The sequence below is a fragment of the uncultured Agrobacterium sp. genome (genome assembly GCA_913777615.1).
Taxonomy (GTDB): Bacteria; Pseudomonadota; Alphaproteobacteria; order Rhizobiales; family Rhizobiaceae; genus Agrobacterium.
The window spans coordinates 229,807-345,149 of the sequence record CAJYTK010000011.1 but is presented as its reverse complement, the minus strand read 5'-3'; the positions used below and the strand labels follow the sequence as shown (position 1 = coordinate 345,149).

General features: G+C 55.7%; 100 protein-coding genes and 1 riboswitch (2 of these 101 only partly in view). Of the genes, 54 read left to right on the top strand and 46 right to left on the bottom strand.

Translation table 11 applies throughout. The features are described 5' to 3' along the window. The 10 genes from QZ862_RS10675 to QZ862_RS10630 all read left to right on the top strand — a co-directional run. Nucleotides 1-70 carry the 3' portion of a hypothetical protein gene (locus QZ862_RS10675; RefSeq protein WP_296099713.1) on the top strand. Its footprint begins 380 nt before the window's first position, so the window shows 70 of its 450 coding nt (coding positions 381-450); its start codon lies off the left edge, out of view; its stop codon occupies nt 68-70. Then, a complete protein-coding gene (locus QZ862_RS10670; RefSeq protein WP_296099711.1) occupies nt 67-702 on the top strand; it encodes an OmpA family protein in 636 nt (211 codons plus the stop codon). The genes QZ862_RS10675 and QZ862_RS10670 overlap by 4 nt, the downstream gene beginning before the upstream one ends. 1 nt (nt 703) lies before the next feature. Then, a complete protein-coding gene (locus QZ862_RS10665; RefSeq protein WP_296099708.1) occupies nt 704-937 on the top strand; it encodes a hypothetical protein in 234 nt (77 codons plus the stop codon). 272 nt (nt 938-1,209) lie between these two features. Next, a complete protein-coding gene (locus tag QZ862_RS10660; RefSeq protein ID WP_296035656.1) occupies nt 1,210-2,232 on the top strand; it encodes an ABC transporter substrate-binding protein in 1,023 nt (340 codons plus the stop codon). 35 nt (nt 2,233-2,267) lie between these two features. Beyond that, complete coding sequence (locus tag QZ862_RS10655) at nt 2,268-3,287, top strand: iron chelate uptake ABC transporter family permease subunit (protein WP_296020989.1); 1,020 nt, start codon at nt 2,268-2,270, stop codon at nt 3,285-3,287. Beyond that, complete coding sequence (locus QZ862_RS10650) at nt 3,284-4,045, top strand: ABC transporter ATP-binding protein (protein WP_296099703.1); 762 nt, start codon at nt 3,284-3,286, stop codon at nt 4,043-4,045. Before QZ862_RS10655 ends, QZ862_RS10650 begins: the two co-directional genes overlap by 4 nt. A 72-nt stretch (nt 4,046-4,117) precedes the next feature. Next, on the top strand, nt 4,118-5,002 hold the full coding sequence (locus tag QZ862_RS10645) for a DMT family transporter (RefSeq protein WP_296099701.1): 885 nt from the start codon (nt 4,118-4,120) through the stop codon (nt 5,000-5,002). 211 nt (nt 5,003-5,213) lie between these two features. Continuing rightward, nucleotides 5,214-5,702 carry a sigma-70 family RNA polymerase sigma factor gene (locus tag QZ862_RS10640; protein WP_296035659.1) on the top strand — a complete coding sequence of 163 codons (489 nt, stop codon included), beginning with the start codon at nt 5,214-5,216 and terminating at the stop codon, nt 5,700-5,702. A 333-nt stretch (nt 5,703-6,035) separates the two neighbouring features. Next, the gene (locus tag QZ862_RS10635) at nt 6,036-6,764 is read left to right on the top strand and encodes a Crp/Fnr family transcriptional regulator (protein WP_296099699.1); all 729 of its coding nucleotides are present in this window, start codon (nt 6,036-6,038) and stop codon (nt 6,762-6,764) included. Nucleotides 6,765-6,970: 206 nt separating this feature from the next. After that, a complete protein-coding gene (locus QZ862_RS10630) occupies nt 6,971-7,552 on the top strand; it encodes a hypothetical protein (RefSeq protein WP_296099697.1) in 582 nt (193 codons plus the stop codon). A gap of 42 nt (nt 7,553-7,594) precedes the next feature. Here the strand turns inward: QZ862_RS10630 and QZ862_RS10625 are convergent, their stop codons facing one another. Together QZ862_RS10625 and QZ862_RS10620 are read right to left on the bottom strand one after the other, a co-directional pair. Further along, nucleotides 7,595-8,359, bottom strand: coding sequence for a Crp/Fnr family transcriptional regulator (locus QZ862_RS10625; protein ID WP_296099694.1), 765 nt, complete (start codon nt 8,357-8,359; stop codon nt 7,595-7,597). 247 nt (nt 8,360-8,606) lie between these two features. Next, the gene (locus QZ862_RS10620) at nt 8,607-8,825 is read right to left on the bottom strand and encodes a hypothetical protein (protein ID WP_296099693.1); all 219 of its coding nucleotides are present in this window, start codon (nt 8,823-8,825) and stop codon (nt 8,607-8,609) included. A 301-nt stretch (nt 8,826-9,126) separates the two neighbouring features. Here QZ862_RS10620 and iolG point away from each other — a divergent pair, with 301 nt between their 5' ends. From iolG to QZ862_RS10600, 4 genes are all read left to right on the top strand, one after another. Then, nucleotides 9,127-10,119: an inositol 2-dehydrogenase gene (iolG, locus tag QZ862_RS10615; protein ID WP_296099690.1), complete on the top strand. Its 993-nt coding sequence runs from the start codon at nt 9,127-9,129 to the stop codon at nt 10,117-10,119. Nucleotides 10,120-10,615: 496 nt separating this feature from the next. Next, a complete protein-coding gene (locus QZ862_RS10610) occupies nt 10,616-11,563 on the top strand; it encodes a sugar ABC transporter substrate-binding protein (RefSeq protein ID WP_296099689.1) in 948 nt (315 codons plus the stop codon). 88 nt (nt 11,564-11,651) lie between these two features. After that, a complete protein-coding gene (locus QZ862_RS10605; RefSeq protein ID WP_296099688.1) occupies nt 11,652-12,797 on the top strand; it encodes an ABC transporter permease in 1,146 nt (381 codons plus the stop codon). Nucleotides 12,798-12,800: 3 nt separating this feature from the next. Further along, nucleotides 12,801-13,592 carry an ATP-binding cassette domain-containing protein gene (locus QZ862_RS10600; protein ID WP_296099687.1) on the top strand — a complete coding sequence of 264 codons (792 nt, stop codon included), beginning with the start codon at nt 12,801-12,803 and terminating at the stop codon, nt 13,590-13,592. A gap of 232 nt (nt 13,593-13,824) precedes the next feature. Here QZ862_RS10600 and QZ862_RS10595 read toward each other — a convergent pair whose 3' ends face one another. The 10 genes from QZ862_RS10595 to QZ862_RS10550 all read right to left on the bottom strand — a co-directional run bounded on the left by QZ862_RS10595 (nt 13,825) and on the right by QZ862_RS10550 (nt 27,031). Then, on the bottom strand, nt 13,825-14,952 hold the full coding sequence (locus tag QZ862_RS10595; protein ID WP_296080230.1) for a Gfo/Idh/MocA family oxidoreductase: 1,128 nt from the start codon (nt 14,950-14,952) through the stop codon (nt 13,825-13,827). A 40-nt stretch (nt 14,953-14,992) separates the two neighbouring features. Then, nucleotides 14,993-15,802: a 5-deoxy-glucuronate isomerase gene (gene iolB, locus QZ862_RS10590; protein WP_296099686.1), complete on the bottom strand. Its 810-nt coding sequence runs from the start codon at nt 15,800-15,802 to the stop codon at nt 14,993-14,995. 16 nt (nt 15,803-15,818) lie between these two features. Then, nucleotides 15,819-16,718 (bottom strand): myo-inosose-2 dehydratase, encoded by a 900-nt coding sequence (iolE, locus tag QZ862_RS10585; RefSeq protein ID WP_296099685.1) that lies wholly within the window; start codon nt 16,716-16,718, stop codon nt 15,819-15,821. 2 nt (nt 16,719-16,720) lie between these two features. Next, nucleotides 16,721-18,544 (bottom strand): 3D-(3,5/4)-trihydroxycyclohexane-1,2-dione acylhydrolase (decyclizing), encoded by a 1,824-nt coding sequence (iolD, locus tag QZ862_RS10580; protein WP_296099684.1) that lies wholly within the window; start codon nt 18,542-18,544, stop codon nt 16,721-16,723. Beyond that, nucleotides 18,541-20,466, bottom strand: coding sequence for a 5-dehydro-2-deoxygluconokinase (iolC, locus tag QZ862_RS10575; protein WP_296099891.1), 1,926 nt, complete (start codon nt 20,464-20,466; stop codon nt 18,541-18,543). Before iolC ends, iolD begins: the two co-directional genes overlap by 4 nt. 115 nt (nt 20,467-20,581) lie before the next feature. Further along, nucleotides 20,582-21,397, bottom strand: coding sequence for a MurR/RpiR family transcriptional regulator (locus tag QZ862_RS10570; RefSeq protein WP_296099683.1), 816 nt, complete (start codon nt 21,395-21,397; stop codon nt 20,582-20,584). A gap of 101 nt (nt 21,398-21,498) precedes the next feature. Beyond that, nucleotides 21,499-23,502 (bottom strand): acetyl/propionyl/methylcrotonyl-CoA carboxylase subunit alpha, encoded by a 2,004-nt coding sequence (locus QZ862_RS10565; protein ID WP_296099682.1) that lies wholly within the window; start codon nt 23,500-23,502, stop codon nt 21,499-21,501. Between the two features lie 11 nt (nt 23,503-23,513). Beyond that, nucleotides 23,514-25,046 (bottom strand): acyl-CoA carboxylase subunit beta, encoded by a 1,533-nt coding sequence (locus tag QZ862_RS10560; protein ID WP_296099681.1) that lies wholly within the window; start codon nt 25,044-25,046, stop codon nt 23,514-23,516. A gap of 91 nt (nt 25,047-25,137) precedes the next feature. Further along, nucleotides 25,138-25,575 carry an EamA family transporter gene (locus tag QZ862_RS10555; protein ID WP_296099680.1) on the bottom strand — a complete coding sequence of 146 codons (438 nt, stop codon included), beginning with the start codon at nt 25,573-25,575 and terminating at the stop codon, nt 25,138-25,140. 121 nt (nt 25,576-25,696) lie between these two features. After that, the gene (locus tag QZ862_RS10550; RefSeq protein ID WP_296099679.1) at nt 25,697-27,031 is read right to left on the bottom strand and encodes a dicarboxylate/amino acid:cation symporter; all 1,335 of its coding nucleotides are present in this window, start codon (nt 27,029-27,031) and stop codon (nt 25,697-25,699) included. A 257-nt stretch (nt 27,032-27,288) separates the two neighbouring features. Between QZ862_RS10550 and QZ862_RS10545 the strand changes: the two genes are divergently transcribed. After that, nucleotides 27,289-29,109 carry a sensor histidine kinase gene (locus QZ862_RS10545; protein ID WP_296099678.1) on the top strand — a complete coding sequence of 607 codons (1,821 nt, stop codon included), beginning with the start codon at nt 27,289-27,291 and terminating at the stop codon, nt 29,107-29,109. 1 nt (nt 29,110) lies between these two features. Then, a complete protein-coding gene (locus QZ862_RS10540) occupies nt 29,111-30,466 on the top strand; it encodes a sigma-54 dependent transcriptional regulator (protein WP_296099677.1) in 1,356 nt (451 codons plus the stop codon). A gap of 45 nt (nt 30,467-30,511) precedes the next feature. On the opposite strand, the gene QZ862_RS10535 is transcribed toward QZ862_RS10540, so the two are convergent. The 6 genes from QZ862_RS10535 to QZ862_RS10510 form a co-directional block, all read right to left on the bottom strand. Then, nucleotides 30,512-30,994, bottom strand: coding sequence for a BA14K family protein (locus tag QZ862_RS10535; RefSeq protein WP_296017041.1), 483 nt, complete (start codon nt 30,992-30,994; stop codon nt 30,512-30,514). A 210-nt stretch (nt 30,995-31,204) separates the two neighbouring features. Then, nucleotides 31,205-31,951, bottom strand: coding sequence for an aspartate/glutamate racemase family protein (locus tag QZ862_RS10530; protein ID WP_296099676.1), 747 nt, complete (start codon nt 31,949-31,951; stop codon nt 31,205-31,207). Nucleotides 31,952-31,961: 10 nt separating this feature from the next. Then, nucleotides 31,962-32,780 (bottom strand): ABC transporter permease, encoded by an 819-nt coding sequence (locus QZ862_RS10525; RefSeq protein WP_296099675.1) that lies wholly within the window; start codon nt 32,778-32,780, stop codon nt 31,962-31,964. A gap of 3 nt (nt 32,781-32,783) precedes the next feature. Continuing rightward, the gene (locus QZ862_RS10520) at nt 32,784-33,695 is read right to left on the bottom strand and encodes an ABC transporter permease (protein WP_296099673.1); all 912 of its coding nucleotides are present in this window, start codon (nt 33,693-33,695) and stop codon (nt 32,784-32,786) included. A 61-nt stretch (nt 33,696-33,756) separates the two neighbouring features. Further along, nucleotides 33,757-35,046, bottom strand: a complete 1,290-nt coding sequence (locus tag QZ862_RS10515; RefSeq protein ID WP_296099667.1) for a PotD/PotF family extracellular solute-binding protein — start codon at nt 35,044-35,046, stop codon at nt 33,757-33,759. Between the two features lie 31 nt (nt 35,047-35,077). Next, on the bottom strand, nt 35,078-36,157 hold the full coding sequence (locus tag QZ862_RS10510) for an ABC transporter ATP-binding protein (protein WP_296099665.1): 1,080 nt from the start codon (nt 36,155-36,157) through the stop codon (nt 35,078-35,080). 263 nt (nt 36,158-36,420) lie between these two features. Between QZ862_RS10510 and QZ862_RS10505 the strand changes: the two genes are divergently transcribed. Further along, nucleotides 36,421-37,131: a GntR family transcriptional regulator gene (locus QZ862_RS10505; RefSeq protein ID WP_296099663.1), complete on the top strand. Its 711-nt coding sequence runs from the start codon at nt 36,421-36,423 to the stop codon at nt 37,129-37,131. Nucleotides 37,132-37,182: 51 nt separating this feature from the next. On the opposite strand, the gene QZ862_RS10500 is transcribed toward QZ862_RS10505, so the two are convergent. Further along, a complete protein-coding gene (locus QZ862_RS10500) occupies nt 37,183-38,439 on the bottom strand; it encodes a D-amino acid dehydrogenase (protein ID WP_296099661.1) in 1,257 nt (418 codons plus the stop codon). A gap of 7 nt (nt 38,440-38,446) precedes the next feature. Further along, complete coding sequence (gene alr / locus QZ862_RS10495) at nt 38,447-39,613, bottom strand: alanine racemase (RefSeq protein WP_296099659.1); 1,167 nt, start codon at nt 39,611-39,613, stop codon at nt 38,447-38,449. A gap of 126 nt (nt 39,614-39,739) precedes the next feature. Here alr and QZ862_RS10490 point away from each other — a divergent pair, with 126 nt between their 5' ends. Further along, complete coding sequence (locus QZ862_RS10490) at nt 39,740-40,216, top strand: Lrp/AsnC family transcriptional regulator (protein ID WP_296017081.1); 477 nt, start codon at nt 39,740-39,742, stop codon at nt 40,214-40,216. A gap of 13 nt (nt 40,217-40,229) precedes the next feature. Here QZ862_RS10490 and thiD read toward each other — a convergent pair whose 3' ends face one another. The 3 genes from thiD to QZ862_RS10475 are packed head-to-tail and all read right to left on the bottom strand — an operon-like array spanning nt 40,230 to nt 42,413. After that, a complete protein-coding gene (gene thiD / locus QZ862_RS10485; RefSeq protein ID WP_296099657.1) occupies nt 40,230-41,030 on the bottom strand; it encodes a bifunctional hydroxymethylpyrimidine kinase/phosphomethylpyrimidine kinase in 801 nt (266 codons plus the stop codon). Beyond that, entirely contained in the window at nt 41,027-41,686 is a 660-nt protein-coding gene (gene thiE, locus QZ862_RS10480; protein WP_296099654.1) for a thiamine phosphate synthase, read from the bottom strand. The genes thiD and thiE overlap by 4 nt, the downstream gene beginning before the upstream one ends. Continuing rightward, nucleotides 41,673-42,413 carry a hydroxyethylthiazole kinase gene (locus QZ862_RS10475; RefSeq protein WP_296099652.1) on the bottom strand — a complete coding sequence of 247 codons (741 nt, stop codon included), beginning with the start codon at nt 42,411-42,413 and terminating at the stop codon, nt 41,673-41,675. Before QZ862_RS10475 ends, thiE begins: the two co-directional genes overlap by 14 nt. 67 nt (nt 42,414-42,480) lie before the next feature. Next, nucleotides 42,481-42,583, bottom strand: a riboswitch (TPP riboswitch). A gap of 200 nt (nt 42,584-42,783) precedes the next feature. Between QZ862_RS10475 and QZ862_RS10470 the strand changes: the two genes are divergently transcribed. Further along, nucleotides 42,784-43,449: a CHASE3 domain-containing protein gene (locus QZ862_RS10470; protein WP_296099650.1), complete on the top strand. Its 666-nt coding sequence runs from the start codon at nt 42,784-42,786 to the stop codon at nt 43,447-43,449. A gap of 33 nt (nt 43,450-43,482) precedes the next feature. Here the strand turns inward: QZ862_RS10470 and QZ862_RS10465 are convergent, their stop codons facing one another. From QZ862_RS10465 to QZ862_RS10445, 5 genes are all read right to left on the bottom strand, one after another. After that, on the bottom strand, nt 43,483-44,820 hold the full coding sequence (locus tag QZ862_RS10465) for a telomere resolvase (protein ID WP_296099647.1): 1,338 nt from the start codon (nt 44,818-44,820) through the stop codon (nt 43,483-43,485). A gap of 87 nt (nt 44,821-44,907) precedes the next feature. Next, the gene (locus QZ862_RS10460; RefSeq protein WP_296099646.1) at nt 44,908-46,050 is read right to left on the bottom strand and encodes a Xaa-Pro peptidase family protein; all 1,143 of its coding nucleotides are present in this window, start codon (nt 46,048-46,050) and stop codon (nt 44,908-44,910) included. Nucleotides 46,051-46,302: 252 nt separating this feature from the next. Continuing rightward, on the bottom strand, nt 46,303-47,667 hold the full coding sequence (locus tag QZ862_RS10455; RefSeq protein ID WP_296099645.1) for an AcvB/VirJ family lysyl-phosphatidylglycerol hydrolase: 1,365 nt from the start codon (nt 47,665-47,667) through the stop codon (nt 46,303-46,305). After that, nucleotides 47,664-50,264 carry a bifunctional lysylphosphatidylglycerol flippase/synthetase MprF gene (gene mprF / locus QZ862_RS10450; RefSeq protein ID WP_296099644.1) on the bottom strand — a complete coding sequence of 867 codons (2,601 nt, stop codon included), beginning with the start codon at nt 50,262-50,264 and terminating at the stop codon, nt 47,664-47,666. The genes QZ862_RS10455 and mprF overlap by 4 nt, the downstream gene beginning before the upstream one ends. Nucleotides 50,265-50,411: 147 nt before the next feature. Further along, a complete protein-coding gene (locus tag QZ862_RS10445; RefSeq protein WP_296099890.1) occupies nt 50,412-51,449 on the bottom strand; it encodes a dipeptidase in 1,038 nt (345 codons plus the stop codon). 109 nt (nt 51,450-51,558) lie between these two features. On the opposite strand from QZ862_RS10445, the gene QZ862_RS10440 reads away from it, so the two are divergent. Then, nucleotides 51,559-53,130, top strand: a complete 1,572-nt coding sequence (locus tag QZ862_RS10440) for a serine hydrolase domain-containing protein (protein WP_296099642.1) — start codon at nt 51,559-51,561, stop codon at nt 53,128-53,130. Here QZ862_RS10440 and QZ862_RS10435 read toward each other — a convergent pair. Beyond that, nucleotides 53,051-53,704: an MFS transporter gene (locus QZ862_RS10435; RefSeq protein WP_296099639.1), complete on the bottom strand. Its 654-nt coding sequence runs from the start codon at nt 53,702-53,704 to the stop codon at nt 53,051-53,053. The genes QZ862_RS10440 and QZ862_RS10435 overlap by 80 nt on opposite strands. A gap of 62 nt (nt 53,705-53,766) precedes the next feature. On the opposite strand from QZ862_RS10435, the gene QZ862_RS10430 reads away from it, so the two are divergent. Beyond that, nucleotides 53,767-53,937, top strand: a complete 171-nt coding sequence (locus QZ862_RS10430; RefSeq protein ID WP_296099636.1) for a hypothetical protein — start codon at nt 53,767-53,769, stop codon at nt 53,935-53,937. A 16-nt stretch (nt 53,938-53,953) separates the two neighbouring features. On the opposite strand, the gene QZ862_RS10425 is transcribed toward QZ862_RS10430, so the two are convergent. Further along, nucleotides 53,954-54,820 carry a D-amino-acid transaminase gene (locus QZ862_RS10425; RefSeq protein WP_296099633.1) on the bottom strand — a complete coding sequence of 289 codons (867 nt, stop codon included), beginning with the start codon at nt 54,818-54,820 and terminating at the stop codon, nt 53,954-53,956. Nucleotides 54,821-55,365: 545 nt separating this feature from the next. On the opposite strand from QZ862_RS10425, the gene QZ862_RS10420 reads away from it, so the two are divergent. The 5 genes from QZ862_RS10420 to QZ862_RS10400 all read left to right on the top strand — a co-directional run bounded on the left by QZ862_RS10420 (nt 55,366) and on the right by QZ862_RS10400 (nt 59,836). Next, a complete protein-coding gene (locus QZ862_RS10420; protein ID WP_296085205.1) occupies nt 55,366-56,670 on the top strand; it encodes a UDP-glucose/GDP-mannose dehydrogenase family protein in 1,305 nt (434 codons plus the stop codon). A 108-nt stretch (nt 56,671-56,778) separates the two neighbouring features. Beyond that, the gene (locus tag QZ862_RS10415) at nt 56,779-57,435 is read left to right on the top strand and encodes an SGNH/GDSL hydrolase family protein (RefSeq protein ID WP_296099630.1); all 657 of its coding nucleotides are present in this window, start codon (nt 56,779-56,781) and stop codon (nt 57,433-57,435) included. 157 nt (nt 57,436-57,592) lie between these two features. Beyond that, a complete protein-coding gene (gene msrB, locus QZ862_RS10410) occupies nt 57,593-58,081 on the top strand; it encodes a peptide-methionine (R)-S-oxide reductase MsrB (RefSeq protein ID WP_296099629.1) in 489 nt (162 codons plus the stop codon). A 92-nt stretch (nt 58,082-58,173) separates the two neighbouring features. Then, a complete protein-coding gene (locus QZ862_RS10405; RefSeq protein WP_296099628.1) occupies nt 58,174-58,491 on the top strand; it encodes a hypothetical protein in 318 nt (105 codons plus the stop codon). A 139-nt stretch (nt 58,492-58,630) separates the two neighbouring features. Further along, nucleotides 58,631-59,836 (top strand): right-handed parallel beta-helix repeat-containing protein, encoded by a 1,206-nt coding sequence (locus QZ862_RS10400; RefSeq protein WP_296099626.1) that lies wholly within the window; start codon nt 58,631-58,633, stop codon nt 59,834-59,836. Nucleotides 59,837-59,957: 121 nt separating this feature from the next. Here QZ862_RS10400 and QZ862_RS10395 read toward each other — a convergent pair whose 3' ends face one another. After that, nucleotides 59,958-60,329, bottom strand: coding sequence for a hypothetical protein (locus tag QZ862_RS10395; protein ID WP_296099624.1), 372 nt, complete (start codon nt 60,327-60,329; stop codon nt 59,958-59,960). A 442-nt stretch (nt 60,330-60,771) separates the two neighbouring features. On the opposite strand from QZ862_RS10395, the gene QZ862_RS10390 reads away from it, so the two are divergent. The 4 genes from QZ862_RS10390 to QZ862_RS10375 all read left to right on the top strand — a co-directional run bounded on the left by QZ862_RS10390 (nt 60,772) and on the right by QZ862_RS10375 (nt 67,219). After that, nucleotides 60,772-61,932 (top strand): polysaccharide biosynthesis/export family protein, encoded by a 1,161-nt coding sequence (locus QZ862_RS10390; protein WP_296085196.1) that lies wholly within the window; start codon nt 60,772-60,774, stop codon nt 61,930-61,932. Nucleotides 61,933-62,080: 148 nt separating this feature from the next. Further along, entirely contained in the window at nt 62,081-64,288 is a 2,208-nt protein-coding gene (locus tag QZ862_RS10385; RefSeq protein WP_296099622.1) for a polysaccharide biosynthesis tyrosine autokinase, read from the top strand. 1,079 nt (nt 64,289-65,367) lie between these two features. Further along, nucleotides 65,368-66,006, top strand: a complete 639-nt coding sequence (locus QZ862_RS10380) for a sugar transferase (RefSeq protein ID WP_296085235.1) — start codon at nt 65,368-65,370, stop codon at nt 66,004-66,006. Between the two features lie 433 nt (nt 66,007-66,439). Continuing rightward, a complete protein-coding gene (locus tag QZ862_RS10375; RefSeq protein ID WP_296099620.1) occupies nt 66,440-67,219 on the top strand; it encodes a metallophosphoesterase family protein in 780 nt (259 codons plus the stop codon). A gap of 596 nt (nt 67,220-67,815) precedes the next feature. Here QZ862_RS10375 and QZ862_RS10370 read toward each other — a convergent pair. From QZ862_RS10370 to QZ862_RS10330, 9 genes are all read right to left on the bottom strand, one after another. Further along, nucleotides 67,816-69,681: an acyltransferase family protein gene (locus QZ862_RS10370; RefSeq protein WP_296099617.1), complete on the bottom strand. Its 1,866-nt coding sequence runs from the start codon at nt 69,679-69,681 to the stop codon at nt 67,816-67,818. A 228-nt stretch (nt 69,682-69,909) separates the two neighbouring features. Further along, a complete protein-coding gene (locus QZ862_RS10365; RefSeq protein ID WP_296099615.1) occupies nt 69,910-71,889 on the bottom strand; it encodes an acyltransferase family protein in 1,980 nt (659 codons plus the stop codon). A 77-nt stretch (nt 71,890-71,966) separates the two neighbouring features. Next, nucleotides 71,967-73,193, bottom strand: coding sequence for an O-antigen ligase family protein (locus QZ862_RS10360; RefSeq protein WP_296099611.1), 1,227 nt, complete (start codon nt 73,191-73,193; stop codon nt 71,967-71,969). A 126-nt stretch (nt 73,194-73,319) separates the two neighbouring features. Further along, nucleotides 73,320-74,330 carry a glycosyltransferase gene (locus QZ862_RS10355; RefSeq protein WP_296099608.1) on the bottom strand — a complete coding sequence of 337 codons (1,011 nt, stop codon included), beginning with the start codon at nt 74,328-74,330 and terminating at the stop codon, nt 73,320-73,322. Beyond that, nucleotides 74,327-75,193 (bottom strand): glycosyltransferase, encoded by an 867-nt coding sequence (locus QZ862_RS10350; RefSeq protein WP_296099605.1) that lies wholly within the window; start codon nt 75,191-75,193, stop codon nt 74,327-74,329. Before QZ862_RS10350 ends, QZ862_RS10355 begins: the two co-directional genes overlap by 4 nt. A gap of 2 nt (nt 75,194-75,195) precedes the next feature. Beyond that, on the bottom strand, nt 75,196-76,095 hold the full coding sequence (locus QZ862_RS10345; RefSeq protein ID WP_296099602.1) for a polysaccharide pyruvyl transferase family protein: 900 nt from the start codon (nt 76,093-76,095) through the stop codon (nt 75,196-75,198). A gap of 57 nt (nt 76,096-76,152) precedes the next feature. Further along, nucleotides 76,153-77,646: an oligosaccharide flippase family protein gene (locus QZ862_RS10340; protein WP_296099600.1), complete on the bottom strand. Its 1,494-nt coding sequence runs from the start codon at nt 77,644-77,646 to the stop codon at nt 76,153-76,155. Between the two features lie 64 nt (nt 77,647-77,710). Continuing rightward, nucleotides 77,711-78,184, bottom strand: coding sequence for an acyltransferase (locus QZ862_RS10335; RefSeq protein ID WP_296099598.1), 474 nt, complete (start codon nt 78,182-78,184; stop codon nt 77,711-77,713). Next, nucleotides 78,181-79,338, bottom strand: a complete 1,158-nt coding sequence (locus QZ862_RS10330) for a glycosyltransferase (protein WP_296099596.1) — start codon at nt 79,336-79,338, stop codon at nt 78,181-78,183. Before QZ862_RS10330 ends, QZ862_RS10335 begins: the two co-directional genes overlap by 4 nt. A 566-nt stretch (nt 79,339-79,904) precedes the next feature. On the opposite strand from QZ862_RS10330, the gene QZ862_RS10325 reads away from it, so the two are divergent. The 4 genes from QZ862_RS10325 (at nt 79,905) to QZ862_RS10310 (ending at nt 85,139) form a co-directional block, all read left to right on the top strand. Next, nucleotides 79,905-81,623: a type I secretion system permease/ATPase gene (locus QZ862_RS10325; protein ID WP_296099889.1), complete on the top strand. Its 1,719-nt coding sequence runs from the start codon at nt 79,905-79,907 to the stop codon at nt 81,621-81,623. 6 nt (nt 81,624-81,629) lie between these two features. Beyond that, entirely contained in the window at nt 81,630-82,949 is a 1,320-nt protein-coding gene (locus QZ862_RS10320) for an HlyD family type I secretion periplasmic adaptor subunit (RefSeq protein WP_296099594.1), read from the top strand. Between the two features lie 448 nt (nt 82,950-83,397). Beyond that, a complete protein-coding gene (locus tag QZ862_RS10315; RefSeq protein ID WP_296099592.1) occupies nt 83,398-83,607 on the top strand; it encodes a KTSC domain-containing protein in 210 nt (69 codons plus the stop codon). A 791-nt stretch (nt 83,608-84,398) separates the two neighbouring features. Further along, complete coding sequence (locus QZ862_RS10310) at nt 84,399-85,139, top strand: Ig-like domain-containing protein (RefSeq protein ID WP_296099589.1); 741 nt, start codon at nt 84,399-84,401, stop codon at nt 85,137-85,139. Nucleotides 85,140-85,384: 245 nt separating this feature from the next. Here QZ862_RS10310 and QZ862_RS10305 read toward each other — a convergent pair whose 3' ends face one another. Further along, nucleotides 85,385-86,926 (bottom strand): right-handed parallel beta-helix repeat-containing protein, encoded by a 1,542-nt coding sequence (locus QZ862_RS10305; RefSeq protein WP_296099586.1) that lies wholly within the window; start codon nt 86,924-86,926, stop codon nt 85,385-85,387. A 793-nt stretch (nt 86,927-87,719) separates the two neighbouring features. Here QZ862_RS10305 and QZ862_RS10300 point away from each other — a divergent pair. Both QZ862_RS10300 and QZ862_RS10295 read left to right on the top strand, forming a co-directional pair. After that, nucleotides 87,720-88,115 (top strand): glucuronosyltransferase, encoded by a 396-nt coding sequence (locus QZ862_RS10300; protein WP_296099583.1) that lies wholly within the window; start codon nt 87,720-87,722, stop codon nt 88,113-88,115. After that, a complete protein-coding gene (locus QZ862_RS10295; RefSeq protein ID WP_296081364.1) occupies nt 88,112-88,600 on the top strand; it encodes a glycosyltransferase in 489 nt (162 codons plus the stop codon). The genes QZ862_RS10300 and QZ862_RS10295 overlap by 4 nt, the downstream gene beginning before the upstream one ends. A 917-nt stretch (nt 88,601-89,517) precedes the next feature. Here QZ862_RS10295 and QZ862_RS10290 read toward each other — a convergent pair. After that, nucleotides 89,518-89,874, bottom strand: coding sequence for a hypothetical protein (locus QZ862_RS10290; RefSeq protein ID WP_296016063.1), 357 nt, complete (start codon nt 89,872-89,874; stop codon nt 89,518-89,520). A 308-nt stretch (nt 89,875-90,182) separates the two neighbouring features. Between QZ862_RS10290 and QZ862_RS10285 the strand changes: the two genes are divergently transcribed. From QZ862_RS10285 to QZ862_RS10260, 6 genes are all read left to right on the top strand, one after another. Next, nucleotides 90,183-90,512 (top strand): DUF2322 family protein, encoded by a 330-nt coding sequence (locus tag QZ862_RS10285; RefSeq protein WP_296099580.1) that lies wholly within the window; start codon nt 90,183-90,185, stop codon nt 90,510-90,512. A 543-nt stretch (nt 90,513-91,055) separates the two neighbouring features. Next, a complete protein-coding gene (locus tag QZ862_RS10280; protein WP_296016040.1) occupies nt 91,056-92,372 on the top strand; it encodes an MFS transporter in 1,317 nt (438 codons plus the stop codon). Nucleotides 92,373-92,850: 478 nt separating this feature from the next. Continuing rightward, nucleotides 92,851-93,987: a PspA/IM30 family protein gene (locus QZ862_RS10275; protein ID WP_296099578.1), complete on the top strand. Its 1,137-nt coding sequence runs from the start codon at nt 92,851-92,853 to the stop codon at nt 93,985-93,987. 4 nt (nt 93,988-93,991) lie between these two features. Continuing rightward, entirely contained in the window at nt 93,992-94,612 is a 621-nt protein-coding gene (locus tag QZ862_RS10270) for an OB-fold-containig protein (protein WP_296099575.1), read from the top strand. 16 nt (nt 94,613-94,628) lie between these two features. Continuing rightward, the gene (locus tag QZ862_RS10265) at nt 94,629-96,293 is read left to right on the top strand and encodes a flotillin domain-containing protein (protein ID WP_296016044.1); all 1,665 of its coding nucleotides are present in this window, start codon (nt 94,629-94,631) and stop codon (nt 96,291-96,293) included. Nucleotides 96,294-96,594: 301 nt separating this feature from the next. Then, entirely contained in the window at nt 96,595-97,596 is a 1,002-nt protein-coding gene (locus tag QZ862_RS10260) for a glycosyltransferase (protein ID WP_363315917.1), read from the top strand. Between the two features lie 103 nt (nt 97,597-97,699). Here the strand turns inward: QZ862_RS10260 and QZ862_RS10255 are convergent, their stop codons facing one another. Further along, entirely contained in the window at nt 97,700-98,998 is a 1,299-nt protein-coding gene (locus QZ862_RS10255; RefSeq protein ID WP_296099572.1) for an O-antigen polymerase, read from the bottom strand. Nucleotides 98,999-99,147: 149 nt separating this feature from the next. Next, entirely contained in the window at nt 99,148-100,410 is a 1,263-nt protein-coding gene (locus tag QZ862_RS10250; RefSeq protein WP_296099570.1) for a glycosyltransferase, read from the bottom strand. A gap of 180 nt (nt 100,411-100,590) precedes the next feature. On the opposite strand from QZ862_RS10250, the gene QZ862_RS10245 reads away from it, so the two are divergent. From QZ862_RS10245 to QZ862_RS10230, 4 genes are all read left to right on the top strand, one after another. Continuing rightward, nucleotides 100,591-101,790, top strand: coding sequence for a glycosyltransferase (locus QZ862_RS10245; RefSeq protein ID WP_296099567.1), 1,200 nt, complete (start codon nt 100,591-100,593; stop codon nt 101,788-101,790). After that, nucleotides 101,787-102,857 (top strand): glycosyltransferase family 1 protein, encoded by a 1,071-nt coding sequence (locus QZ862_RS10240; protein ID WP_296099565.1) that lies wholly within the window; start codon nt 101,787-101,789, stop codon nt 102,855-102,857. The genes QZ862_RS10245 and QZ862_RS10240 overlap by 4 nt, the downstream gene beginning before the upstream one ends. Nucleotides 102,858-102,928: 71 nt before the next feature. Continuing rightward, nucleotides 102,929-104,209 (top strand): glycosyltransferase, encoded by a 1,281-nt coding sequence (locus QZ862_RS10235; protein ID WP_296099562.1) that lies wholly within the window; start codon nt 102,929-102,931, stop codon nt 104,207-104,209. Between the two features lie 72 nt (nt 104,210-104,281). After that, the gene (locus QZ862_RS10230; RefSeq protein ID WP_296099558.1) at nt 104,282-106,099 is read left to right on the top strand and encodes an alpha/beta fold hydrolase; all 1,818 of its coding nucleotides are present in this window, start codon (nt 104,282-104,284) and stop codon (nt 106,097-106,099) included. Nucleotides 106,100-106,228: 129 nt separating this feature from the next. Here the strand turns inward: QZ862_RS10230 and secA are convergent, their stop codons facing one another. Next, nucleotides 106,229-108,946: a preprotein translocase subunit SecA gene (gene secA, locus QZ862_RS10225; RefSeq protein WP_296099555.1), complete on the bottom strand. Its 2,718-nt coding sequence runs from the start codon at nt 108,944-108,946 to the stop codon at nt 106,229-106,231. A 242-nt stretch (nt 108,947-109,188) separates the two neighbouring features. Here secA and QZ862_RS10220 point away from each other — a divergent pair, with 242 nt between their 5' ends. The 6 genes from QZ862_RS10220 (at nt 109,189) to QZ862_RS10195 (ending at nt 113,427) form a co-directional block, all read left to right on the top strand. Continuing rightward, nucleotides 109,189-110,052, top strand: coding sequence for a peptidylprolyl isomerase (locus QZ862_RS10220; RefSeq protein ID WP_296081344.1), 864 nt, complete (start codon nt 109,189-109,191; stop codon nt 110,050-110,052). A 73-nt stretch (nt 110,053-110,125) separates the two neighbouring features. Then, nucleotides 110,126-111,367, top strand: a complete 1,242-nt coding sequence (gene argJ / locus QZ862_RS10215) for a bifunctional glutamate N-acetyltransferase/amino-acid acetyltransferase ArgJ (protein ID WP_296020619.1) — start codon at nt 110,126-110,128, stop codon at nt 111,365-111,367. Nucleotides 111,368-111,385: 18 nt separating this feature from the next. Continuing rightward, nucleotides 111,386-112,156, top strand: coding sequence for a GNAT family N-acetyltransferase (locus QZ862_RS10210; protein WP_296020621.1), 771 nt, complete (start codon nt 111,386-111,388; stop codon nt 112,154-112,156). Further along, nucleotides 112,156-112,569, top strand: a complete 414-nt coding sequence (gene mutT / locus QZ862_RS10205; protein ID WP_296099552.1) for an 8-oxo-dGTP diphosphatase MutT — start codon at nt 112,156-112,158, stop codon at nt 112,567-112,569. The genes QZ862_RS10210 and mutT overlap by 1 nt, the downstream gene beginning before the upstream one ends. A gap of 142 nt (nt 112,570-112,711) precedes the next feature. After that, a complete protein-coding gene (locus QZ862_RS10200; RefSeq protein WP_296020626.1) occupies nt 112,712-113,029 on the top strand; it encodes a hypothetical protein in 318 nt (105 codons plus the stop codon). Between the two features lie 167 nt (nt 113,030-113,196). Continuing rightward, complete coding sequence (locus QZ862_RS10195; protein WP_296099549.1) at nt 113,197-113,427, top strand: Flp family type IVb pilin; 231 nt, start codon at nt 113,197-113,199, stop codon at nt 113,425-113,427. Nucleotides 113,428-113,534: 107 nt separating this feature from the next. Here QZ862_RS10195 and QZ862_RS10190 read toward each other — a convergent pair whose 3' ends face one another. Further along, the gene (locus tag QZ862_RS10190) at nt 113,535-114,416 is read right to left on the bottom strand and encodes a methyltransferase domain-containing protein (RefSeq protein WP_296077447.1); all 882 of its coding nucleotides are present in this window, start codon (nt 114,414-114,416) and stop codon (nt 113,535-113,537) included. 80 nt (nt 114,417-114,496) lie between these two features. On the opposite strand from QZ862_RS10190, the gene QZ862_RS10185 reads away from it, so the two are divergent. Together QZ862_RS10185 and grxC are read left to right on the top strand one after the other, a co-directional pair. Beyond that, nucleotides 114,497-115,252 (top strand): ComF family protein, encoded by a 756-nt coding sequence (locus QZ862_RS10185; protein ID WP_296020630.1) that lies wholly within the window; start codon nt 114,497-114,499, stop codon nt 115,250-115,252. A 44-nt stretch (nt 115,253-115,296) separates the two neighbouring features. Beyond that, nucleotides 115,297-115,343, top strand: partial view of a glutaredoxin 3 gene (grxC, locus tag QZ862_RS10180; RefSeq protein WP_296020633.1) — the start only. 208 nt of this gene lie beyond the right edge of the window; the window shows 47 of its 255 coding nt (coding positions 1-47); the start codon lies at nt 115,297-115,299; the stop codon falls past the right edge of the window.

Below are 115,343 nucleotides of genomic sequence, written 5' to 3'. Positions count from 1 at the left end.
CAATCCCGGCAATAGCGGCGATGATCGCAGCGGCCCAGGTGTCACCATCCCATTGGACCTCAAGCAATGAGAGCGCTTGCGCTGGTCGGGCTTTTTCTCGCCTCACCCGTGAACGCCGCAGATTATCAGGTGACCACGAATGCCGCGCCCTTTGGCGAGCAACCGTCGAGCTTTCGTGAAATCGACTTTCCGGCCTCGCATTTCATCGAGAAAGGCCAGGAGAGTACGGGTTCGTTTTCCAGCGAGGCCTCGTCCTTCGATTTGAAGCCGATGGATGAAGAGACGCGTCTCAAAACCGAGAACAGCCTTACGGCACTTGGCGCGCGACAAGAAGGCAAGCATATCATCGTCAACCTGCCGGCGGACGTCCTTTTCGATTTTGACAAGGCGGATATCAGGCCAGATGCGAGACGCGTGCTCTCACAATTCTCCGAGACGCTGGTCGCGATGGAGCCGAAGAAAGTCCTGATCGTCGGCCATACAGATTCCAAAGGCAGCGATGAATATAATGACAAACTGTCAAAACGCCGGGCTGCTTCGGTCAAGAGCTGGCTGTCGAAAAATGGCGTCACATCGTCCATGGTGACGGAAGGGAAGGGGGAGCGCTTTCCCGTCGCGCCAAACCAGACTGCGCAAGGCGCGGATAATCCTGAAGGCCGGCAGAAGAACCGCCGCGTCGAGTTCGTGATCGGAGAAGATTGATATGGCACTCACCGTCTGCCCGGATTGCGAGGGCAAAGTATCCGACAAGGCCTTTGCCTGTCCTGCCTGTGGCTATCCGATGGCGCAGGAGAAAGGCACGAGCCCATGGCCGCGTGTACTTGGCGGCGTTGCAGGCACGTACATCTCCGCCCAGGCGTTGGTCACGATCATCGTCGGCAGCGTCATGTTCCTCGCCTTTGCTGCCATCATGATCGCTGCGATCCTCGGCAGCTAGCGACGCGCCATCTTCAGACAAATCAGGCATTCGGCTTTAGAGGGTATGACACGCGCCTTATCGATCTCCCCTGATTGGCGAGCTGTAGATAGAGCGAAATTGAGACTGTCCCGTCTGCCGACCGTCGTGCAGACTGCACGCGCTTGCGCATTTTAGGTCTGGAAGTACGGCTTCGCAAAAATATGAAGTAAAAGGTCTTGTTTTGTGCGGGCAGAGGTGATTATAGGCGCATACATTCGCGGCATTTGCCGCCCTCAAAAGGATTTTTGATGATGATGAAGCGTCTTTTTGCGACCGTTGGATTTTGCGCATTGGCCAGTCTTGCAGCCACCTCCTCGATAGCTGCTCCCACGACCTATCCCCTGACGATCGAAAATTGCGGCGCGACCGTCACCTTCAACAAGGCGCCTGAACGCGCTGTTGCGCTCGGACAGAACAGCGCGGAAATCATGCTGCTTCTGGGTCTCCAGGACAAGATGGTCGGCACGGCTTTCTGGCCGAACAAGGTCCTGCCGCAGGTTGCCGAAGCAAATGCCAAGGTAAAAGTTCTGACCGTTGAATTTCCGACTTTCGAATCCATTCTGGCGCAGAACCCGGACTTCGTTACCGCCGCTTTGCCGACGCTCGTCGGTCCCACCAGCAAAGTGGCAAAGCGCGAGGATTTCGATAAGCTCGGTATCTCGACCTATCTTTCCCCCAGCATGTGCGCACTGGATGATGTTTCCAAGGACAAGTCCGGTTACGGCAATCGCGCGAAGCTGTGGAACATGGACACTCTTTACAAGGAAATCGACGACCTCTCGCAGATTTTCGACGTGGCAGACAAAGGCCAGGCCGTTATTGCAGATCTGAAGAAGCGCGAAGCGGCGCTGCGCGCCGATGCGCCGAAAGACGGCAAGAAGCTGTCTTACGTCTTCTGGTTCTCCAGCCCGTCGCCCTCGGCCGACGCTTATCTCGGAGGTAAGAACAGCCCTTCAGGATACATTGCCGATTTGCTCGGCGGCACGAACGCCATCACGACCGAAACCGAATCTCCTGCTATTGGCTGGGAAACGATCATCGCGGCCAATCCTGATGTCATCGTGGTGACGCAGGTTGATCGCAATCGCTGGGAACTCGACAAGGCAGAGGCCAAGATCAAGTTCCTAAACACCGATCCGGCTACCAGCCAGATGAATGCCGTCAAGAACAAGGCGCTCGTCATCATGCCGGCGCAGGCCATGAACCCGAGCGTCCAGACGATCTACGGTGCCGAGCAGATCGCTCAGCAATTGAAGACTCTCGGCCTCAAGTGAGTTCGTTGGCGGCACACGATCAGCGGGGAAAAGCGATGCGGCGTTTCATAGCCTCCGCAGCCCTCTATCTCGCCTGTTTCGTGACGATTGCCTTCGTGGTCGGTATCAGTGTCGGGATTGGCGATCTACCGATCCCGCTTTCAACCACCTATGCCGCCATCACCAACAAGCTCGGTTGGACCTCAGTGGAAATTAGCCGCATTCAAGAGGCGGTAATCTGGGAATACAGGCTGAGCCGCGCGCTGGTCGCGGTCTTTTGTGGCGCGGGTCTCGCCATATGCGGAGCGATCATGCAAGCGATGCTGCGCAACCCACTGGCTGAACCCTATGTGCTTGGCATTTCCGCCGGTGCCTCGACTGGGGCGGTGGCAGTGGTCATCCTGGGGCTCGGTGCGGGAGCGGTTTCACTTTCCGCTGGCGCTTTCGCCGGCGCTTTCGCCGCTTTCTTTCTTGTGGCTCTTTTGTCGAATGGCGCACGCGGCGGTGCTGATAGAACGATTCTGGCCGGTGTTGCTGCCGCGCAACTCTTCAATGCCGCGACATCCTATGTGGTGACCACATCCGGCAACGCGCAGCAGGCGCGCGATGTCATGTTCTGGCTTCTCGGCAGCTTTGGCGGCGTGCGGTGGCCGGATGTCGGCCTCGTTTCCATCGTTGTCGGTCTCGGCCTCGTCTGCTGTCTGTTTTATGCCCGCGTGCTGGATGCCTTTGCCTTCGGTGATGAGGCGGCAGCTTCGCTCGGTGTCAGCGTTGGACGCACGCGTCTCATCCTGTTCGCGCTGACCGCTGTGATCACCGCCACCATCGTCAGCATGGTTGGAACCATCGGCTTCGTCGGCCTTGTCGTTCCGCATGCCGCACGTTTCGTTGTGGGTCCTCTGCATGCGCGGTTGCTACCAGCCTGTGCCATTACCGGCGCAATTTTTATGGTTCTGGCCGATATTGCTTCACGCACACTGGTGCCACAGCAGGTTCTGCCCATCGGCGTCGTGACAGCGCTTGTGGGTGTGCCGTTCTTTTCCGTCATTCTCTACAGGCTGCAACGCGCGTCATGAGTATCACTGCGGATAATCTGGTCTGGAAGGTTGGAACGAAGACGATCGTCAACGGCGTTTCCCTGACAGTGGAGCCGGGCAAGGTCCTCGGTCTTCTCGGGCCGAACGGTTCTGGCAAAACGTCCCTCCTGCGCTTGCTCAGCGGTTTGAAGCAACCGTACTCCGGTCGTGTGCTGCTGGATGGCAAGGACATCAAGACCCTTCGGCGCAAAAGTCTGGCGCAGCGTATTGCCTTCATCGAACAGCACGCCAATACGAATGTGAATCTGAAAGTCATCGACGTCGTGAAGCTCGGGCGCTTTCCGCACAGATCGATGTTTTCGGGCTGGACGCGTGAGGACGACGCTGCGGTCGATCATGCGCTCGAACGCACAGAAATGGCCGCCAAGCGTAACGATGCCTGGCAAAACCTTTCCGGCGGTGAGAAGCAGCGCGCCCATCTCGCCCGCGCCTTGGCGCAGGCGCCGAGAGAACTCATTCTAGACGAGCCGACCAACCATCTGGATGTCCACCACCAGATCAGTCTTCTCCGACTTGTGTCAGAACTGTCGGTCACCAGCATTATTGCGCTGCATGATCTCAACCACGCCGCCATGTATTGCGACCAGTTGCTCGTACTACAATCCGGTAAGGTGGTTGCATCCGGAGAACCCGAACAGGTACTGACGCAAGAGTTGTTGAAAGAGGTCTTTTCAGTCGAGGCGTTTGTCGAGATCTCACGTCACTGCGAAAGGCCTCACATTCATTTCGTCCGCTAGGACTCCATTCTGCAACATGTGCCAGCGGGCAGATTTCTGAGGCTCTTGGCACAGAGGATTGTTTTGAAAACAATGAGCGAAAATCAGACGCTTGGCATTGGACTTCGGGTTCTCTCGGGTTTCCTCTTCGCAGCCATGTCGATCTGCATCAAGGCCACATCCGGGCTCATCCCTGTCGGTGAGATCGTTTTCTTTCGGTCGGCCTTCGCGCTCATTCCGCTCGTCATTTTTCTGTGGTGGCGCAACGAATTTCCGCGAGGTCTCGCCACGAGACGTCCAGCAGGTCATCTGTTGCGCTCCAGCCTCGGTGCGGCTGCGATGTTTGCATCCTTCGCTTCCATTGCCCGGCTGCCCCTGGCTGAGGCGACGCTTCTCACCTACCTCTCGCCGACATTTACCAGCATTGCTGGTGTCGTGCTTCTCTCCGAGCGGCTGACAAAATGGCGTGTCGGGGGCGTGGTTTTCGGGCTCGCCGGCGTCGTGACATTGGTATGGCCTGAGATCGGTCATGGCGTCATGGATGACGCGCGTTTGTGGGGTTACATCCTCGGCCTTTTAATGGGCGTGCTGACGTCTTTCGCCCTGATTATGGTTCGGAGTCTCAGCAAAACGGAAAATCCCGGCGCGATCGCCTTCTATTTCGTGATTGCATCGATGATCGGCGGTCTTTTCACCTTGCCATTCGGCTGGGTCATGCCCGACCACGCACAATTGGTGCTTCTTGTCCTTTCGGGCCTCTTCGGTGGGTTCGCTCACATCGCCATGACATTGGCTTTCCGACACGCTGAGGCATCGTTGCTTGCGCCCTTCGAATATCTCGCAATCCTCTGGCCAGTACTTGCCGACCTGCTGATCTTCAATTCACCGCTCTCCAGCACCTTTGTGACGGCGCTTCCTCTGATCCTTGTCGGTGCAGCATTGGCGGCAATGGAAGGCAGAAGGCGGCGCTCGGTCTAGCTGTTTGAGACAGTGTTACAGGTCAGTCGCGAAAATGCCTTCGGTTCTTTCCCGAACCGCTTTATTCCCCTTATGTTCTATTAGATTTAACTCATTCAACTAGAGTATGTACGCTGGCGTACGGCAACAAAGCGTGGATCAGGACATTTCCCTTACATCAACGGAGGGGAATATGGACAAGGTAGACGCCAGCGCCACAACCGACGTGGCCATGAGAGAACAACAGCTTGCGGATCTTAGGATGGGCATCGCCAATCTAACCCCCGCGCTATCGGCCTTTGCACGCCGCTTCGTCCGTGCCGAAGAAGAAGTGGACGATCTCGTTCAGGAGACGATCTTGAGAGCCCTTCGCGCCGTCCACCGCTTCACGCCGGGAACGGCGTTGAAGTCATGGCTCTTTACCATCCTGCGAAATACCTTCTGCACGCGCTACAAGGTCGCCCAGCGAGAGCAGATCGGCTTACCGGCTGGCATCGAAGCCACCATCTCGACCCCTCCCGGTCAAGAGTGGCGGCTACAACATCAACAGGTCATGCGCGCCATTGGCGATCTGGATGTCGATCAGAAAAAGGCTTTGCTTCTAATTGCCGACGGTACGAGCTACGCGGATGCCGCTGACCTGTGCGGTTGCCGCATAGGCACGATAAAGAGCCGTGTCAGTCGCGCCCGAGAAGTATTGCGACGCGATCTGGCGTTTTAGAACCACCGCGGATGCCGCTACCCGCCATAGGGCGTACGTCCTACTCTGCACCGCCAGGCCCCGTGCATCAAGACTGACTACTGCTGTGGCGATACGCGACGGGAGTGTGATCATCCGCGCACGTTGCGCTTAGACGTCGGCTTCATCAATGGCTCTCGACTCATTCTGGAGAGGCATGAGGCGCGGGGTTTAGGGGGCTCAAACCATGCGGTATTATGCCACCAATGGCGGGCTGACCTTTGTACGATATATGACAGTGCATTGCTCAAAGTTTTCAAGTGTTTAGTTTCCCTCAAACGTCCGCTGGGCGATCGAAGGGAATGAAGACTTCAAATGGATACTGATCAGCACGCCGTGCGCAATAAACTATTGAGATCGCTCAGTCCGGCCGATTTCGAAATTCTGCGGCCAGCCATGCGGGTGGTTAAGTTCGATGTTCACGAGGTGATAGAGCGCCCCGACACCACGATAGAACGGGTCATCTTTTTCGAGACAGGTCTGGCCTCCATTATCGGACATCTGTCCAATGGTAAAAGCATCGAGGTCGGGTTGACCGGCAGGGAGGGAATGACCGGCTCAGCTGTTATCCTGGGCAACGCCCGGACCTCGCATCGCACCCTGGTTCAAGTTAGCGGCTACGGAATCGCTCTGCCTTCGGCCGCCGTGGTCGATGCCATGCGTTCGAGCGATACGATCCGTGATATCTTCCTGACGTACATTCACACATTGCTTGTTCAGACTGCATCCACCGTCATCGCCAACGGCTTGTCCAGACTGGATAAGAGACTCGCGCGTTGGTTGCTGATGCTTCACGACCGGATCGACGGAGCAACGGTCGCCATGACACATGAATTCCTCGCCGTTGTTCTTGGCGTCCGGCGTCCTGGCGTGACAGTAGCGCTTCACATTCTTGAAGGAAAAGGACTGATACGAGCTTCCAGGGGCCAGATTACGATTATCAATCGGCAGGGTTTGGAAATCGAAGCCGGTGGGTCATATGGTCGAGCAGAGACTGAATACAATCGTCTCATGGCAGAGATACTGGATAGACAAGTATCTTAATACCACATTTCTTTCCAAAATCCCTCTGTACTTGTTTCAATTTGATACAGTCTGTCGATATCACACCAATGTGACCGTTTCTCGCGCTATATATTAGACATTATGCACGTAAGAATATTTCAAATTATAATCCTCTAATATACACTCTAAAATGGCATCTTAGATGCTGATATGGAGTGAGTATCGTGTGTGAGGAGAGAAGAATCATGACAAGACTAAGCAATGTTTTGTTTGTGAGCGCCTGTCTGGCGCTTCCTATGAATGCGCATGCCCTGGATGTCAGTGTGGGAGGAGTAAGCGCCAGCGTCGGCGGTAATGGCAGCGGAGGCTTGAGTGCCGGCGCGTCCATTGGCGGAAGTGGCGGCGTCAATGCTGGAGCAAGCGTTGGAGGCCGATCGGGAGGTGGTCTTGGCGCGGACGTGAATGCCTCGGTTGGTGGCAGCAAAGGCATCAATGCCAACACCAGCGCGACATTGGGAGGAGCTAGTCTGACCAATGTCGACGTCGACGCGTCGGTCGGCGGTAGTCGTGGCCTCAACGTGAATGCCAATGTCAATGTCGGCGGCACGAAAGGCGTTGGTGTGGACGTTGGCGTTGGGACCGGACCAGGTGCCACCAATCCTGGTTCCAACCCTTCATTTCCGAGCAAGGGCGTCATAAGAGCCTATAACGAGATGTCGCGCACCGAGCAGCTACGGCTGGCAAAACGTTGCGTCGACATTATGAATGGTGGCTATGAGGCAGATCTGGTGAAACTCTGCCGCATGATCCGCACCGCTTCCCGTTAATTGAGAGGGTTCGGAGCCGCTTCATAGGAGCGGCTCCCGCCTTCATCCGGTTGAACGCGTTTCGTCGGCGGATGGACGCAAAACTGCTGACGCGCGAAATCTTGCAAAGATCCTGTCTCGCTCCTGTTCCGCCAGCCCGTAAATATCCCCGGCATAGTCTTCGAGTGCGTGGCGGTTACGGATGATGATCTTTGCTCTTTCGGAACGGATAAAGCCCCTTCCTTCGAGGAAATGCAGGGCATCCGTAACGCTCGGTCTTCTCACGGCGAGCATCAGCGACAGAAACTCATGTGTGAGGTGAAGCTGATTGCCGTCGACGCGGTCGTGGCAAACCAGGACCCAGCGGGCCAGCCGCTGGCTCACCGTCTGCGTTGTGTTGGACAGTAGCGTACACTCGATTTGGGTCTTCAACGCATGCGATGCGCATGTCATGAGCTGTTCCAGAATCCGATGCCTGTTGCGCATAGCCTGGACGGCGCCAATATCCAGGACCAGCGCCTGTCCTGAAACCTGCATGATCACGTCGGTGAAGCTGGTTTCCGCATCGACAAGTGCTCCAGAGGGAACGAACCCCTCCCGTCCCACAATTCCGGACTCCGTCACCTTGCCGGATCGCGAGGAGACGAGGACCGACGCAATGCCGCTGCATATGAAGAAGACTTTGTCGATCCGTTGTCCGGCTTTTATGAACGTGTCACCGGCCATCAAATCGGCGATGGTGGAGCGTTTCAGCAATTCGGCCCGAACGTCGTCCGGCAGAAATGCGACCAGCTGGTTCTGTTGTCCAAGCTTTTCCGGATCATCCATTTTTCTGCATCCTCTCTTTGCGCGTTCATTGAGATCAGCGCAGATGTGTCAGCATCGGTGGAACGTTCGAGCGGAGCAAAAGTTCTAAATGCGGCATGAGCCACACATATCAAACCTAGAACCCAACAGGCGGGTGTCTATTGACGTCAGCAGCAAGGGTTGGTCTGTTTGACCATGTGACGAAATCCGGAGCGGAGAAATTTGCACCCCTCCGCCGTGCATGTGTTGGTGAACATGATCGTATGGGTTACGCCTGGCCGCCTCTGTGAGAAGGCTGCTCCTGCCTGTTTCCGCCTGGCTTGACGTGAGCGGAATGATCTTTCTGACCGTGGCGCGCGCGTCGTGCGGTTTCGTCTTGAAGCTTCTGCAATGCAAGGTGCCGACTGGGGTAAACCTTTGTCAGCATGCCATTGCGCAAAACGGCCCAGCCGCGTTCGTGGGGCATCAATACGGTGTCATTGTTCATTGTGTTTTCCTCCCGCTCGCCGCCTGTAAATGTTTTTCGATGGGGCTTGCGGCCCGCCTAACAATGTTTGATCAACTGGGTTCCAAAAAAAATAGTCTGCCCGGCCGTCGCGAGGGCCCGTTATATCTGAAACGGAATAAATATTTCATCGTTCTATATAATGGAATTTCTCTTTGATTTCATTGCCTGTTGAGATAGGGTCTGCTCATCGTCATCAGCGAGAGATCGGGCGGTGACAGGACTGCGGCCTACTCCTGTGGTGGAGCAGGCCCGAGGAGGAATCAAGCGTGGAGCAAATAAGATGATCAGGTTCGGTGTGCTGGGCGCAGGCCGTATTGGTAAAGTGCATGCGGCAACGATTGCCGCCAATCCCAAGGCGAAACTTTCCTATGTTGCGGATGCCTTTCCTGCGGCGGCTGAGCAACTGGCGCAGAAGACGGGCGCTAGGGTTGCTTCCGTTGAGGATATTATCGCCGCCTCGGATGTCGATGCCGTGTTGATCGCAACCCCCACTCCCAGCCATGCCGATCTCATCGAAGCTGCGGCCAAGGCCGGCAAGCACATTCTCTGCGAAAAGCCGGTGTCGCTCTCGGTCGACCGCATCAACCAGTGCCTGGATGTGGTAGAGAAGAACAAGTCGACACTGATGATCGGCTTCAACCGCCGCTTCGACCCGAACTTTGCGACGGTAGAAAAGCGCCTGCGTAATGGCGATGTCGGCGAGATCGAGATCGTGACGATCATTAGCCGCGATCCCAATCCGCCACCGGCAAGCTATGTGAAATCGTCAGGCGGTCTTTTCCGCGACATGATGATCCATGATTTCGATATGGCTCGCTACCTGATGGGAGAAGAGTTCGTGGTCGTCAATGCGCTAGGCTCCGCTCTGGTGGACAAGGCGATTGGCGAAGAGGGTGACGTTGATACCGCAGCCGTGCAGATGCAGACGGCATCGGGGCGGATCGCGGTCATCACCAATTCCCGCCGCGCCACATACGGCTATGACCAGCGCATCGAAGTGCATGGCTCGACCGGCATGCTCTCGGCGCGCAACATCCAGAACTCCAGCGTCGAATTGTGGAACGCCAACGGCATTGCCGGGGATCCGGTGCAGAACTTCTTCATCGAGCGCTACGCCCAAGCCTATGCCAACGAGATCAACACGTTCATCGACGCCGTCGATGCTGGTAACACCGCGCCGCGCCCGAGCGGCTTCGATGGTCTCCAGGCCCAAAAGCTGGCCGATGCCGCCACAGAAAGCTGGCAGACCGGCAGACCAGTTCAGATCGGCTGATCGGTTTTTTCAACGTAAAAGCTCACACTTCCGTTGGGAGTGTGAGCGCGCCTCTTGATAGCGGCAAAGGCTCAGTTTGTTGCCGTTCTTCTTGCTCGCAGGACCGCACCAAAAGCTGCGGACCGTAAGATCAGAGCCACCTTGCGTTACGGTCTTCTGCTGCAGCGGCCACGTTCCATCACGCACCATACATTCAACTAGATACGTGGACTTTGAGAAGGGTCATGCACCTTGATCATATCTTGCTGAAGGACCTTGTGCGACTTCAGCAGGGAGAAAGTCATGGCTCTTTGTCTCCTGCCTTAGATAAAACATCGTCAGAATTTTTATTCTAAAAAATATTCTGATGGAATTATCGCTTGATTTTCGTCGGGTCTGCGCTAGGCTCGACCCCGTTCACCCAAGCGTAAGAGGAGTTACGTTTGGGTTGTGAGGGCGCCATCGCCTGAACATTTCACGCTCCACGACGTGGAGATGTTTTCATCGGGAGGAAGACATGAAATTCGGATTCAAAGCTCTCTTGGCGGGGGCTGCGCTTCTTGGTGCGGCTGCCGGATTCGCATCGGGTGCTGTTGCGGCGGATGTGAAGCTCGTTGCGGTGACACACGGTCAGGCAAATGATCCTTTCTGGTCCGTCGTCAAGAATGGTGTGACGGCCGCAGCCAAGGACATGAACATCACGGTCGATTACCGCGCGCCTGAAACCTTCGACATGGTGGCCATGAGCCAGTTGATCGACGCGGCGGTCAATCAGAAGCCGGCCGGCCTCATCGTCTCCATTCCAGACGCCTCTGCTCTCGCTCCGGCAATCAAGAAAGCCGTCGCCGCTGGCATTCCGGTAATTTCCATCAATTCGGGCTCGGATGTGTCCAAGGAGCTCGGTGCGCTTCTCCATGTCGGTCAGGATGAGTATTCGGCCGGTAAGGCCGCAGGCGAGAAGCTGAAGCAACTCGGCGGAAAAAAGGGTATCTGCGTCAACCAGGAAGTTGGTAACGTCTCGCTCGACCTTCGTTGCAAGGGCTTTGCGGATGGCTTTGGTGGCTCCAGCACCGTTGTTCCCGTCAGCAACGACCCCACTGAAATTCGCGCCAAGGTGAAGGCATCTCTGAGTTCCGACAGTGCGATCGACACGATCATGGCACTCGGAGCAGGAACTGCGGGTGAGCCGTCGGTCGCCGCCGTCAACGACGTCGGTAAAACCGGCAAGATCCACGTCGCGACCTTCGACCTCTCAGCGGACTTCCTCAAGGCAGTCTCTGAAGGCAAGGCCGATTTCGCGATCGACCAGCAGCAATTCCTTCAGGGCTATCTGCCGGTCGTCTTCCTCGCCAACTACGCTAAGTACGGCCTGATCCCCGGTGGCAACGTTCCCTCCGGTCCAAACCTCATTACCAAGGAAAAGGCAGCGCAGGTCGTTGAACTGTCTGCAAAGGGCATCCGCTAAGCGGAAATCTCTGAGCTCTTTTCATGTCCTCCCCGAGAGATCGGGGAGGCAGAAAGCGGGCAAATTATGAGATGGATGGGGAGGAACAATGGCCAGTCTCGAACAGAACAATCCGGCAGGCGCGAAGCCTCCGGTCCCTGCTGCGGCGTCAGCAGATGAACGTTTGCGCAAGGTAGGCGTCATCACTCAAATCATGCGGCGCCCTGAGCTCGGTGCCGTTGCCGGTCTGATCCTGGTCATGGTCTTCTTCTTCATGACCGCCGACCGGTCGATGTTCACGCTTGCCGGAGCAATGACAATCCTTGCACCGGCGTCGCAGCTTGGCATTCTCGCGATTGCCGCAGCACTCTTGATGATTGGCGGCGAGTTCGATCTCTCCATCGGCTCCATGGTCGCCTTCGCCGGTCTTATCTTCGGCGTTCTTGTGACGAATTATGACCAGCCGCTCTCCATCGCCATTCTGCTGACATTCCTCTTTTCTGGCATTGTTGGCGCCGTAAACGGCCAGATCGTCATCCGCACGCGGTTGCCATCCTTCATCGTCACGCTCGCCTTTCTCTTCATTCTGCGCGGGCTCACGCTCGTCGGCCTCAAATGGGCAACCGGCGGTTCGACGCAGCTGCGTGGGATCAGCTCTGCCGTGGAGGGGAGTCCGCTTCTCAAGATCTTCTCGGGTCAGGCTTTCGAAGGACTGTTTCTCTGGCTAGGCCAGAAAGGTATCATCGAGACATTCGACAACGGCCTTCCAAAGGTCACGGGTGTGCCCGTATCGGTGATTTGGTTCGTTGCGATTGCTATAGTCGCGACTTGGGTATTGCTGCGGACCAGAACCGGAAACTGGATTTTTGCCGCTGGTGGTGATCCGAATGCCGCCCGCAATTCGGGTGTTCCGGTCAATCGCGTCAAGACCAGCCTCTTCGCTCTGACGGCCTGTGCAGCCGCACTTGTTGCCATCATCACTGTTCTGGATGCAGGCTCCACGGATGCAAGACGCGGCTTTCAGAAGGAGTTCGAAGCGATCATCGCTGCGGTCATTGGCGGCTGTTTGTTGACCGGCGGTTATGGCTCAGCCATCGGCGCCTTCTTCGGCGCGGTCATCTTCGGCATGGTTTCCATCGGTCTCACCTATACCCAGTTCGATTCGGATTGGTTCCAGGTGTTCCTTGGCTCGATGCTGCTGCTGGCCGTCCTCTTCAACAATTTCATTCGTCGGCGTGTGACAGGGGAGCGTTGAACCATGACAGAGTCCCTACAAACCCCGATCATCGACGTTCGCAACATCGTCAAGCATTACGGCTCCATCATTGCACTCAACGGCGTCTCGATGACCGTATCGGCTGGCGAAGTCCTTTGTCTTCTGGGCGACAATGGTGCCGGTAAATCCACTCTGATCAAGATGCTCTCCGGTGCGGTTCGCCCGACCAGCGGCGAATTCCTGGTCGAAGGCCGACCAGTGGATTTCACGGCACCACGCGATGCGCTGGATGCCGGCATTGCCACCGTCTTCCAGGATCTTGCCATGATCCCGCTGATGTCGGTCACGCGCAACTTCTTCATGGGGCGAGAACCGGTGCGCGGCGTCTGGCCGTTCCGTTACATCGATATGAAGCATTGCAACGAGGTCACGCGCGATGAGATGCGCAAGATCGGTATCGACATCCGTGATCCGAACCAGGCGGTCGGAACGCTTTCTGGCGGCGAGCGGCAATGCGTGGCGATTGCCCGCGCGGTTTATTTCGGCGCCAAGGTGCTCATCCTCGACGAGCCGACGTCGGCGCTTGGTGTCGCGCAGACCTCGATGGTGCTGAAATACATCAATCAGGTCCAGCAAAAAGGTCTGGCCGTCATCTTCATCACGCACAATGTCAGACATGCTTATGCGGTGGGTAGCCGGTTCACCGTTCTCAACCGCGGACAGACGCTCGGCACATTCGGCAAGTCGGAGATTTCGATGGAGGAAGTCCAAAATCTGATGGCTGGCGGCAAGGAATTTCAGACACTGTCTGCCGATCTCAACGGCACGATCTGAGGTATCGAGCGACTCATCCAGCGTAGGCTTCAGCTGCAAGATAGACGATGGCCCGACAACCTTATCTGTCTTGCAGCCGCATATACGACGCGCTGATCTGTGAGTTCGCACGAACACGGTCTCTGTCGCTGCTAACGCTTGCCGATGCCAGCACAGATCCAGCCGGAGTTCTGAAAGAAACGCCCGCTTCGAGAAGGAGCGGGCGTTTGCTATTGGGGAGGAGGTTCGGTTTTCAGGCGCCGATTTCGCTCGTTTCGATCCAGCGCTTGTCTTTGAAGGACTGCGCCATGGCATGCACACTTCGCTCGATGCCGACGCCCTGCTCGAAGGTGATGATATTCGCCTCCTGGCCATCCGTCGCTGCTATCAGCTCCCGGCATTCTATGACTTTCAGGTCGTTGAAGCCCAGACCGTGACCGGGTGCTGGAATGAAGCGGTCATAGGGGCGGTGGTGCGGCGCAGTCAGGATCGTGCGGAAACCCTGCTCTTCAGCCCGGCCATCGGTGGTGTAGAGTTGGAACTCGTTCATCCGTTCCTGATCGTAAAGAATCGAACCCTTCGAGCCGTAAATCTGCACCGCGATGCGTCCCTTGCGCCCCCAGGCGGCGCGATTGGTCATCAAGACACCGGAAATTCCGCTTTCGAGCGTGAAGAGCACGCTCGCCAGATCGTGGTTTTCCACCTCGCGCGCGGTTCCGTCTTTCAACGGCCTAGTTGGGTAGGGCTTCTTCATGTCGGCAATGACCCTGCTCACATGACCGAAGAGGTTGAAGATCAAGGACAATGGATGAACGCCGAAATCGTCGAGCGCACCGTAGCCTGAAGAGGCTTCGCTCTTCCAGTAGAAGAGTGCCTGAGGATCGGCCATGAAGTCTTCGTCCATCTCGAGGCGGATGTGGTTGACCTCGCCGATAGTGTCTTCTGCAAGCAGCTTGCGAATGTGGCGGATGACGGGATTTTGAATGTAGTTGTAGCCCAGCACTGCCACGCGGCCGGAACGGCGAGCAGCATCACGCATGTTTAGAGCGTCTTTGAAAGCCGGTGCCATCGGCTTTTCGCACCAGACATGCTTACCCGCTTCGAGTGCTGCGATCGCCATTTCCGGATGAAAAGCGTTGGGCGTCGTCACCGAAATGACGTCGATTTCCGGATCATCGAGGAGATCATGCCAATTGCCGGTGGACTTGGCAAATCCGAACTCTTCTGCCTTTCTTGCGGCAAGGTCGTTGTTCACCTCAGCCAGCGTGACCAGGCGCGGACGAGGCACATCGCCGAAGACACTGGTCACGTTATTCCATGCGAGTGCATGGCACTTGCCCATGTAGCCAGTGCCAATCAGTCCAATGCCTAGGCTCTTCATGATTCCCTCCCAAGAATCGACGGATGAGGATATGCAAGGATCAAGGATTGTCGCGTTTGAAAATCCAGTCGTGATCCGGGTGGTTCTGGAAACGCCATTTGCGCATCGGTCCGGCCATGACGTTGAGATAGTACATCTCATAGCCATAGGGAGAGCCGCACGGGTGATGCCCCTTCGGTACCAGCACCACATCGCCGCTTGAGACGGCCATGGTCTCGTCCAGCGAGCCGTCTTCGGTGAAGACGCGCTGGAAACCGAAGCCCTGCTCCGGATTGAGGCGGTGGTAGTAGGTCTCCTCCAGATAGGTCATTTCCGGATAGTTGTCCTCGTCGTGCCGGTGCGGCGGATAGGACGACCAGTGACCGGATGGGGTGAAGACTTCTGTCACCAGCAGGCTATCGGCAACGTCGCGATCTTCCATGGCAATCGGGAAGATGTAACGCGTGTTGCCGCCCTTGCCGCGCTCAGCCAGAGTAATTCCCGCCGGTCCAATGACTTGCGCTTCACGACCGGGCTTTGCCGGTGCGGTGCACACACCAAGCGTGCAGTCGGTGGTTGCCGTAACGGTCCAGGAAGAGCCCGCCGGGATATAGACGCAATGCGGCGGCTTGCGCTCGAAGACATTCATGCGGTCGCCGAGTTCGCCGAAATGTTTGTCTTCCGACGAGATTTCCGCCTTGCCCTCGACGAGAACGAGAATCACCTCCGTCTCGCCGGTTTGTTCGGTTGCAGTTTCGCCAGGCTTCAGATGGTAGAGCCCGAAGCCGACATAGCCCCAATTGGCGCTTTCCGGCGTGATCTCATGAACTTTGCCGGATGTGCCGGTGGGTTTGCGCAGCAGATCTGCCATGCCTTGACCTTTCTTTTCAGCCTTTGTCCAGGCCGGCTTCGCGGGCGAAGGCGCGCAGAGACGTCAGGCCGAGGCTCTGATACTCTAAGGGATTGCGAACATCCGGATCCTGCTCGGCTTCGATCACCAGCCAGCCGCTATAGCCATGCTCTGCGGCGATCTTGAGAACGGGAAGGAAGTCGACGCCGCCCTCGCTGTCACCCGGAACGGTGAAGACACCACGGCGCACACCTTCCAGGAAGGAAAGGTTCTCGTCGCGAACCTGCTTGGCAATGACCGGACGCACGTTCTTGGCGTGGATATGGCCGACGCGACCCATATGCTTCTTCGCCAGTCGCTCCGGGTTGCCGCCACCAAAAAGGCAATGGCCGGTATCGAGCAGCAGCTTGGCATGCGGGCCAGTGTTCTCCATCAGCCGGTCGATCTCGTCTTCGCTCTCGACGATCGTGCCCATGTGATGGTGATAGACGAGCGCGACGCCCTGATCGGCCGCATGTTTCGCCAGCGCTTCGACGCCTTCGCCAAAGCGCTTCCATTCACTGTCGGCGAGCTTCGGGCGGTCGTTAACCGGCTTTGCATACTCGCCGTGGATGGCGTTGGAGGTTTCGCACACGATGATGACCTTGGAGCCCATCGCCTTCAGGAGATCGAGGGCGGGCTGCATGGCGGCCATCTCATCTTCGATGGAGTTGGTCAGAAGGTTGAGCGAATGCCAGCCGGAGACGTAGCGCAGCTTGCGGGGCTCCAGCACCGCCTTGAGGCCTGCCGGTTCCTGCGGGAACTTGTGGCCTTTCTCGATGCCGTCGAAGCCGATCTTGGAGGTTTCGTCCAGGCACTGCTCAAGGCTGATATGAGCGCCGAGCGTGCGGTCGTCGTCGTTGCTCCAGGCGATGGGGTTTGTACCGTAAAGGATCATGATCAACGTCTTTCTTTCAGTGCGGATTCATAGGCTGCACGAGCCTGTTTGACTTCATTGCGTTCAGAGACTTCCGGCACGGCGACATCCCACCAGTAGCCCCCGGCATTCGGTGTCGGATAGGGGTCGGTATCAATGACGATCACGGTCGGAACATCCGCGCTGCGCGCCGCATCGAGCGCCGTTTCGAGTTCGGCGATGGTCGAGACCTTGTGCGCATCCGCGCCCATGCTGGCTGCATGCGCGGTGAAATCGATGGCGATCGGGTTCTTCTGGTTGGTGTGGGCGTACAGATTGTTGAACTCCGCCCCGCCGGTTCCCATCTGCAGCCGGTTGATGCAGCCATAGCCGCGATTGTCGGTGATGACGACAGTGATCTTCACGCCCATGGCAACGGCAGTGGCAAGCTCCGAATTCATCATCATGTAGGAGCCATCGCCCACCATGACGATCACGTCGCGCTCGGGCTCTGCCATCTTGATGCCGAGGCCACCGGCAATCTCGTAGCCCATGCAGGAGAAGCCATATTCCATGTGGTAGGAAAGCGGCAGCTTCGCCTTCCACAACTGGTGCAGCTCTCCAGGCATGGTGCCTGCGGCACACATGACGACGGTATTGTCGCGCGAAGCGCGCTGTACCGCGCCGATCGCCTGCATGTCCGTGGGCAGGCTGTTGGCCTCCTTCGGTGCCGCGGTCACGGCGTCGGCCTTGGCGAACCAGTCCTGTTTCAGGCTGGCATCCGGTTCGGCATAACGATGGCTTCCCAAGGCTTCGGTCAGTTTTTCAAGGCCGACTTTCGCATCGGCCGTCAGGCTCATGGCATCGTGCTTGGCGCTGTCATAAGGCTGCACGTTGAGCGCCAGAAGTTTGCGCGCCGGGTTCTTGAACAGCGCCCAGGAGCCGGTGGTGAAATCCTGAAAACGGGTTCCGACACCGAAGACGAGATCGGCCTTTTCTGCAATCGCATTGGCGCTCGATGCACCCGTCACACCAGCGGGACCGAAATTCATCTCGTGATCCCAGGCCAGCGCGGATTTGCCTGCCTGAGTCTCGATGACGGGTATGGAGTGGCGCTCGGCGAAGCTCTTCAGCGTTTCGGTCGCGCCGGAAAAATGCACGCCGCCGCCTGCGACGATGATCGGGTGCTTCGCGGCTTTGAGGGCTGCGATCGCCTCTTCGAGCTCCGCTTTGTCGGGCTCGGGGCGGCGCTGGCGCCAGACCTTTTTGTCGAAGAAGGTTTCCGGGTAATCATAGGCTTCCGCCTGCACATCCTGGCAGAAAGAGAGTGTTACAGGACCGCAATCGGCGGGGTCAGTCATGGTGCGGAAGGCGCGGGGCAGGGCCGTCAGAAGCTGTTCGGGGCGCATGATGCGGTCGAAATAGCGGCTGACCGGCTTGAAGCAGTCATTGGCAGAGACCGTACCGTCGTTGAAGTCTTCGATCTGCTGCAGCACCGGATCGGGACCGCGATTGGCAAACACGTCACCGGGGATCAGAAGCACGGGCAGGCGGTTCACATGCGCAAGGGCGGCAGCCGTTACCATGTTCAGTGCGCCGGGACCGATGGAGGACGTCACCGCCATCGTCCGGCGGCGGCCAAGTTGCTTGGTGTAGGCAATCGCCGCATGCGCCATGGATTGCTCGTTCTGGCCGCGATAGGTCGGCAGTTCCTCGCGGATGCCGTAAAGCGCCTCGCCCATGCCAGCCACGTTACCGTGGCCGAAGATCGCCCAAACGCCGGCGATGTAAGGCTCGCCATCCTCATTCATTTGGGCTGCCAGGTAACGCACAAGCGCCTGTGCCGCCGTCAATCGTACCGTCTTCACGCTGCCTCTCCCTTTACATGCGCGGCGCGCGCCTTGTCCCAAATCCGGCAAAGCGCATCATAACGGGCTGCCATGTCGGCAACCGCATCCTCGTCACTCACCTTGCCCGCAAGCCAGTTACGCGCGGCCTCGGCAAAGATCGTGCGACCCACGGCAAATCCCTTCACCAGATCGAAACCTGCCGCCAGCCTGAAACTCTCCTCCAACTCGCTCTGCGGTGCCTCCAGGCCGAGAACCACGATACCACGAACGTAAGGGTCATGATGCTTCACCGCATCGGTCGCCTGACGCCATGCTTCCACGCTCTTCAAAGGCTCAAGCTTCCACCAGTCTGGATAGACGCCGATCTCGTAGAAGCGGTCTATAATGCGGGCCGTCGTGTTATCATCGATCGGCGCCACCTTGGAGGGGATCACCTCCAGCAGAAATTCCAGCCGGTTGCGGCGCGCAGCGGTGAAGAGACGCGAGACCGTCTCTTCCTGTTCGGCGCGCATCGCGGTGTCATCGTCCGGATGATAGAAGCACAGCACCTTGACCACGTGTTCGGCGGGCCATTCACTCAGTCCGCCGCAATCCGGCCCAAGATCCGGCTCCAGCGTCAGCGGGCGCGAGCCCGGCCATTCTGCGGGACGACCGATCCACAGGCCCGAACCTGCCGCCTGATAAAGCGCGTCGCGGCCAAGCCGTCCGTCGCAGAGAATGCCGTAACCAGCCTCCCCACCGGCAACCTGATGGGCGGCTTTCAGGCAAAGTTCCTTGAAAGAGCCGATCTTCTTGTCGTCGACGCCGACGTCCCTTGCGATGGCCTCCAGCTGCATGCGGTGGTCGAAGGCAAAGACGCGCATCGTGCTCCAGTCGCCCTTGCGATTGGTCGCCCAATGCACCTGTTCCAGCGCGTCGTCCTTGCGCAACGCCTTGTTGCGAATGCCGGTGCGGAAGAAATATTGCAGCTCCTCCCAGCTTGGGTAGGCTGGGGTGCAGCCATGGCGCGATACGGCAAAGGCGCCGCAGGCATTGGCGTATTTGAGCGTCGTTGGCCAGTCTTCGCCACGCAGCCATCCACGGAACAGCCCCGCCATGAAGCCATCGCCGGCACCCAGCACATTGAAGACTTCGATAGGGAAGCCTTCGCCGCTTTCGCCATCATCGAGACTGTCTGGAATGGCGCCTGGAAATACCACTGCGCCCATCGGGCCGCGCTTGCAGACCAGCGTTGCGTTTGAGACTGCCCGGACGGCGCGCAGCGCTTCCAGCGTATCGGTGGAGCCGCCGGCGATGTGAAACTCTTCCTCGGTACCGACGATCAGGTCGAACAGATTGAGGGCGGATTGCAGCTTCTGCGTGACCTTGGCTGATTCCACAAAACGGCTTTCACCGTCACCATGGCCAGCCACACCCCAGAGGTTCGGGCGGTAGTCGATATCGAGCGCCGTCTTAGCGCCGCTTTCTCTCGCCAGGCGTAACGCCTTCAAAACAGCTGCTTCGGTGCGGGGATGGGAAAGATGCGTGCCGGTGGCGCAAACACAGCCCGCTTCGCCAATAAAGGCCGGATCGATGTCGTCTTCGCTTAGCGCCATGTCAGCGCAATTCTCGCGATAAAAGATCAAGGGAAATTGCTGTTGATCGCGGATGCCAAGAATGACGAGCGCCGTCAGACGCTCCATGTCCGTCTGTACGCCGCGAATATCGACGCCCTCGCGCACAAGCTGTTCCCGAATGAAACGCCCCATATGTTCGTCACCGACGCGGGTGATGACGGCACTCTTCAGACCAAGCCGTGCAGCGCCTGCCGCGATATTGGTGGGCGAGCCACCGATATACTTGTTGAAGGACGACATGTCCTCCAGACGTCCGCCAATCTGCGCGCCGTAAAGATCGACCGACGAGCGGCCAATCGTGATGAGATCGAGTGTCTTCACGATCTGTCTCCTCCGCGCCGTGATGCGCTACAAAGGACGGAACTGGACGCCCGTCGCTCTTCTCCCTAATTCATATTTGGATCATAAATTCTATTTTTTCTATTTTCAACACGAATATTCAATTTTGTCTGTGTGTTCCCACACCCACTGCAAGCGCAATCGCAATGCAGAGGGTCGCCGACAGAGAACGGAATGCACCGAAGTCGACCTCTGATACCGTCAGTACTGTGGCATCGAATTGTCGCAACGGATTGACGGCCGTATCGGTGATCGCCACGACCGGAATCTTTCGGGCACGGCTGGAGGAAACGATCTCCATCGTCTCAGCCGAATAGGGCGCAAAGGTGATGGCGAGAACCACATCGCCCTGACGGATCGCATTGGCGCTTTGCAACTGGCCGACGGAGGCGTGCAGCATGGACGGCACCTGCATCTTCTCGAAAGCGTAGGCGAGATAGCTTGCGACCGGGAAGGAGCGGCGCAAGCCGACGATATGGATCATCTGCGCGTCGGCCAGCACGTGGATTGCTGCCTCGAAAGCGGACTGATCGACGGTTTTCAGCAGGTTTTCCAGCGATGCACGCCCGGCTTCGACAAATTCTGCCAGAAGCCGTCCACCACTGTCTTCGCCCTTGTCGCGCAAGTTGGTGAGCCGGGTATCGTAATCCGGCCAACGGCCGGAATAGCTTTCCTTGAACAATCGCTGCATTTCAGAGAAGCCGGAAAAGCCTAGGATCTGGCAGAAGCGCATGAAGGCGGACGGCTGGACTCCCGCCGCTTCCGCCATTTCAGCCACGGTGGAAACGGCGATCCGGTCGGTATTGGCTGCGACATAATCCGCGCACTGCCGCAATCTCTTCGGCAGTTTCGGCGCAACCTCGACGAGTCTTTCCTCAAACTCCTTCACCGTTGCCGGTGCGGCAAGATCCTGCATTTCGTTTCACTCCCCCACAAATGAAATCGTCTCTCCTGGATTGGAATATCTATTCCAGAAAAGGCAGGGCAGGGAAGCGGAATCTCAGGTGGACATCCTCGTCAATCGAATTGCAGGATCACCTCATCGACGGCAAGACTGTCACCAGCCTTCACGCAAACCTTGGCAACACGGCCCTTGCGCTCGGCGCGAAGAATGTTCTCCATCTTCATCGCCTCTACGGTTGCCAGCGCCTGTCCGGCCTCGACCTCATCCCCCTCCGCGACCGAGATCGAGGTAATGACGCCCGGCATGGGGCAAAGCAGCATCTGCGATGTATCCGGCGGCAGCTTTTCCGGCATGAGACGTGAAAGTTCGGCGACGCGAGGGCTGCGAACTTGGGCAACGATGTCCACACCATGCCAACGCAATCGGATGGAGGATGGCGAAAGATCGATCTTTACCGCCAGAACCGTATCGCCCAGCCGGAAAATGCCAAGGCTGCGGCCCGGCAGCCAGTCTGTTTCGACAGCCAGCCTCTCGCCGCCCTCGACTTGAGTCACGGTATGATCGCTCTCAAGATCAACGGAAATCCGGTGCTCGGTTTTACCGAGTTGAACCACCCAGTCCTTGCCGACAATGCGGCGATGGTTGCCGATGGTGCCGGAGATTTGCGCTGCGCGGCTCTGCACCTGATGGTGAATGACCGCAGCAATCGCCGCCAGTCGTTCAGCGGCTTGCGTCTGCGGCTCCACTCCGGAAAAACCGTCTGGAAATTCCTCGGCGATAAAGCCCGTGGTCAGATTGCCGGAACGGAAACGAGGATGCTGCATGACCGCCGAGAGGAAAGGCAGGTTGTGCCCGATGCCCTCGACCTCGAAGCGATCCAGCGCCTCGCCCATGGCATCGATAGCGGAGAGCCGTGTCTCGCCCCAACTGCAGAGCTTGGCGATCATCGGATCGTAATACATCGAGATTTCGCCGCCTTCGAAGACGCCGGTATCGTTGCGAAGGATCGTGCCATTCTCCTGATGGCCCTCTTCCGGGGGACGGTAACGGGTCAATCGACCGATGGAGGGCAGGAAGTTGCGATACGGGTCTTCCGCATAAAGCCGGCTCTCGATGGCCCAGCCATTGAGCTTGATGTCCGGTTGGGAGAGAGCCAGTTTTTCGCCCGCTGCCACCCGGATCATCTGCTCCACGAGATCGATGCCGGTCACAAGTTCGGTGACGGGGTGCTCCACCTGAAGCCGGGTGTTCATTTCCAGGAAGTAGAAGTTGCGGTCGCCGTCGACGATGAATTCCACCGTGCCAGCGGAGAAATAACCAACCGCCTTGGCAAGCGCGACAGCCTGCTTGCCCATCGCCTTGCGCGTTGCCTCATCGAGGAACGGAGACGGCGCTTCCTCGATCACCTTTTGGTTTCGGCGTTGAATGGAGCATTCCCGCTCGCCGAGATAGAGCACCGTGCCGTGCTGGTCACCGAGAACCTGGATTTCGATGTGACGCGGCTGTGTGACGAATTTTTCGATGAAAATCCGGTCGTCACCGAAAGATGCTTTTGCTTCGTTGCGTGATGACTGAAAACCCTCGCGTGCCTCGCTATCGTTCCAGGCAATGCGCATGCCCTTGCCGCCGCCACCCGCCGATGCCTTGATCATAACCGGGTAGCCGATCTCGGATGCGATGCGGACTGCTTCATCGGCAGTCTCGATCAAACCCATATGGCCTGGAACGGTGGAGACACCTGCCTCGGCGGCAAGCTTCTTGGAGGTGATCTTGTCGCCCATCGCTTCGATGGCTTTGACCGGCGGGCCGATGAAGGCAACACCTTCCTTTTCCAGAGCCGCTGCGAAAGCCGGATTCTCAGAGAGGAAGCCATAGCCCGGATGCACCGCGTCAGCGCCCGTTTTGCGAATGGCCTCGAGGATCTTGTTGATCACGATATAGGACTGGTTGGAGGGTGCCGGGCCGATATGCACCGCTTCGTCGGCCTCGCGCACATGCAGCGCATTGGCATCCGCATCGGAATACACCGCGACCGTTGCGATGCCCATCTTCTTTGCAGTGCGAATGACGCGGCAGGCGATTTCGCCACGATTGGCGATGAGGATTTTCTTGAACATAGGCTTCATCCTCACAATGGAATCGTATCGTGTTTTTTCCAATGCGTCGTCACCTGCTTGTTGCGCAGGGACGCAAAGGCGCGGGCAATCCGGCGTCGCGAGGAATGCGGCATGATCACTTCATCGATGAAGCCGCGTTCGGCAGCAACGAACGGAGTGGCGAAACGCTCTTCATATTCGCGCGTCCGTTCCGAGATCTTGTCGGGGTCCGACAGTTCGGAGCGGTAGAGAATTTCAGCCGCACCTTTGGCGCCCATCACGGCAATCTCCGCCGTTGGCCAGGCATAGTTAATATCGGCGCCGATATGTTTCGACGCCATGACATCGTAGGCACCCCCATAGGCCTTGCGGGTAATCAGCGTCACCATCGGCACCGTTGCTTCGGAATAAGCGAAGAGCAGCTTGGCGCCGTGCTTGATGACGCCGCCATATTCCTGCGCGACACCCGGCAGGAAGCCCGGCACATCCACCAGCGTCAGGATCGGAATGTTGAAGGCGTCGCAGAAGCGCACGAACTTTGCCGCCTTGCGGGAGCTGTCGATATCCAGACAACCGGCCAGCACCATGGGCTGGTTGGCGACGACGCCAACGGTCTCCCCTTCAAGGCGGATGAAGCCGGTGATGATGTTTCTGGCAAAGGCCTCCTGCAACTCGAAGAAATCGCCTTCGTCCGCAATCGCGTGGATCAGCTCCTTCATGTCATAGGGCTTGTTGGAACTGTCCGGGATCAGGGTATCGAGCTTCGCCTCAAGGCGGGCCGGATCGTCATGGAACGGTCGGGTCGGCGGCTTCTCCCGGTTATTGGTGGGGAGAAAATCGAACAGCGCACGCACCGCTTCCAGTGCCTCGATGTCGTTCTCATAGGCGCCATCGGCAACGGAGGACTTTTTCGTATGGGTGGTGGCACCACCCAGCTCCTCGGCGGTGACGATCTCATTGGTCACGGTCTTCACCACGTCCGGACCGGTGACGAACATGTAGGAGGTATCGCGCACCATGAAGATGAAGTCGGTCATGGCGGGCGAATAGACCGCACCGCCCGCGCAAGGTCCCATGATGACGGAGATCTGCGGCACCACGCCGGAGACTTCCGCGTTGCGACGGAAAACTTCCGCATAGCCCGCAAGCGACGAGACGCCTTCCTGGATGCGTGCACCGCCGGAATCGTTGAGGCCGATCACCGGGGCACCGACGCGCACTGCCATATCCATGATCTTGCAGATTTTTTGTGCGTGGGTTTCCGACAAGGAGCCGCCAAGCACGGTGAAATCCTGGCTGAACACATAGACCTGCCGCCCGTTGATCGTGCCCCAGCCGGTCACGACGCCATCGCCGGCCACCTTCTGATCCGCCATGCCGAAATCCACCGCCCGGTGGGTCACATACATGTCGTATTCTTCGAAGGAGCCTTCATCCAGCAGCACGTCGAGGCGCTCGCGGGCAGTCAACTTGCCTTTGGCGTGCTGCGTATCGACGCGTTTTTGCCCGCCGCCAAGACGAGCTTCGGCGCGGCGGCTTTCCAGTTCTTTAAGGACTGAACGCATGAGACCTCCCTGTCGCATTTGCCGACAAGTCTTAAAGCCTTATTCGATAAATGGAAATGCCGCCTTGGTCGCAGATGAAACGTCCAGTCGGCTAGCCCCGATAGGCGACAAGAACCGCTCCGCAGGCGATCAGGATCACACCGAGCCAGTTCGGAAGAGAAAGCCGTTCGCCGAGAAAGAGGACCGCAAACACTGCGACAAAGACGACGCTGAGCTTGTCGATCGGCGCAACACGCGCCGCATCGCCAATCTTCAGCGCACGGAAATAGCAGATCCAGGATGCGCCGGTTGCAAGCCCCGAGAGAATAAGGAAAAGCCACGTGCGTGGCGTGACCGTCGCCGGGCTCTGCCAGTTCCCGGTGACGTAGACCATCAAGCCTGCAGCCAGAAGAATGACGATGGTTCGGATGAAGGTGGCGAAATCGGAGTTGACGTTTTCGATGCCGATCTTGGCGAAGATGGCGGTCAGCGCGGCGAAAGCGGCCGAAAGAAGAGCCCAGACTTGCCAGGAGAGAAACAGGTTTTTCATCATCAAGCACCGTTGAGGAGAGGAGTGGTATTCATCCTTACCAAGCCGGGGCCCGAAAAGAAGAGGCCCGCCTCGAATGATCGAAGCGGGCCTCTGTGTGGATTGCCTTTAACGGCGTTTCTTACTCTGCCGGAACCCCAAGCGCGGTTGGATCGTCAACGACTTTGGGCTCGTCGCCTCTCAACGCCGCGGCCAGTTGCTCCTGATCCAGCTCGCCTTCCCAGCGTGCCACAACGATGGTTGCGACGGCATTGCCGACGAAGTTGGTCAGCGCGCGGCACTCCGACATGAAACGGTCGATGCCGAGGATCAGCGCCATGCCGGCGACCGGCACGGACGGTACGACCGAGAGCGTGGCAGCCAGCGTAATGAAGCCCGCACCGGTGATGCCTGCAGCGCCCTTGGAGCTCAACATAGCAACGAGCAATAGCAGAACCTGCTCACCGAAGGACAGGTGGATACCGGTTGCCTGTGCGATGAAGAGGGCAGCGAGCGTCATGTAGATGTTCGTGCCATCAAGGTTGAAGGAGTAGCCGGTCGGAATGACGAGACCGACGACAGAACGCTTGCAACCTGCCTTTTCCATCTTGCTCATCAGGCCAGGAAGTGCGGCTTCCGAAGAGGATGTGCCGAGAACGAGCAGCAGCTCTTCCTTGATGTAGCGGATCAGCGCCAGGATGGAGAAGCCGTTATAGCGGCAGACAGCACCCAGAATGACGAGCACGAAGATGAGCGACGTCAGGTAGAAGGTGCCGATCAGCATGGCGAGGTTGGTGACCGATGCAATGCCATATTTACCGATGGTAAACGCCATGGCGCCAAACGCGCCGATCGGGGCGGCCTTCATCAGGATCGCGACCAGCTTGAAGATCGGATACATCAGGGCGTGCATGAAATCGACGACTGGCTTACCACGCTCTCCGACGACGCCAAGCGAAATGCCGAACAGGACGGAGAAGAACAGAACCTGAAGAATATCGCCCTCTGCGAAAGCGCCGACGATCGTCGTCGGGATGATGTTCATCAGGAAGCCGGTAATGGACTGCTCATGCGCCTTGGCGGCATAGGTGGCAACGGCCTTGCCGTCCAGCGTGGACGGATCGATATTCATGCCAGCACCCGGCTGAACGACGTTGGCAACGATCATGCCGACGATGAGCGCCAGCGTGGAAAAGGTCAGGAAGTAGATCATCGCCTTGCCAGCAACGCGACCGACCTTCTTCATGTCGTTCATGCCGGCGATGCCGGTTGCGACTGTGAGGAAGATCACGGGTGCGATGATCATCTTGACCAGACGGATGAAGCCATCACCGAGCGGCTTCAGCTGTTCGCCAATAGCCGGGTAAAAGTGACCGAGTGCGATACCTGCGGCGATAGCGACGATGACCTGGAAATAAAGGTGCCGGTAAAACGGCAGTTTGGCGTGGCTTTCAGCCACAGCTGTGCTGTCAATCATTGTAGTTCCTCCTCAGCTTAACCCTGCCCTGACGGCCTCCCGGGTTTGCCTTTAAGTTTCGCCCGGCCCTCTGCCGTTCGAAACTACATGAGCAAATAGCGTGCCAGTTTGCTTGAGTGCGGATAAGGTATTGTTATAAATCATCTTTATTTTCCGAGGATGCCGGAACTCTTTTTGAGTGTGCATTTTCCCGCTCGCCATCTCTTGTCTTTTGTGTGGAATTCCGCACAGTGAAGTCATGGTATTTCGAGCGATCAATGTCAGTATTCGTCAATAGCACCCGCTTCCGCTGGATGGCCTTCGCACTGATGTGGCTCATCATCGCCTTTGGCGCGTTTGTCGCGGCCGATAAGCTCGGTCGTGTCCAGGCCACCAAGCGGTTGATTGCCGATGCCACCACCGACGCTGAATTGAAAACGGCGTTGCTGAACGTGGCCCTGGAGCGCCCGCGCGTTTTGCCGCTCGTGCTTTCCCGCGACCGAGATATCACCGAGGCGCTCGAAAATGGCGGCGCTGCCATCCAGCGGCTGGATGAAAAGCTGGAAGGACTGATCGAGGGCACGCAGGCCTCGGTCATCTATGTGACGGATGCGAGCGGCGTCACAATAGCATCCAGCAACTGGCGCACCTCGGAGAGCTTCGTCGGCTCCAATTATGCCTTCCGTGACTATTTCCGACGGGCGATGGATGCCGGCATGGCGGAGCATTACGCGCTCGGCAATGTCAGCCGCCGGCCGGGGCTCTATATATCAAGGCGGGTCGATGGCGCAGATGGAAAGCCGCTCGGCGTCGTCATCGCCAAGGTTGAATTCAACCGACTTGAGAGCGACTGGAACATTGGCGGGCGTCCCGTCTATATCGTCGATTCCAACGGCGTGGTGCTGATGACCAGCATTCCCGAATGGCGGTTCAAGACTGTGGCCTCGATCGATGAAGACAAACGGCGGATGATTTCCGCCAGTCTTCAGTTCGGCGAGGAGGCGCTTTCTCCGATGCCGGTGCGACTTCGCTCGCAACTCGGTCCGGATGTGGCGCTGGTGGAGGTGAACTCTCCGCCCACGCTGAAGGGCGAGTATCTTCGTCTCGAACTTCCCGTTCCGACGACCAGATGGTCATTGCACTATCTTCAGCCCGTCACGCCGACAACGAATGCCGCAATCCGCGAAAGCCGGACCGTGGCTCTTGCCGCACTCATGCCCCTTTTTGCCCTCTCGGCAATCTGGCTTCGGCGCCGGTTAAAGGCGGAGCAGGCGCAGGCCGCTGCAGAACGGGACCGTGCAGAACTGGAACGCCGTGTTCAAGAGCGGACCGTCGATCTGACCATGGCGCGCGACAAACTTCAGGCAGAAATTCTGCGCCATGAACAGACGGGCAAGGAACTGCAAAGCGTTCAGCATGATCTGGTCAAGGCTAACCGGCTCTCGATCCTTGGACAGGTGGCCGCGGGCGTCGCGCATGAGATCAATCAGCCTGTGGCGACCATTCGCGCCTATGCCGACAATGCGCGGGTGCTTTTGAAACGGAAGCGTAGTGAGGAGGCAGATGAGAACCTGGAAAACATCGCGAGCCTGACAGAGCGTATCGGCGTCATCACCAGCGATCTCAAAATCCTCGCGCGCAAGGGAAGGACCGCGGCGGAACCTGTCAGCATTCGTCTGGTTGTCGAAGGCGCTGTGATCTTGCTGCGAAGCCGCTTCTCCGGCCGCATGGATATTCTCGATCTTGATCTGCCCGATGAAGGCGTCAAGGTTATGGGAAGCCGCATTCGGCTGGAGCAGATCGTCATCAATCTCTTGCAGAACGCGCTCGAAGCCGTCGAGGAGAAAAATGATGGACGCGTTGATGTGAGGGTCGAGGAGGAAAAGGATGATGTGGTGCTGAAGGTTCGCGACAACGGGCCAGGCATCGCGGCGCCTATTCTTGAACAGCTCTTCTCGCCCTTCAACACCTCGAAGGAAGGCGGCCTCGGCCTTGGTCTCGTTATCTCCAGCGACATCGCGTCGGATTATGGCGGACGGATCGAGGTCGATACCGGCAAAAGTGGCACGTGTTTTTCAGTTTATTTGAAGCGGACATGACATGACGGTGATGGGAACAGTCTATCTGGTGGATGATGACTCGCAGCTTCGCAAGGCGATGCGGCAGACGCTGGAACTCGAAGGCATGACGGTCATGCCCTTCCCCAAAGCAGAACTCGCACTTGACGCTCTGGACGAAAACTTCGACGGCGTGATCGTGACAGACGTGCGCATGCCCGGCATGGATGGCTTGCAGTTTTTCGAACATGTCCGGAAGATCGATGCGGATTTGCCCGTTATCCTGATTACCGGCCACGGCGATGTGCCGATGGCGGTCAGCGCGCTTCAGAATGGCGCTTATGATTTTATCTCCAAGCCCTTTCCCGCCGAGCGCATGGTGGAAAGCGTGCGCCGCGCACTGGAAAAGCGCAAGCTGGTGATGGAGAACCGAGCGCTGAAGCGGGCGGCTGAGCACTCGATCGATGACATGCCGCTCATTGGCCAGACCCCGGCCATGGAGCGGCTTCGCAACACGTTGCGCCACATCGCCGATACGGATGTGGATGTTTTGGTGGCGGGCGAAACCGGAAGCGGCAAGGAAGTGGTTGCTACGGCGCTTCACCGCTGGAGCAAGAAGCGGTCACAGGGAAACTTCGTCGCGCTGAACTGCGGCGCCTTGCCGGAGACTGTGATCGAAAGCGAGTTGTTCGGCCATGAGGTAGGTGCATTCACCGGCGCGCAGAAGAAACGTATCGGTCGCATCGAATATTCCAGCGGCGGCACGCTGTTCCTCGACGAGATCGAAAGCATGCCGCCTGCTCTCCAAGTGAAGATGCTGCGCGTGCTGGAAATGCGCGAGGTTTCCCCGGTCGGCTCGAACGAGGAACGTTCCGTCGACATCCGAGTCGTGGCCGCAGCCAAGGTGGATCTGGGTGATGCCGAGCAGCGCAAGGATTTTCGCGAGGATCTCTATTACCGTTTGAATGTGGTGACGCTGTCTATCCCGCCACTGCGCGAACGCCGAGCGGACATACCGCTCCTCTTCTCCCATTTCGTCAGCAAGGCCTCCAGCCGCTTCGGCATTCCTGTGCCGCAGATCAGCGCCTCCGTTTCTCGCCATCTGAACGAACATCAATGGCCCGGCAATGTGCGTGAACTCGGCCATTTTGCCGAGCGTGTGGTCCTTGGTCTCGAGGGCGGTCAGGCAGCTGCCTCTACGCCTTTGCCGCGAGATGATGTAACGGCGACGCTCGGCGAACGGATGGATCGCCAGGAAGCGGATATTATTCGGGAGACTCTGGAGAAGCATCAAGGCGATGTGGCCGAGACCATTGCGGCGCTCGGAATTGCGCGCAAGACCTTTTACGACAAGCTACAGCGCCATAACATAAACCGCTCGGATTACGTCCCCAGGTGAGGGCACTCCGAGCGGCTTAACTGTTCGAAATCAAGACTGTAGCGGTTATCCCGCTACGCAGAAGTGGCTGTTGCCATCGTTGCCGATATAGGTCCCGCTGTTCGGGTTGAAGCTGCGGTAACGCTGTGAGCAATAGTTATACCAGGACTGCGACCACGGCTCGATTGTGCGATAAACCTGACGCTGTCTGTAAACAGGCTGAGGCTCGTAAACCGGTTGGGCACGGTAGACCGGGCGCGGTGCGGGACGATACTCGCGATAATCCGGATCGTCGTAGCTGTAGCTCGGCTGATAGGTCTGGTAACGACGAACCGGAGGCGGCTCGACATAGACCGGCTCTTCCTCATAACGCGGCTGCGACATGGCAGAGCCGACGGCTACACCTGCGGCAAGACCAAGAACGCCACCGATGATGGCGGCATCGCGATTTCTGTGACGCCAGTCGCCGGCAGATGCCGTATTCAAGGGTGCCAGAACGGTTGCAGAGACCGCAAGCGCCAGAAGAGATTTAGCTGCAATCGAAGCCATGTTCATTTTCCACCAAAACGGCGGTTACCCGCCAGTTGTTATCTGATGGTTAAGAAAATAGCGTCAGCAGGCTGAACGGGTGCTGAATGAATTGTGGCAGGACCGAGACGTTTGAATCATAGCTCCAGACCGCAAAATCTGCTTCTGCAGGCACTATCCGCAAATTCCAATAGGCAGAGCGCGACTGTGCCCAAAAGGATCGACAGCGCTTCAGCCTGCCGCCATCTGGGCAGGCGAAAACGCCTCCATCAATCCAAGATAGCGCTTTTCGACAGGGGCCGCATAGGCTCCGCGCTTTGCCGTGGTTAGCTTGAGAGAGATCAGCGTCTCGGCGTGTTTAATCGCCGCCGACACGCCATCGATGACAGGAACGCCAAACTCGTGCGAAAGCTCCGCCGCCAGTTCCGCCATGCCGGCGCAACCTAAAACGATGGCTTCCGCCTTGTCCTCATTGAGGGCAGATGAGATCTGGGCACGTAGCCGCGGCAGGGCATCCGAAGTCGGGTCTTCCAATGAAAGAACCGGAATGTCAGCCGCACGCACCTTTGCCCGCGCCGCCATGCCATAGCGATGCACGAGATGTTCGAGCGGCAGGCGGGAGCGCTCCATGGTGGTGACGACCGTGAAACGTTGGGCGATAAAGGCCGCGGTTGCGACGGCTGCCTCACAGATGCCGATGATGGGAATGGTCGCAAGCGCGCGTGCCGCATCGAGCCCCGTATCGTCGAAGCAGGCAATCACCGCTGCCTGCGCGCCATTCTTCTCGGCCTTGGCAATCTCCAGCAGAAGGCCGGGAATGGCAAAGACCTCGTCGTAATAGCCCTCGATCGAGACCGGCCCCATCGAAGAGGTCACGGCTATGACCTCTGTCGAGGCAGAGGCTACGGCTTTTGCCGCCGCCTCGATCGTTCGGGTCATCGACTGGGTAGTGTTGGGATTGACGACGAGAATGCGCATGATCTGAGGTTCAGCCTTTCAGACGACGACGGTTCATGGCGACGATGATGCCGAGCGTGGCGCCAATGACGATAAGAGAGAAGAAGGTGGTGACGGCGCCGAGCGCATAGAGGACCGGCGTGGTCACGTTGGTAGTCATGCCATAAATCTCGAGCGGCAGGGTGTTGTAGGTGCCAGAGGTCATCAGGGTTCTGGCAAACTCATCATAGGACAGTGTGAAGCCGAACAGGCCAACGCCGATCAGACTTGGCGCGATCATCGGCAGGACGACATTGCTGAAGGTCTGCCACGAGCTTGCGCCCAAGTCGCGTGCTGCCTCCTCATAGGATGGCGAGAAGCGGTTGAAGACTGCGAACATGATGAGGACGCCGAAAGGAAGGGTCCAGGTCAGATGCGCCCCGAAGGCGGAGGTGTTCCATGCGGGCTCTAAGCCGAGCTGTTGGAAGAGCACGCCGATGCCGAGCGAGATGATGATGGAGGGCACTACGAGGCTTGCGACGGCAAGATAGAAAAGCGGCGTAGCGCCGATGAATTTGCGGCGGAAGGCAAGACCGGCCAGAAGCGAGACCAGAACCGTCACGATCATCACCATCACGCCCAGCATGAAGGAACGGCGGAAAGAGCCGCCGAAGTCGCCCACCGCCTGCTGCTCGAAGAGATTGGCGAACCAGTGCAGCGACACACCATTCAGCGGGAAGGTCAGGCCGCCATTCGGTCCCTGGAAGGCGAGGATCAGGATCGCCGAAAGCGGGCCATAAAGAAACAGCACGAAGAGGGAAAAGAAGATGGCTAGGATGTAGAATTCGCGACCGCGTGTTTCCGAATGCATGGATCAGAGCTCCTTACGGATATCGACGACCCGCAGGATGCCTGCGACCATCAGGAGAACGAGGGTGAGAAGCACGACCGCGTTTGCGGCGGCCGCCGGATATTGCAACAGAGACATCTGGTTCTTCATCATAAGGGCGACCGAGGCGCTCTGCCCGCCGGACATGACCTGCACGGTGGAGAAATCCGCCATAACCAGCGTCACGACAAAAATGGTGCCAATCGCCATGCCAGGCTTTGCCAGGGGAATGATGACGTTCCACAGCACTTGCCAGCTGGACGCGCCCGCATCACGCGCGGCTTCCACCAGCGACTTGTCGATGCGCATCAATGTGTTGAAGATCGGCGTCACCATGAAGAGCGTGTAGAGATGCACCATGGCCAGCACCACGGCAAAATCGGAATAGAGCAGCCATTCGATGGGTGCGGGAACAATGCCCATATTGACCAGCGCGCTGTTCACCAACCCGTTGCGCCCCAGTACCGGAATCCACGAAATCATGCGGATGATGTTGGAGGTCAGGAAGGGGACGGTGCAGATGAGGAAAAGCACCATCTGCATGGTGGTGGTGCGGATATGGAAGGCGAGAAAATAGGCGACCCAGAAGCCGAGAAACAGCGTGATGGCCCAGACGATGAACGCGTATTTCAGTGTGTTGAGGTATGTCTGCCAGGTCACCCATGAACCGAGCGTTTCGGTATAGTTGAAGGTGACAAAATCCGGATACATCTGGGCGAAGTCGTAATCCCAGAAGCTGACGACCGCGATCATCAGGATCGGCAGAAGCAGGAAGAAGCCCAGGATCAGCGCCAAAGGTGCGGCCTGGATACAGGAGATCAGCCCTGGCGGCAGGGCAAAGGGCTTGCCCGCTTTCTCTTTCTTTTCGCCAACGCCTATAAATCTGACCGTCGCCATTCCTGGAGCCCTTTGTTGTTGTCGTGACCGGCGGCAGCTAGCCGCCGGTCTCCTTACGTCATCAAGCAGCGATGAACTCGTTCCAGCGGCGGACCATGTAACGGTCCTCGTCCATGACGGAGTTCCAGCATGCGACCTTGCCCATGCGTTCCTCGAAGGAGCCGCCATCGCGCACAGCGCCGGCCTTTTCCATGACCTTGCCGTCTGGAGCGATGATGTCGCCCTGGGCAGGCTTGCCTTCCACCCAGTAACCCCACTCGTCGGCGGTCATGAATTCCTTCGCCGTTTCCATGGCGGCGGAGTAGTAGCCCTGACGGTTGAGGTATGCGCCGACCCAGCCGGATGTGTACCAGTTGATATATTCATAGGCCGCATCGAGCTTGGCGCCGGTGAGGTGCTTGGCAAGGCCAAGACCGCCACCCCAGGAACGATAGCCTTCCTTCAGCGGCTGGTATTTGCAGGCGATGCCCTTGGAGCGAACCGCGGCAACGGCCGGCGACCACATCGACTGGATGACGACTTCGCCGGATGCCATGAGGTTGACGCTCTCGTCGAAGCTCTTCCAGAAGGCGCGGAACTGGCCGTCCTTCTTGGCCTTAATGAGGAAGTCGATCGTCTTGTCGATTTCCGCCTTCGTCATATTGCCCTTGTCGGCATATTTGATGTTGCCCATGGCTTCCATGATCATTGCCGCATCCATGATGCCGATCGACGGAATGTTCAGGATGGACGTCTTGCCCTTGAACTTCGGGTCCATGATATCGGCCCAGGTGGTGATCTCACGGCCCACGAGATCCGGGCGAATGCCGAGCGTGTCGGCATTGTAGATCGTCGGAACCATTGTGAAGTATTCGGTTTCGCTCTTGGCAAACTTCTTGTCGCCGGGCTTTTCGACATAACCCACCGTGTGGGGCGCCGTACCTTGGGCAATGACGCTGTCGGGTGTCAGCTTGCCGGTTTTGAACAGCGGTACGATCTTGTCGTAATATTTCAGCTTCTTGATTTCCATCGGCTGGATCACGCCCGCCGGATAGACCTTTTTCAGGATCCAGTACTCGATATCGGCGATATCGTATGAGTTCGGCTGGGTGACGGCGCGCTGTGCGGCTGCGTCCGAATCCGTTGCCGTCATTTCAAGCGTGATGCCGAGGTCCGCCTTGCACTTTTCGGCAATCGCATTGATGTTGGAAACGCCTGTGCCGAACTGGCGAAGCGTGATCGGGTTTTGCGCCCAGATCGTGGGGAAGCCGGTGATCAGTCCGGAACCGACGGCAGCACCTGTGGCGGCAGCGCCCGCCTTCAGAAGACCGCGTCGGGTCAGACCTTTTTTCGTCTTGTTTGCATCGGTCATGCTAGTTCTCCTCTGGCTGTTTTTGTGGTCGTTATTCTACCCGTCCGAGCACGATGGCATCGGCCGCATTCCAGGAAAGAGGTATGGCATCGCCAACCTTGATCGGATTTTCGAAGAAGACCGCATCGGTCAAAATCACGTTGAATTCGTCGATGCCCGCACCCGTGACGACAAGCTTCACGCTGGCGCCGCGATATTCCACGTTGGACACGATGCCGGTAAAACCGAGGCCTTCTTCGCCTTGGCCGATGCGCACGCGGTCGGTGCGCACGGCAATATCGACGCTGTCATCCGGCGGGACCTTGCCACTGGCCTTGAAGGTGCCGCCGCCGGCCACCTCCAGCGTTACGACTTCTCCATCGACGGACTTCAGACGGCCGGAAATGACATTATGGTCGCCCATGAAGCGGGCGACGAAGGCCGTCGCAGGGCGCTCGAACACCTCGCGCGGCGCTGCGGCCTGCTCGATGCGTCCGTCATTCATGACGACGATGATATCGGCCAGCGCCATGGCCTCTTCCTGGCTATGGGTCACGTGGACGAAGGTGATGCCGAGCGAAGTCTGGAGCTTCTTCAACTCGGCGCGCATGCGGATTTTGAGGAAAGGATCGAGCGCCGAGAGTGGTTCGTCGAGAAGCAGGGCTTCCGGATCGGTGATTAATGCGCGGGCAAGCGCCACGCGCTGCTGCTGGCCACCGGACAGCTGGGCGGGGCGGCGGGTCGCATAGGGCTCCAGCTGCATGAGCTTCAGCATCTCCAGCGCTTTGGCCCGACGAGTCTCCTTGTCGACACCCTTCATCTTCAAGCTGAAGGCGACGTTGTCGATGAGATCGAGATGCGGGAAAAGCGCGTAGGACTGGAACATCATCGCTGTGCCACGTTGTGCCGGCGGCAGATCCGTAACGACCGTATTTCCGAGGCGAACATCGCCGCTGGAGATGGTCTCATGCCCTGCGATCATTCGCAGTGTCGAGGTCTTGCCGCAGCCCGACGGTCCCAGCAGGCAGCAATAGCTGCCGGCGGGAATCTTCAGGCTGATGGCGTGAACGGCGGTGGTGCTTCCATAGACCTTGGTGACGGAGGCGATGTCTATCTCGGCAGCTTTGCTCATGCATGTTCCCCTGCTTGTTGATAAGGAACTTGCATATGCCGTGCCAGTTTTGGTTCGCCGTTGTTAAGCGTTTGAAACTGGACGGGTTTTATTTTAAGTGCCGCTGCTTTGTTCAGGGCATTTTATGTGCATGCACAAAAAAGAAGCTATTGTTGTCAATGAAGCCCAATATTGTATGCAATCTGCTTGGCCGCGATATGGAGTTAGAGTTTTCCAGTCTGCACAGTTTCGCTATAGTCAGAGAGGAAAATCGGGAAACGCCAATGACGCTCTCGGAACTGCAGACTGACATGGAAAACGCGCCGGAGGATCGCGCGCAGGCTATTCGCGATACGTTGAGAGACGCGATTGCGGATAGACGTCTCACCCCGGGCACAAAATTGTCTGAAGCGGAAGTGGGGACACTCTTCAATGTCAGCCGCACTGTCGTGCGTGCGTCCTTGCAGATGCTGGCCTTCGAAGGTCTGGTCAAGACGGAGCGAAACCGAGGTGCTTTCGTTTCCAATCCATCGCCGGATGAAGCCCGCCAAGTCTTCGCCTCGCGCCGTCTGATCGAACAGGGCGTCGTGGCGGCTGTCGTGGAGCGGATCACGCCCGACGCCATCGCAAGTCTGCGTGCTCATCTCGGGCAGGAAACGCGCCATCAACATGAGCGTGGGCCTTCTGCCCGCCGTGCGGAAATCAAGGCGTCCGGCGATTTTCATCTGCTGCTGGCGTCGCTTGCGGGCAATGCCATATTGGAAAAATTCATGGGCGAACTTGTTGCCCGCTCGTCCCTCGTCATCGCGCTTTATGGCCGATCAGGCATTTCGAGTTGCGGTCACGGCGATCATTCAGCCATTCTCGATGCGCTGGAGGCCCGCGATGTCGAGAAGGCCAATCATCTGATGATGCTTCATCTCGATCACATCGAAGCCGATCTCGACCTGCGCATCAAGGATGGTCTGGCGCTGAAAGAAGCGCTTGCGCTGTAACAGACAAAGGCCATGCGCTAAAGTCGCGCACGGCACTGATATGCTGTTCAACTATGCCGCGTAGCGGCTGATACCAAGGTCGGCGGTTTCGATCTCCGGTCTGTTGCCGGACACCAGATCGGCCAGAACTCGGGCCGAGCCACAGGCCATAGTCCATCCAAGCGTGCCGTGGCCGGTATTCAGATAGAGGTTGGCATAGCGCGTCGCGCCGATCACCGGAGTTCCATCCGGTGTCATCGGACGCAATCCGGACCAGAACTTGGCTTGGGACTGATTGCCAGCACCACCGAACAAATCTTCCACCGAATGCGTCAATGTCGCCTGTCGCTTGGCGGGTAGATCCTTGCTGAAGCCAGCGATTTCCGCCATGCCGCCTACGCGGATGCGATCTCCCAGACGCGTGATCGCCACCTTATGCGCCTCATCCATCACGGTGGAGATCGGCGCTTTGGCCTCATCGACGATCGGCACCGTTATCGAATAGCCCTTTACCGGATAGACGGGCAGGTCGATGCCGAGATGCTTTAGGAAATGCGGCGTGTAGCTGCCAAGCGCTCCGACAAACACATCTGCTTCGATCAGGCCCTTACTGGTCTCCACAGCCTTGATGCGGTTGCCCTCGATCACTGGCCGCATGATGCCGGTATCGTAGATGAACTTGACGCCTGCCTGCTCGGCAAGCCTTGCGAGTTCCGAGGTGAACATGAAGCAGTCGCCGGTCTCGTCACCCGGCAGTCGCAGGCCGCCTACAATCTTGTCGCGGGAGGCAGAAAGGCCGGGCTCTGCCGCAACGCAGGCTGCACGGTCGAGGATTTCGTATGGCACACCACCGGCTTTCAAGACCTCGACATCCTTGCCGATGCCATCGAACTGCTTCTGGGTGCGGAAAACTTCCAGTGTACCCTGCATGCGCTGGTCATACTGGATGCCGGTTTCATCGCGAAGCGCTATCAGGCAGTCGCGGCTATACTCGGCAATGCGCACCATACGGCTCTTGTTGACGTTGTAGCGTGCGGCCGTGCAGTTGCTCAGCATCTGGATCATCCAGCGCCATGCGGCAGGATCGGCAGTCGGACGAATGATCAAAGGCGCGTGCTGCATGAAGAGCCATTTCAGCGCCTTCATCGGAATGCCGGGTGCCGCCCAGGGGGAGGAATAGCCAGGCGATACTTCCCCCGCATTGGCAAAGCTGGTTTCCAGCGCGGCCGCCGGCTGCCGGTCGATGACGGTGACGGTGTGTCCGGCCTTGGAAAGATACCAGGCCGATGTGACGCCAATGACGCCTGCTCCGAGAATGGTGATGTTCATGCTGGCCTCACTTGTCTCTGATGATGGTGGAAGAAGCGGCAGCCTGCTTTTCCGGATGAATATAGTGGCGGCGATAGCGCTGGCCGAGCCGCGTCAGGATTTCGTAAGCGATGGTGCCCGCATCCTCGGCAATCGCCTCCAGCGACTGGTTTGGGCCGATGATTTCCACGACGCTTCCATGCGTCAGCGTGCCTTCGGGAAGGGCGGAAATATCGAGCGTAATACTGTCCATCGAGACGCGCCCGGCAATAGGAAGCCGAACGCCACTGAAGTAAGCGGCTCCGCGGCTGCTCAGCGAGCGCGGCAGACCATCCGCATAGCCTGCCGCAATCGTCGCCAGCCGGGTTTCTTGCGTGGTGCGCAGCGACGCGCCGTAACCGACAAAGCTTTCAGTAGGCACAGTGCGCGTCTGCACCACGGCAACGCCGAGGCTGACGACCGGCTTCATAGGGTTGGGATGAGCGGACGACGGCGCTCCGCCATAGAGCGCGATGCCGGGGCGCATCAGCGCATTGTGATAATCCGTGCCGAGGAAGATGCCGCCGGAATTGGCAAAGCAGATCGGCACGCCGGGGAAACGCTCGGTCGCCTTGCGCATGGCCGCAAGCTGCACCGCATTCGCCTCATGGTCCGGCTCGTCGGCGCAGGCCAGATGGCTCATGATGCAGGTGAGATCGATGCCCTTCAAAAGGTCAGGGGTCGCCAGCAGGGTATCCACCTCGTAAGGCGCAAGCCCGAGCCGCGACATGCCGGTATCGATCTGCAGTGCTGCGGGCAAGGTCTTTCCGAGTGCCGCGGCCTGTGCGCTCCATTGTGCGATCTGTTCCAGGCAGTTCAGAACCGGACTGATATTGAGCGCTGCGCAGGATACATCATTGCCGAGCTGAAGGCCGTTGAGAACCAGGATTTTTGCGTCGCTGCCAATGTGCAGGCGAAGGGATAGAGCCTCATCGATATGGGCGACGAAGAAATGACGGCATCCGGCATCGTAAAGCGCCGGTGCGACGATATCGGCACCAAGACCGTAGGCATCAGCCTTCACCACCGCGCTCGTTATCGAATGCGGGGCCTTGCCGGCAAGCGCGAGATAATTGTCGCGAAGCGCTGAAAGATCGATGGTCAGATAGCCGCTTGCGCCACCCTTAGCTTTCTGCGGCTGGAGGGTCATGTCCATTGTCGTTCCCTTTGTCTTATCGCAACAGCGTATTGCAATAATTATTGAATTTAAGCAGTCTGAGTCGAAGAAAATTCGATAAAAATCTCGCTCTCACAATTTTATGCGGTTAATCGGAATGAAATCATGTCTGCACTCGACGCCACCGACCGTCACATCATCCGGCTATTGCGGTTGAACGCCCGCATCAGCAATGCCAAGCTCGCAGCAGAGGTGGGGCTCTCACCCTCCGCCTGCCTGCGCCGCGTCGATATTCTGGAGCGGGAAGGCGTCATTCGTGGCTATACGGCAATCACCGGAAGCGCTGCCGGGGGGGAGGCGATCTCGGTCATCGTCCAGATCACGCTCGACCGGCAGACGGAAGATTTTCTCAATCGCTTCGAAAATGCCGTGCGCCGTTACCCGGAAGTGCGAGAGTGCTACCTGATGACGGGCGGCTCGGATTATTTTCTCCGGGTCGAAGTGGAGACGGCAGGCGATTTCGAGCGCGTCCACAAGGATATACTTTCGAAACTGCCGGGTGTATCGCGTATCCACTCAAGCTTTGCGATCCGCAATGCGCTGGCTGCTCCCAAACCGAGAGCGTCCGATCGCAAGTCCTAGGAATCGGTGCCGGTCAGGCTGGCCACCAGCGGTAAAAATGGTGAACGGGGCCGTGGCCGCTGCCGACATGAAGATCACGGCCTGCGGCGAGTGCGCCTTGAAGGTAGTCTTTCGCAAGGCCAACGGCATCGACAAGTGGCAGGCCAAGTGCGAGATGAGCGGTGATTGCCGCTGCCAGTGTGCAGCCGGTGCCATGGTCGTTCTTCGTTTCGATCCGCGGCATAGCGAACTCCTGAACGGCCTGACCATCGAAGAGAAGATCCACACTCTCTTCCCCGCCACTGTGACCGCCTTTGATCAACACCGCGCGCGCGCCAAGCTTCACGATCATTTCTGCCTGCTTCAACATGGCGTCTCGATCTTTGGCAATAGCGGTGCCGGTGAGCAGCGCTGCCTCGGGAAGGTTCGGCGTGGCAAGCGTCGCCTGCGGCAACAATTCCGTTCGAAGGGTTTCGATTGCGCCTTCCTGAAGCAGCCGGTCTCCCGAAGTCGCCACCATGACCGGGTCGAGAACCACGGGCTGTGGTTGCGCACGAAGCTTTGCCGATATGGTTAGAATCGTATCGATGCGCGATACCATGCCGATCTTGATAGCGTTGATGTCGAGATCGGAGAAGACCGCATCCATCTGTGCGGCAATCATCGTCGCGGAGATGTCTTCAACCGCACTGACACCCCTGGTGTTCTGGGCGGTGATGGCGGTAATGACGCTTGCACCATAGGCGCCAAGCGCCGAAAACGCCTTGAGATCCGCCTGAATGCCGGCGCCTCCGCCGCTGTCGGAGCCAGCGATGGTCAGAGCGATGGCCGTCATGATCGTGCTCCCACTGCGTTATCCACGGCTTTGCGAAAATCGTCCGTGGCGGCGGCGATGTCGACGGCGCGAAACAGACCGGAGATCAATGCGACGCCGTCGGCCCCCGCCGCGATCACGTCTGGTACACGCGCAATCGTAATGCCGGCAATGGCGCCGACGGGCAGATCCGGTCGCTCCCTGCGCAGGAAATCTCTCAGGCGCCCCAGTCCCTCAAGGCCCACGGGGGAATCTGGATTGAGTTTTGACGTGGTTTCGAAGACGCCGCCGATGCAGGCATAGTCTGCGGGGGCTTCGGCGACCTGACGGGCATCTGTCATCGATTTCACAGTGAGGCCAATGATGGCATTCGGACCGAGAAGCCGTCTTGCCGTTGTTGCATCCATATCGTCCGCCCCGAGGTGAACGCCATCCGCACCGCTTGCCAGCGCCACATCCACACGGTCGTTGATCACCAGCGGCACGCCCGTTCCGCGCAGCGTCTCAACGATGGTTACGGCTTGTTCGATCATCTGGCGTGTGGACGACGCCTTGTCACGATACTGAATGATCGTTGCGCCATGTCGTGCCGCCACTGCGGCCAGTTCCGAAAGAGGCGCGACGTCGATGAGAGAGGCATCGACGATGGCATTCAGCCGGTAATCAATCTTCGTCATGTTCGATCCTGGCATGGGAGAGAATATCTTCGCTCGTCAGATTGAACAGCGCGTCCAGAAAGGCGACCTCGAACGAGCCTGGCCCGTTTGCGTGTCTCGCGGCAATCTGCGCGGAAACGCCGGTTATGGTGAGCGCCGATGCCGCCGCCAGCATGACGTCCTCCTCTACGGCCATGAAGGCCGCGATGACGCCACCGGAAAGGCAGCCCGTCCCTGTCACCTTCGCCATCAAGGCGTGACCGTTGACGATCCGAATCTTGCGGTCTGCGTCACTCAAGCGATCGACCGCCCCGGTCTGGATGCGTAACGCGCCGTCAATATCTCCAATGACTGCCATTTCCGCCGCATTACCCCGCACGATGGAGGGAAACAGGCCGCTCAGCTCACGTGCAAAATCCAAACGTGATGGAGAGTAGTCGCAGTGGACCGGATCTATGATCCAGGGCTTGCCGTGGCGATTGGCGATCTCCACGGCCATACGAATGACCTTGCGGCGGGCTGCGTCCAGTGTCCCCAGATTGATCGTCAACGCGTGGGTCTTTACGACGAAGCTTTCGATTTCCTCTTCGGAGGAGGTCATGGAGGGGATACCGCCAATCGCTGTGATGCCGTCCGCAGTGAACTTCTGGACCACCGTATTCATAAGGCAGTGAACACGCGGTCTGTGCTCCCGCACGCGGCTCAGGAGTTGCGCCGCTTGCTCCGCAGTGGGGATATTTGCCTTCAACAGTTCATCTCCAGATACGCATTTTGCGGATCCGGATAAACTGCGCGCATGGAAAGAAAGCTGTGCCTGGCGGCGACCGTTCCGTTCCTACGCCGGTATTAACCGGATCAGGTTCAAGGGTCCGGCTCAGCGCCGTCTCAGCATCGTTCGATGCTCCCCTCGGAATGGATCAAGCTAAATGAGAAAAGCGATGGCGTGTCAAGATTTTTGAGAGAGGCGCGTATGGCTCCTATTCCGATGCTGCCGCTTTGAACTTCGTGATTATTATCGCGTTGAACGATCTGGTAGAATAAGCTGCCACCTGAGTGAACGGTTGGCGTCGGCGTGATATTGAAGAGCTTGGACAGCATGTGCATGGAATATCCGCAAGATGTCTGACTGGTCCTGGGCTTCATTGCGTCAGAAATATCTGACCTTTCCCACACTGCTGCGATCAATCCCGGTGGGTGTCGTCGTTGCGGCCGGTATCCTTGCCACGAGTTGGACCCATGACCTTTTGAGCGACCACTACGATATGGTGGTGCATACCTACGAAGCCATCGATACCACGAAAGATGTGTTGATTGCGCTCGACGACGCCGAAACGGGGCAAAGGGGATATCTTGTCAGTGGCGACAAGCGCTACCTTGCCCCGTACGAAAAGGCGATGGAGCGCCTCCACTTGCTCCAAAATCAATTGATGACACGCATATCTGACAATTCCGGGCAGGTCGCCCGCGTCAAAGCGATGGATAATCTGATCGAGAAGAAGCTTGAGGAGCTCAAGCATTCCATATCGCTCTACGACGACGTGGGCGCCGATGCCGCCCGTACCAATGAGATCGGCTATATGGCAGTCGGTACGATGGATCGTATTCGAGACATCATCGGCGAAATCACCGTTACGGAGCATACGCTGCTGGACACGCGTCATGCCGAAGTCGAGGCAGACGAGTTCCGCATTCGGGTGGTGGCGATCATCGTGGGCCTGGCGTCTTTTCTGACGCGCGCGGTGGTCGAAATGTATCTTGCGCGGCGATATTCGAAAGCGCCGTAACGCGCACACGCTCGCGAGACGGGGCAGGTGTGCTTATCCCCCCGCCATACCAGGGATCTGATTGACGGTTATCATCTGGCGGATCGTGCGGTCCGCAACGCGCTCGGCTCGTGCTTTTGATCCCTGTTCATCTTCCGGAAACGCGTAAGTCATGTAAGAGAGCGAGGTTTCCAGATCATTGTTGTTGTGGCCGAGGATGGCAGCAAAATAGCTGTTCTTCGTCACATTGGCAGGGGCGAAGTTGCGATAGGCGATTTCGGCATAGAGGTGGCGCAGGCCATACGGCTTTGGTGGCTCTTCTTTCGGCCAGATGTCTTCGAATTTCGCGATCATCGCATCGCGCAGCGGTAGCCGGGCATCACTCGAGAAGTCGTCGATCGTCATGCCGAACCATAGCTTTCCCTCGCTGCTGTTTCTCAGACGGTGATACGCATCGAGAACGATCTTCGATTGCTCCAGCACCGGGATCTCATAGGTAACGCCGAATTTGGTTCCTTCGCCCTGCTTGGTCTTCGCCTGGCCGTTGAACAAAACGCTCCATTTGGAAACGCCATTTCCATAGGGTGCAGGCATCAACTGGGCCTGGGTAAAGACTTCGAACGGACGTCGCCCGGTGGTGCCGATCAGGCCGATGCCGATCGTCAACGCATCCTCGGAATGTAGATAGCGTCTGCAGCGTCTCATCACTTCGGAATAGTGTTCGAAGGTTATGAGCGAGCCGTGCTTCGTGGCGATCTTGGCCATCTTGGCTTTGCGGGCTTCATCGTAAAGCTGAGGCGATCCGGCTGCGATGCGCAGCATGGGATGCTGCTCACCGAATGCCTCACGGATGGCGTTACGATATTTCGTGATGTAGGAAATTACCGTTGCCTGCGTTCGGTCGGCCATGGCATCCATTTCCCGGTCCCATAGCGCCTGCATCTCTTCCTTGCTGCTGACGCCGTTGATGGCGGAGATGAAGTCAGAAACCCGCAGCAGGAAACGAGGTTTGCGCCCAGCGGTATTGTGCTCGGCCCGCTCGATTTTCTCAACGATGGACATCGCCACGCCGCTTTGCGGATAATCGCCACGCTGGATAAACGTATCGAGACGCTCGCGCAGTTTCTTCATGTTGCAAATAGCAAGCGGCGTCGTCTTCGGTCCGAAAGCGTCTTTCAACGCATAGCGATATTTGACGATGTAAAGCTCGAGCGTCTTGGCCGTTCTACCATTCTCGAAATGAAATCGAACCTCGTCGTCCCAAAGCCGGCCGATCTTCTTGGTATCGAAGCTGCCATCGTCATTTCGCGTCGTTTTAATCTTCTCGACGAACTCCGCGATGCGGTCGACAAGGATTGGCGTTTTCGTTTTTCTTTTTTCGGTGGCGGGCATACGATTCTCTCCCCTAATCTGTCTGGGATAGAAAATATATAAATTTGAAGCAAGCTATGAAATATGATGATCGATAACAATCCGTGCTCACGAAAACGGCTCGGCTGGTGATTTTGCGGGCTGCGTAAACCAGCGCGGGCCGCTCGCGGCCATGTAAATATGGTCCTCCAGGCGGATGCCGAACCTCTGCGGGTAGACGAGCATGGGCTCGTTTGAAAAGCACATGCCCTCTTCCAAGACCTGCATATTTCCACGCACGATATAGGGTGCCTCGTGGATTTCCAGGCCCAAGCCGTGTCCTGCGCGGTGTGGTAGTCCGGGAAGGGCGTAGTCGGGTCCAAGGCCGTGTCTCGAAAGGACTGCCCGTGCCGCATGATCGAGGGTTTCGCAAGCGCTACCGAGCTGAGCGGCGTCGAAAACCGCCTGCTGTGCCTCTCGCTCGATTGCCCAGGCATGGGCGAAATCGGCATCCGCATCGTCCAGAACATAAGTGCGGGTCAGATCGGAATGGTATCCATCGATCCGCGTTCCGGTATCGACCAGAATGGCGTCACCCGCCTGAAGAATCTGCTCGCCGTCAGCGCCATGGGGTAGCGATGTGGCCTGTCCGAATGACACGATGCAGAAAGAAGAGCCGCCTTCGCCGCCAAGCGCGCGGTGCTGCTCATCGATGAAGCGCACTATATCGGATGCCCGCACGCCGGGCCTCATCATGGCATGAGCGCGCTTTTGCACCTCCAGCGTCAGGTTCATCGCGTGATCAATTATGGCGATCTCGGCCGCAGATTTCTTCAATCGAAGGCTGCGGATAACGGGCGCGCCATCGACAAGGCGCTGTTGTCCGACTTGGGCGGCGAGGCTGTGATAGATGAAAAGCGGTAGAGCGTCGTCCAGCGCGATAACGCCGGACGAACCAGCAAGTCTTGCGACCAGTGCTGCCGGGCTGTCTTCCTCCTGCCAGATATGAATATCTCCCTCAATATGAGGCAGGGTATCGACACGGCTCTTTTCGAAACCGGGAACGATGTAGTGCAATGCATCCGAAGTGATTACTGCGCCCAGCAGTCGCTCGCTTTGATGCCAAACCAGACCGGTGAAATAGCGCAGGCTTTCCGTCGAGCCGAGAAGGACTGCGCTGAGATGCTGCTCCTGCATTTTTTCTCGCAGGCGCTGGAGCCGTTCCTGGCGTTCGGCATTCGAAATGGCGGCGGGCTTATTGGCAATCTGCATTGTTACACACTTCGGTTGCTTTGCCTGAATGCGCGTCACCATCAATGAGACAGCGCATACGCCTCAGGTCATTGTCACGTCCATGCGTTTTGCAAACAACTCATCTGCTTGGTGCGGCATGGCTTCGAGCGTCTTTTGGATCTACGCACCCTGAGTTCCCGAAAATCGATTTCGAATCTCGGGCTGGAGCTATCTCAAGCAATACAAAGGCTGCACACTGTATTCAACATGTCGACAGCAATTGCGCGCGCGTTATTTTTGCAGCCGCTGTTTCAGTGAAGCAACGATCTTGCGGGTCAGAGCTTCGTAATCCTCGTCGAAGTGGTGGCCGCCTTCTATGCCGATCAGTTCGATCCCCTTGTCCTTCAGAGCAGGGCAGGCGCTTTCGTCATCTTCCGTGCCGTAGACGCACTGAACAATCTTGGGGTTGATCTTTGCAATATCGTTGACGGGATCTTCGGCGCCATCGGACGACACGCCAAGCCATCCGCCAACGGAAATCTCATAGGAGACTTCGTGGGAGAGCGACAGGAGGCTCATCTGCACCACGCGAGACTTCTCCTTCTCGGGCAATTGATTGTAGGTGGCGGGCAGGATGTCCGCGCCGAAGGAGTAGCCGATCAAAATGACGTTGTTGACTTTCCACTCTTTCCGATAGGTATCAATAATTCGCGCAAGGTCGTCGGCGACGTCTTGAGGCTTCTTCTGTGACCAGAAGTAGCGAAGCGAGTCGACGCCGACCACGGGTATGCCGTCTTGCTGAAGAAAGTCACCGACGTCCTTGTCGATATCGCGCCAGCCGCCATCGCCGGAATAAACTATCGCCATCGTATCCAGAGAGGGCTTGGCTTCGAGAATGGTGAGTGGCAGTCCAAGTGGGCTGTCTGAGTTTCCGGCTGCGTCTACGCGGTCCTGCAGCGTCCGCACGAGAGCGGTCGTGGCATCGTCCTTCACGTCCTTGACGTCGATGTCCTCGTGATCCTTCACGAGGCTGTCGACATGCGCACGGCCCTTTTGATCGGCACTGGGCGTGAAAAGCACGCTGACGGGCGCCGGAAGCGGACCATCCGTCAGCCCATAGATCGTGCGCTCGCCGTCCTTATCCTTGGTGGCAGGGGTGCAAAGGATCTTTTTCAGCGGAATGCTGGCCACTGGGTCGACGGCCACGCCCTCGCCAATGGTTGCGGCCGGGCTCTGTGCGATCATCGCCAGCACCAGCGCGCCGCCATCACCTGCGCCTGCCAGAATGGGAAGGCTGTAGTTCGATACGCCCGCCTTGCGCTGGATTTCCTGCGCCAGTTGCTCGATGTCGGAGATCATATAGACGCAATCGTCTTCATCTGCCTCGAGCGATTTGATATATTCCGGGAAATCGATGCCGACGACGGCCGCACCTTTTTCGAGAAGGGCGTCTGCCTCCTTCTGCGTGTTCTCATCCCAGCCATTCGCGCCCGACACCAGAAAGATGGTGGAGGTGATGTCGCCATCGGGCAGCAGAATATGATCGGACGGGATCATGCCCGTCTCATATTTTTGAGCGTCCTGCGCCGGCGCCTGAGTGGGCAGTAGAACTGCCGCTGTGAGCAATGCGCCTGTGAGGCGTTTCAAAAATCTCATTTACCGATCACTCCTCTCACGCCACCGCTGATGAGAACCGTTGCGTCCATCAATGCCAGAGCGGCGCTGGTGCCGTTCGAGACGGCAACATATCGTGGCTCCCATTTGGGATGAAATTTAGACTTGAAGGCGCGCAATCCCTTGAAGTTGTAAAAGCGTTCGCCGTGCTCGAACAGAGTGCCGCCGATGCGATCCCAGACGGGAGCCGCGTCGCGCTTGGACATGCCGGATAGCGGCGCCATGCCCAGATTGAAATGGGAGTAACCCTGCTCGCGCATATGTTCGATGATGCTGACAAAAAGGAAATCCATGGAGCCGCGCGGGGCATCGGGCGCAAAGCGCATCAGATCGACCGTCACCTCGCTTTTGGTGTCGGTCATCAGAATATTGGCGAAAGCGGTGATCTTGCCGTCCTTGTGCAGCACCGCGACAGGTTGTGAAAGTACATAGTCGCGTTCGAACGATCCGAGCGAGAAGGTCTTTTCGCGGGTATTGTGATGCTCCAGCCAGGAGTCGGAAACATGCTTCAGTTCGTCGTAGATCGCCGGGACGTCGGGCGTATCGACAACGGAGAAGCTGAGCCCATCACGGGCACCACGGCTAAGAGACTGGCGAAGATTGGCAAGCTTGCCGCCTTTCAGTTCAAAGCGCTTGAGGTCGATCATGGCGAGCTCACCGAGCTTGAAGGCACGCAGGCCCGCATCGGTGCAATAGGGTAGCGAAACGGACGAGATCTGATAAAAGACCGCCCGGCCGCCGCTGGCTCGCACGGTTTCGACGAATTGCCAGATCAGATCGGAAAACTCGCTTTCATCACCGACAGGATCGGCGAGCGCGATCCAGGATCGGCCCCGAATGCCATACATGATGAAGGCATTGCCCTTTTCCGAGAACATGATGTGCTTGTCGCCCATGCGCACGAGATTGGCGTCCGCCACATCCTGTTTGGCAACGATTGCCGTGGCTTTCTCGATATCCTCTGGCTTGATCTCCTCGGGCCGATAGGTCACGGGGCGCAACAGGCTGAAGATGGCGATGGTGGAGGATGCAAGGACCAGGCCTAGAACGGCGCGCAGTCCGCGGGGTGCCTCTTCGGAAAACTCGAATTGCCACCACAATGTCTGGCTGTAATCCGTGTCTCGATAGACGAACAGCAGAATGGTTGCGGCACCGGCGACGATCACCGCCATCGCCGCAATCCATGTGGGTCCGAGCGCCTGGCGCAGAAGCGAGGCGTGGCGGGTAAAGGCGCGCATGTTGAAGACCAGCGCGACGATGAAAATGCCAAGGAAGATCGCTTCGAAAATGGCAATCGCCTTGATCAGCGAAAGGAACAGGCCGCCCGCCGCGGCCACAAGTGCCACCCACCACGCGCCGTCCAGCCGCTGGCTCAAGCCGCGTGATGCAACGACGAGACCAAGACCCAGAATGCTGGAGAGAAAGTGCGCGGCTTCGATAATGGGAAGCGGCACGAAGTTGGACAGGAAATCCAGGTTGCTGTTCGGTGTCGGCGTCACAGAGGAGAAGATCAGCATCGCACCGAGGATCAGGGCGAAGGCCGAAAGAAGCGATGGCGCCAGGCGTCCGGCCAGATTGCCGATATCGGCCATCACCGGCTTTGCGGCGAACTGCTTCATCTCGGTGACCAGCATCAGGATGATGGCGAAGAGCAGCGGCAGCACATGATAGATCATGCGATATAGGACGAGGCCACCCAGCAACTGATCAAGGCTGATGGCGTTGCCAAGACCCGCGACCATCACCGCCTCGAAAACGCCGAGACCTGCCGGCACGTGGCTGAGGACGCCGAGACCTACGGCGGTGGCGTAGATGGCAAAGAAGCTTGGCCAGCCGACATTGGTTTCGGGAAGCAGCACATAGAGCACGGACGCCGACGCTGCGATATCGAGAGCCGAGACAAGAAACTGGCGCGATGATGTGCGGCTGTCGGGAAGGCGAAGCTTGAGTTGTCTGATCTGAACGACGCGACCGTTGCGACTGACATAGATCAGCGTCGCCAGAACGAGGATGACGATGACTGCTGCACCGCGAAGCCAGATTGCGTCCACGCCCATGATGCTGGCGACGCGCGGCGCAACGATCAAGGTTGCAAGCGCGCTCACGGACAGAAGTCCGAGGCCGAAGGACAGGGTGACGAAGGCAATCACGCGTGCGATATCGCTTGGCGTCAATCCCATGCGCGCGTAGGCGCGAAAGCGGATCGCGCCACCACTCAAGGGACCGAAACCAGCGGTATTGCCGACGGCGTACGCGATGAAGGCTGTGGCGATCACCGAAGGTTTTTTCAAACGCTTGCCGATAAATTCTATCGCGTTCAGATCATAGCAGATCAGCGCGGCAAAGCTCAGCGCGGTGAACAGAACGGCCAGAAACGCCGACTTCCAGCTCGTGTCGAGTAGGGCGATGACGATGTCATCATAGCGCACCTCGGATGTCAGGCGGTATATCGTTACCGTCATCATGACGAAGACAGCGATGACGGCGAGCGACGTCAGATGGGGTTTGTAGCGTTCGAAAAAACCGGAAAGGCCGGCTTCAGCCTCTTCAATCGCCGTAACGTCGTTCTTCTCAGTCATTTACTATTCCACGTGAGCGGGGCTTTGTGTGCCAAACACAGGATTATGACAGTAATTCGTTGTGGTTTCACAATTACGAAGATTCGTAATACTCTTGAGATTATCTACAGTATGATCATTGGCTAAAATTGGCGCTAGAACACTCGTTCAAGCACCCCAGCTTTGCTCCAATACCCTTAGCCAGTTTCCGTGGCCGATTTTTTCGAGCGATGGCTGGTCGTAGCCTGCCTTACGCAACTCATCGATGAGCAGCTGTAGATCCGACGCGTCGCGCATGGCGGCTGGAATGGTGGTTCCGTCGAAATCGGAGCCCAGCGCCACATGATCGATGCCGATCCGCTCGACGATATAGTCTACATGACGGACCAGTTCGCGAATGTCGGTATCCGGATTCTTGATGCCATCCTGACGTAGGAAGAGCACGCCGAAATTGATCCCTACCAGACCCCCGGTATCACGAATGGCGTCGAGCTGGCGGTCGGTCAGGTTGCGGCTGTGGTTACACAGCGCGTGGGCATTCGAGTGGGAGGCGACCAGCGGCGCATCGGACAATTTGGCAATGTCCCAAAATCCCTGCTCATTCATGTGGGACAGATCGATCATCACCTTGAGTTCGTTACAGGTCTTGACGAGACGTCGTCCCGCTTCCGTCAGCCCTGGGCCGATATCCGGGGAGGATGGGAAGCGGAAGGGAACGCCATAGGCGAAGATGTTTGGTCTGCTCCAGACGGGACCGAGCGTGCGCAGGCCAGCCTGGTGAAGAACATAAAGCGCCTCCAGGTCGGCATCGAACGCTTCGACACCTTCGATATGGAAGACGGAGGCGAAGGTATCGTGTCCAATCGCGCCCCGAATATCGGCAGCGCTACGGCACACTTTCAAGCCGCCTTTCGACTGCGCCTCGACGCGAAACAGCAGGCCAGCCATCGCGAGTGTCGTGGCAAGTGCCGTCTGCTGAGTCGGCGCCAGTAAATCGCCATTGGCATCCGTCCCGCGGGGCGAGGGAATGTAGATGGCGCAAAGTCCGCCGGCCAATCCGCCTTTTTTGGCCTTGGGAAGATCGATATGTCCCATACTGTCGCCTTCGATGAAGCGCGCTTCCGGATTTTGATAACCGGAGAGTTTCAATCGAAGCAGAACGTCATTATGCCCATCGAAGACAGGCAGGACGGTTTGGTCGGTCATGGGATCGCTTTCAACTGATGTCATCGTGTCCTGCTCTATCTCTGAGGACGGGGCAAAAGCAATGCAAGAATGGTGTTCGTTACACGGCACCAGGAAGAGGGTAAAAGCGATGCCAACGACAACAGGCAGAATTGCAGGCGCGACAAACTTAACGGGCAGCGACGAGATGGACTGGAGTGCCGCTTCAAAAATCGCTGCGGATTTCGTTTCTCGCTGGGGCAGGGACGAGCCGGGAGGATGCATTGTCGGTTTCGATCTTTCAGGCATTCGTTTCGCCCATTCGGGTGGGCTTGAAAGTCTCGCGACGTTCGCCCCTTTTTCACCTGAGACGGTCGTGCGCTACGCTTCGCTGACCAAACATGTCTTCTGTGCCATGGTGCTTTCCCATGCAGACGTGATCGGCCTTGACGATCCTCTCGGGAAACATATGGAGGAGCTTCAACCTCCGCTGCGCGACGTGACGGTTGGGCAGGCGCTCGATATGAGCGCAGGCTTGCCGGACGTGCGCGAATGTCTCTCCTTGCTTGGCCTGTCTGTTTACAACGCAACCGACGCGAGATCGCTTCTGGCTTATGTGGCGCGCCAGAGGCGATTGAATTTTTTAGCGGGCAGCGAGGTCTCCTATTCGAACACGGGATACAGGCTGGTCGAAGAAGCATTGGCGCGCAAGGGTTTGCATTTTGACGATTTCGTCCGAGATCGTATCGCGGCACCCTTGGACGTTTCGCTCGTCGCACCCGAAGTATGGAACGATCCCGTGCGCGGCCTTGCGCCGGGATACTGGAAATCAAAAGCAGGTTGGCAGCTTTCCGCCGCCGGCCTTCATCTCTCCGCCTCCGGCAGTCTCGCCGGAAATGCCAGGTCTCTGGTCACATGGCTGCGTTGCCTGTTGAAGGGCGAGCATGGGTTCGCCGACGTACTCGGTCAACTCTCTGCTTTCCGCCTGCTTGGCGATGGCAGGTTCAGCGAATACGGCCTTGGCCTGCGCTGGACGCATCTCGGCAACCGCCGCTTCGTCGGCCATGGCGGATCGCATCCCGGATACAAGAGTTATTTTCTGCTCGATCCTCAGAATGGTACCGGCTGTGTCGTGCTCTCCAATCGTGAAGACACCAACGGTTTCAAGATTGCACTCGAAAGCATGGCGGCGCTGACGGGATTGCCGCTGCCAAAGCCCGCGACGTATTTGCCGGACGGCCTCTACGTCACTCAGTCCGGGCCTTGGTGGCTGGAGATCAAAGGCAGCACCTGCATTTTTCTCGATGCGGAAGAAACGCTCTATGACGATGGTGATGGATGGGTCTCGTCCCGCTCAGCGTCATCGCCAATTCGTCTTCGATCTGATGACGCGTCACTCGTGGGAGAGGTCGGCCATGCGACCCGACGGTTCCTGCCCATCGCGCCCGATGAAAAGGATCAGGCAAAGCTCGATGGACGCTGGCGCTCAGACGAAGGCGCGGAATTTGAGATTGTCGCAGGTACGCTCCTTATGGGCATCGGCCCGCTTCGCCAAAGGATGAAACTGACCACCCTTGGAAACGGGCGCTATCTGTTCACTCTTAACGATGGTCCCTGGACGAAGCGCGTCTGCCTCCACATGCTCAGTGACGACCATGTGGAGCTTGTGACCAGCCGCGCGCGAATGATAGAGTATCGGCGGGCGACTGGACCGGTCCGCTAGCTTTCAACGGACGTGCGGCTATCTCCGAAGATTGTGAAGCCAAGGCCAGGATCATCGCAGACATCGCACCGTAAAGAGTGACCCTGCCGATGCCATGCGCTAGCGCCTCTTGCGCCAGCGCGACGGACACGCCGTGGTTTTCGGTGATGGCTAGGTTTCCTGCCGATATCAAATCCGAAATGATCCCCAGCATGGCGTCCGAGGGTGCCTTGGGAAGTGCCTCCAGGACGTAGCCGGAGACGCTGCTCGACAAGATCAGGCCCATCAGCGCAACGTTGATGGATAGCGAGATCATTCGGGCGCTCATATCCATGCCCGAGGCCATCCCGCTGCGTTTCGGTGGCACTGCTGTTGTTGCCGTGTTGGTGACGGGCGTATTGGTGAGACCCAGCCCGATGCCGGCCAAGGCGCAATCAAGCAGCAAAATCACCCAACTTGCATACTCGCTGCTGATCACCAACACCAAGAGCATGAACCCCACACTGATGATGAGGAGGCCGAGCGGTATCACAAACTTCGGCCCCCGGTGAAGCAGTAGCCTTTCGGCAAGCGGCGGAGGCACGTCCGCCGTCACCGCGGCGCTCTCCGCTGGCCTTGCGGTGGTGGCATTCCCCCTGCCGGTTGGCAACGCCCGAAATGATCGAGATAGGCCAAGCGCTCGGTCTGCCGCCCAATCCCTCGCTATCGATCATGCTGCACTCCTCGCTCACCGACGCCAAAGCGCGCGAGACATTGCGTGCAATCACGGCGGCCTTCAGTGAGCATCGCAAATCGAGCAACGCACGCATCAGCTGTGTGAGCGCTTGATCTTTTGAAGAATAGGCTAGTTCGCGACGGGAATGCCCGCAGCAAGCTGCTCATGGATATAGATTTCGAGCAGTTTGCCGCTAACCGGGCCCGTTTCGCCCGTGCCGATTTTCTCGCCATCAAGCCGAACCACCGGAGTTACAAAGCTGGTCGCGGAGGTCACAAACGCTTCCGAAGCGGATTTGGCCTCTTGCGGCGTAAAGGCACGCTCTTCTACGACGAGTTCGGCCTCTCTGGCCAGATGGAGGATTGAGCCGCGTGTGATCCCATGCAGCAGCGCGTTCGACAAGTCACGCGTGACCAAAACGCCTTCCTGCGTGACGATGTGAAAATTTGCGGAGCTCGCCTCGGTTATGTGGCCGTTTTCGACGAAGAGCACGTCGTCATAGCCTTCCCGGTTGGCTTCTGTCTTGCGAAGCGACGAATAGAGAAGCTGCACGGTCTTGATCTGCCTGTCGGACCATCGGCCCTCAGCCACGGTCTTGACGGAAAGTCCCGTCTTCCATTTCGGATTGTCCAGCACCTTCTTTTTCTGGGTGAACATGACAAAGGTCGGCTCCATCGTTTCGGGGAAGACGAAGTCGCGATCCTGGACGCCTCGGGAAATTTGCAGGTAGATGAGCCCATCTTCGACGCCGTTGCGTCGTGCGATCTGTTTGTGCAGTTCCAGCAAGACCTCTTCTGCAACCGGCATGGCGATACCAAGCGCACCAAGCGAACGCTTCAGTCGCGCTACGTGGCCCGGATAATCGACAAGCTTGCCTTGAATGACCGCCGTCACTTCGTAAATGGCATCCGCGAAGAGGAAGCCGCGATCAAAGATCGACACTTTCGCCTCACCTTCCGCAACCCATGCGCCATTCAAGTAAACCGTTCTATCCATGATTCCGCCTCTGTATGCCTACCAGCTTTCCAATTCTGTCTGGCACTGCGGAGGGCAGGATGCAAGCCTGGCAAAGACGTCGGACTGGTTGCTGGAGACTGGCGCACGACATAACGTCGCTGACACAATTATGTATTTTCGTTCTAGAGTTGATCTTCGTCTATTGGCAGCGGTGCACCGCACTAGTCGCCGAGACGACCGTTTATCCCGGAATCGCGCGCAACACATCATTTGACCGCCGCTCCAAGCCGAATTGGACTGATGTGAATACTTGATTTGAACCTAAGATGCCCAGTGCTGCAAGCATACTACTCGTTGATCGTGAGAAGGCCGCAACTTTACTTTTGCAAGTCGATCACGCTAAAATTCGTCTATGTAATCATCGCAACTTCGGATTGGCGTTACATTTGGTTTCTCTAAAAAACAGCAAGCATAATACCATGCCAATAACTCACAGCGAGATGTATATTGTGCGTTGCAATAAACAAGAAATAAGATATTGAATTTCAATTAACTGGATTTACTCGCCGATATGAGGGGATAATATGCGCATAGTAATGGTTGGATCGGGTTATGTGGGCCTTGTTTCTGGCGCTTGCTTTGCAGATTTCGGACATGACGTCATCTGTGTCGATAAGGCGGCGGAAAAGATCGAAGCTCTGAACAACGGCGCCATTCCAATCTTTGAGCCGGGTCTCGATGCGCTGGTTGCCACGAATGTGGAGGCAGGCCGCCTCTCCTTTACTACTGAGCTCGACTCTGCCGTTGCCGATGCGGATGTCGTCTTCATCGCCGTCGGTACGCCGTCACGTCGCGGTGATGGTCACGCCGACCTCGGTTATGTCTATGCAGCAGCCCGCGAGATCGCTCTGTCGATTAAAGGCTTCACGGTAATCGTGACCAAGTCGACCGTTCCTGTGGGTACGGGTGACGAGGTCGAGCGCATCGTTCGCGAGGCAAACCCAAGCGCAGATTTCGCTGTGGTGTCCAATCCTGAATTCCTTCGCGAAGGTGCCGCAATCGACGACTTCAAGCGTCCCGATCGTATCGTCGTTGGCCATTCCGATGAGCGCGCCAAGGCGGTCATGACCGAAGTTTACCGTCCGCTTTACCTCAACCAGTCTCCGTTGCTGTTCACTTCGCGTCGTACGTCCGAATTGATCAAGTATGCAGCGAACGGTTTCCTTGCGATGAAAATCACCTTCATCAACGAAATCGCCGATCTATGTGAAAAGGTGGGCGCCGATGTTCAGGATGTGTCGCGCGGTATTGGACTGGATGGTCGTATCGGCTCGAAGTTCCTCCACGCCGGTCCCGGTTACGGCGGCTCCTGCTTCCCCAAGGACACTCTGGCACTGGCGAAGACCGCTCAGGACTATGAAGCGCCCGTGCGACTGATCGAAACAACGATTGCGATCAACGACAACCGAAAGCGCGCCATGGGCCGCAAGGTTATTGCAGCCGTCGGTGGCGATGTGCGGGGCAAGAAGGTTGCGGTACTCGGTCTTACCTTCAAGCCAAACACCGACGACATGCGTGACAGCCCGGCAATTGCTGTTGTCCAGACCTTGAAGGATGCTGGCGCTATCGTTTCTGGCTACGATCCCGAGGGCATGGAAAATGCCAAGCCTATGCTAGATATCGAATTTGCCCAGGGCCCGTACCAGGCGGCTGAAGGCGCAGATGTCGTCGTTCTGGTAACGGAATGGAACCAGTTCCGCGCATTGGATCTCGACCGCTTGAAGTCGCTGATGAAGAGCCCGGTTTTGGTCGATCTGCGCAATGTCTACCGTGCAGCCGAAGTTGAGGCGCACGGCTTTACCTATTCCGGCGTCGGCAAGGGCGCGTAATCACGACAAAGCAGGGGGTGGAGAGCCCATCCCCTGTATTTCGACATATCGATGCCCGATGGAATTTTGCTCCAACGCCCATGATGGGCTGAAAGAACAATCTCCAAAATGAAGCGTCTGTACCAGTCATTCTTGGTTTTGTTTGGAAGTGTTACGATAGCGGCGACGGCGCAGAATTTCGACAGCCAAAAACACCCCTTAAAGATTGTCGCATTTGGCACCTCCCTAACAGCGCGAGGCGGCTGGCAAGGTCCTCTGGCTGAAAAGCTTTCCGCCTGTCTCGGCTGGTCTGCTACGGTCGAAATGGTTGCCAAAAGTGGTGCGCCATCGTCCTGGGGACTTGAGCATACCTCAGAGGTGATCCGTCTGAAGCCGGACGTGGTTCTTGTCGAATTTTACGCCAACGATGCTGCTCTCAATCGCTTCACCTCCGTTTCAACGAGCGGCGATACGATCGGCGCCATTTTCTCTTCACTTCGGCGCGGTCTGCCAGATGCGAGGATCATCATGCAGATCATGAACCCTGTATCGGGAATGGCCGGAATGGCCCGTCCCTATTTCAGCCTCTACATCGACGCCCATATCCGGCAGGCGAAGGCAAATGGTGTCGAGATCATAGATCATCGAAGCCGATGGATGTCGCTGTCTCAGAATGAGCTGGCGAAAGCGATACCGGACGGCCTTCATCCCACACCCAAAGCCGCGACGTCCATCATGGTCGGGCCGCTCGCTGAGAAAATTGGCGGAGTAAACTGCTCGTCATAAGATGTCGTGCTGGCAAGACTTGAGCTGACTTGCTTGGGACAGTCTGCAAAAACAAGAAGGAAGCGTGTCACCACATTATCTCCGTTGTCCCTAAATTCTTTGTTGTTACATAAAATGATGATAGAGATTGACGTAATTGGTGCGTAACAGGTGGAAGATGACGACCAGACGCAAGTTGCTTCTTGGCATTTCAGGTTTCGTCTCTGCCGGCATAGTCCTGCGCAGCACGAGCCCGGCCATTGCAGCAGCGGATCGTTTAAAGCTTTCCGAAGAGGCGTGGCGGCAACGTCTCGATCCGGATGTTTTTGATGTAATGCGCAACAAGGCCACGGAAAGTCCCGGGTCGAGTGCTCTCCTTTCGGAGGTCGGCAACGGCGTATTCGCCTGCGCTGCATGCGACGCGCCATTATTTCCATCTCACCGTAAATTCGACGCAGGGTCTGGTTGGCCAACGTTCCTCGCTGCTGTTCCGGGTGCGGTGACAGAAGCAAGCATTGGTTCCCAACGGGAAGTAAGCTGCTCTCGCTGCGACGGTCATCTGGGTTATGTCTTCAGTGATGGACCCAAGCCAGCCGGTCTTCGTTACTGCATCAACGGTATTGCAATGAGGTTTTCTGCAGGAGTCAGAATGTCGTCCGAGGTATGACGGCCTTCATGACTTTACGCTGGAATTGTTATATCGCTTTTTCAATTACGTTATTCCCCTCGTGCTCATCTGGCCTTTAAGGATAGTTCGCAATGAAGATTCAACTTCGCAAGCTGCTGGTCGCTTTCGCTTTCACCAGTCTGGCAGGCACAGTCGTGGCGTCGGCCGCCGATCTGGTGACCTCGCACCCCCATTACCGCGAATTGCCGCGTAAATCTTCTGCTTATCACCCGGCACCCCGTACGGCCTATTATGTTCGGGAGTGTTCGGTTCTCGTCGTCAGCGGACGCGATGGCAGCCGGTATACCGATATCTGCCATCCCGTGGTCAATATGTCGCCATTGTCTCCGGTCGTACCCGGTTCCGGACACTATGAAGGCGGAACTATCGTTTCGTTTCGTGCGCAGTAGAGCACGGCTTCAAATCTCTCGCTAGCTTTTCTGCTGCAAGACCACGCAGCGCGCTCCACCACGAGCCGTTCTGATCAAGCTCCTGTTTTCGAAGGCTTCTGCCATGACCGATATACTGAAGAAGCGCGTACGTGGGGATGTGGTCGCGCATCAGTCCATTAAGGGACCGTTCATTCAAGGGTTGCGCTATCAAGACTTTTCAGATGTCGAAATAATCGATGTGTCTCTGTCGGACGCGCCGGACGCCGAACAGGGGTTTCGATTCCACGGTGCTCGCCATCCGCCGTCTTTGAAGGTTGAAAACCAGCTTTTCAACCTGATCATGCGTGGATGCACAGTGGAACGCGTCGGCGGAGATGGGATTTATGCAACCGGGGTCAACGGTGCATTGATCGAGAATTGCAAGGTTGTGGTGAGCAGTGGAAAAGTTGCCGATGGTTGTCAATTCGCCTATCAGAATGATGATCGTTTCATCAGTCGCGATGTCTGGCTGAGAGGAAATATTTTCACTTACGCGACGGACACTGAATCAGCCAAGGGCGCTCTGGTGTGCGCCGAGACCGAAAATTACAAAGCTGAATACTGCCTGTTGGAAGGGCATAACTTCGCCTACTCATCGATCGGCAATAATGCCATGACCCGTAGCTGCCTCATGCGGACCGGCGAGATGAACAACTATTCTTTCGGCTATGGCGTCGGCAGTTTTTCTAATCTTCATGACCATCATCTATATGATTGCTTCATTGAAAATGCCCGCCGAGCTGTTGCGATCACCGGCTTCAAGGATAAGGATATGGTGCTTGACGGCATCACGGGCGCGCAGCGCGGAGGTATGGTCATCCATGACAATATTCTTTCTGGCTGCGATATCGGCTTTTTCGCTGATCGGCCCTGGTCGGGGTCCGTTTATCGAAACATTTTCATGAAGTGCAAAGAGCCTGTCGTCATCCGTGCGTTCGGCACCCAGGTGGTGACTTCCAATGCAAGGCGTGGTCAGGTGATGGGGCCGATCTACACCAATGACGGTTCGTTTCTCTGCACGGAGGTTCCTGAGATCAAGCGGTCCGAGAACGGCGTTCTGAGCGTCACCGGGGGGCGCTGGAGCTCGCAGCCGGAGCAAGTGAGCTACATCTGGCGTGAAAGCGGTATCGATCTCATGGTTCCGCAAACGCCGACCTTCAAGCCGGACAAGGCAGGAGAATATTCCTGCGTCGTTCTCGCCCGCGCGGGGTCGAACTGGATGCTTGCGGTTGCTGAGGCACCCTGGCCGAAAGATGGCTTCATTCCGAGATCCTGGAAAGACGGTAATCTGACATGGGGCAATCGCTATCAAATCATTCATTGATCTTTAGCGGTTCCGGCCAGACGCGGATCGCGATTTTTCAGCGTCGCTCACGCGCCTCGGTTGCCTGTCTCACCACATAAATCGCTGTGAGGTGTTGCTCGACATGCGTTAAGCAGCCCGATCAGGATGCATCTTGCTTGGTCCGGCTCTTGTCATGGACGTATCCGAGAGAAACCAGCATATCGTCTATTTCCACCTCGCTTATGGTGGTGTGATTGTTTCCGCCCGCTCTGCGCCAGAGCCGCTCCCTGATCAACGCCTTTTCCGTGGCAGAGAGTTCTTCGTTCAGGTCTGCGGTCAGATGCTGCAGCTTTTTCTGCCGCCAAAGAAGAACAACGATGAGCATCAGCTGCACTGTGACGATCGCGCTCGCTGCGAGAAGCAGCTCATCTTTGCTCAACTGAAGCATTTGCGCGATGCCGTCACCCCAAGTGTCTGCGACGCTTTGGGTAAATTTTGTCCACGCAACATGCAGGAATTCTAAAGTATCCACAGGGCACCTTGCTGGCTTAACCGGGCGATATTCACTTCACTCGGTGTACTCTTTAATAGAGATAAATGTCATTAATAGTTAACGTCAAATCAACAATTGACATATTAAATTATTTTGCAAAAAGAAGTTCATTACCTTTATAAAGCAAGGAATTATCGTCTTCGTAGCATTGCGCGGGCAGGTAGCCTGGGGTGAATTCTCCGGTTCAACTTGGAGATGGCGAAAATTGACGCATGCTATCATGGTTAATGCCCGAAAGTTAATCTATACGCGCCACACTGTTGCCAGACTACAACAAGCTTTCATCTGCCGAGAGATATAAGCATTGGATAGAAAATAGTTGGGTGGATTTTTTTACCGATTTGAGCGATTGGTGCAGAAGTAGACGGGGACGGATGTAGTGAGAGCCGAAAAAAGACAGATAATAGCTTTGGCGTTATCGATGATCGCCTTGAGCGGTTGCACGAGTACTCCTCAGTCGGGCCCCGGGTACAGAGCGGTTGAATCCAGTGCTGCAGTCACCGTTTCTGCTGCCAATAAAACCGTCGGTATCGATTACGCGCTGGTCGATATCAACAAGGCAGTCCTTGCCTACGCCAGCGAAACGCGGGCGCTCGCGAGTTTTGGCAGCTTTGGCGCGGCAAGCAATGTCATTCCCAATATTTCGCTGGGTGTGGGCGATGTTGTGCAAGTGTCCATTTTTGAATCGCAGCCGGGTGGATTGTTTATTCCTGCAGATGCGGGAAGCCGACCGGGCAACTTCGTAACACTACCGTCGCAGACCATTGGTCGGAACGGGTACATCAGTGTTCCCTACGCCGGCCTTGTGCGGGCCGCAGGACGTCAAACGATCGATCTGCAGCGGGATATCGAAAAAACGTTGGCCAATCGTGCGATCGAGCCACAGGTTCTCATCAACAAGGTCTCTTCCAGATCGGCCCGTGTGGCTGTGTTGGGAGACGTGAAGGCGCCGGCAAAGGTCGAGTTGAGCGAAGGCGGGGATCGCATCCTCGACGTCATTTCCCAAGCTGGCGGTCTGAATGCGCCAGGTTCGGAAACCTACGTCACGCTGCAGCGCAAGGGACGCTCTGCCACGGTGCTTTATGAGCGCCTCGTCAATACCCCAAGCGAGAACGTATTCGTCGCGCCCGACGATACGATCATCGTCGATCGGGAGCGTCGGACCTATTTGGCCTTCGGCGCATCCGGCCTGAACGGTCGCTTCGATTTCGAAGAAACCGACCTGACGCTCGGCGAGGCGCTTGGCAAGGCGGGCGGACTACTCGACTCCCGTGCAAACCCGGCACAGGTGCTGCTGTATCGCGTCGTGCCGAAACAGTTCCTGCAACGCTTGAGCGTCAACGTCGACAAATTCCCGTCCGACATGGTGCCGGTTGTGTTCCGTGCGAACCTGCGTGACCCTTCCGCATTCTTCGCGGTTCAGAAATTCCCGATGCAGGACAAGGATGTGATCTACGTCTCGAACTCGGATTCTGTCGAGATCATCAAGTTCCTCAACTTGCTTAACTCCGTAACGTCAACCGTGTCAGGTGTGGCGGGTGATGCTGCATCCACGAAGACAAGTGTTCAGCGTCTGAACTAATTTCAGTTCAGACTGCCTTGAGACAAAACGACTTTTGCAGGCTGCCGCGTTGCGGCCTCCTGCTCCACGCACCACAAGAGGTCAGCAGTTGCTCCACAATCGTAATTTATCGAACGATTTTCGTGAGGAAAGTGGCGAGAAAAGCGCGTTGAGCGACGTTCTCGACATTGACGCGCTGATCAGTGCTGCACGTCGCCAATGGCACGTGGTCGTGCTTTGCGGCGCGATCGCAAGCGTCCTCGGGCTGATCTTCGTCTTCACCGCGACCCCGTATTACACATCGACAGTCAATGTCCTGATCGATCGAAACAACAGTCAGGTCGTGGAGCAGATGTCGACCATCGGCACTGTTCCGGATGACGAGACCTCCATTCTGAGCCAGGTCGAGCTGCTGCAATCCGACACGATCGCCCTTGCCGTGGTCGACAAGTTGAACCTGACGAACGACCCAGACTTTAATCGCTCCGGTTTTTCACTGGTTGCGACCATTCGCCAGACGCTGCGTGCGATCGGCTCGTTGTTTTCCAGTGATGGCGCTTCTGACGCTCAAAGCACGGATGCCGCACGGCTTGCAGCTGCCGCCCAGCTTAAGGCCAACCTGAATGTCTCGCGCGTGGGCAAAACCTATGTGTTGGAGATCGATTATCAATCGCCCTCTGCTGAACTTGCGGCCAAGATTGCAAACGCTATCGGTGACGCCTACCTCGTCGACAAGTTGAGCTCGAAATATGACGCGACCCGCCGGGCGAGCGATTGGCTTCAGGACCGCATTGCGGAACTGCGGCAAGACTCTCTGAACGCGGATCTTGCAGTTCAAAAGTTTAGAGCTGCCCATGGTCTCGTTTCGGTCGGCGATCAGCTTGTTACCGATCAGCAATTGGGAGAATTAAATACCGCTCTTCTGACGGCGGAATCCGATACCGCTAAGGCCCGCGCCCGGCTTGATCGCATACAAGAGATCATTGCTAGCGGCCAAACAGATGCGATCGTGACCGACGTTCTGGGCAATTCCATTTCCACCGATCTGCGCAAGAAATATCTCGATGCCTCCAAGGTTGAGGCTGACATTTCAAGTCGTCTTGGGCCCGATCACGTCCAGGCTGTCCGGCTACGGCGCGAGATGAACGAATATAAGCGCCTTATGTTCGAAGAGTTGAACCGGATCGCGCAGAGCTATCGAAGCGATCTCGATGTTGCCACGGCACGCGAGAAGTCGCTGCGTGACAGCCTCGCACAGGCGACCGCGGTTAGCGCATCCGCTAGTGAAAACCAGGTCCAATTGCGAGAGCTTCAGCGCACTTCGGAAAGCTACAAAAATCAGTATCAGCTATTCCTTCAGCGCTATCAGGAAGCCATTCAGCAGCAGACATTTCCTGTGACCGAAGCTCGCGTTATCACGCAAGCAACAGTCAGCATCGCTCCAAGCTATCCGAGAAAGCCGCTGTTTCTGGCGCTCTTTGGCTTAGCGGGCGTGATGGTAGGTTGCGGACTCGGCGCGTTCAGAGAATTCCGGGACAGGTTCTTCCGCACCGGTGACCAGGTTCGCGACGTTCTCGGCGTTGAATTCATCGGAATTGCACCCGCGATCGATCCAACCAAATCGACTATGCGCGGAGGGCCTGCTGCTGTGGGTGGTGCGGTCGTTAATTACGTCGTCAACAATCCATTGTCGGCTTTCGCGGAAACAATGCGAAGTGGCAAGATTGCCGCCGACATGGCCTTTGTCGGCAAGCAATGCAAAATAATCGGGGTAACGTCTGCCATCCCCGGCGAAGGCAAATCGACAATCTCCATCAACTTCGCCAAATTGTTGGCGAGCCAGGGCGCGCGCGCCATTCTGATCGATGCGGACCTTCGCAATCCCGGCGCTACCCGGGCGATGAATGTCACTGCTCAGGGTGGCCTGCTCGAGGTTCTGCTCAACGGCGAAGACCCGCGCAGTGTCATGCAGCATGACCCGGCCACCCAGCTTTCCTTCCTGCCGGCGATCATTCGCCACCGCGTACCGCATTCCTCCGAACTCTTGTCTTCCAATGCTATGGCCAATCTTCTGAATGTGCTCGGTGCCGAGGCAGACTACATAGTCATCGACTTGCCACCAGTAGGGCCGGTTGTCGATGCGCGCGCAATCGCCAGCCGCATAGACGGCTTCCTGTTTGTGGTCGAATGGGGGAAAACTGCGCGGCAAGTGGTTCGCCAAGTCATGACCAAAGAGGCACGCCTTTACGACAAGTGCTTGGGCGTTGTGTTGAACAAGGTCGACCAGGAAAAGATGAAACTGTACCGCATGTATGGCTCCAGCGAATATTACTCTGCCACTTACGCGCGCTACTATAAAGAAGGAAACGAGGCGTAGCCTTTGGTTGGCTTTAGCGTCCGTCGGAGGCTCAAGCGGAAGATTCAGGCGAGTTCTTCGGCATGACTTGGCGTGTCGGATCTAGTTCCTAAAAGCATTTCGGCCGAAGCGCCATTGCTTCGGCGCCTGCAACACGACGATATAGAGCCTCGGAAGTGATCCTGCGATCGCAGGAAATACGCTGCCTAGTGGAACTGATCGTGGCGAGGACGGCGAGCTTACGTCGATCTTCATGACGGATTTGCTTTGTGTTTTACATCGGTCTTTTCTCGACGGAGGAAGATCGAGATGGCATACGGGCTCCATCATACGCTGTCAATTTGGGTGAAGTAAGGAAGGTACGTTCCTTCTGTTGCACCTTTCCTACATCATCGATGCAAATTCCTTGATGCCTCTATGGCGCGATCTGCGCGCTTTATCGCCTCGTCGACTGGCGTCTTTCGCTCAAGACTGCGCAGCGATCTTGCAAGAATGACACCCGCTGAGAAACAACTAGAACGTGAGCAACGAGTCAGTAAGATCGCTGCAGATTTGAGATGTGTTTGCAATTCTTTGGAATTTTTCCCGAATTCCATCCCGCGCCAAGCGTTTGAGGCAACTACCGCTCAGTTCCAGCCGGTATCTTTATTGAGTTAAACTGTAGGCGATTTCGGATCGGGCTCAAGGTGGCCCGGATGAGGATTGGTGGGAAACCACGTTTCAAGTCTGCGAAGGGAACTCGAATTAAAGTATTCCTATACTGGTAGCCCAAAATTAGTCACGGTCAATTAAGTAGAAAAAATGTACATTATATTTAAGTAAATAATAATATGACAAAAAGAGTACCGTAAAGATCAAAAATTTCGCTTAAAACCATACATAAGTGTGCGTTTCTGCCTAATTTAGTCGCCTGGACTGGTGATATCCGGAACCTATGCGTGAGTTAACTATTTGTTAATTACGATAGTGACGTAAATGCGTTTTACCGCTATTGTACATTAACATTATTTAATCTGGGCTTGTGGGTTATGAATTCAATCACCGGACATGCAAACGAGAAATTCGTTGTAGGTACATTGAATAGCGCTGCAGCGCAGTCGATGGACTTAACTGACGCCTCCGCTTTACCCTCCGCTGCGCAGTCTATATCCAAGCGGACATTTGATTTTGCTTTCTCGCTCTTTGTTCTAATTCTGCTCTTTCCTGTTTTCCTCATGATTGCGATTGCAATCAAATTGGATAGTCGCGGGCCGATATTCTTTAAGCAAACCCGATGGGGCTTTGGGCAGAAGCCGATCCAGGTCTTGAAGTTCAGGTCGATGGCAACGGATAAATGCGACGTCACGGGTGTTGCCCAGACCGTGGTAGGGGATGCTCGCATAACGCGTATCGGCGCATTCTTGCGCAAGAGCAGCTTGGATGAGCTGCCTCAGTTCATCAATGTGCTGCGCGGCGACATGTCGGTGGTTGGGCCACGGTGCCACGCTATAGGCATGCTGGCCGCTGGTCGCCCCTATGAAGACCTCGTGCCGAACTATCATGATCGTCACAATGTCCGCCCCGGCATTACTGGTCTTGCGCAGATCCGCGGTTGGCGCGGCCCGACGACAGACCCGGTTCATGCGCGCGCTCGTGTTCTATGCGACCTTTATTATATCCAGAACTACAACTTGTGGCTCGATCTCAGAATTATCCTTGCAACAATCAAGAACGAAATGACGGGCGGCACTGGCTTGTAACCCTTGGCCATCTGGCACGACGTTACGTGGTAGGGGCAAACTTGGTAAGCGCTACCGCACCTTTTTTTGTCCCAGGCGCTCGCACAGAGTGGCACTTCTCTGCTTTGGATAACCCGCAAGGTTGCCTGGTGAGTGTCACAGCACACTGTATGTCCACGTGCGAGTAAGTCGGGATCGGAATGGAACGCGGCGTCTCAATGATCTTGATTGGGTTGCGCCGATGCCGCGTTTGCTTCAGGAGGCACTTTCCCCAGCACCCTCAATGTCTAGCCATATTTCAGGCGAATTGATCTGGTTTACGGGCACTCCTTGACTTCGCGTCCTCCTCGCAAGGAAATCGCCAAGCTTTGGCCCGTATGATTGAGATAACCATCATTCAGAAACGGTCCTTCAATCTGATAGAGGCTAGTGTGTCCAAATGGCCTTTAGTCTCTTGAGAAAAGTTTTTGTCAAAAATCCGATCCATGCCGTACGGCAACGACGGCGTCGGATAAATCTTGCCGATCATCCTTCGCTCTATCCAATTTATGCGATCGGAGACGTCCACGGTTGCCTCGACCAGCTGATTAAGGCTGAAGCACGCATACTGCAGGATCTAGGAAGCAGCGGAAATAAGGGACTGGTTATTCTGCTCGGCGACTATGTCGATCGCGGCTCCAATTCTGCGGGGGTGCTGGCGCATCTTCGGCAACCTTGTGACCCCAGAGTGAAGCGCATCGCTCTTTGTGGAAACCACGATGACACGCTCTCATCGCTTCTGGACCATCCGGACAAACTGGACGCTTGGATCGCCGCAGGCGGGCGCGCAACGCTGATGTCCTATGGTCTGGATATTGACTACCTAACATCGAGATCCAGATCCAGCCTACCGAATGCACGGCTTGCGCATCTGATCTCGGAAGCGATCCCTGTAGACGACTTTTTCTTCCTGAAAGGTCTCCCCGTAAGCGTCCAGATCGGTCGTCACCTCTTTGTCCATGCCGGTATCCGACCAGGCGTGGAGATGGATTCGCAGAGCGACGAGGACATGATGTGGATCCGCGAGCCCTTCATCAGCAGCGGGCCGGGATTGGACCTTGTGGTGGTGCATGGCCACACGGCAAGCCGCCAGCCATCGATGGGCCCAAATCGGATCGGGATCGACACGAAGGCCTATGCAACGGGGGTATTGACTGTCCTCAAGATCGATGGAAGCTCCACGACGATATTGTAGGATGAGGATCTCATACCTTACGATAGCGAGCGTATATCCGCTCGATGATGACATGCGATGATGTGTATCGCCGCTGCGTCCGCCGGCAGTTCAGGCAATTAGCAATATCGACCATAGAGCTGCTAACATATGTTCACCTTGAACTGAGTTAAGTTAGACCGCAACCCGCCGGCGCGCTTGGTCAACCGCTCACAGAGAAACGTATGTTTTCCACGCCTTGGTGGAGATCGATTCCGCGATCAAACTCGATGCCAGCCACGAATCTGCCCGCCCTAACTCGAAATATAAGTGGGAACGCAGAAACTCATAGATCGAATTTAGGAATGTCAGCGCCGGCCATTTTAGTGCGATTAAGAGGCCTCATTGAGGAGCAGGCGATGCCTCGTATCTATGTGATGATGTTAGGGGTGCTCATAGGTTGGACACTTCTGGTCGGTTTAGGCTGGGTCTTATGGCAACTGGTTGGTCGCATCTGGTAGAGGTGCTACCAGATGCTTAAGGTCATCAGTTCCAGAGAGCGTGCAGTTACCGAACTCGGGAGTTGAAATTCTGTTCGGCGCGTTCCGTTTCCAGCAGCGACAAACCTTCAGCGGACTTCAAAGCCGCCCAGCTATTATCCCCGCCACAAGCTTTGATCCCACATCCGTGAAGTGCCCATAATCCGACTGAACCGGCACCCCATTGACGGCGTCTATGCAGTTGTTGTTTGGGCATACTGTTTTGTAGAGTGAAATGTACTCAACCTTGTTCTTGTCCGCGAATGCTCGCATTGTTTCGTCAAGCTCGTTTCGCTGCTCAATTCTGTAGTCGGAGAGCTTTCCGGCCCTCCCCCATGCAATACGGGCAAGGATCAATGGTGCGCTTTGCGAATATTCCACAGTCGGGCCGAGAACGACGATTTTGCTGATTCCGCGTCCTCGCAGTTCCTCAATAGTCTTCTGCAGGCCTGGGAGATCGTCCTGTTGCCACCGCGCGCTAAAGACGACCGTATCAACCGTTTGCGGAGTAATGAAATCGCCCAGAACGCTCGTCATGAGGTTGACGCAGCGGCGCTCACCTTCAGTTTCGATTGTCGGCTTGCATCCTGATGCGGTGGCCTGCATGAGATCGATGTCGTCACGTGCGCTCTGGAGCGCGCCCCAAAGATGAGCCGCCTGGCTATCGCCTATCAGCAGATATCTTGGCTTTCCGTCCGGCTTAGCGGCGAGGCAAATGTCTCGCTTGAAAGCATTGGAGCCACCCGAAGTTCCGGATGTGATAAAGCACTGATCCTTACGATACTGCCGCTCGGCTTCAGGGGTCTTGTCGTATTCATTAAAAGCTGCAAGTCGCATGACTTCGGGAGGATAGTCATTGATCTTGTTTGAGAACTTTTGAAGTAGGACTCCCACCCCGATAAGGACCGCCAACGACACCGCTGCGCTGCCAAGAACCCGAAAATTTCCGATCCGTGCGGGCGTCCTGCGCAACGGCGTTTCGACAATGTGGTAGCTTGCAAAGGCCAGCAGAAGTGCAACAAGAGCGATGAGCAGGCCCGGCAGAAACGTAATTTCCGGCGCGTAGAGCAGTCGATAAAATACGATCAGCGGCCAATGCCAGAGATAGAGGGAATAGGAAATCTTGCCGATAAATACGGGTGTCGGGCGAGATAGCCACCGACCAGCAATCCCGTTTCGCCCAGCTATGATAATGCAGCAGGCTCCAACAGTTGGCAGGATCGCGGCTGGTCCCGGGAATGGCACGCTCTCTGTCAACATGAACAGCGACGCTAACAAAAACATAACGCCGACAACTGAGACAGCGTCTGCCGCTTTGCCGGTGAACTTCTGATGCAACCCGTAGAGGGCGATGATCGATCCAAGGCCCATTTCCCAGTAACGTGTGGGAAGCAGATAGAATGTGGCTTTCTGAGAGATAAATATCAAAGCGACGCTGAGTATGAACGATATCAATACTGACGCCACAAATATGATTTTGACGTGTGGGCGAAAAAATCGATAGCAGATGTAGAACAGTATCGGGACTACAATATAGAACTGCTCCTCAACAGCCAGAGACCATGTATGGAGGAGCGGGTTGAATTTTGCTTCCGGGTTGAAGTAGTTTATCTCCTTGAAAAAAAATATGTTTGAGGAAAAAAGAGCTGTCCATAGGACAGATTTTCCGTAATCCTTAATTTCTTCCGGTAGAAAGACGAGTGATGCCGCTGTAGTGACCGCCAATAACACGACCATAAGCGGCGGGAGGATGCGTAGAGCGCGTCTTCTATAGAAATTCACGATACTGAAGTTATTGTCCTGCATTCCCCTGTTGATAATGTCGGTGATCAAATACCCCGAGATCACGAAGAAAATATCGACCCCTGTGAATCCCCCGGTAATATAAGGGGAGCCAAGATGGAATACCAATACAGATAAAACGGCTACCGATCTCAGGCCATCAATTTCCGGCTTATAAATCATATCAATACCTCTATTATGGAGAGCCTAAATTATACAGGATAGATTACCGGTATATTTTACTATGCGAATACGAATTTGAACCACAGCTCCCTGCATTGTAATGGTAAGTCAGAGCTGTACGGGTAAGACGAGCGTTTCATCGCTAGTAGTACGTAGAGTTCTCCGTCGCAACTTGAAGTCACATTTTCCCTAATTCAGTTAGCCAAAAATCGCTTGTAAGACACACTACTAATTGGTCAAGTATCTTGATAAATATTTTGCGCCTGATTTGGAGAGATGCTGTGAGTCGCCGTAGTAGACAAGGTTGTCCTTTTTGAAGACGCAGCCGAGTTGATTGCACATCCCTGCGAACGGATCGAGTATCTGAACTTCGGGATGCTTTTCGAAAACGTTGTTAACGATATTGCGCGCCGTATCTTGTTTTACTCGTGACATGGAAATCCGGTTTGGGTCTTCAAGACTTGTTATCGGTGCGGTTGCAATAGACGTCAGCCAGCCACGAAGTGGAATAAGTTGCGCCAGCATTCCTGTGTATGGGTCGACGTCAAAACGAGGCACATCCTGGACTAAGATTATCTTTCTTCCAGGCTTCTGCAGAGATGTTATCGTCTGATTGAGGCCTTGTTCCAGATTTCTCCGGCTATCTTCTGCGGATACGAAGCTCCCGTCGGAACCTGACGGCACGTAACGGAAGCCTAGATACTCCTCATCAAATGAGGCCGCCCAATATCCAGCGAGGATGACCACGTTAACTTCAGGATGCGCGTCCAAGATTTCGAAAACGGCGCTCATATACATTGAGCATTCCTTATCGTGCCCCTTCCGGTTTGACATATAGCGCGTGTAACCGTTTAGAGGCGGGCAGGACGACTTCGTGAACTGGTAGAAATCGGATGATCGAGATGCTGCGAAGTCTTTTATACCGTCTGCCAAAGCATTCGCGTGGCTATCGCCGATCAAAGCCACGGCGGCGTTGCTGGCTGCGGTCATGCATGGTGGTGTAACTCTCGGCGTTGAAACGCCGTAGGATGCAAGACATGGGTTGCCGAAAGATCCCCTTATTTCTGCTTCTATATCACGCACAGGGGGGTAGGTATAAGCGGACAGCCCAGAGGTTGCGACGAGTATACACAACGGCGATATTGTCAGGCAGACTGCAGCTGCATATTTAAGTATGGTTGTTGTATCGTTTGACGAAGGCTTGCGGAAGGGCTTTTCGACGAAGTGATAGCTTGCGATTCCGAGCATCAAGGTTGCAAATATCAACGCAATACGAGGTACATATCCGATTTTTATTTCGAGCAGATGGATCATGCTGGCGGGAAGCCAATGCCATAGATACCAGGAGTAGGAAATGATGCCGATTCCTACCAATAAGCGAGAAGCAAGCACGTGTCGGTTTGTGAACGATCTTCCCGACATGATGAGAAGGACCGTGCCAGCCACAGCACACAGGTTGCGTACGACGATAGGCACATTAGCGTCTAGAAAGAGGGCCGAGCCGATCAGTGCGACCGAGAGGAGCCCTATCACCTCAGTCTGAACTGCCGATAAGCGTTCACTCCATCTGCCTGCAGCTGAGACAGCAAGAAGGGCACCGGCTCCCAATTCCCAAGCACGAAATGGAATAAGGTAAAAGGCAGCGTCAGGCCGATATGCGTTCATTCCGGCTGCCATAACGAAGGAAAGTACGACGATTAACGCGAGAACAGGAAGGACAAATGACTTTCGTCTTGAGATAATAAATACAAGCAGTGGCGGAAACAAAAGGTAGAATTGTTCTTCTACGCCGAGCGACCAAGTCATCAGCAAAAGCTGCTTATCTGCTGTCGGTGAAAAATAGTCTACAAATTGGTAGAATGCGAAATTCGATAGTCCTGCGAGAGCTGCGATGGCTGTGACTGCATATCGTTTAAGTTCGAACGGAGGTAATATGAAGCAAGCCAGCAGCGTTGTCACCGCTACAACAACGATCAGTGCTGGTAAAATGCGTCGAAATCTGCGGGCGTAAAACTTTTTATAGGTGAAATTGCCGGCTGAGATCTCGTTATATATTATCGATGTAATCAGGAATCCACTGATAACAAAGAATACATCAACTCCTAAATAACCGTTCTGGAAATAAGGTATATTATAATGAAAAAGCACGACAGCAGATACGGCTACTGCCCGTAAACCATCGATATCGGGGCGATAATTTATCTTCATCTTTTCCTGTGCATATTTTGGTTCTGTCTTTTTGTACTTAAATTCACGAAAGTCACGCTTTTAAGCGCCAGCTTTGCCTATGTCTGCCTGTGCTGGGCGGCATAAGTGCTGAATGGAAGCATTGCGATCATGATGGCCCAACCATCCACAGGCGCCATGAAACGTCCTGCTTCGGTGAACGAACCCATCATGACCAGCGTAATGACGATGATTTCAACTGCTTGCGCACGCTGCAGTTCGAGGTCTTGAACAACTTTGATGAATTTCGTGGCCAGGCGGATGAGCAGGAAGCCCACAAAGCAGGACGTTCCGATGACGCCAATATTGAGAGCCTGCTCCAGATAGCTGTTATGGACCGATCGAACCGTGAATGTCGCTTTGACGTAGGTGTCGATAACGACTGGATCTCGAAACATCGCAAAGCCGTAACCGAGGATAGGTCTCTGTCCGATCAATGGTAGGAGTTGCTCCCATATTCCGGATCGACCCGAGAGCGTGACATCTTTGTCGAAAGCGGCGGCGATGGCCTCAGCGACAAACATATAGGTGGTTGACAATGCTGCGAGAACAAACATCACCATCACGAAGATCCCAAGCCTCGCGAGTGGAACCCTAATATTCTGAATGTGGCGCAGGAAGAAAACGCCACCACAGCCAATAACGACAAGAACGACGGCGGTCGAAGACCTAGCAAGCAATATAAGGACGATACTACACAGGACTGCCAAGATGCCGATGATGCTTCTATAGCGAAGATCAAGTCCCATCTTCCAGAAGTTCAGTATAAAAATCAGCCCGATCGCTGTCGTTTGGCCCAAACCGTTCTTATGATAGTGCAGACCTTTGACCATGCCGGCATAGGAGCCTCGCATGACCGCATATTGCGGGAAGAGGATGGTGTAGGCGACGTTTGCAAAGGCCAGGACCACGAAGAATGCCGCCAAGGTCTCCATCGTTTTCAAGACGCCGAACTTGAGCCGGTAAAACAGAACGCCCGATGTGATCAGTCCGGCCGCAAATAGGCCGCGAATAGAGCCCGCAGCGTCGATCGAAACCAGTACCGAAAGGAAACAAAATGCAATCGTGATGGAAATCAAAGCGGGCATCCGAAGAAGCGCTATACCCACATTTCGTAGATCCAAAATGATGTAAATACTGATCAAAGGAACCAGGCTGTAGAGTAAAAGCTTCATCGGCAGCGAACCTTCGCCGCTCGCCTCATCAAAGCTTGCTGGATAGCCGTACCAGACGCCTGTCGATCTCCATAAACACAGGACAAAAATCACCGTCAACAACAAGCTCACTCGTCTCTCATGCAGACGAGCATTCGAGCGGCGGAAGAGCGCCTCGCGATTATTATGAAGTGGCGTAGGACCAGCGGGATTCCCGGCGGTCCGGAACGAATATTCCATGACGTGACTTTCCGTTCCCTATTTTACCGCGCCTTCGGCATCCGGCCGATACTCTTCGTAAGCGTGTCCCATTAGCCCTGATACCGTTCCGGCGCCTCTCAACAAATGTGTAAGCGCCCGCATGCCGAGACGCGGTGAGACTGCCAAGGCGGGCAGCATGGCGGTGCCGAGTCCAACACGGGCGGCGCCGTAGGCAAAGCGGTAGGCAGCGCTCTTGCGGTTTCCGTAGAGCTTCTCAGCTACTGCAAACGTATTGCCTAGCCGATACTGGCGTTGAAGGACCCACTTCCATTTCATGCGGCTTGCCGGCACGATGTCATAAACAAGCGCGGCGTCGGCCCAGAATATCCTCACGCCTATACGCACGGCCTGGTTGAAGAACACGAAATCTGTTCCACCTGTGTAGCGCATTCTTTCTTCGAAGCGCAGTCCAAGACGGCGAAACAGGCGGTAATCAAACATGACGTTGTTCGATGCGGCATAGTTGATCTGCTCGCGGTCTTTTCTGCGTTTGCGCTCGAAGACACCGGCACGGATGAAATAATCCGCCGCCTGCTTAGGATAAACAGGTTCGACCGGACCATAGACGCAGTCCGCTGACGTCGCTTCCCGCACGTCCAACATGGCATCGAGCCAGTGATCGACCGGCCACTCATCGTCATCCAGGAAGCAGAAGAGGTCGGTGTCTTCGGGTGCTTCGTCCAGCGCGCGGTTCCTGGCGAATGGAATACCCTGCCGTTTCTCGACGCAGTATTTCAGGCATGGCTGACCGTTCGTATCGTCAGGAGCGTAAGCACCGCTGCTGATGAAGGGCTCAATAGTGCTCCAGCCACTGCCCGCGGCGTCGTTGTCAACAACCAAAACCGTCAGTGCGTATGGACGCGCGGGATTTTGGTGCTGCCGTGTCAACACGTCCAGAAGTTTTGAAATGCCTTCGGGCCGCCGGTACGTGAGAACCGCCACCACGATCTTGACGGGTTGACTAGCTTTGGCCGTATCTGCCGTGGAAAGTTCATTGTCCCGGCTCATCGGATCTTACCTCCAAGACGTTTCATCGCCACCTGAGCAGCGAAATGGAGAAGGGAGAAATGTCCATCTTCAGCGCAACGGCGTGTCTGGGAAATTAGCGCAGCACCGCGGTAATCGCTTTTGGCAAGCCCGCCCGCAGCCAGCTTTTGTCCCATCGCTTTCATGCCTTCATAACGTCGGGCGAGGGAAACGCCGGTCGCAACCATAATTTTTGCGCGCAGCTGCTGCGCCTTGTCGCTGTTGGTGTAACGGTTCGCCCCGTGGATCCGTTGGAAGGTGAGGGGTGTCTCGACCATCAATCCCTTGCCAAGATAGGCAGCAGCGAATTTTAGATAGTTGTCGCTCAAGACCACATCTTTTGCCGTAGGCATGGGCAGGATGTCGGACAATATTCTGCGGCGGAATGTCAGGCCGGATGTGGGAACCGGCAGGCTTGGAAAGCCACCCTGACGAAGGCTCGCGCGTTTATCGATTTCCACGGTAGAAATCTGCGTCGCGAGGATCGCGTTCTCATCCGTGGTGACCTGATCGAACACCCAGTCTGAATCATGGCTTGTATAAAGGCCGGCGATGATCGACAACTTGCGAGGCAGGAAAGCGTCGTCGGCATCGAGCAGGCAAAGGATTTCGCCGCTTGAGGCGGCGAAGCCGGCGTTGAAAGAGGAGGCCTGCCCCCCATTTTCTTTCATTACTGGTACGATCCGTGTGCCGTAGGATGCGATGATCTCTCGAGAATTGTCGCTAGAGCCATCATCGACGACGACGATCTCAAAATCTGGATAGTCCTGAGCCAGCACGCTATCAATGCAGGCTGAAAGGAAGCGTGCATAATTATAGTTGTTGATCAGAACAGAGATTTTCATCTTCACGACCTTTTCTGCGAGACGTTTCCGTAGTCGCGCTTAAGCTCTTCGAGCTTTTCACGCATCTCCTCGGTCACTTTCTGAATATTTTCGTCGCGGCTGAGTTGACCGGGACTATTCGCCAGGTCTCTAAGTTGTCTGACTGTCGAAGGTAAAACAGTTTTCCCCCCCAGCAGAAAAAGACGCTGGCGCTGCTTGCGAAGCCAATAGATGACGCGCCGCGTTTTCCAGAATTTTGTCATTGTCCATTCGAGGATATTTGATGGACCAACGTTGGAAAAGACCACATCGAGATCGAGAACGCTTGCCCAATCCGCCCATTTGGCATGATGATTGGGGTCCAAAGGCCTTACCGCTCTCCATGGGATACGCAAAGCATCGGCTATAATAATTCCATGCATTGCCTCCGAAATCATGAGGCGGGAGGAGAGCATGTTTTCGAGTACTCGATCAACATCCCACCTCGGATCGATGAAATTGATGCCGAGTTTCTGGCAAATAACTTCCCAGCTACCATTCTCGGCGCTTTCGAAATGCGGCATGAAGGAAACATCATGTCGTTTTTCGTAATTGGGAAGATCCGTCAGTCTGATCAAAATCCCCGCATCACCGATTGCAAGCGCCTCGGGAACACCAACTGCTTTTGCAGTTTGCTTACCCCTGACAAATCTAAATTCCCAAGTTTCATCGATCTTTGGAAGACGTGTATATCCAGCGTATCCCGCACCAAAAACGATCTTCTTTGCGAGAGGAGGATGGTTGTCGTAAATAATCGACCCAATTCCCAGAAAGATTGTGTTGTCGTCCTCGTCAAAAAAATTCGGAAGCAATCTGCTCCATAACCAGTGGTTCAGATCATCGCCGAAGTTGGATGACTTGCCCTGGAACACAAACATTTTCATAAACTAATGACTCCGGCAGATAACTTGAATGGAAATCACGAACTGGTCGGGGTACGATCAGACTGGATTGGGATGCTTCATGGTATTTCGCCGACCTTTGCGTAGGATAGACTGAAATATTTCAATAAGCCAACGAACTGATCGTCGATCGACAACGAGCAGCATTATAATATATAGAACTGCACTTTGCACTATGGCCAAAATTAAGCTAATTATGTCATTGAATTCTATTCTGTATACATAGTTCAATGAATAGTAGCATATCAGAGAAGTCATGACTGACGCGCCCAGAGGCTTGCCGATGTAGACGATAATCCTATTCACACTGCAATTTGTATGCTTCTCAATAAGTCTCAGTTGATACGGGATCATCAGATAGGCTCTCAGAAGAAATCCTATCACAACAGGATAGACGCCGAAGGGTGCCGCAATGAGTGCGAATGCTAGCGATAGAAACAGTTGGATCACCGTCATGCGCGCGGCTTTGCTGGCTTCGCCGAAGACCGTAAGAACGGGCAGAATATATAGACTGATGACGAGAGGAATGCAGATCGGTGCCAGCAGTTGTAGGATGGGTATCGCCTCATTCCACTTTGGTCCATAGACCAGAGGAACAACGACATCCGCAACTGCTGCCAGTCCAAAAAAAGCAGGAAAGGCAATGCATGAGGACACCGTGACAAGTTTCACGAACGATTGCTGAAAGCGTGTTGCATCATCTCTGACAGCCACAAAAAAATTCGTTGCTACAGTCGAGAGAGGCGTTAGCGTCGCTGTCATGAGTATGTCGATTGTCTTTTTTGCTATACGGTACATCCCCACAGCGGCGGGTCCCACAAAGGCGCCGATGACGACGTCCTGGACCCGGGATGCGATGAGCGCAATGAATTTTGTGAACGACATCTTCATGCTGAAAGGTAGAATTTCTTTCAGGTCGGTCGACGTGAAATGAAAAGTCGGAACCCAGCGGTAGGCCAACCAGGCCGTGATCAGCGTTATCAACTCCGTGACGAAGCGTTGAAGCACTAATGCCCATACGCCATAGCCTTGAAACGCGGCAGCAACCGCAACGGCTCCGCCGGCCAGACCACTCACGATTGCTCTGATTGCCAAGGCTTTATGACCGAAGCGCTTCAGGCACCGAGCCATGTGGATCGCTGATCCTGCAGATAACGGTATTGTCCATGCTAACGCTATGATGACTTCAGCGAGCCGGTCCGTTGAGACATATTTGCCTGCGGTTGCCGCGACGAGAGTTACGATGAGGGAGCACGCTATCGCGACCACCATATTGCTCCAGAAGGCCGCGCACGCCACAACTTCTTCTTGCTCAGGACTAGCCTTCGTCACGGCGTCGGCAAAACCCGATGTGGCGAATATGCGGGTCAATTCCGCAAATATCATTCCGAGTGCGAATATTCCCACATCTACAGGTCCGAGCAGACGTGCGACTACGATAAAGACCAAAAAGGAAAAAAGCTGATCGACCCCGATACGAACAATAGACCACAGGGTAGCACTGATGGCTTTTTCTTTGACCGCCTTGGTCACATCATCTCTCCGTTCTGGTAGGGAGCGTGGTATTCGTTTGAAGCGTATTGCGTGTCCTGCTCAATTAAGAAGGCGGGACGCCTGACCCCGCCCGCATTCTGCCAAAGCGCGATATGATCTCTATTTCGCTACGGATGATCTTCGCCGGATTACCTGCTACCAAGGACCGGGGCGGAACGCTTTTGGTCACGACCGAACCCGAACCGATGATGCATTCATCGCCGATTTCGATCCCGGGCAGAATGATGCTGCGTGCGCCAATAAAGCAACGCTTGCCGATGCGCGTGTCAAGATAAAGACCGCGGCTTAGATCATGCGTCAGGATCGCTGCATCAAAAGCAATATAGGTTTCAGCACCGATATGAACGCCTTTGGGATTGGTACGATCAAGCTTCGCGCTCAAAGAAAAGTTCGCAGTGGGGTGGATATCCATGCCCCAGATCTTGGTGAAGTACAGCCATTTGACCTTGACGATCGCGATCCGCAGCGGTTTGAAAGCGTTCAGTCCCCATTTCGGCTTTCGGACAGGTGGCGTCATAGTGTGTTCCCCAAATTTTTATAGTCCCCGAGAACCGCGTCGTAATAGTCTTCCAGCAGTGCCGTCTGCCGGTTCAGGTCGAAGTTTTGACTGACGAAGATCGGCGCGCGCCTGCTGAATTCATTCCATAGGGCCTGGTCGCTTAGAAGATTACCTATAGCGTTCGCCATACCGGTGGCATCGCGCTCCGCAAGAAGAAAGCCGGTTTCTCCGTCTTTCACTGCCTCGCCAACTCCGCCCGATCGAAATGCAACAACTGGCGTTCCGACAGCCTGCGCCTCAAGATTGGCGAGCCCGAACGCTTCTGCGTGTCCGTTATCGAGTGTTATGCTGCCATGCAGATAAAGTTCGGCTTCGCTAAGAAGTTCGCGGATACGGTCTTGAGACAGGTTCTCATGAACGGTAACGTTTGGAAGTTTGCGTTTTGCCAGTTCTACTATTCTGTCGCGTTCCGGCCCTTGGCCCACCATCGCAAACTCAAGGTCGATACCTTGCTTTGCCACTCGCTCCAGGGCTTCGATCATCAGCCTGTGCCCTTTATATTCTACAAAGCGGGCAATCGACACAACGAGGCCTTTGCGACGTGGTGCGGCTGTCGGGCTGAAGCGCGATGTGTCGATGCCAATGTAATGCCTGTGAATACGGGCCTCGGGAAACCCCTTCTCTAGAAGCTTGTCTTTGATAAAATCCGAGACGGCAATCGACCAGTTGAATGGCCACGAGGCCATCTGTCGTCTGCCGTGCGAAAAGAAGCGGATCTGATTGAAGCCGCCGGGTTTTTTGGGGTCGCCATCGTATGTGGCGTCAAACCCATGAAAGGTCGTGATCAACGGCTTGTTTGCCTTCCGCGCCAGGGGACCCACGACATAGCCGTTCTTGCCAAAATGAGCATGGATCAAGTCAGCCTTACGTAGGGGCGGAAAAAGCGACGGGATAGGCAGGCGCGGGATCTTGAGAAGCAGTTCACCCGCACGCATCGTATTGGACGACCTAATATCATGCACACGCAGCTCGCTACTCTTCGTGTGAGCGGAGTTTATACGCTTGCCAGCCATTATTTCCGTGTCGAAACGATGAAAACCTTCCGCCTGATTGATAATAAATGCCTGAGATGACGGCAGGAAATTCTCAAGATAAATCAAAAGCTTCTTCATGCAATGACCCACATGATCGGTATTTCGACAGCCAGGCGACGTTTAGACGATTTTTTTTATTATGCCTATATAAAGATCGTTGATTTAACCCCTGATAATTGTTCGATGCGTGAAAATGTAATTGGGTGGTAAATTTACCGCACATAAAAGATGTTTTATATTAAGTGTAGAGGACGAAAAGAATGAACAGGAAAGCCAGTTGGGTCAGAACGGAATAAATTCTGTATTTAAGAAATCGATAATAAAAGAATCCAATATTTGGTACGTCGCTCGTTTTTTAGGGAGATTTCACTCCTGAAGAATTTTTGGCAACATTGATTCAGTGTGTTGCGCTAATAATATTGTTATCTTTTGGATTATGCTGTAAGTCAAAGTCGTGTGATCTTCTCGCGCAGGTCTGCTTGAACATTGTTGACTTCGTTATCTGGCCAGTAAGGCCAAGCATATCGCCATGTCCGCAAGTCGTCGGGAGAGTGCGCGCGCTGAGCTCACGCCGGCGTCGTGTTATGTATCTGTTGCAATGGAAACGAGGCGTATAAATCGTGTCGAAGTTTAATAAGCAAGCTTTGAACATCACCACCGGTGATGCATTGCGACGGTCTTGGTGGGCGTTCGTAGGTGTGGGGTTGGCGAGCGCGCTGATCAATATACTTTATCTGACCGGCTCGTTTTATATGCTGCAGGTCTATGACAGGGTTCTTCCAAGCAAAAGCCTCCCGACGTTGGTGTCGTTGTCTATCCTCGCTCTGCTGCTGTACCTGTTTCAGGGTTGGTTCGAGATCATCCGTAGCCGCATTCTTGTGCGCATCGCCGCATCTGTGGACGAGTTGCTGAACGGGCGGGTTTTCCAGGCCATGCTGCAGATGCCATTCAAGGCTCGGATTCCTGGCGACGGGATGCAGCCAATCCGCGATTTTGACCACATCCGTAGTTTTCTGTCGGGTATGGGGCCTCCCGCATTCTTCGATCTGCCTTGGCTGCCTTTCTATGTGGCGATTTGCTTTATGTTCCACCCGGTCATTGGCTGGATGGCGATTTTCGGCGCCGTCGTTCTTGCTGGCTTGACCTACCTGACCAATGTAAGTTCGCGCACCCAGTCCAAGCTCGCAAATGAATCGTCCAACGTACGGAATGGATATGCCTCTTTGTCCCTGCGCAACGCAGAGGTCATCCGCGCTATGGGTATGGCCGGCAGGGTGGGGCAGATCTGGGCAGAAAAGAATGGTGCGCACCGCGTCCTGATGTGCTCTGCGTCGGATGTCGGCAATCAATATGCCGCGATTTCCAAAATCTTCCGAATGGCGCTGCAATCGGCTGTTCTTGCAGCTGGTGCCATTCTCGTCATGGACGGCAGTGCATCCGCCGGGATTATGATCGCTGCGTCTATCTTGACATCGCGTGCGCTTGCCCCCGTGGAGCTTGCGATAGCCAATTGGAAAGGTTTTGTGACCGCACGCGACGCTTGGCGGCGTACCAGCGATGTTTTGACTGCCACGGCTGAAAAGGCGCCGCCGCTCAAGCTCCCGCGACCAAGCCGCGTTTTGACTGTCGAAAAGCTTGCAGGGACCGCGCCTGGCAACAAGGGTTTGATCTTCATCGACGTCGATTTTACGGTTCAAGCAGGCAGTGCCGTCGGCATTATCGGCATGAGCGCTTCCGGAAAATCGGCAATGGCGCGTGTTCTTCTGCAGCTCTGGCCCACCGTTCGTGGTTCCGTACGCCTCGACGGCGCTGAGCTCAGCCAATGGAGCACGGAAGACCTTGGGAAGTATATTGGCTATCTGCCTCAGGACGTCGAATTGTTTAACGGCACCATTGCCGAGAACATAGCGCGTTTTCAGGAAGACGCTTCACCTGCCTCGATCATTGCCGCGGCGAAGGCGGCGCGTATCCATGATATGGTGATCCGCCTGCCCAACGGCTACGATACGGAAATCGGTGAGGGCGGAACACTGTTGTCCGCCGGTCAGCGTCAGCGCGTGGCACTTGCGCGCGCCCTGTATGGCGAGCCCTTCCTGATCGTTCTAGATGAGCCAAACTCCAACCTCGACGCCGATGGTGAAGAAGCCTTGAGCGAGGCTATTCTGAGCGTGAGAGCCCGCGGTGGAATCGTGCTCGTCATCGCCCACCGCCCCAGCGTATTATCGAGCGTTGACCTCGTCATGGTGATGAATGGCGGCAGAATGAATGCCTTTGGCCCGAAAGATGAGGTTCTGGGGCGCGTTGTCAATAAGCCTGAGCGTCAGCTTCAGGTGGTTGTCGATACCACTAAGACGAAAAGCTAAGCGATCATGACCACATCCAAGATGCAGGAAAGAATGACTTCTGGCTGGGCCGAGAAATCCTTGCGCCGCCATTTGGTGGCAGTGCTGGCGGGGTCATTTGTTCTCGTCGGAGGGATCGGTGGCTGGGCCTACTCGCAGCAGATCGCGAGTGCTGTCATTGCCGCCGGTGTTGTTGTGGTCGATGGAAATGTAAAGAAGATTCAACACTTTAAAGGTGGAAATGTCAGCGAAATCTATGTGAGGGAAGGTCAGGAGGTCAAGGCAGGAGACGTTCTGTTCGAGCTTGATGGAACCAAGGAATACTCCTTGCGCGACCTGTACCAAGGGCAGCTGGTGCAGCTATATGTTCAACGTGCGCGGCTTATGGCGGAGATCAAGGGCGAAGACAAGATCATAGCCCCTCAGGACGTTCAGGGATTACCCGGGGTGGATGAGGTTCTGGCTCGGGAGCAGGATCTTCTGACGAGCCGTCGTCTTTCTCTCGAAGCCATGATCGAGCAGTTGAACTCTCGCCAGAGCCAGCTCGATGACGAGATCAGCGGTTATGATCTGCAGCTCAAGTCAAGCGATGATGCGGTTGCCTCTGCAAACCAGGAACTGGACATCCAGGAAAAACTTCTTGCTCAAAAAGTCGTCGGATCCCAGCGCATGCTTCAATTGCGGCGTGAGAAAGCAAGCTACGAAAGCGACCGTAGCAAGCTTATATCCGCACGCGCATCAGCTCTGACACGTAAGGGCGAAATCAAGGCTCAGCTGATCAACATCAGCCAGACACGACTAACGGAAACATCCACCAGTCTTGCGGATAATCAACGTCAAATCCTTGAGAACACCGAAAAGCTCAACTCGGTCAAAGACGAAATCGCTCGCCTTAAAATCACGACGCCCGTCAGCGGCCATGCTCTGCAACTGTCTGTCCACACGAAGAACGGCGTGATCGCACCAGGTCAAGATCTCGTTCTGATTGTTCCTGAAGATCAACAGTTGAACGTAGAAGCTCGCATTCAGACACGGGATGTCGATCAAATCCATCCTGGCCAAGAGGTGCGGCTCCGGTTTGCGGCGTTCAATCAAAGAACGACGCCAGAGGTCGAAGGTAAAGTCATGAATATTGGCGCGGATGCCATCACCGATCCGACGACGCGGCAGCTCTATTACCCTGTCAAAATTCAACCTGTACCGGAAAGCCTGGCAAAGCTCAAAGGCCTTGACCTCTATCCAGGAATGCCTGTCGAAGCGTTCGCTCACATCGAAGAGCGCACTGTTATGTCCTATCTTCTGAAGCCATTGCGTGATCAGATGGAACACGCCTTCAGAGAGGAATGACGATCAATCGCTAGCACGGCGAATTGTCAGTTTGAAAGCTTGTGACACATAGTCGCCTATTGGAGAGTTAGACAGCGTCTTAGCGTGCAACGCCTGCGGGAGCTTAGGCTTTGCGCGATGATGACAGAACGTTAGCCTTGCGGCAGTGCTCCATTCGATCCCAGCTAAGCCTCGCCGTCAGCCGCTCTCTTCATCTTTGACCTCAGACCCTAAGATGCTGGGCTGGGCATGAAATAGTGACTTCGGATGATCGCAAGCAACAGCTCAGCGTCTTATACAACGTTCGTCAGGCCGACGTTACGATAAGGTCTTCGCGTCGATAATGCTGGTTCAACATGCGCCAAAATTGAATATTTGGCTTTAGATTGCAATAACCAGTTCTTTTCACGGTAATTTTCGAGTTTTTGCTTAGGCTCTCATAAAAATAAAAATGATAATGGAGAGAAAAATGCAAAATCTATCGGTCAACTCTCGAATCGTAAAAGAAGTGTATTTTAGTCAGGAAGACGGGCAGCTGCGTATTCGCTTCCACAGTGGTGATGAGCGTCGATTCACCGGAGTGCCTGAAGCGGAGGTCATCGCCATGTGCGAGTCAGAGTCCCCCGGCAATTATTACATTGCCCGCATTCGGCGGCGTTTTCAGCCTCTCGCTGCATGAGGCATAGTCGCCAACTTCATTCATATAAATCCCGTCCGCGGTGTTGGGTTGGATCAATCCATCCTGATCAATTAAGCGGCATTGCCGCTCGGGTGATAAACGAACTGACCGCCAGCTATAGTAGACTGCAGGCGAAAATCCACTGACGAGTACTTTGGATTTATTGTGGTCGATTACTGCTGCCAATCAATCTGCCTATTGGCCAGTGTCAACGGCAGAGGCGATAAGACTTATATCATAGTATCTTACGTAAAAGCCGCTTAGCGACGGCCATGGAAATCTCGATCCCAGTAATTCGAGCCGAAATAATCTCAGGTTGCATAATTAGGGTTGTCAAATATTGTTCACGCAGTAGTCGCAATCAGAAAACTGCGACGATATATTATGTCAGTAAAAGACAGTATAGATATTTATTAGAAATCGCTATATTTCTAGAAAAGACGATGATCTTGGTAATTGCCAAGAACAGCTCATGGCCTCTAACCGGTGTGGAATTAGTCGAAAACTAATTTTCCCAAAATGGCACATCTTTTCCCCTCTTAAGCGGATCTGTGGTAGGGTTGAAGAATATTATTCGGATAATTGTTAGATTATTCTAATGTATGTCCGCTATTTAGCTAATGTCGGTTAATGAATAACCCAGAAATAGTCAGGAAATCGAGTAGAGTTTAGCTTTGTTTCTTCAGTTTGGTATTGACATTTAGTAACCTCCGATAGATGGTGAATAAGAAGTTAACTGGCATTAAAAATTGCCGGACTTTTATAAAAAATGGCCTCATGGAGAGATTATTATGGCGAAGCCTGTAGCAACAACCGACTACGATACCATCTATATCAATGACCCTGATGCAACGATTTCTGGTAACATTACGGCGAACGACTCCACCGACAATGGTCAAATTTTCCTTCGCTCTTTGAACGGCGTTAGCGTTGGCGCGAAGCAGGGCCTTGATCAGGTCACCATCATCGAAGGCACCTATGGCACCTTCAAAGTTAGCCCGAACGGCAATTATACATATACCCTCAAGGCAGACATCGGCCCGGTACCTGCCGAAGGCTTTGTCGAGAGAGTAGGATACAAGATTTCCGATAGCAGCAAGCAGACCGACTACGATTACCTCGTCATCACCATCAAGCCGGAACACACGAAGCCTGTGGCCGTCGATCAGTCCGTGTCGGTCAACGGCAACTCTGTGAGCGGTGACCTGACCGCTGAGGGTTACGTTTCCGTGAGCCGTGCTGGCGCTGAAAATCTTTTGACAGCAAACCCGAACGACTACAATTTCAAGTTCGTCCAGCCGGATGGCTCGACCGTCGTTTCTGGTCACTATGGTGATCTGCACATCCAGCGCGATGGTACATACACCTATGATCTGAATGATCTCGGCAAGGGTCTGACTCAAGCCGCAAGTGAAACTTTCCAGTTCCGTGTTTACGACGACGCATTTGGCGAGTTCCCGAACTCCCAGACAACCGATGTCGGCGTCTTGAAGATTTCCATTCCCCCTCACGGCGAGCCGGTTGGTGTTTGACGCCACCTTTGCCTAGTGAACAGGGATTATACCTTGTGAACGACGTATGATATTTACAATTCAGAGATCGTGGGGCCAACTTTAGGTCGTTCGAATTTCTGAAGTGTATTGAAGGGAAATTGGGCAGGAGCCCGCCATTTTATGGCGGGCTCTTTTTTTCAAGTGTGCGCACTAAAGTGTTGTTTCTGCCAGTACGTACAGACTGAGGAGGCGCATCAACAATGGCCGGTGATATTAGCCTTTAGCTATATAAATTGGTCTGCTGCGATCGACTTCGTTATGTGATCGGCATTGATCTCGATTGAAATATATCCGGTATCCAGAACACTGCCATTCGAAACCTTATACTGGAAAGATTCTTTAAGAGTGCCGGAGAGATGGTCGATGCGATCGGTCTTGACCGTAAAGCTGTAGTCACCATCACTTTCAATATGTAGAACTCCGTATTTCCCCTCAATGTTCATTGTAGACCCGTTCTTGAACGATGTGCCATTGAGATTGCGGAGGGATAGCACATCATTATCCGAATGATCGTTGGCGAGAACATTGCCGGAAAGAGACAGATGATGGGCGTCACTAAATTTTAGCACGTCGTTTACTGCGACGATGGCTTTAGACGGTGCCGTTGTCGGAGCCTGGCTTGGGACCGCTACGGTTATCGCATCCGCTTTTGCGATGACGAGTGCGTGGGGAAGCTCGACCTTGACCGGGGCAAGCACCTGACTCGCCGTCGTTAGAAATGTGCCGGAACTCTTGATCGGGGTTGAAATATAGATATCTCGACTGACGGTCTCGGTGATCTCATTTCCGTGAAAACTGCCGCTTGCAGGACGATCTACTTTCAGCGCTGCTTCGCTCAAGTCGTCGAAGTGGTTGCCCGAAATTTCAATGCCGCTGCGGACAAGTTTGTCTGTGCCTGCCGCGGTCACTGCGACACCCCAGACACCGTCATGAATGTGATTGCCGCTAATCACGTAGTTCTTAGCGTCAACCGTTTGCCCAAGGCCGATCCCGTAAGACCAGCTGTAGCCCTTATAGTCAGAAATGTCGTTATTCTTAATCGTTATATTCTGTCCCATGGCGCTGATGCCGAAGCCGCCACCTACGACGGTGTTTCCTTCGACCAAAGCGTTTTTAGCGTCGACGATAACGAGAACGCCTTTCGCACTGCCGTTCTCCCCGGTCATATCCATCACGTTATTTTTGACGACGATATTACTGCTGCCGTTGATCTGGACGGCGTCGGCATTGTGACCCTTTGCCTGGCTGACTGTGTTGCCAGTCAGAACCGCGCCTTTGACGTTGAGCATCCAGATTCCGTCACCGGATGTGCCCGATATGTGGCTATCCTTGATACTGATGTCGCTGCTGCTCTGGAAGCTAATCGAGCCAGCCCTTCCAGCCGTGCCGGTGTCAGTCACCGTGACGTTGTTCAGCGTCCAGTTACTTGCATTGCCAGCATAAATCGCATTGGTGGCCGTCTTTTCGATAGCAAGATTTTCGATAACGATGTTGGATGTTTTCGAGCCGTAGATGCCTACGTAGCCGCCCGAAAGGACTGGCGGTTCGCCAGAGCCGTAACTGCCGAAGGTTATGGGCTTTTCTACTGTTCCTGAGTACTTGATATCGAGTTGACCGTGATATTCGGTGCCGGCGCTGAACAGAACGACGTCGCCCGCTTTCAGTTTGAGGTTGTTTACAGCTGCCAGAGAGGCGAGGGCGCTACCTGCCGATGTGCCTGCATTTGCGTCGGAACCGGTTTCGGAATTGACATAATAGGTTTTCATTGATGCCGCCCTTGCTCGCGTTTCTGGGAACATCATCGCAAGGGCCGATTTCGGCACAGTAAAAAAAATAAATTGTATTTTACACAAGCCTAAATTTGTTAAAATCATAAAGCCAGGCCAGTAAAATTGAGAGATATAGTCGATAATTAGAAATATTTCTAAATATAATTTTCTTATTTATAGATTTATCCATGATAGGTCGCGCGGAAATATTTTGATATCGAATTAATTATTTTACCCATCGGAATAAAAGTGCATTTCGGCGTTAAGGGCTATCGAGTTTGAGAATGTATAGATATTTTTATCTGTTTATTTATACTGCTGTGAGGGTTTATATTTTGCACGCCGCTGAAATTTATCTTTTGACCCGAGCACAGCGAAGCAGCGTGCGCGCCAACATTCGCTGCGCCATCAGGCGGGGACCGTTTGTATTATTCGAATTCACTTAATTAGTATAGATTAATATAAATGAAAACATCTTATGATGTTTTCTATAACGATGTTCTGATCTTGAATATCTTTCAGGAATCTGTTTTTTATAAAGACCAAGATATACGAGAACTTGAATCTCCGCGTGAAAATTAGACTTAGCGAAGACTCAGTGGCTTGCACGCGATGTTGAGAAATATCTTGAGCTATAGGTGAGTTCAAGTCTCGCCTTGAATTTGAGATGGGGCGAGTGGGCAGCAATTGGATAAATTCCTTTTGAGATGGGTGATTTTCGTTGAAACGTAACGCTGAAAAACTCCATGTATTGGCAATTTCTTCGGGTGGCGGACACTGGGAGCAGCTTATGTTGGTTCTCGAGTCTTTCGAAAACGCAACATTTGCGTATGCCAACACGATCGAGGGGCTTGCCGAGAAGTCAGGTGTCTCACCTGCCTACATCGTCACGGATTGCAACCGCGACAGCATGATGCAGAATGTGCGATGTGCTCTCGATGTGCTTCGGGTCATTCGAAAAGAGCGCCCCGATATCATCATATCGACTGGCGCTGCACCGGGCATCATTGCACTGGCTCTAGGAAAGGTGTTTGGCGCGAAGACCATCTGGCTGGATAGCGTCGCGAACTCCGAAAAACTGTCGCTGAGCGGCAAGCTTGCGGGCAAGATTGCCGACCTTTGGTTGACGCAATGGAGCCATCTTGCCAGCGACAGAGGCCCGAAATATTTCGGGAGTGTTTTATGATCCTCCTGACGATCGGCACTCAGTTACCTTTTGATCGGTTGGTGAGGGCGGTTGACGAACTGGCGCTTAGGCTCGATGAGCCGATTTTCGGTCAGATCGGCAGTAAGGCGGAGTATGAGCCAAAGAACTTCGAGTATTGTCGGACTATGCGTCCGACCGAGTTTGATGGAAAGTTTCGCTCTGCACGGATTATTCTCTCCCACGCCGGGATAGGCACCGTGCTCTCGTCCCGTAAACACGGAAAGCCGATCGTCATCGTTCCGAGATTGGCGAAGTTCGGAGAGCACCGCAACGACCATCAACTTGCAACATGCGCGCAGCTTAAAAACAAGCAGGGGATTTACGTCGCTTCGGAGCTTGAAATGCTTTTTGACATTTTGTCCGCTCCCGCTCTTGACGTGCCTCTACATGGTGTCGTTTCGGCGGATAGAGCGCAACTGGTAAACGGAATCAGAGGATTCACACATAGCATCCTCTCTCGCTGAGGGGGCTTTCCGCCCGCGCAACTTGCGTCGTGCTCGGCCTTTGGTCTATCCGGGGCTTGATCTTGAAGAGCATACGATACTAGGGCGACCGTAAACGCCGATCATCACTGTCTTTCCGTGCTGCATTACGTTCGGCTGGTTCTAGCGGTCCTAGAGTGGGTAGGCTTGTGTAAGGCGAAGCGGCCGACGCCGACCCGAATGTGACATTTGAACGTATCGCCCGTTGCCAGGCTGCACTCAAATTCATGCCTTTTTGACGGGAATACTCGCCCCTTGCGTTTTCGGAGAAGCATCAAAATCCGCGAAAAAGATGCTGCGGATCCGTTCAGCCGACATTGAGCGTATTTGCGTCAGCTCGAGATTTATATTTTATCGCGTGCTGGCAGTCTTCAGCATATCAGGGAGCGGCTCACCGGTATTTTGAGTCAATCGTGCCACGCCGTGGATTCCTGCTGACCATACAGACAGCGAGACGACAACACTGAGTATCCAAATTTTGCTTCGATAAGTCATGTAACCCTCCTGGACCAGGAGAATTTGGCCAATAGAGGTTGCCATAGACTTAAAAACAGGAGAGTGGCGGCGGTAACGGGCGCCTGAATGCTATGATTTGCTCAGACGTGATGAAAGAAACATTAACAAAGAGAGTAAAAACTGAAAAAACTGAAAACTCTTTTTCGACTCTCAAAGCAGTCTAATCTTACTCGTTGCCGGTAGTCATCGGAGGATATCATCTCGAGACAGGTGATAATCTCGGCTGGTACACAACGAAACTGTGTTGATGGGCGCATCTTAGTCTTCCACGTGATCGAACTCCTGGACAAGGGAGAGTGGCGTGGCAGTCAGCGAGAAACAATCAAAGCCGCTTGGCACAAGCTGCTTTGATTGCTGCGTTGCAGACAAAACTGATCTGTTTCCTATGCTTCGACCGGTTCTCTCACATCATCCAGCAGAAAATGCACCGTGACATAACGCGTCGTGATCGTTTTGCCGCTGTCAGAAACGCTGTCTACGCTACCACCATCGGAAGGGTGCCACTTTTGGTAGTGCGGGTTGTTGGTAATCAACGTAATTGCCTCGCCGGTCCGCTCCCCATTCAGCCGGTAACGCGCCTCTGCCAGATGCCAGATTTTCTCGAAGTCGTCCTGCGTTATACGGGCCCGCAGGGCCTTTCTAGAAACCGGCTCTCTGGAGGTGCTGCCCTCCGCAGAGGGAATGTGCAGGTTAACCTCTTCGGCATTGTCCAGCAGAAACGAAAACTCCTCAGGCCACATCCGTCTCATCTATCTCTCCTCCCAAAGCCAATGATGTTACAGAGGCTTGATGATAGCGCTTGCGCTGCCAGAGGCAACGACCGATTTGTTGATCGGCAAAAATCACGAGCGGCTTCATTTGGATCGCTGGCCGGACTTCGAGCGCCGCGCGTCCAGTTGGACGCATAGAGGACGCACTGTCTGTCTGAACCAACTATCGTGCTTTCCTCGATTAGTGATTCCGATTCGGGTCCCGCTGCTTTGGGTAGCGACCAAGACATGAAGCTGATAAATCCGGCGCAAGACTGACATGACATCAGGAGTTCGCCATGATCAAGCCCGCCGCATCCTTCAAGGAAAACCTGCAACAGTTGCCGTCGATCGAAAGCCTTGATCGGATCAATCTTGTTGACGCCGACGGTAAGATTGTCGCGTCCATCGAAAATCAGCCAGGCAAACAGGGCTCGCTGGCAGTTTACCAATATCTCCAGCAATGCTTCGGCACGCTCAACCGGGACGCGGCGAGCCATGGCCTTGCGATTTTCGCCGAGCATACCGCCGACGCTAAAGAGCGTCCGGGCGCTCATCCCAATATCGACCGCTTGCTGGATATTATTGGCGGTGCGGCTCCCTTGACTATCGAGCTCGTAGCGCGCTGACAGAGATGGGCAGCCCGTACACGAGAGCTGGGCGTCAAACGGGGCATGTCGTTTTCCGGCTTTCATTCAATCATCCCTCGCAGGGGTAGTGGCAAGTTGAGGCCACGTGCGGCTTCGGTTGCGTTCCTTGGCGCAAGCTCGTTGGAACTTGCCGATAACGCCTCAGAGTGGACCCGACCCTTCCTTGAATGATGTCCGCCGGGAGAAATTCTAAACTTCTAGCCTGATCTCCTGTGCGATGCCGACGCGGGTGACCGCGCGTCTTACCGCGGCATTGGCAATCTTACTCGGGCCCATCATTTCCAGCTTAAAAAGCGATTGACAATGATCACAGGCCGTGTGCTGCGGCACTATTTACTGGTGGAAGTTTAATTGATAAGTGAATAGAACTAAATCGCGTTGTGCGGTTTCGTCTTCACGTCACGCTTCAAGCCAGGGGCTTCAGTCTTTCGACAGAAGCAGTGCCAATGCCCGACTAAGGGGAGGAGGCATTCACGCGAGGTCGAGACAAGCCAGCAAATCATGCCAGGGAGGTTCAATGTCATGATAAACCCAAAGAGTGCGCCCGCGGGGGCCACGAAGGTTCGTTACTTTATTCTTTTCATGTGCTTCGTTGGTATTTCGATCAATTATCTCGATCGAGCCAATATGAGCGTCGCTCTTCCCTTTATCGATCAGGAACTTGGTCTAAATCTCACCAACACGGAAAAAGGCCTGATCCTGGGCGCATTTTTCTGGGCCTATGACGGTATGATGCTGTTTGCCGGTTGGATCACCGATAAGCTTGGCGCGCGCAAAACCTTTTCGCTTGCCGCCATATGGTGGTCGGTCTTCACGGCGCTAACACCTCTGGCAAATAGCTTTTGGACCTTCTTTGCAGTTCGTTTCGCACTTGGCGCTGGTGAGGCCCCGGCTTATCCCTCTGCCACGAAAGCGGCGTCGCGCTGGTTCCCAAAAAGCGAAAGAGCTTTTGCGACTGCGGTGATCGATTCCGGCTCTCGCGTGGGAACGGTGCTTGCTCTTCCCATCGTCACTGCCATCATTGCGGTTGCGACCTGGCACTACTCCTTCATCATCCTCGGAGCGGTCGGTATCATCTGGGCCTTCTTCTGGTATGTCAGCTATCGCGATCCCACTGAGCACTCTCGCGCTAACGATCTCGAGCGGCGCTACATCATCGAAAATGGTGGGCGAACGGTCGAGAATGACGATCCGGAAGCTGCCAAGATCAAGTGGGTGGATCTGTTCAGATACCGCACCATATGGGGCATGATGATTGGCTTTTTCTGCCTGAACTTCGTCATCTATTTCTTCCTGACCTGGTTCCCGAGCTATCTGAAAACCGCCCGTGGTCTCAACCTGGCTGAACTGGGTCTTTACGGAATGCTGCCGGGTCTATCGGCCGTCGTCACAGCTTGGATCGCTGGTGCGCTTGCCGACCGAGCAATCCGCAACGGCGCCAATGTCACCACGGTGCGCAAGATCATCATGGTTGGTGGTATGCTTGGCGGCGCGGCCATTCTGCCGGCCTCGTTGACGCAATCGCTCTATATGGCACTGTTTTTCCTCGCGATTTCCTACAGCAGCCTTGCCATTGCAGCGACGGGCATATGGTCCTTGCCAGCTGACGTGGCGCCAAGCTCACGCCACGTCGCCTCTATAGGCGGCATCCAGAACTTTGCCTCGAATATCGCCGGCATCATCAGCCCGCTGCTCTTCGGTTATCTGCTGGACATGTTCGGCGGAAGCTACACGCCGTCCTTCATGATGGCAGCAGGCATGGCGCTTGTCGGCGCTTTCTCCTACGCCTTCATCGTCGGCCGCGCAGAGCCCCTCCCAATTCTGCCGCCGCGCTCCTGACGCTTACAAATTGAAAACCAGTCATGGTGGCTGTTTGGGCCGCCATGATTTTGGGAGCGCTGAATAGGCGGTAAGCGGGTACACACTGACGCCACCTCCATAATGTGCATATCGCCACCAGCAAAGCGTACTGCGGTCATTCACCCTCCCGTCGTACTATCTGCGGTGCTCTCATCGTATAGGACAGGCATTAGCCGGGACCGCCCTTTTGCGCGCTTTCTTCGGAGGCAGAAATTCGTCTCAGCGGGTGGGGCCATCCCTTACTTCCAATGCGCAAGACACGATCTCTTTCACACTCTTGAACGAGACAATAAGCTTCAATGCGCATCTGCATCCACTTGGTAGTGGGTTGGATTTTTCTTTTGGCGCAACGAGTTCCTATTATTTAGAATTCCTTTGGTTTAGCCCGATCAAAAAAATGCAACTTCAGACCGTATTGTTCTTGAAGTCACCAAAGTAGTGCTTTATGGTTTCTGTCATGGCTCATCCGTCCCACTCATCCATCATGCATTACAGGCTCATGCCTGACGAGGCAGCCGCGCAGGCGCTTTGCGATACTTTGTCGGCCTATGCCGTGATGATGACGATGCTGGATGAGCTGACGCGCGGGAAGTCTGGTGCGAATCTCGTGGCCTTGCACGATCTTGCCTATGAGAAAATTCGGATAGCGACAGGACTGCCCGCGCGGCTCGTCTCACTCGGTCTTCGTGATTTCGCCTCGGCGCGCATGCGTCCGGCTAGCATCGATGCACTGCCACTTGATGAAAAGCTATTCGCGATCAAAGGCCCTTCGACGCTGACGATCGCCACCGTCAGCGGACGTCACGCCGTTCATTACGACGTCTTGGGCTATTCTCGTGGCAGTCTCGACCTCTTCAACGCTCAACTCGTTGTGCGCAATGATTGTTATCAGATCGAAATCGGCGTCGATACGCGCGCCGGTCAAACGGAGGACACCATGACAGCGAATGAAAGCATTCTCTCCCGTATGGGGCGTCTGATCGCCGGTCTTGCGAACAATGCCGTCGATATGGCTGAAGGCGCGAACAAGATCGTGGTGGTGGAGCAGGCCTTGAGAGAAATCGATCAGGCTGCCGATGAGGCGCGCCTCGATATCGGCAAGGTGAAGGCGGAAGAGTACCGCATTCTCCGACGGCGTGGTGAGATCGATCAGGACTTGAAGTCGCTGGATGACAAGATTCGCACGGCCATAGCCTCGGATCGCGATGACCTTGCCAAGGCTGGGGTGGCGCGTCAGATCGATCTTGAATCCCAACTTGCGGCACTGGACAAGGCGTTGAGCGATGCCCATGATCAACTGGCCGAAGGTCAGCAGGCGCTTCAGGCCATTCTCGCCGCGCGCCGTGAGGCGGAGGCGAGACTCGCAGACTTGAAGCGGAGTAGCGCTCAATTTCCCACCGGTGCCGGGCCGTCTGGCGCCAAGGCCGGCTCCATGGAAAATGTCAGCCGGGCCGTTTCTGCAGTATCTCGCGTCACGGGCGTGCCAGGCGGGAGCGATGCAGGCAATAGCGCCGAACTCGACGAGCTTGACCGGCTGCACCGCGAGCAGGCGATCGCAGCAAGACTTGCAAAATTCAAGACCGGGCAGAGCTGACATCATGGAGCTCTTTCTTGCTCCTCATTCGCTGCCTTTTGCCATCGCGGCGGTGATGTTGATTGCATTGACCGTGATCGAAATGGCCTGTCTGCTGATAGGCTTTTCATTGGGTGAGGTGGTCGACAAGGCTTGGCCGGACGATATGGCCGGGCTGATGTCCTGGCTGAATGTCGGCGGGGTGCCGGTGCTCATTCTGTTGATGATCATCCTCGGCATTTTCGCCATGACCGGCTTCGTTTTGCAGGCGGTTGCGAGTGCCATCTGGACTCCGCTTCCCGCCCTCATCGCGATCCCGACCGCCCTTGCAGGATCCGTGCCGACCATCCGCGTTGCAAGCAGATGGGTCGCTCGCCTCGTTCCCCGCGACGAGAGCTATGCAGTCGATCTGGCAGACCTCGTCGGCCGGACTGCGGAGGTGACGGTCGGCCCTCTTGATCAGGCTTTGCCAGGGCGCGTGCGGTTGAAGGATCGATACGGCAACTGGCATGTCCTACGTGCGAAAGCTGCCGCCGAGGAAGCCCCGATCGCCATAGGAGCCAAAGTCCTTCTCGTCGATCGCAACTCCGACATTTTCATTGCCATCCCGGTGCCGTCCGATCTCGACGTACCGCAGACTTCATAGCATTTAAGGAGCTCGCATGTTTTACGATCTTTTGGTGCCAGCGGCGATAGGTGTCGTCCTCGTCCTTGGCGTCGGTTTTGTTCTGGCATCGCTCTACAGGCGATCCAGCCGCGACGAAGCCTATGTTCGCACCGGCTTGGGTGGCCAGAAAGTGGTTCTGGATGGGGGCTCGCTTGTCCTGCCGATCTTCCACTCCACTGCGCGGGTCAATTTGAAGACGCTCCGGCTTGAGGTTCGGCGTGGCGAAGGCGACGCCCTTATTACCAAAGACCGCATGCGTGTGGACATCGGCGCGGAATTCTATGTTCGCGTCAAACCGGACGCGTCGTCGATCGCGCTTGCCGCTCAGACGCTTGGCGACAGAACCAACGACGCAGAGCAGCTGCGTGTGCTGATTGAAGCGAAGTTCGTCGACGGCCTGCGTTCCGTGGCTGCCACGATGACGCTGGATGCTCTGCAGGAGCAGCGTATGGATTTCGTCAAAGCGGTACAGGAGGCGGTCGGAGCCGACCTGCAATCCAACGGTCTCGAACTTGAATCCGTCTCTCTTACGCGTCTTGACCAGACCGATATCAAACATTTCAACGCCAATAATTTCTTCGATGCGCACGGCTTGGCAGCGCTCACGCGCATCACTGAGGGCCGCAAGAAGGAGCGAAACGAGATTGTCCGCGATACGGAAGTTGCGATCGCACAGAAGGATCTCGAGGCGCGCCAGCAATCCCTGTTGATCGAGCGCACGAAACGTGAAGCCGAGCTCAACCAGGAGCGCGATATCGCCAACAAGTCCGCTGCCACGCGCGCGGAGACGGCCCAGCAGGAGCAGGCCGCCAAGCGTGCAGAGGAGGAAGCAAGAATTGCTGCGGAGCAGGCAATCGCAGAGCGTGAAGCTCTGGCCAAGCAGGCCCGCGAGAGCGCCAACATCGACGCCACCCGTGCCGTACAGCAGCGCGAGACTGAGGCGCGCCGCGACCTTCAGATCGTGACCCAGGAGAGCGCGATCGCAGTTGCCAATAAGAGCCGGCAGGAATCGGAGGCCAAGGCATCCGCTGAAACGGCGCGCGCCTTGGCAATTGCCGCGGAAGAAAAAGTCGGCACTGCGAAAGCGGTGGAAATCGCCGAGCGCGAAAGACAGATTGCCATTATTGACGCGCGCAAGACGGCCGAAACGGACGCCACGGCCATAAAGGTCGGCGCCGAAGCAGAAAAACAGGCCGCGATCGACCAGGCTGATGCCATCAAGACGCTGGCGACAGCCGAAGCAGAAGCCGCGATTATCAAGGCCAAAGGCGTGCTGGAGACCGGCAAGGCCACGGCAGAGAGCGAGGCTTTGCTCAATGAAGCGCGAAACAAACTGAGCTCCGCCATTATCGAATACGAAATCCTGCGCGAACGGATCCGGATCATTCCCCAGGCGCTCGCCGAGGCGGTCAAGCCGATCGAGAAAATTTCCGATATCCGCATCTTCGATACCGGCGGCATGCTTGGCCGTGGCGGGGAGGCCGGTTCCACGGGCAATATCGGTTTCGGCGAGGGGCTGGCCGGCCAGCTTCTGGCCTATCAGGCAAACAAGCCGATCGTCGACCAGCTGCTGAAAGAGGCGGGCTTCGAAGGTGAGAACGCTGTTTCCTCACTGCTTGGAAATCTGCAGAAGGAACGCCCGAAGGACGTCAAAGAGTGAATTGATTGATCGTTGGCTGGCAACATTCGCCTGAAACCGGTTGCCAGCCGGCATGTACCAGGAGCCGAGGCTGGGCTGATCGGGCGCATCGCAGAACCCGTTCGGCTTGCCTGCCATCTTGGCGGCGGCATGCTTTGCGCTCTCCTCGGTGTGCGATTGTCAAGCCGGATAGGGTTACAGCCTCACACAAGGCTTCCTCAATAATCCTGTATCGACATACCAGCATGATTGTCGCGGATATCGAGATGCGAGTCCCAAACGGCTGGAAAATCCGCCAATCTTTCCGAGGACGATTCTGTCGATGAACATGTTTCCAAACAGCATGGAAAAAATTCGAGACGACTCTCGCAGCGACGGCGTTGATGTTGTCATACGAACCAAAGACAGGCCCTTGTTGCTAAGGAGAGCGCTCAGAAGCGTTCTCGACCAGGAATACGAAAACTGGCACATTCATCTCATCAATGATGGCGGCTGTGTCGAAACCCTTGACGCGCTGCTGGCGGAATTCCTGGAGCAGATCCGCTCGGAGAGATTGACGGTCGTTCATAATCCAACAAATCTCGGCACCAGTGCCGCAGCCAACAAGGGCGCTCGTCTGGGACATCTCCCTTTTCTCGTGATCCATGACGATGATGACAGCTGGCATCCCGCTTTTCTGGCGTCCGCAACCTCTTTTCTCCTCGATCCGGAGAACCGGCGGTTTGGAGGATTTTTGAGCAAGTGGAACCAGATCGATGAAGTGATAAACGGGACCGACGTCATCGGGGTTGGATCGACGGTCAAAGGCTACGACGGAGCCGCTCTCGATTTCCTCGATATTCTGCGAAGGCCCGAAATCCCGCCGATCGCGCTGGTCTTGAGACGAAATGTTTGCGAGCGCATCGGCTACTTCAACGAAAACCTTCCGGTGATCGAAGACTGGGACCTCAATCTGCGCGCGTTACAGATTGCCGATATAGCTTTGACACCTGAAGCACTGGCGAACCACCACATTCGCCGGCACGATGTCGGCCATTACAACAACACGGTCACAAAATCTCTTCCGGCTCATTTTCTCTATAATACGATTTACAGAAATGCGCTTCTCCGACAGAATCTCAACCACAATCCCGATAACATCGGCATTATGATGGGGTTGGTTCGCGATACGGAAGAGGCAAGGCGAAATCTCAGCGAGCTTACCATCGCCTCCCATCAGGTTTTGCTGGCAAACCAGCAGGAGATGATGAGCAAGCTCGACAAGCTCGATAACGATATTAGAGCGATCAAGGATGTCCTCGAGGCGTATATTCAGCGAGGCTAGACGTTGGCCGACAGAATGGGGCGTACGCCGATAACTCTCCATCCTTTGCTCTAAGGCGTAAATCCCGACCGGCAGCGCCTGAGCGATGGCTTGTGAGCCAACTCTAGCTGGAGGGAAGCTTTTCCTCATTCGATCGGTCTGGAACGGTCAGAAGCCAGGATAGAACAAGACCGCCGATCAGCCACGCCGTCACGACGTAGACATAGTAGAAGCTTGGCGTGAAGACCGTGTTGAACATGAAGAGAAACGCGATGTAGCCGCAGGCCACGCGGCGTACACCGAGCGCATTGCGCGGCAGGCCGGTGTGAACCCACAAATGAAGCTTGCCGAAATAGAAGCCGAACAAAGTCGCGGCAAAGATCACACCGGGAATACCGAAATTCAGATAGGCCTCGCCAAAGAGCGTCGGTCGCAGACCCGCATGAAACTCCGGGTCGAGGCCTGCAAGCGTGGTGGTGATGACGCCGGTTCGGTAATCGTTTCTAAACTCGCTGATCGAGGCTGGTATGAGCGCGGTATAGCCGGCAAGATAGGTCATGCCGTGATAGAACTGCCCTTTGAAACCGCTCAAAATCCAAGCGTAGTCTCGAAAGTCGGAGAAGTTGTTACCGTAGAAGATTTGAGCCGTGAGGCTGTCGAGCAGGCCCGGTCCTACCTGCCCGTCCGCGCTTGAGCGCAATATGCCAATGCCAATTGCCACGAGGATGAAGGCAGTTGCCGAGAGACCGAACACCAGAAGGTTTCTATAGCGGTAGGCGATGATGACGCAAATGACAAAGGCGAAAAGAGCCTCGATGCTGGCTCCACGCGTGCCGATCATCAGACCAAGCGCACTGCAGAAAACACCCATGGCGATAAACAGGCGACCGCGACCGAAACCGTAGACAAGCAGGCTGATCGCCGTAGTGGGCAGGATGACGGAGTAGAGATTGATGACTGGACGGATCGACGGGTTCTCGAAAGCAAATTCCCGCCCCTCGAATGGGCGTACTCCGAGACCGAAGAGGCCCGCCGTCGCCAAGAGAATGATTAGAAATGACAGCCACGCTCCGGTCCGTGTCTGCCAGAAAGAGTAGCCGCTTTCGATAAAGTCAAAGAGATAGCTTCGACCGGAACTGAAGGCCGCAAGAGCCATGCCGACGATCATGAATACGACGCCGAGAACCGAAAGAAAGAAGGCTTGGTCTATATGCTGACGGATGACAAAAAGCGCATTGCCAACCGCTTCGATATTCTTGTCCGATCCGGCGAAGATCGGCATGATGAGTACCGGTAGAACGGTGTAACGGAGCCAGAAGTAGGACGATAAGGTCAGGACGCCCCATTTGAAGAACGAGCTGACGTAATAGATGAGAAAGATCAGCCAGCCGAGAATGAGGATGAGCCAGGCGAGATTGGACATTTCCAAACCTTGTTCACGTGTCTGGCACTGAGTGACGGCCAGTTGAACCTGTGTTCTCGGTTCAGGCTACGTCGTTGACCTCAACATGCCCGCAATCTCTTAAGATATTGTTGACCATGTTCGGGAGAGCTGCGACAGAACGCATCTCGTCAAGACCGCATGGCGTTTTTACGCGTCACCGTGCCCATAGCAAGCTGGGTGAGGATTTGTTCCAGCCTGTCGTAGTATCGGGATTGTTCCGCCGTGCCATCGAAGCCGGCAATGCCCGGAAAGAGTTCGTCGCGCCTTTGCCACCACTGCTCTGGCCCGATCGACACCGCCTTTTCAAGCATGTTCAAAAGAGCACCACGCTTGTGAGGGTCATAGCACCAGCCAGTTCGCCCCTCCTCAAGGATTTCAGGCGTTCCGCCACGGTTGGTGCCGATCACCGGAACGCCGTAGACGGCTGCTTCGACCAGAATCCGGCTTTGCGGTTCGTGCCATAGCGAAGGAACGACGATTGCATCGGCGATGCGGTAAATTTCCTGCGGCGTGACGAAGCCGCGAAACTCAATATTTGGCGAGGATGCGAGACGTTTGAGACGGTCTTCCTCTCCAGAACGTCCGCGACCGGCGATAACCAGACGCGCCTTTGCTCCCGAGGGCAGGCCGTTGAAAGCTCCGACGAGATCGGCAATTCCCTTTTCTTTTGCCAAGGCTCCCAGATAGCCGAACGTAAAGGTTTGGTCTGCGGGTCTGCTTCGCCCGATGACGCTCTTATCGAAGGAATGGAGTGGTGTGTTCTTGTTATGCATCACATGCCAGTCGGCTTGTGAAAGAACTCCGTTTTCGAGAAAGCGCTGCTTAACGAAGTGACTGACCGCAATCACCGTCATTCCCTCGCCCCGCATTTTCAGGCGACGGTTGATGAGGCTGCAATCGAGGCAAGGCTTTTCGCAATTGTCCTCTCTGCGAAACATGCTGGTCTTGGGACAGAGCATCGCATAATCGCGCAGGTGAAGGCAGACGGGAATACTCGCATCTTCGGCCGCATGAAACAGAGCGGGCTGCATGGAAGACGAGTTTTGCGCATAAATGAGATTGAAGTTCTCGTCCTTGAAGAACTGCGTCAACCCCTTTACGCAGAGCGCACCGAGCGCTGTTCGCAGGTGCCAGCGGGCACGATGCGCAACACTGACCGAAGGCTTGCGAGGACCTGGAAGGTAACTGTTCTTCCAGGGGAGCCGGACGACGCGGATGTTGCTCGCCAGTCTTGTTTCTCCGGGCGGTACCAGCGGGTCGCCCTCTTTTCCGAGTGCGAGGACCGTTACGTCGTGTTTCTTGGCGAGTTCGATCGCTCCGGCGCGTGCCGACATCTCGGCGCCGCCCTCTTCCTGGGGGGCAAAAGTCTGCGATACGATGCAGATTTTCACACGCGTTGTCCCTCTCCGTTGGGAAGTGTTCGTTACGATTGAAACTAAATCGCAAATAACTCTTTAAATATGTTGAATAAACGTTCGTTGAGAAAGCCGCGTTACAGTCGCGTCATCTATCACCGGCTCCTTTCTTTCACGATGTGAGGGAGGCGTGTCCGGCAAAGCGGTGGCGAATTGATGAATTCTGTTTTACTTAACAGTTGGACGACCAACGTCAAGAAACTGCGCATCCGCGCCAAAGGCGGTCGTCCAGGGGAAGAGGAAATGAGGGTTCTGCACGTCTTTGAAACGCTACCGGGCGGGCCAGCAACCTATCTGAATGAAGTCGTGCCTCACCAGATCGCCAAATACGGCGCGAAGAATGTCCGTGTCCTCGTGCCCGATGCCCATCTTTCGCATGTGCAGAACATACCATCATCCTGCATCATAACCTTCAAGAGACAGGGACGCTACAAATCGCTTCCCGCGCTGGCGCGTGCGGTAATGGCCGAGGTGAAATCGTTCCGTCCGGATGTGGTGCATGCCCATTCAACCTTCGCAGGTGCGGTCACGCGCGCCATCGGCGCGCTCAGCAGGCGTTTCCCGCCCATCATCTATTGCGCGCATGGCTGGTCGTTCGACATGGAGACACTCGGGCCTTTGCGTCTGGTTGCACGATGGGGTGAGCGATTGCTTGCGCCATTTTGCCAGAAGATCGTTGCCATCTCCCAGCACGAATATGACAGGGGCGTTGAAATCGGCATCTCGCCGAGCCGTATGGTGGTGATCGAAAACGGATTGTCGCGGAAAAATCCTGTCGCGGTTCCTGCCGAATGGAAGGATCCGATCACCAAGGTTCTGTTCGTCGGACGTCTCGATCGTCAAAAGGGCGTCGATATTCTGTTGAAATCCGCAGCCACGCTTGAAGGTAGGGCGAGCTTCAAAGTGATCGGCGCGACGGTCACGACAAAGAGCGAGCAGAATGCGGTCTCGTTTGTTCCCGACAATGTCGAGCTTCTCGGCTGGAAATCTCCGATGGAAATTGCCGGATATCTTGCCGCATGCGATGTGGTCGTCATGCCATCGCGCTGGGAGGGTTTCGGTCTCGTCGCGCTGGAAGCCATGCGTGCGAAAAAGCCTGTCATCGCATCCGCCGTCGGCGGCCTTCGTCAGATCGTCCGGCACGGACAAACCGGTTTTTTGTTTCCGTCCGGCGACAGCGCGGCATTGGCCGAAGCAATTCTCGGGCAGGATGCTGCAGGCTGGCGGGATATGGGGTTAGCCGGGTATCGACGTTTCCACGCACGATATCAGAGCGACAGAATGAATGATGAGCTGATTGCTCTTTATGACGAGGTTTTGAGAAAAGAAACCGCCGGAGAGCGTGTTCTCGTATGACCGTCTTCATCAATGGCCGCTTTCTGACGCAAAAGACGAGCGGGGTTCAACGGTTTGCCAGAGCGATCGTCACGGCGCTCGACAAGCGGCTTGCTGAGCAAGCAGCAACGGACGACTGGATTATCCTGACGCCGGAAGGCGTTGTGGAGGAATTGCCGCTACAGACCATCGAGCAACGGACCGTGGGTGGCCTTTCCGGTCATGCATGGGAGCAGACGAACCTTTATGCAGCGGCGCGACGGGGCAGGCTCCTGAACCTTTGCAACAGCGGTCCCGTCCTGCATTCACGCGCGGTCACTGTCATTCACGATGCAATGATCTTTCGCACGCCCGAAAACTTTTCCCGTAAGTACCGTATGGCGCATGGCACGCTAGGACGCGTCCTGGCGCGTCGTGGCAGGATTGCTACTGTGTCCGATTTCTCCAAGCGGGAGTTGGAGGCCACCATTGGCGCGAGGGACGTCGCCGTTGTCCACAATAGCAGCGAGCACATGGCGGCGATCGGAAAGGACGAGTCAGTGATTGCCCGGCTGGGTCTGGACGGGCAACCTTTTCTTCTGTTTGTCGGCTCGCCGACACCAAACAAGAATATTGGTCGCGCGATCGAGGCGATCCGCATGATGGGGCCTCGAGCGCCAAAGTTCGTCGTTGTTGGAGCCGTTGCCTCAAGCGTTTTTCAAGCCGGGACCGATGTCGAAAGGCCGGAGGATGAGAAGGTGATTTTCACCGGACGCCTGTCCGACGAGGAAATCGCTGCGCTTTATTCCCGTGCGACGGCTCTCTTCTTTCCCAGCCTTTACGAGGGTTTCGGCATCCCGCCGCTTGAGGCGATGTTCCTCGGTTGTCCGGTGCTGTCTTCCAATATTGCCCCCGCTCGGGAAGTGTGCGGCGATGCCGCCCTGTTCTTCGATCCGCTGCGCCCTGCGGACATGGTGAGGGCTGTGGACGAGTTACTGCAAAACCCTGAAGGTCGCGTATCGATGATTGAAAAAGGCTATCGACGTGCAGCCGGGTTTTCCTGGGATATGAGCGCAAAGCGGCTTGTCGATATTATTGGGCAGATTTAAATAAATTAAAGATACAGGCGTGCAATGGTGGATCGCCCTTAAGAGGCGGTTTAAAGAAAGTGAACTAGTCGATGCGGATCTGTATCGTATCCCAGACATTCGCGCCCCAGGAAGAGGGCGGCGCAGAGATCGTCGCGCGTATGAGCGCCCAGGAGTTGTCGCGCCATCACGATGTTTTCGTGCTCTCGCTTGGTAAGCGCGGTGACAGACTGATGCCCACGGGTGAACGCGTCGGTGATGACGGTATTCGGGTGGTTCGGGTAAACTGGCGTAACAGCTATCTGCCCGAACACAAAAAGCCTTCCGTTGGTCGATTGGAAAAAGCCCGCTGGCACATCAAGGCATCCGTAGGCGCCGTCTCCGCCAGGGACGTCAAAGAGATATTAAAGCGTGAGCAGGTCGATCTGATCTATGCGCATAATTGCGCTCGCATGCAGCCGGCACTCTTCGAGGCTAGCCGCGAGCTCAATATTCCCATGTGCTTGCATCTTCATGATTACGCGCTGATTTGTCCTAAATCGAGCATGTTCAACGCCACGGGGAATTGTGAAAGTCCCTGCTTCAAGTGCCGAGTCCTGACATCGAGGTTGAAGTCCGACGGTGACGGCATGACCGTGATTGCCGTCAGCGACGCCTTGAAGCAAAGCTACCTGCGTGCGGGCGTTCTCGACAAGGCAACGTGGCATGTCCTTAGAAATGAGAACATAAGCAAAGCCAGGCTCCACCAACCGCTCATAGGTCGCGACGAGGCCAGGAGCGATGTCTTCACCTTCGGCTATCTCGGTGCGCTGGCGGAAGAGAAGGGTATCGAAGACCTGATACGCGCCTTCGTCACCATGCCGAACAGGAATTCCGCTCGGTTGATCGTTGCCGGCCGGGGGCGCGACGACTACGTTGCTCACCTGCGCTCCATCGCAGGCGATGCGCCCATCACCTTTTTGGGGTTCAGACCTCCCGAGGATGTCTATGGAGTGGCGGACGCGATCGTGCTTCCTTCTCACTGGCGGGAGCCACAAAGTCTTATCTTGATCGAGGCTGCTGTGTATGGTGTGCCCGTAATTGCGACCCGGCTCGGTGGAACGCCGGAGATCGTCGAAGAGATGAGCACCGGCTGGTGTTATGATCCGGGCATTCCAGACGCGCTATCGGATAAGATGGAAAAGGCATTATCCATCGGCCACCAAACATGGTGGGCTGAGCGCGATCATCTGTTTCCAGGTATTCGCAACTTCAAGGGTACGGCAGAAGACTCACGCTATTACGAAAGATTGAATGCGCTTCTTCTGAAGACGCAAAGACCTATCGCTCATCCCATGCAAGCATTTGTAAATGTTGCTCAAGAAAAACCATAGGTGCTTCAGGATTTCTTTAGCCGATTGTTCGATTTTAGCGCTGATGAGGTGGTGAAATAAGGGAAGTCGACCATGAATGCCGGTTTTTCGTTGGCCGATAGATCTTCGTCGGCAGAGCAGGCATCTGCTGACCATCCTGTCACATTCGCCAATACCGTCGGCCTTTACAGGCCACCAGATGCTGCATCGAACATGAACTCTGCGGATGTGGCTGTTCTGTTCCTGAGTTCGTGGGGGTTCGAAGAGCTCTGTGCGCGCAAGTTCTGGCGTTTGCTGGCCGCCGATCTGGCAAGCCAGGGCTTGGCAAGCATGCGGTTCGATTATCCCGGCACAGGCGATGCGCTCGACCCGCTTGATGAAAAACAGGGCCTCGATACCTGGCTCGACAGCATTCATGTAGCGGGGGCGACTCTTCGAGACCTATCCGGTGCTCGTCATCTTATCATCGTCGGCCACGGGCTTGGCGGCCTGCTGGCATGGAAGGCTGCTGAAACTTTGGAAAACGTGGCGGGGCTTGCGATGGCTGCCCCGGCTCTTTCCGGGCGCAACTGGCTTCGCGAGTTCGCGGCCTTGAGCCGTGTGGCCAATCCGGACGCCTTGCAGCATAAGGTGCCGTCCTCGGGCCCTGCGATGGGCGAGCAGGTTTTTCCACACGCCGTCGCGGAGAGGCTTCGAGCGCTCAACATATCGTCTCCCGCCGAGGCGCCTTCTTCCGAGATCTTCCTTTTGAAACAGGACAATCGCCCGGCGGATGCGCAGTTTGAGTTACACCTTTCGAAGCTCGGAGTAACTCTTCATGCAGAGGTCTTTCCGAACTACAATGAGTTCGTGCGCGACGTGCTGTTTTCCGTTCCGTCGAAGAAAGCCATTGGATCGATCACGCGTTGGTCGGTTCAGGTTGCATCGAAGTATGCTGCAGAAACCGTGCTACCGCAGAGGGATCAAAGCTCACGCATACCTCCTGCCCAACCATTGGATGCCGATGGGTTTCGAGAAAGACCAGTGCGGTTTGGCGAAAAGGACCGTCTTTACGGCATTCTCTGCGAGCCTCTTTGCCGGCGACGCGGTGCGACGGTGATCGTCGCGCCGACCGGCTATGAGCGCATGTCCGGCTGGGGCCGGATTTCCGCGCAACTTTGCCGAAATCTCGCTCGGGAAGGGATCGCATCATTCCGGTTTGATATGGCAAATGTGGCCGACAGTCCTTGCGTGCCGGGTGCGCCCGAGCAAGTGCTGTATCGTAAAGATCAACTGAGAGACGTAAGCGCTGCCATCGACTTTCTCGAGCGGGAAAAGCTTCTTCCTGTCGTCGTCAGCGGTCGTTGCAGTGGCGCCTGGACTGCATTCAAGAGCGGCGTGATGGATAAGCGCGTCAGCGGTATCGTGCCAGTCAATGCCTTCGATTTCTACATCCCGGAAGACATCAACGTGGATGACTTCCTACGTTCCACGCGGCAATCGCTGTCCGGCTATGGCTCGAAGCTTCTCAGCGGATCGCTGTGGAAGCGCGTTCTCAAGGGGGAGGTGCGTGTTTTCCGTGGTCTATTCAATCTCAGCGTCACGCTCCTCAAGAAGGCCTTGGCATTCCTCACGCCGCTTGCAGTGAAATATCCGTATTTTTCCAAGCGCCACCGTTCTCTCAATGACGATTTTGCCTCCCTTCGCGCCAACCAAACAAAGGTGACGCTGATCTACACTCAAGGTGACGTCGGCATGAGCATGCTGGAGAGTAATTTCGGTGCTGGAGCACGTTTGTTGAGTGGTCAATATGGCGATCCGAAAATCGTTCTCATTTCGGATGCGGACCACAACCTCACGACGGCTGAGGCGCGCAGGGAATGGACCCGCGAACTCATGATCCTTGCGCTTCAGTTCCAGCCACAAGCTTGAGGGCTTGGTGGGATTTTTCCTGACATCGCGCGCCGCAGCGACCCCATCGATTTATCCTCGAGACGAATAAAAAAGCGCGGCACCCGATGACCATCGGGTACCGCGCTTTGTATCTTATACTTGAAAAATTTACGCCTGTTCGAACACGCCGTGGCAGTGCTTGTATTTCTTGCCGGAACCACAAGGGCACGCCTCGTTGCGACCGACCTTGCCCCATGTGGCAGGATCGTTCGGATTGCGCTGCTCCGGCGGTACATAGATATCGGCACCGGCGGCTGAAGCGATGGCAAACTCGTCTTCGCCAGTGACGGGATCGAGATGATGCGCCGTCATTTCCGGCAGTTCGGCTGGCGCAGGTGTGTCAACCATAAGTTCCACGCGCATCAGCTGGGCAGTGACCGCTTCACGCAGGTTGGCGAGCAAGGCCTGGAAAAGCTCGAAGGCTTCAGCCTTGTATTCTTGAAGCGGGTCGCGCTGTGCATATCCACGGAAGCCGACGACGGAACGCAGGTGGTCGAGGTTGACGATGTGTTCGCGCCACAGATGATCGATCGTCTGCAGAATGACCGAGCGTTCGACATAGGTCATCACTTCAGGGCCGAAACGTTCGGCCTTGTCGGCCATGACCTTGTCCGCAGCCTCGGTGATGCGCTGAAGAATATCGTCTTCGGCAATTCCCTCTTCCTTGGCCCAGTCATCGAGCGGCAGGTCCAGATTGAGGGACTGCTGAACGCCAGCCTTCAGGCCCTCGATATCCCACTGTTCCGCGTAGGCATTTTCAGGAATGTGCTTGCCGACGAGCGCTTCGATCACTTCGTTGCGCATGTCCGCTGCGGTTTCGCCGATATTGTCGGCTTCCATCAGTTCGAGGCGCTGTTCGAAAATGACCTTACGCTGATCGTTCAAGACGTCGTCGTATTTCAACAGGTTCTTACGCGTTTCGAAGTTACGGGCTTCGACCTTCTTCTGCGCGCGCTCGAGAGCCTTGTTGATCCAAGGATGGACGATTGCTTCGCCCTCCTTCAGGCCGAGCTTCTGCAGCATCGAATCCATACGGTCGGAGCCGAAGATGCGCATCAGGTCGTCCTGGAGCGACAAGTAGAACTTGGAGCGTCCTGGGTCACCCTGGCGACCGGAACGGCCACGCAGCTGGTTGTCGATACGGCGGCTTTCGTGGCGCTCGGTAGCGATGACGTATAGACCGCCACCCGCAAGCGCCTTTTCCTTCAGAACCTTGATTTCTTCGCGGATCGCCTGCTCCTTGGCATCGCGCTCCGGTCCAAGCTCCATGCCCTCCAGCTCGCGCTCAAGGCGCATGTCGACATTGCCGCCGAGCTGAATATCCGTACCACGGCCGGCCATGTTGGTCGCGATGGTCACAGCACCCGGCACGCCCGCCTGCGAGACGATGTAGGCTTCCTGCTCATGGTAGCGAGCGTTCAGAACCTGGAAGTTCTCAAACCCGGTCTGGCGCAGCATGGTCGCAAGCAGTTCGGACTTTTCGATCGAGGTGGTGCCGACGAGAACCGGCTGATTGCGCTCATGCGCTGCACGGATCTCTTCGATGATCGCCTTGAACTTTTCTTCGCCGGTCCGGTAGACCTCGTCGTCTTCGTCGATACGCTGAATAGGCAGGTTGGTCGGAACTTCGACCACGTCGAGGCCGTAAATATTGTTGAATTCTTCCGCTTCCGTTGAGGCCGTACCGGTCATGCCAGCAAGCTTTGAATACATGCGGAAATAGTTCTGGAAGGTGACGGAAGACAGCGTCTGGTTTTCCGGCTGGATCTGCACCTTTTCCTTGGCTTCAAGCGCCTGGTGCTGACCTTCGGAGTAACGGCGGCCCGGCATCATTCGACCGGTGAACTCGTCGATGATGACGATCTCGCCATTGCGGACGATATAGTCCTTGTCACGCTGGAAGAGCTTGTGGGCCTTCAGAGCATTGTTGATGTGGTGAACGATCGCGACGTTTTCGACGTCATAGAGCGATTCACCCTTAAGAAGTCCTGCCTGGCGCAGAAGATTTTCGAGCTTCTCTGTGCCTTCCTCGGAGAAGTTTGCCGAACGCTGCTTCTCATCGATTTCATAATCGTCTGGTGTCAGCATCGGGATGAAGGCGTCGATCGTGTTGTAGAGATCGGAGCGGTCATCCAGCGGGCCGGAAATGATCAGCGGCGTGCGCGCTTCGTCAACAAGGATGGAGTCGACTTCGTCGACGATGGCGTAGTTGTGGCCGCGCTGGACCATCTGCGCCTTGTCGTACTTCATATTGTCGCGAAGATAATCGAAGCCGAGTTCGTTGTTCGTCGCGTAAGTAATGTCGCAGGCGTAAGCTGCGCGGCGCTCGTCGTCGTCCAGACCATGAACGATCACGCCGGTGGTCAGGCCGAGGAAGCCATAAAGGCGTCCCATGATGCTGGCGTCACGCTTGGCGAGGTAGTCGTTGACGGTCACCACATGCACGCCCTTGCCGGCAAGCGCATTGAGATAAACGGCTAGCGTTGCCACCAGCGTCTTACCTTCACCGGTCTTCATCTCGGCAATGGCGCCCTCGTTCAGGATCATACCGCCGGTCAACTGAACGTCGAAGGGGCGCATGCCGAGCACGCGACGCGACGCCTCACGCGCAACGGCGAAAGCCGGGATGAGAAGACTATCCAGCGTTTTGCCTTGGGCGAGCTGCTGGCGGAATTCCACGGTCTTTGCCGCGAGCGCCTCATCAGAGAGCGCCTTGGTCTGCTCTTCGAGAGCGGCAATGGCAGCGATATTGGAGCGATAGGAACGAACGCGACGATCGTTTGACGAGCCAAACAATTTGCGGGCGATTCCGCCGAGACTGACCATCCAACTGGCCCTTTCTGAAATTTCGTTTCGTCGGGCGATTTTTGTCCGTCATCGGCAATAACGCACAAATGACGAACGACACCCCGAAACGCATCTGGACGCGAGATTGCGTGACAGATAAGAGGGGGGGCAAATGATGTCAACGGTTCTGCCCGTTACAGAATGGCCACATTCCGGTGTTTGGAAGATTTTTCAGCCGGGAAACCACGTCTGGAGCCGGCTTTGTCTCCGAAAGGTTCAATATGTTGCGCTACAATAGAATCGCTGCTGCTGTGATCGTGGCTGGTCTTGGTCTGCACCTCCCTGCTTTTGCGGCTGAAGACGCCGTGGTCGCCAAGGTGGGCGATCTCGAGATTCGTCAGTCGGAACTCGAGCTGGCTATGAACAGCCTCGATTCACAGCTGGCCCAGCTTCCCGATGAGCAGAAGAAGGTCGCTGCTCTTTCCAGCGCCATCGAGGTGAAGCTCCTGGTCAAGCAGGCGACTGCCGAAGGACTGGACAAGACCGACGACTTCAAGAAGCGCATGGCCTTCCTCTCCGACCGTGAATTGCACGGCGCTTATTTCCGCAAGCACGTTGCCGACTCCATCACGGACGCCGAAGTGAAGGCACGTTACGACAAGGAAGTCGCAGCCCTGCCGAAGGAAGAGGAAGTCAAGGCCGCTCACATTCTGGTTGCGACCGAAGAGGAAGCCAAGGACGTGATCAAGCAGCTCGACGCAGGCAAGGATTTTGCCGCGTTGGCGAAGGAGAAGTCGACCGATTCCAATAAGGACGATGGCGGCGATCTCGGTTGGTTCGGCAAGGGCCGCATGGTTCCGGAATTCGAAGAGGCGGCATTCAAGCTCGAAAAGGGCGCCTATACCAAGGAGCCGGTCAAATCGGAATTCGGCTTCCACGTCATCAAGGTCGAAGACAAGCGGGTCACGCCTCCGCCTGCATTCGAACAGGTCGAGCCGCAGGTCCGTCAACTGGTGATGCGTGACAAGTATTTCGCGCTGATCAAAAAGGAGAAGGCCGAGCAGAAGGTCGAAATCTCCGACGAGACGCTTCGCAAGGAGTATGATGAGGCGTCCAAGAAGCAGGACGAGCAGCTTCAGCAGTAAGCGTATTACATCAGGGCGGCGCAAAGCCGCCCTTTTTCCGTGTTAATTTCTTTCTTTGATGCAGGTCGATTTCATGTCCGCTGCCGTTTCCCCACTTGCCCCGAAATCCTATCCTGAGATGCCAGCCATCCGCGGTGTGCGCATGGCGACGGCCGCTGCTGGCATCAAGTACAAGAACCGTACAGACGTGCTTTTGATGGTGTTCGATCAACCTGCGTCGGTTGCTGGCGTCTTTACCAAGTCTCGTTGCCCATCCGCTCCTGTCGATTATTGCCGCGCCAACCTTTCTGGCGGCGTCGCGCGCGCCGTCGTGGTCAATTCCGGTAACGCCAACGCCTTCACCGGCAAAAAGGGCAAGGCGGCAACTGAACTCACCGGCCAGTCTGCTGCAGCCGCTGTAGGCTGCAACGAAAGCGAAGTCTTTCTGGCCTCCACCGGTGTCATCGGCGAGCCATTGGATGCGTCCAAGTTTGCCGGTGTACTGAGTCAGATGAATGCCGATGCTAATGGCGACTTCTGGCTTGAGGCTGCCAAGGCCATCATGACGACGGACACCTATCCGAAGGTTGCGACCCGCACTGCAGAGATCGGCGGTGTTACGGTCACGATCAACGGCATCGCCAAGGGCGCGGGCATGATCGCACCGGACATGGCGACCATGCTCTCCTACGTCGTCACAGATGCCGATATCGCTTCTGCGGCGCTACAATCGCTTCTCTCTGCCGGTGTCGAACCCACCTTCAATTCGGTGACCGTCGACAGCGACACCTCCACATCCGATACGCTGATGCTGTTTGCCACAGGCGCAGCTGCCTCGGACGGGCAGGCACGCATCGAAAGCGCAAATGATCCGAAACTCGACGCTTTCCGCACTGCCCTCCACGATCTACTGAAAGATCTGGCCCTACAGGTCGTGCGCGATGGCGAAGGCGCGCGCAAGATGGTCGAGGTTAGCGTCGTGGGAGCTGAAAGCGACACTGCGGCCAAGAAGATCGCACTTTCGATTGCCAACTCCCCGCTGGTCAAAACCGCAGTTGCGGGAGAAGACGCCAATTGGGGCCGGGTCGTCATGGCCGTCGGGAAATCTGGCGAGCTGGCCGACCGTGACCGGTTGGCGATCTGGTTCGGGCATGTGCGCGTTGCCGTCGATGGCGAGCGTGATCCGTCCTATTCCGAAGCCGAGGCGTCTGCCGTCATGAAGCAGCAAGACATTTCCGTGAAGGTGGATATCGGACTTGGCAACGGCAAGGCGACCGTTTGGACTTGCGACCTCACCAAGGAATATGTCGAAATCAACGGCGACTACCGGAGCTAAACGGTGGAGGCCACACCGATGCATAACAGTGCCGTCAATCTGCCGCTGGTACGCCGTCTCGAGGCCGTGAGTTTTCGCGCCTGGCCTGCGTCGTCGGTCACGTATGACGGCAGCTGGCAGGTCCGGCTCACGGGCTCGCACCCTTCCAAGCGCATCAATTGCGTTGTCCCATTGGATCCTTCCGACTACGGCAATTGCGATCTGCGGCTGGAAAAAGCGCGTCGCCGCTTCGAGGATTTCGGCAGACCTCTCATCATCCGCGAAACCACCCTGATGCCCGCGCAGTTGAGAGCCCATCTCTACGATAACGGCTGGACCGTTTTCGAAGAGGTCAAGGTGATGACGGCGGATCTCGTCAACGCGGAGCTACCGGAGGCGCTGGCCCACTTACCAAGCCATGATATCGGCAGGTTCGTGGAAGCTAGCCTCAGGGTGAGTGGCGACGATCCCTCACTGCGATCGGCGATTGCCGAGATCGTCAGTTCCATCAAACCCAATCTGGGTCTCTTCATCAAGGAAGAGGTCGAAGGCGACCCTCATGCGACCGTTATCTGTGTTCAAGACAACGATCTGGCAGGTGTGCTTTCGCTTGAGGTTGCAAGTGCGGCCCGTCGCATGGGTGTCGGCCGTGAAATCTTGACATCGGCGCTTCGCTGGGCGCGTATCAGCGGGGCGAAGACCGCGTGGTTGCAGGTGGGCGCGACCAATGTGGCAGCCCTCGGACTCTATCAGACATTCGGCTTTGAAGAGGCTTATACCTATCGCTACTGGGGCAAGGACGCGTCGTGATGGATCAGGCGGTCAAAAAAATCCTGCTTGTAGCGGCCTGCGCTTTGCTCGATCAGGACGGACGCATTCTTCTTGCGCAGAGGCCACAGGGCAAATCGCTCGCGGGGCTTTGGGAATTTCCGGGCGGCAAGGTCGAGCAGGGCGAAACGCCTGAAGAAACGCTCGTGCGTGAACTCGACGAAGAACTGGGCATCACCACCAAGATCGCCTGTCTTGCGCCGTTGACGTTTGCAAGCCACACCTACGAAACATTCCATCTGCTGATGCCGCTTTATGTCTGCCGCCGATATGAAGGGATCCCGCATGGCCGCGAAGGGCAAAACGTGAAATGGGTGAAGCCTCAAGCGTTACGCGATTATCCTATGCCGCCCGCCGACGAACCTCTGATCCCTTACCTTCAGGATCTCCTTTAAAATTCCTGTGAATAAGCGAGAATCCGACCGCTTTCAGCGTCTCTTACGTACCGAAACGGCACGGCATTAACCTATCGTTTAGCAAGCTCTGGCAAATTTCAAGGCTGACGATTTGGTAAATGGCGCGTAGCGAGGCCGAGTTATGAATGAGGATTTCTGGAAAACCGTTGAGGACCGCCAGTCCTATTCCGCCAAGTCACGCCGGATCGGCGTTTTGAATGTTGCACTTCTGTTTGGAATGGTGGCCATCGCGCTTTCACTGATCGTGACGCCCATGCTGGCCGGGAAAACTCCGTCTGCCCGCTTTGCGCAGGTGCCTGACAATGTCGATATGATCAGCACCGGCTCTATCAAGCGGGGCGATCAGCCAACGAGCTACAGTATTCGTCGCAGCATCACTCAGCCTACACCAGGCTCTGTCTGCATTGTGGATGGTTATTCCAGCGGCCGCGACTGCTGATCGCCTGAAACAGGTTCGCCAGCAATAAAATCGCCACGTTCTCATCAATATCCGATTAACCTTGCATCGTAATGCTTGCGTTTGGGCGTCGCTGGCGGTGTACAACCGTAGCGTAGTAACGAAATAAACATTTTATCTGCGCATAGTCATGGCCATGTCTACTCGAGATGCTGCACGGCATCTGCTTGGCAAGGATTTTCGATTTGCACGGGCAAAATATTATTTGGCGTTATTTACAGAAATTCATTGCTGGTAATAGCGGAGCGACAGCGATAGAATACGGCATGATTGTCGGCCTGATTGCCGGCGTTATTATTTTGGCTGTGGGAAACATCGGAAATAGGCTGGAAACGATCCTTAATGTCATTCGAGATGCCTTGGTGGGTGCTGCCGGCTGAGACGGATGAGATTTGCCGAGTGTAGGGTCAGACCAAAACTGTAGCGCGCAGCGCGTCCCGTTGGCGGCAAAAAGGACGCTCTATTCTTTTGAATTCACGCTCGTATTTCAGGATTGGTCCAAGTTCTTACCCTTGAGCACATCGGCAAGGCGAACATTGGCGGAACCAGGTTTCAGTGGCTTCTGCTGGCTTTCATGCGGCGCCCAGCCTGACATGTAGATGATCGAGAACGTAGCTCTGATGCGGCCATCGGCATCGCTGTATCGTTGCGCATAGATTTCGGCGGCGCGCATGAAGAAGAGGCGGGTCAGCGGTGTTCGGCTGCGCCCGAGCAGCGGATTTGCCATTCCCATGGCGCGCAAGTCTCTCATAAGCGGGAAGATGGAATCGTAGCGCACCGTATAGGTTTCCGTATCCGTCACAGGCAAGGCGAAACCTGCACGTTGCAACAGGGCACCGATGTCTCGCACATCCGCAAAAGGGATGACGCGCGGGCTTGCGCCTCCAAGCAACTCCGCTTCCGTAGCGAGAAGGACGTCCCGAAGCTCCTGTAAGGTTCCGCTGCCGGGAAGGGCGGCCAGAAACAAGCCGTCCGGTTTCAGCGCCTTACGGATCTGGATCAGCGTGCCGGGCGTGTCATTCGTCAGGTGCAGGGAGAGCGGTGAAATGACGAGGTTGCTGGAGGCGGGCTCGAGCGCCAAATCTTCGAGGGATGCGACTTTTGCACTCCCATCGTCTGGCAGAAAATCGCGGCTGGTCTCAATGCGGGTTATCGAGCCGACCTTGCCGGTTTCCAGGACGCGCCGTGCGGTGATGCCTGTTGCGCCATGTAGTTCGATCGCGCTGTCGAAATGGCGCTCGACGATGGCAATACGTTCGGCAATTTCGGTTGCGGCAATATCGAGCAGGAAATGTGCTTGACGATCTCCAAGCCGCCATGCGCGGTGGCGATGTCGTTCGATAAGCGCCGGGTCAAAGAGAATATCCATGGGGAACCTGTCAAAACTTTGCTGTCGCAGAGGCACCCCTTTCCCATTAATGTCAAGCATAGAGGGGAAGGAACACGATGATGCCAAGGCAGATTGTCATGCAGCCACTGCGCAGGCTGCTTCGTCTCATCGGCGACTTCATTTATCCACCGGCCTGCGCCGGTTGCAGTCGTGCCACAGGTGGCGCCGGGGCTTTCTGTTTTCAATGCTGGTCCGAGATCAAGTTCATTGAGCGACCCTATTGTGAGGTCTTGGGGACGCCCTTCATCTACGATCACGGTGAAGGTATGGTCAGCGCGGAAGCCATATCCGATCCACCGAGTTTTGATCGTCTGCGCTCCGCCACCATCCACGAAGGTCCGGCGCGCAGGCTCGTTCATCAGTTGAAGTATCAGGATCGTACCGATCTTGCGGAGTTGATGGCTATGTGGATGGCTAGGGCAGGTGGCGAGGCACTCTGTGAATGCGATTGCATTCTTCCGGTTCCGCTTCATCGTTGGCGCTTTTTCTCCCGCCGGTTCAACCAGTCCGCCGAACTCGCGCGCCATCTCGCCGCAATATCCGGCAAGCCTTATCTCCCCGCGACGCTGATCCGTGTGAAGTCGACGACCCGCCAGGTTGGACTTTCTGCCGTTGCGCGCAGGAATAATGTCAAGGGAGCCTTCGCGGTTTCGCCGGGCAGTGAGGTCGATATTCTCGGCAAGCGCGTTATTCTCGTCGATGATGTCTATACGACGGGCGCCACCGTCTCGGCGGCGGCAAAACGGTTGAAAAAATCCGGCGCGACAGATGTGACGGTTTTGACCTTTGCAAGGGCTATATCCGGGCCTATATGACATGCCAATTGACGTCTCAGGCACCATTGTGGAGGTTCAGATACATGGCATCCGTAACGATTTATACGCGCGATTTCTGCGGTTATTGCGC

Excerpts from the sequence above, each read along its gene's own strand:
- QZ862_RS10670 (WP_296099711.1), top strand. The coding sequence starts at position 67 with ATGAGAGCGCTTGCGCTGGTCGGGCTTTTTCTCGCCTCACCCGTGAAC.
- QZ862_RS10665 (WP_296099708.1), top strand. The coding sequence starts at position 704 with ATGGCACTCACCGTCTGCCCGGATTGCGAGGGCAAAGTATCCGACAAG.
- QZ862_RS10660 (WP_296035656.1), top strand. The coding sequence starts at position 1,210 with ATGATGAAGCGTCTTTTTGCGACCGTTGGATTTTGCGCATTGGCCAGT.
- QZ862_RS10655 (WP_296020989.1), top strand. The coding sequence starts at position 2,268 with ATGCGGCGTTTCATAGCCTCCGCAGCCCTCTATCTCGCCTGTTTCGTG.
- QZ862_RS10650 (WP_296099703.1), top strand. The coding sequence starts at position 3,284 with ATGAGTATCACTGCGGATAATCTGGTCTGGAAGGTTGGAACGAAGACG.
- QZ862_RS10645 (WP_296099701.1), top strand. The coding sequence starts at position 4,118 with ATGAGCGAAAATCAGACGCTTGGCATTGGACTTCGGGTTCTCTCGGGT.
- QZ862_RS10640 (WP_296035659.1), top strand. The coding sequence starts at position 5,214 with ATGAGAGAACAACAGCTTGCGGATCTTAGGATGGGCATCGCCAATCTA.
- QZ862_RS10635 (WP_296099699.1), top strand. The coding sequence starts at position 6,036 with ATGGATACTGATCAGCACGCCGTGCGCAATAAACTATTGAGATCGCTC.
- QZ862_RS10630 (WP_296099697.1), top strand. The coding sequence starts at position 6,971 with ATGACAAGACTAAGCAATGTTTTGTTTGTGAGCGCCTGTCTGGCGCTT.
- QZ862_RS10625 (WP_296099694.1), bottom strand. The coding sequence starts at position 8,359 with ATGGATGATCCGGAAAAGCTTGGACAACAGAACCAGCTGGTCGCATTT.
- QZ862_RS10620 (WP_296099693.1), bottom strand. The coding sequence starts at position 8,825 with ATGAACAATGACACCGTATTGATGCCCCACGAACGCGGCTGGGCCGTT.
- iolG (WP_296099690.1), top strand. The coding sequence starts at position 9,127 with ATGATCAGGTTCGGTGTGCTGGGCGCAGGCCGTATTGGTAAAGTGCAT.
- QZ862_RS10610 (WP_296099689.1), top strand. The coding sequence starts at position 10,616 with ATGAAATTCGGATTCAAAGCTCTCTTGGCGGGGGCTGCGCTTCTTGGT.
- QZ862_RS10605 (WP_296099688.1), top strand. The coding sequence starts at position 11,652 with ATGGCCAGTCTCGAACAGAACAATCCGGCAGGCGCGAAGCCTCCGGTC.
- QZ862_RS10600 (WP_296099687.1), top strand. The coding sequence starts at position 12,801 with ATGACAGAGTCCCTACAAACCCCGATCATCGACGTTCGCAACATCGTC.
- QZ862_RS10595 (WP_296080230.1), bottom strand. The coding sequence starts at position 14,952 with ATGAAGAGCCTAGGCATTGGACTGATTGGCACTGGCTACATGGGCAAG.
- iolB (WP_296099686.1), bottom strand. The coding sequence starts at position 15,802 with ATGGCAGATCTGCTGCGCAAACCCACCGGCACATCCGGCAAAGTTCAT.
- iolE (WP_296099685.1), bottom strand. The coding sequence starts at position 16,718 with ATGATCCTTTACGGTACAAACCCCATCGCCTGGAGCAACGACGACGAC.
- QZ862_RS10570 (WP_296099683.1), bottom strand. The coding sequence starts at position 21,397 with ATGCAGGATCTTGCCGCACCGGCAACGGTGAAGGAGTTTGAGGAAAGA.
- QZ862_RS10565 (WP_296099682.1), bottom strand. The coding sequence starts at position 23,502 with ATGTTCAAGAAAATCCTCATCGCCAATCGTGGCGAAATCGCCTGCCGC.
- QZ862_RS10560 (WP_296099681.1), bottom strand. The coding sequence starts at position 25,046 with ATGCGTTCAGTCCTTAAAGAACTGGAAAGCCGCCGCGCCGAAGCTCGT.
- QZ862_RS10555 (WP_296099680.1), bottom strand. The coding sequence starts at position 25,575 with ATGAAAAACCTGTTTCTCTCCTGGCAAGTCTGGGCTCTTCTTTCGGCC.
- QZ862_RS10550 (WP_296099679.1), bottom strand. The coding sequence starts at position 27,031 with ATGATTGACAGCACAGCTGTGGCTGAAAGCCACGCCAAACTGCCGTTT.
- QZ862_RS10545 (WP_296099678.1), top strand. The coding sequence starts at position 27,289 with ATGTCAGTATTCGTCAATAGCACCCGCTTCCGCTGGATGGCCTTCGCA.
- QZ862_RS10540 (WP_296099677.1), top strand. The coding sequence starts at position 29,111 with ATGACGGTGATGGGAACAGTCTATCTGGTGGATGATGACTCGCAGCTT.
- QZ862_RS10535 (WP_296017041.1), bottom strand. The coding sequence starts at position 30,994 with ATGGCTTCGATTGCAGCTAAATCTCTTCTGGCGCTTGCGGTCTCTGCA.
- QZ862_RS10530 (WP_296099676.1), bottom strand. The coding sequence starts at position 31,951 with ATGCGCATTCTCGTCGTCAATCCCAACACTACCCAGTCGATGACCCGA.
- QZ862_RS10525 (WP_296099675.1), bottom strand. The coding sequence starts at position 32,780 with ATGCATTCGGAAACACGCGGTCGCGAATTCTACATCCTAGCCATCTTC.
- QZ862_RS10520 (WP_296099673.1), bottom strand. The coding sequence starts at position 33,695 with ATGGCGACGGTCAGATTTATAGGCGTTGGCGAAAAGAAAGAGAAAGCG.
- QZ862_RS10515 (WP_296099667.1), bottom strand. The coding sequence starts at position 35,046 with ATGACCGATGCAAACAAGACGAAAAAAGGTCTGACCCGACGCGGTCTT.
- QZ862_RS10510 (WP_296099665.1), bottom strand. The coding sequence starts at position 36,157 with ATGAGCAAAGCTGCCGAGATAGACATCGCCTCCGTCACCAAGGTCTAT.
- QZ862_RS10505 (WP_296099663.1), top strand. The coding sequence starts at position 36,421 with ATGACGCTCTCGGAACTGCAGACTGACATGGAAAACGCGCCGGAGGAT.
- QZ862_RS10500 (WP_296099661.1), bottom strand. The coding sequence starts at position 38,439 with ATGAACATCACCATTCTCGGAGCAGGCGTCATTGGCGTCACATCGGCC.
- alr (WP_296099659.1), bottom strand. The coding sequence starts at position 39,613 with ATGGACATGACCCTCCAGCCGCAGAAAGCTAAGGGTGGCGCAAGCGGC.
- QZ862_RS10490 (WP_296017081.1), top strand. The coding sequence starts at position 39,740 with ATGTCTGCACTCGACGCCACCGACCGTCACATCATCCGGCTATTGCGG.
- thiD (WP_296099657.1), bottom strand. The coding sequence starts at position 41,030 with ATGACGGCCATCGCTCTGACCATCGCTGGCTCCGACAGCGGCGGAGGC.
- thiE (WP_296099654.1), bottom strand. The coding sequence starts at position 41,686 with ATGACGAAGATTGATTACCGGCTGAATGCCATCGTCGATGCCTCTCTC.
- QZ862_RS10470 (WP_296099650.1), top strand. The coding sequence starts at position 42,784 with ATGTCTGACTGGTCCTGGGCTTCATTGCGTCAGAAATATCTGACCTTT.
- QZ862_RS10465 (WP_296099647.1), bottom strand. The coding sequence starts at position 44,820 with ATGCCCGCCACCGAAAAAAGAAAAACGAAAACGCCAATCCTTGTCGAC.
- QZ862_RS10460 (WP_296099646.1), bottom strand. The coding sequence starts at position 46,050 with ATGCAGATTGCCAATAAGCCCGCCGCCATTTCGAATGCCGAACGCCAG.
- QZ862_RS10455 (WP_296099645.1), bottom strand. The coding sequence starts at position 47,667 with ATGAGATTTTTGAAACGCCTCACAGGCGCATTGCTCACAGCGGCAGTT.
- mprF (WP_296099644.1), bottom strand. The coding sequence starts at position 50,264 with ATGACTGAGAAGAACGACGTTACGGCGATTGAAGAGGCTGAAGCCGGC.
- QZ862_RS10445 (WP_296099890.1), bottom strand. The coding sequence starts at position 51,449 with ATGACCGACCAAACCGTCCTGCCTGTCTTCGATGGGCATAATGACGTT.
- QZ862_RS10440 (WP_296099642.1), top strand. The coding sequence starts at position 51,559 with ATGCCAACGACAACAGGCAGAATTGCAGGCGCGACAAACTTAACGGGC.
- QZ862_RS10430 (WP_296099636.1), top strand. The coding sequence starts at position 53,767 with ATGATCGAGATAGGCCAAGCGCTCGGTCTGCCGCCCAATCCCTCGCTA.
- QZ862_RS10425 (WP_296099633.1), bottom strand. The coding sequence starts at position 54,820 with ATGGATAGAACGGTTTACTTGAATGGCGCATGGGTTGCGGAAGGTGAG.
- QZ862_RS10420 (WP_296085205.1), top strand. The coding sequence starts at position 55,366 with ATGCGCATAGTAATGGTTGGATCGGGTTATGTGGGCCTTGTTTCTGGC.
- QZ862_RS10415 (WP_296099630.1), top strand. The coding sequence starts at position 56,779 with ATGAAGCGTCTGTACCAGTCATTCTTGGTTTTGTTTGGAAGTGTTACG.
- msrB (WP_296099629.1), top strand. The coding sequence starts at position 57,593 with ATGACGACCAGACGCAAGTTGCTTCTTGGCATTTCAGGTTTCGTCTCT.
- QZ862_RS10405 (WP_296099628.1), top strand. The coding sequence starts at position 58,174 with ATGAAGATTCAACTTCGCAAGCTGCTGGTCGCTTTCGCTTTCACCAGT.
- QZ862_RS10390 (WP_296085196.1), top strand. The coding sequence starts at position 60,772 with ATGATCGCCTTGAGCGGTTGCACGAGTACTCCTCAGTCGGGCCCCGGG.
- QZ862_RS10380 (WP_296085235.1), top strand. The coding sequence starts at position 65,368 with ATGGACTTAACTGACGCCTCCGCTTTACCCTCCGCTGCGCAGTCTATA.
- QZ862_RS10370 (WP_296099617.1), bottom strand. The coding sequence starts at position 69,681 with ATGATTTATAAGCCGGAAATTGATGGCCTGAGATCGGTAGCCGTTTTA.
- QZ862_RS10365 (WP_296099615.1), bottom strand. The coding sequence starts at position 71,889 with ATGAAGATAAATTATCGCCCCGATATCGATGGTTTACGGGCAGTAGCC.
- QZ862_RS10355 (WP_296099608.1), bottom strand. The coding sequence starts at position 74,330 with ATGAGCCGGGACAATGAACTTTCCACGGCAGATACGGCCAAAGCTAGT.
- QZ862_RS10350 (WP_296099605.1), bottom strand. The coding sequence starts at position 75,193 with ATGAAAATCTCTGTTCTGATCAACAACTATAATTATGCACGCTTCCTT.
- QZ862_RS10345 (WP_296099602.1), bottom strand. The coding sequence starts at position 76,095 with ATGAAAATGTTTGTGTTCCAGGGCAAGTCATCCAACTTCGGCGATGAT.
- QZ862_RS10335 (WP_296099598.1), bottom strand. The coding sequence starts at position 78,184 with ATGACGCCACCTGTCCGAAAGCCGAAATGGGGACTGAACGCTTTCAAA.
- QZ862_RS10330 (WP_296099596.1), bottom strand. The coding sequence starts at position 79,338 with ATGAAGAAGCTTTTGATTTATCTTGAGAATTTCCTGCCGTCATCTCAG.
- QZ862_RS10320 (WP_296099594.1), top strand. The coding sequence starts at position 81,630 with ATGACCACATCCAAGATGCAGGAAAGAATGACTTCTGGCTGGGCCGAG.
- QZ862_RS10315 (WP_296099592.1), top strand. The coding sequence starts at position 83,398 with ATGCAAAATCTATCGGTCAACTCTCGAATCGTAAAAGAAGTGTATTTT.
- QZ862_RS10310 (WP_296099589.1), top strand. The coding sequence starts at position 84,399 with ATGGCGAAGCCTGTAGCAACAACCGACTACGATACCATCTATATCAAT.
- QZ862_RS10305 (WP_296099586.1), bottom strand. The coding sequence starts at position 86,926 with ATGAAAACCTATTATGTCAATTCCGAAACCGGTTCCGACGCAAATGCA.
- QZ862_RS10300 (WP_296099583.1), top strand. The coding sequence starts at position 87,720 with ATGTTGGTTCTCGAGTCTTTCGAAAACGCAACATTTGCGTATGCCAAC.
- QZ862_RS10295 (WP_296081364.1), top strand. The coding sequence starts at position 88,112 with ATGATCCTCCTGACGATCGGCACTCAGTTACCTTTTGATCGGTTGGTG.
- QZ862_RS10290 (WP_296016063.1), bottom strand. The coding sequence starts at position 89,874 with ATGTGGCCTGAGGAGTTTTCGTTTCTGCTGGACAATGCCGAAGAGGTT.
- QZ862_RS10285 (WP_296099580.1), top strand. The coding sequence starts at position 90,183 with ATGATCAAGCCCGCCGCATCCTTCAAGGAAAACCTGCAACAGTTGCCG.
- QZ862_RS10280 (WP_296016040.1), top strand. The coding sequence starts at position 91,056 with ATGATAAACCCAAAGAGTGCGCCCGCGGGGGCCACGAAGGTTCGTTAC.
- QZ862_RS10275 (WP_296099578.1), top strand. The coding sequence starts at position 92,851 with ATGGCTCATCCGTCCCACTCATCCATCATGCATTACAGGCTCATGCCT.
- QZ862_RS10270 (WP_296099575.1), top strand. The coding sequence starts at position 93,992 with ATGGAGCTCTTTCTTGCTCCTCATTCGCTGCCTTTTGCCATCGCGGCG.
- QZ862_RS10265 (WP_296016044.1), top strand. The coding sequence starts at position 94,629 with ATGTTTTACGATCTTTTGGTGCCAGCGGCGATAGGTGTCGTCCTCGTC.
- QZ862_RS10260 (WP_363315917.1), top strand. The coding sequence starts at position 96,595 with ATGAACATGTTTCCAAACAGCATGGAAAAAATTCGAGACGACTCTCGC.
- QZ862_RS10255 (WP_296099572.1), bottom strand. The coding sequence starts at position 98,998 with ATGTCCAATCTCGCCTGGCTCATCCTCATTCTCGGCTGGCTGATCTTT.
- QZ862_RS10245 (WP_296099567.1), top strand. The coding sequence starts at position 100,591 with ATGAATTCTGTTTTACTTAACAGTTGGACGACCAACGTCAAGAAACTG.
- QZ862_RS10240 (WP_296099565.1), top strand. The coding sequence starts at position 101,787 with ATGACCGTCTTCATCAATGGCCGCTTTCTGACGCAAAAGACGAGCGGG.
- QZ862_RS10235 (WP_296099562.1), top strand. The coding sequence starts at position 102,929 with ATGCGGATCTGTATCGTATCCCAGACATTCGCGCCCCAGGAAGAGGGC.
- QZ862_RS10230 (WP_296099558.1), top strand. The coding sequence starts at position 104,282 with ATGAATGCCGGTTTTTCGTTGGCCGATAGATCTTCGTCGGCAGAGCAG.
- secA (WP_296099555.1), bottom strand. The coding sequence starts at position 108,946 with ATGGTCAGTCTCGGCGGAATCGCCCGCAAATTGTTTGGCTCGTCAAAC.
- QZ862_RS10220 (WP_296081344.1), top strand. The coding sequence starts at position 109,189 with ATGTTGCGCTACAATAGAATCGCTGCTGCTGTGATCGTGGCTGGTCTT.
- argJ (WP_296020619.1), top strand. The coding sequence starts at position 110,126 with ATGTCCGCTGCCGTTTCCCCACTTGCCCCGAAATCCTATCCTGAGATG.
- QZ862_RS10210 (WP_296020621.1), top strand. The coding sequence starts at position 111,386 with ATGCATAACAGTGCCGTCAATCTGCCGCTGGTACGCCGTCTCGAGGCC.
- mutT (WP_296099552.1), top strand. The coding sequence starts at position 112,156 with ATGGATCAGGCGGTCAAAAAAATCCTGCTTGTAGCGGCCTGCGCTTTG.
- QZ862_RS10200 (WP_296020626.1), top strand. The coding sequence starts at position 112,712 with ATGAATGAGGATTTCTGGAAAACCGTTGAGGACCGCCAGTCCTATTCC.
- QZ862_RS10195 (WP_296099549.1), top strand. The coding sequence starts at position 113,197 with ATGCTGCACGGCATCTGCTTGGCAAGGATTTTCGATTTGCACGGGCAA.
- QZ862_RS10190 (WP_296077447.1), bottom strand. The coding sequence starts at position 114,416 with ATGGATATTCTCTTTGACCCGGCGCTTATCGAACGACATCGCCACCGC.
- QZ862_RS10185 (WP_296020630.1), top strand. The coding sequence starts at position 114,497 with ATGCCAAGGCAGATTGTCATGCAGCCACTGCGCAGGCTGCTTCGTCTC.